The organism is Marinobacterium sp. YM272, from assembly GCF_050908845.1.
Lineage (GTDB): Bacteria > Pseudomonadota > Gammaproteobacteria > Pseudomonadales > Balneatricaceae > Marinobacterium_D.
This window is the reverse complement of sequence record NZ_CP194171.1, coordinates 4,349,962-4,465,304: the sequence shown is the minus strand read 5'-3', so window position 1 is coordinate 4,465,304 and position 115,343 is coordinate 4,349,962. Positions and strand designations below refer to the sequence as shown.

Here is a 115,343-nt window from a genome sequence, read left to right as displayed (position 1 = left end):
GCCTGTGATACAGGGCATGGTTGATGTTATGCACAGCGATTATGGCACCGCGCGGCGTTCAGCGCAGGGTGCCGAATACACCATGGCGGGCAAGACGGGCACCGCACAGGTTGTGGGGATCGCCCAGGATGCCGAGTACAACCCGGAAGAGCTCGCAGAGCGCCATCTCGACCATGCGCTGTTTGTCACCTTCGCGCCGGTCGAAGATCCCAAAATAGCCGTGGCCGTGGTGGTCGAAAACGGCGGCGGTGGTTCCAGTACTGCGGCGCCGATTGCGCGCGAGGTGCTCGATGCCTGGTTGACCGATGATTATGTGAACGATCTGGCGGGGGATAAATGATTCATCGTGACTTTCAGCGCACGCTCTCCGACAGTTCGGCGCATCTGAGTCGGCCTACCGGGCTCTGGAGTTACACCCATCTGGATGCCTGGCTGCTGCTGATGCTGCTGTCGCTGTGCGGTTTTGGTCTGTTTGTGCTCTACAGCGCCTCCGAGCGGGATCTGGGCTACGTAGAGCGTCAGGCCGTGCGCATGGCCGCCGGCTTTTTTGTCATGTTCGTGCTGGCGCAGTTTCGTCCCCGAACCTTTGAACGTATCGGTATCTGGGCCTATGTGGCCGGGGTCGGGCTGCTGATTGGCGTGCTGCTGTTCGGTGTAGGGGCCAAAGGCGCGCAGCGCTGGATCGAGATCGCGGGCTTCCGTTTCCAGCCGTCGGAAATCATGAAGCTGGTCCTGCCCATCGTAGTGGCCGGGTTCCTGGCGAAAAAGAGTCTGCCGCCCACCATGCCGCGGCTGTTCGCCGCGCTGGCGCTGATCGGTGTACCCACGGTATTGATCATGAAGCAGCCGGATCTCGGAACCTCCCTGCTGATTGCCGCTTCCGGTGTTTTCGTGATTCTGTTTTCCGGGGTTTACTGGCGCTGGATTTTCCTTGCCCTGGCGCTTGCCGGCGCGGCCTTGCCGGGCCTGTGGATGGTTATGAAAGAGTATCAGCGTCAGCGAGTACTTACTTTTCTTGATCCCGAGAGTGATCCGCTGGGTGCGGGCTGGAATATCATTCAGTCGAAAACAGCGATCGGTTCCGGCGGGCTGTCCGGCAAGGGCTGGCTGCACGGTACCCAGTCGCAGCTCGATTTTCTGCCGGAGTCCCACACCGATTTCATTATTGCCGTGATCGGTGAGGAACTGGGGATGACTGGCGTGATCGTACTGTTGACGCTTTACCTGCTGATCATCGGCCGTGGCCTGGTCATCGCGGTACAGGCGCAGGACAGTTTCTCCCGCCTGTTGGCGGGCAGTGTCACGCTGACGTTCTTTGTGTATGTGTTCGTCAATATCGGCATGGTCAGTGGCATTCTGCCGGTGGTGGGTGTACCTCTGCCCATGGTGAGTTATGGCGGAACATCGATCGTGACGCTGATGGCCGGATTTGGCATTCTGATGTCGATCCAGACCCATAAACAGATGCTGAATCGCTAAACACCTTTGGAGATCATGATGAAACAAGCACTACGTTCAGGGATAGCACTCGGTGCCACGGTCCTTGGGTTGACGCTGCCGCTGGCGGTTCAGGCCGGTTCCAAGCCGGACAATTACGCCGATCGCCCCGAAGCCCAGGCGCTGTACGAAACTCTGGAGGCGGAAGGCTTCGAACGTGACTATCTGCGTTCGGTGCTCAACGACGCCGAGCAGCAGGAGTCGATTCTCAAGGCGATGTCGCGCCCGGCGGAAAAGCGTCTGACCTGGGGTGAGTACCGCAACATCTTTATCCAGCCCAAGCGCATCGAACGTGGCGTGGCGTTCTGGCAGAAACATGAAGACACGCTGGCGCGCGCCGAGGCGGAGTTTGGCGTACCGGCAGAAGTTATCGTCGCGATTATCGGCGTGGAAACGCACTATGGCCGCATCATGGGCAACTACCGGGTGCTGGATGCACTGGCGACCCTGGGCTTCGATTACCCCCGCCGCAGCGAGTTTTTCCTGGGGCAGCTGGAAGACTACCTGCGCATGACCCGTGAGGAGTCGATCGAGCCCGGTACCCTGAAAGGCTCCTACGCCGGCGCCATGGGCTTCGGTCAGTTCATTCCGTCGAGCTTCAGACACTATGCCATCGATTTTGATGGTGACGGCAAGCGTAATATCTGGTCCAACCCGGTGGACGCCATCGGCAGTGTGGCCAACTATTTCGCCGAGCATGACTGGAAAACCGGTGAGCCGGTACGCGCCAACGTGGTGATGGGAACACCGGCGGATCCCGAGTGGATTAACGCCGGACTGAAGCCGGAGGTGACCCTGGCGCAGTGGCGCGAGCGTGATATCCGCACCCACAAGGGGCTGGATATGGCGCAGCCAGCGACGCTGATGCGGCTGGAAATGGCCGATGGCGATCACTACTGGTTTGGTCTGCACAACTTCTATGTGATCACCCGTTATAACCACAGCCGCCTTTACGGCATGGCGGTGTACGAACTGAGCCAGGCGATTGCCGAGGCCAGAAACAGCAATTAAACGAGGTAATCCGATGGCACGATTGGGAGCGCTGCTGCTGTTTGTCCTGGTGGGATTGGCGGGCTGTGCATCGACGGGTGGAGACAGTGACAACCCCAATGCCGGCCGCTATGCCATGAAGCATGACCGCTATCCGGACACGCCGGCGGATGTTTCCAACGTGCCTGACGCCGTGCCCCGGGTCGAGCCGCACAGCCGGGGCGGTAATAAAAGCCCTTACCGGGTGCTGGGCAGGAAGTACCACGTTTTGCCCTCGGCCATCGGTTACCGCAAGGAGGGTACCGCCTCCTGGTATGGCGAGAAGTTTCACGGCCATCTGACCTCCAATGGCGAGGTCTATGACATGTACAAGATGTCGGCGGCCCACAAGTCGCTGCCACTGCCGAGTTATGTACGTGTCACCAATCTGTCCAACCGGCGTCAGGTGATCGTCCGGGTCAACGACCGGGGGCCGTTCCACGATAGCCGGTTAATCGATCTATCCTACGCCGCCGCGGCGAAACTGGGGATGCTCAACCACGGTACCGCCCGGGTTGAGGTGGAAGCGATCGACCCTGTCGCCTGGAACAGCAGCAATGTGCTGGCCAGTGCGGAGCCGGTCCTCCAGTCGCCTGCCGCCGCAACGCCACACACTTCGGTGGCGGGGCGTTATCTCCAGGTGGGGGCTTTTTCCAGCGACGCGGCGGCGCGCCGGGTTCAGACCAAGCTGATCCCCGCGGCCCAGGGCAGTCAGGTGCAGGTAAAGAGCGTCGAACGGGATGGACGTTCGCTGTACCGGGTGCTGATCGGTCCCCTGTCCGCCGAGGTCGTGGCCAGTGATTTGATATCCAGGGTCCAGGCCGCAGGCCTTTCGTCACCGATCTTGGTAGACTACCCCTGAGTACAACCCCTGATTCGCCGGCCGGGGAACGAATAGCCGTTCCATCGGTCCATCTGTCGTTGATTTCTAACTACCCGATGAAGAAAACCATGTTGCAGAGACTTTTTCGCTCCCCCCTCGCACTGTTATCGGCTCTTTTGTTCACCCTGTTTGCGCTGAATGTGCAGGCGGCCAGCACCATGGTGCCGGCGCCTCCGCAGATTGCGGGTACCGCCTACCTGGTCATGGATGGCGATACCGGTGAGGTGCTGTTGTCCGAGAACGCGGATCAGCGCTTCGCGCCGGCGAGCCTGACCAAGATGATGACCAGCTACATCGTTGAGTACGAGATGTCGGAAGGGAATATTTCCGAGGACGACATGGTACCGATCAGCGAGAAAGCCTGGCGCACCGAGGGTTCTCGGATGTTTGTCCGCGAGGGCACCCAGGTACGTCTGGGCGATCTGCTCAAGGGCGTGGTGATCCAGTCGGGTAACGATGCCTCCGTCGCGCTGGCTGAATATGTGGCCGGCAGCGAAAGCGCCTTCGCCGACCTGATGAACCAGCATGCGAAGCGACTGGGGCTGAAAAACACCCACTTTGAAAATGCCACCGGCCTGCCGCACGAGAACCACTACTCGTCGCCGCACGACCTGGCACTGATCGGCCGGGCACTGATCAACAGTTTCCCGGAGCATTACGCGATCTACTCCGAGAAGTACTTCACCTACAACAAAATCCGCCAGCCCAACCGCAACCGTCTGCTGTGGCGCGATGACAGCGTGGATGGCATCAAGACCGGCCATACCGATGAGGCGGGATACTGCCTGGTAGCGTCGGCCAAGCGTGACGGCATGCGCCTGATCACTGTTGTGCTGGGAACCAAGAGCGATGAAGCCCGTGCCCAGGAGTCGCAGAAACTGCTCTCCTACGCCTTCCGTTTCTACCGCACCCGCCAGCTGTATGCCGCCAACCAGGTGCTGAACCAGGCACGTGTCTGGGGCGGCGCGGCTGATCAGGTTCGTCTGGGGCTGAGCGAAGACCTGGCGGTGACTATCCCGCGTGGTCAGGACGATCAGCTGGCGGCCAACCTGGATCTGAACAAGGTGATCAAGGCGCCGATCGACCAGGGCCAGGTGCTGGGGCAGGTTGTCGTCTCCCTGGGTGACGAAACCGTCAAGTCAGTGCCGCTGGTGGCGCTGGAAGCGGTGCCCGAGGGCGGCTTCTTCAAGCGAATCTGGGATGAGATCCTGCTGTTCTTCACCGGCCTGTTCAAGTAGGCACCCGGACCCTAAGCCTTTACAATAAAGGCTAAAGCCGGAAACGGAGTCTCGAAATGAGTTCCGATATTGTCTACCTTGATGGTGCTTACATAGCGGCGCAGGAAGCGAAAGTCTCGGTGTTTGACCGGGGCTTTCTTTTTGGGGATAGCGTCTATGAGGTGATCCCTTACTACCGCGGTGTCAGTTTTCGTCTCGAACCTCACCTGAAGCGGCTGGAACACAGCCTGGCCGCATTGAGGATACCGCTGACGCTGGACTGGCCGGCGGTGCTGGATGAGCTGGTGAGCCGCAATGGCGGTGGCAACCTCTCCGTTTACCTGCAGGTGACGCGGGGCGATGCCGGTCGGCGTACACCGGTATACGATGCCAGCATGAAACCTACCGTTTTTGCCTGCTGCAATCCGATCCGCGATATCTATGCGGACGGTGCAGACGGCGTTGCCGGTATCGGTGTGATTGTTACCGCGGATCTGCGCTGGCACCGCTGTGATATCAAGGCCAACGGTCTGCTGCCGAACATTCTGGTGCTGCAGCAGGCGCGGGAAGAGGGCGCCGACGAGGCCCTGATGATCAGGGACGGCGTGCTGACGGAGGGTGGCTCCTCCAATCTGTTTATTGTCAAAAGCGGGGTGCTCTATACCCCGAAACTCGGTTCGGAAATCCTGGGTGGTACCACCCGCGAGCTCGTTCTGGAGCTGGCGCGCGCTGCCGGTATCCCCTACCAGGAGACCGATCTGAGTTACGAGAATCTGCTCGAGGCGGACGAGGTGTGGATATCCAGTTCGACCCGAGCCGTAGTCCCGGTGCTGAGGGTGGATGGAAAGACGGTCGGAGATGGCACGAAAGGGCCGCTCTGGCGCAGGATGTTTGAGCTTTTCAGCCAGTTTCATCGCCGGTTGATGACCGGAGAAGAGTAATGAGTGATACACCTGAAGCCCCGAAGATCGAGTTCCCCTGTGAGAACTACCCGATCAAAGTGGTGGGGTTCAATGAAGATAACTTCCGTGGTTTCGTGATTGAAACCGTGCAGATCCACGTACCGGATCTCGATATCAGCCAGGTTACGGTGGCGGAAAGCCGTACCGGCAAGTACCTCTCTGTGCGCCTGAACATCACCGCCCACAGCGAGCAGCACCTGAAGACCCTGCACGAAGACCTGAAGGCCTCGGGCCGCGTGCAGACGGTTCTCTGATGGCGGTCGCGGACGAACTGATCGTACGTGAGCTCGGGCTTCAGCCCTACGAGCCCACCTGGCACCGGATGCAGGCATTTACCGACCAGCGTGATGCACAGACGGTGGACGAGATCTGGCTGCTCGAACATGAGCCGGTCTTTACCCAGGGGCAGGCGGGCAAGGCGGAACACCTGCTGAACCCGGGAGAGATCCCGGTGGTACAGGTGGACCGGGGTGGCCAGGTGACCTACCACGGTCCGGGCCAGCTGATCGCCTACCTGATGATCGACCTGCGTCGGCGCAATATCGGCGTGCGTGACACCGTCAGCCTGATGGAGAAGGCGGTGGTCAGCGTGCTTGCCGACTTCGGGGTCGATGCCTATCCCAAGCCGGATGCCCCCGGTGTCTATGTCGACGGAGCCAAGATCAGCTCCCTCGGACTCCGTGTGCGACGCGGTGCGACCTTCCACGGGCTGGCGCTCAATCTGGACATGGAGATGGAGCCTTTTCTGCGCATTAACCCCTGCGGTTATGCCGGGCTGGCCATGACACAGTTGAGTCAGCTCGCCCCCGATGCTGATTTGGCATCGGTGCCTGCGAAGCTAGTCAATTACTTGATCGCAGAAATCGGGTATACTTCTGTTTCTCGAATAACCAGTTGGGACGAATAGTTCTATGTCAGACTCCCGCGAAAAAAGCACCCACCGCGTAGAACAGGGTGTCAAACTGCGTGGCGCAGAAAAGGTGGCGCGCATTCCGGTCAAGGTGATCCCGACCGAAAAAGACGCCATGCCGCGCAAGCCGGAATGGCTGCGTGTCCGCATGGGTTCCAACACGGAAGTCAAACGTATCAAGGCGAAACTGCGCGAGCACAAGCTTGCCTCGGTCTGTGAAGAAGCCAGCTGTCCCAACCTGGGCGAGTGCTTCAGCCACGGTACCGCCACGTTCATGATCATGGGTGATATCTGCACCCGTCGCTGCCCGTTCTGTGATGTGGCGCACGGCCGTCCCAACGCTCTGGCCGAAGATGAGCCGCGTGAACTTGCAGAAGCGATCACCGACATGGGCCTGAAGTACGTGGTCATCACCTCCGTGGATCGTGACGATCTGCGTGATGGCGGTGCCCAGCACTTTGCCAACTGCATCCGCGAAACCCGTGAGCGCAGCGATTCCATCCAGATTGAAACCCTGGTGCCGGATTTCCGCGGCCGCATGGATATTGCGCTGGAGATCCTCAGCCAGACCCCGCCGGATGTGTTTAACCACAACCTGGAAACCGTGCCGCGTCTGTACCGCCAGGTACGTCCCGGCGCCGACTACGCCTGGTCACTGGAACTGCTCAAGGGGTTCAAGGCACTGCGTCCTGAGGTCCGTACCAAGTCCGGTCTGATGGTCGGTGTTGGTGAGAGCAACGAAGAGATCGTCGAAGTACTCAAGGATCTGCGTGCCCATAACGTGGACATGGTCACCATCGGCCAGTATCTGCAGCCGAGCCGCGATCACCTGCCGGTGGACCGCTTTGTAACTCCGGAAGAGTTCGCCGAGTTTGAACGTGTCGCCCGTGAGCTGGGCTTCTCCCACGTGGCCAGTGGCCCGCTGGTGCGTTCTTCCTACCACGCCGATCTGCAGGCGAAAGGTGAGAAAGTCGGCTGATCTATCGCCGCACTTAATCGTTGAAAACGCGCCATCCGAGGATGTGTAAAAACACTCTCTATACCGACAAAATACCCGCACCAATAAGTGCGGGTATTTTTTTATGCGTCATCTCAAAGGGGAACCCCGGCAGCAGAGCACTCTGTTTCCAGAGAGCTTAGATGATTATGTCTCGGCAGATAATCCTGTCAGGGTTATCGATGCCTACATGGATTCATTGGATATGCTAGCTCTGGGCTTTACTCAGGCCGCTACCAAACACACCGGTCGCAAACCCTATGACCCGGCCGATCTCCTTAAACTCTATACCTACGGGTACCTCAATCAAGTGCGTAGTACCCGTAGGCTAGAGAAAGAGTGCCACCGCAACGTCGAAGTACTGTGGCTGATGAAGCGATTGGCGCCCGACTTCAAGACACTGGCTAACTTCCGTCAACAAAACAGCAAAGCCATACGCGAGGCCTGCCGCGGCTTCATTCAGTTTTGCCGTGAAGCGAGCCTACTTGATAGTCGGATGATAGCGATTGATGGCAGCAAGTTCCGAGCTGCCGCCAGCATGAGTAAAACTTATAACCGTAAGCAGCTCGACGCTCTCCAGAAACGCTTAAACCGCAAGATTGATGATTACCTGCACCTGATGGCTAAATCCGAGCAATCGGGTACGAACGACAAAGGCTCCATCCACGAGGCATTGAGTCAGCTCCAGAAGCGCAAAGTAAGGCTCGACGGGCTCTCAGGCTCTCTAGATAAAGGGGCATCACAGTGCTGTGAAACCGAGCCTGAGGCCAAGCGTATGCGCTCCGGCCGGGAAGGCATTGTGGTTGGATATAACGTACAAAGTGCCGTTGACGTAGAGACTGGTCTGATCGTCCATCATGAGGTCACGACCGAAGGTAGCGACAACCGTCAATTGGAGCCGATAGCAACGACTGCAAAGTCGGAGCTTGGTGCAGATACACTTCAAGTTCTCGCCGATGCAGGCTACTCCAATGGGGAGCAGTTGGAGCGATGTGAGGAGCAAGGCATCGAACCCGCAGTTCCGGTCAATCGCGCTGTTAACAATAAGGGGAACTACTTCCAGAAAAGTGAGTTTACCTACGACAGTGAGCAAGATCAGTTTACTTGCCCAGCCGGTCAGTTGTTGACCTACCAGACCTACAATCGCAAGAAAAAGCACCGCCTATATGCCCGGACTGGTTGTAACGCCTGTCCCTTGCAGGGCCGGTGCACAAGCGCTGATAAACGCTGGGTCACCCGACACTTCAATGAAGACGCACTGGATCGTTCCCAGCAAAGAGTTGATGAAAACCCAGGTTTAATGCGGTTACGAAGTGCCGTTGTCGAGCGTCCGTTTGCTCAACTTAAGCACAATATGGGTATGCGGCGTTTCAGATGTTGGGGGCAATCCGGTGCAGAATCAGAAATGGGGTTGGCGGTTATGGCTTACAACTTAAATCGCATGATCAATGCTCTTGGGGTCCAGAGAATGCTGCAACTGATCTGATAGATAGATGGGTTGTGAATTAGTCGCGCTCAGAAACGAAGAACCCTGCCAAATGACAGGGTTCTTTACCCGGGCCTGAGGAAACTGTGTTTTTACACACTCTCATCCGGCGCGTTTTTTGCGTTTTAAGCCCCGCTTTTCAGATAGGAAGAGCTGTCCAATGGGGCTAACAATTCTGCCGCGATTAACTGCCGCACCGGTGCCAAACGGCGCGCCGAGCGGTTCCTGTCATAGTGGATCCGGGCCTGGATCAATATCTGCCTCTGTTTCCGTGAATCTTGCTTGGCCGTGCTTGTGAATGCTGCGACTGCACTATAAATTAGTAATATCTAAATTATAGGAGTCCAGTCATGGCTACCAAACGCATATCCATCACTGCGGAGATGGGACCAAGCTTCGCGATCAAGTCCGACATCCGCGGCCACAACGTTGTGATCGATCAACCTACAGCCGGGGGTGGTACGGACCTGGGACCGACGCCGCTGGAATATTTCCTGTTTTCCCTGGCCGGCTGTGTCGGATCCATCGCACGTATCGCAGCTGCGCAGCAGAAACTCGATCTGCGCGGCATGCGTGTGGTGGTTGAGGGCGACCTGAACCCGGCGGGGCTGCTGGGCAAGCCCAGCGACGACCGGGTCGGCTTCCAGACCATCGAAATCAGTGCCGAGATCGATGCGGATATGAGCGACGAGGCCAAGCAGGCGTTTCTGGACGAGGTATGCGCCCGCTGTCCGCTGCATGACAATATCCACTACACCACCGTTGTGGTGCATGAGTTGAGTGCCGCCGGCTGCATCGCCTGAGACCCACTCCGGCAATCCCCGAACTGTCATTTTTCTCCCCTAGACTGGCTGCCTGCTGATGCGGCCAGTCACTTCCCTGCGAGTTTCTACTGGTCAATCGGCATGATTTATGCTGCACTGCGGTATTGTGCCGGCGTGCTCCGGTTAACCTGCTTGAATGGATAAGGAGATTGCATATGAGCCTGAGTCTGGAAGGTAAACGTGGAGTGATCCTGGGGATTGCCAACCGCCACAGTATCGCTTACGGCTGTGCCAAGGTGCTCGCCGAGCTGGGAGCAGAGCTTTGTGTGACCTATCTGAACGAGAAGGCCAAGCCTTACGTTCAGCCGCTGGCGGACGAGCTGGGTGCCAAGCTGCTGCTGCCCTGTGATGTCTCGGTCGAAGGTGAGCTTGAGTCGGTTTACCATGAGATGGAAAAGCACTGGGGCACGATCGATTTTGCCGTGCACTCCATCGCCTGGTCACCGCTGGATGAGCTGCATGGTCGTCTGGTGGATAGCAGCGGCGACGGCTTCTGCAAGGCGATGGATATCTCCTGTCATTCGTTTGTACGCATGGCGAAACAGTCCCAGCGCCTGATGCCGGATGGCGGTACGCTGCTGACCATGAGCTACGAAGGCGCGGAGAAGGTGGTTGATCATTACAACCTGATGGGGCCGATCAAGGCAGCGCTGGATAGCTGCGCACGCTATCTTGCTTCGGAGCTGGGTGAGCAGCAGATCCGGGTGCACTCCATCTCGCCGGGCCCGATGCCGACCCGGGCGGCCAGCGGTATCGACCACTTTGATGAACTGATGGAGGACGCGACCAGCAAATCCCCGCTGAAGCGCCTGGGCACACCGGACGAGGTGGGTGCACTGGCGGCGTTCCTGATCAGCGATCTGGCGAAAACCCAGACCGGTAACCGCGTCTTCGTGGATGCCGGGCGTCACCTGATCGGCTAAAGAGCCTGACGGGAGGGGAGCAGTCTGCTAGAGCCCCTCAAGCTCCAGCCCGGGGCGGCCAAGCAGGTAGCCCTGGGCGTAGTCGATACCCGCCTCCCGGACCAGCTGCAGTACCTCTTCGGTCTCTACAAACTCCGCCACGGTCTTCACGTTCAGCTCCTTGGTGAGCTGGGTGATACTGGTCACGAACGCCATATCCCGCTGGTCGTGGGCCATGTTGGCGATGAACTCACCCTCGATTTTGACGAAGTCGATCGGCAGGTATTTCAGGTAATGGAAGGACGAGAAGCCTGAGCCGAAATCGTCTATCGCCAGCTGGTACCCCTGATCCTTCAGGTTGTGGACAAACTTCTCCAGCAGGGACATGTTTTTCACCGTGTCGCGCTCGGTAATTTCAAACACGATGCGGGTCGGGTCGATCCGGTACTCCTCAACCAGCGCGTGGATCCGCTTGAGGAAGTCAGCCACCAGGACAGAGCGCGGCGACAGGTTGATGAAGATCAGCCCGTCGTAGCCGGTCTGGCGTACCTTCTCGAACGCCTTTTCGGTAACGATGTAATCGATCAGGTGGACCTTGCCCATGGTCTCGGCGATTTCGATGAACTCGCCGGCACTCATCAACTGGTTGCCGGGCAACTGAATACGGCTCAGGACTTCTACGGCACGGATGCCGTCGCCGGTGGGGCAGATCGGCTGGAACGCGGGCAGAATGCTGCGCTCCTCGATCGCTTTGCTGACCAGCAGGCTCTTCTCGTTCATATCCCGGAAAATGTCCGCCAGGTCCTTGTCGTGGGGCAGCGCGATGCGGTCCTTGCCCTGGGACTTGGCGCGGTACATCAGGTTGTCCACGAACATGAACAGGTCTTTGCGGTTGTCGCCGTGATCCGGGAACACACCCACGCCGATGGAACAGGTGGCGCGGATGGTGCTGCCGTCGTCGCGCTCCAGGATGTAGCTCTGGGTCGCGTGCAGCAGCCGCTCGGCCAGCGCGCCGGCGGCTTCCAGCGACGCCTCCGGCAGCACCACGACAAATTCATCGCCGCCGTAACGGGCCAGGACTGTGCCGGTTTCCAGCTGCTGTTCCAGTGCATTGGCAAGGCCGGTCAGCAGGCGGTCACCGCAGCTGTGGCCATAGCCATCGTTGATCGCCTTGAAGTTGTCCAGGTCGATTAGCAGCAGGGCGGTTTTGTAGCCGTGGCGGCTGCTGCGATCCAGTTCGTAATCGAGCAGCTCCCAGAACATACGCTGGTTGTAGAGGTTGGTCAGCGGGTCACGGGTAGCGTAATACTCCAGGTCGCGGGTGTACTTGTAGATCGCCTTGACCGATCCCACCACGTTGAGCAGGGTCGACAGAATGGATTCGATCACCAGCAGCTTGGTCTGGTCGCGCACGGTTTCGGCCTGGACGCCGATACCGACGATACCGCCAATCTTGGGTGTCTCTACCAGCAGGGATTTCGCCTGCAGCTCCACCTCTTCGACGCTCAGATGCAGCGGCTCGCGCTGAGGGTCGGCCACGTTGTGGCGTATTTTGAAATCGCCGATACCAAAGAGGTTACTCTGGATTCGCAGCCGCTCAACGATGGTCCGCTCCATCATGGAACGGCTCTGTTCCGACGGCGGCGAGAGCCAGAATATCTCCAGGTCGAACTGCTCCTCGTCCACCTTGAAGATCGAGAACATGGTGTAGATCGGGATCACCTGGTTAATATCGAGAATCAGCGCGTTGACGTACTCGCGCCAGTCCCGCACCACCTCGGAGGTGATCACGCATTTTTCCAGCAGGCGGATCTCGAACTCGAGCAGATCCTTGTCCACGGCAATGGAGTGAAGCTTGCCCGCCAGGTGCGAGACCTGACCGAAGATACGGTTCAGCTCCTTGAAACCGAACTGCATATCGCGACGTTTGATGGAGTTCAGATCCGCCAGTGACTCCACCTGCTGGATGCTGGAGGTGAGCTGGTCAAGCGAGTCGTTGACGTTGTGGGTGATCCGGCGCACCGACCAGTAGGCCAGGAACAGCGGCAGCGGGGCCAGGGCGAGCAGGTAGAGCAGCAGGCTCTTGTTGGCGGCACTCAACTGGGGCTTCAGGTTCTGGCGCACTTCGATGAGCCCGAGGGTATCGCCGATGCTGGCGTTGGTGTGGCAGGCGGTGCAGACTTCGCGGGCCTTGAGCGGATAAAGCGTGCGCAGGTGGTCGCCATTGGCTATTTCGATAATCTCGCCCTGTTCCAGCGCCTCGGTCATGCGCAGGTCGAATGCGGGTTGCTCGATATGGCCGAATTTCTCCATCACCACCGGGCCCCGCAACACCGAGACTCTCAGGGTGTCGTTGATATCATCCGATTCCAGCTGGCCGACAAACTGTTCCAGCTGCGTCCGGGTCCAGCCCTGGCTCATCACCAGATACATGGAGTTGAACGTGGTTTCGGCGACGGTACGCGCCACCAGCTTGCCACTTTCGCGAACACTGCTCTGGTAGGCCTGGCTGGCGACGAGCAACAGCACACCGAAGCCCAGTAGAGAGTACAGCAGCGTGCGTTGCAGCAGGTAACGGCGGATGGTGGGTGTTTTTTTGATCATAATCCCAGTACTTCGGATAGACGTATCGAGCCCCGGCGGCAGTTTGCGACCGTTGGTTGTTAAGGCGGGGTTGGTCGATCATACCTGCCCCTGTTTTGAATGAAATCGGTAACACTCCTGGTTGTTTGATCCAGGTCAACGAGGCGCGCTAAGGTCCGCTGCCAGCGGCAACAGCTCCCCGTCCGGCTAGCGCTTGCTCCGCCATACACTGCTGTTGCAGACTTGTTCCACCCATGAAAACCCCTGTCGGGTTTGCGCAAGTCGATCTGTGAGAATCTATGTCCGAGCTGCCCACCGGCCTGGCGATTATCCATGCCAACCGTCTAGAGACCCTGCGTGACCTGATGGTGCGCTGGATGCGTGACAACCCCCTGCCACCGCTGGTGGATGAGCAGATCCTGGTACAGAGTAACGGTATCGCCCAGTGGCTGCGGCTGGCGCTGGCGGCTCCGGTTGCCGAGGGAGGCTGTGGAATCGCCGCCGGGCTCAGTGTGGATCTGCCGTCCGCGTTTCTCTGGCGTGCCTACCGGGCGGTGCTCGGTGAAGAGGCGGTGCCGCGCCAGTCCCCCTACGATAAACCCCAGCTGCGCTGGCGCCTGCTACGGCTGTTGCCGGGGCTTCTGAGCACGCCGGAGTTTGCTTCACTGGCGCAGTATCTGCAGTCAGACCCGGGCGAGCGCAAGGCGTATCAGCTGGCCGAGCACCTGGCGGATCTGTTCGACCAGTACCAGGTGTACCGCGCCGACTGGCTCGCCGACTGGGCCGAGGGGCTCGACCAGATGCGCAGCGCCGAGGGCGATCCGCTGCCGCTGGCGGAGGATCAGCTTTGGCAGCCCAGACTCTGGCGCGAGATCCGCGCCGACCTGGATGAGGCCGAGAACAGCTCCCGGGCCGATCTTCACCAGCGCTTTCTCGATGCCTGCCGGCAGCTGCAGCAACGTCCGCGGGGGTTGCCGCCCCGGCTGATGGTGTTTGGCATTTCAGCCCTGCCGCAACAGATGATCGAAGCACTGGCCGCGCTCTCCGGTCAGCTTCAGGTGATGGTGGCGGTACTCAACCCCTGCCGTTATTACTGGGCCGATATCATCGAGGGCAAGGAGCTGCTGCGGGCCGAACACAAACGCCAGCAGCGGCGTGCCGGGGTTCCGCTGAGCCTGGGCAGTGAAGAGATGCATCTGCATGCGCCGCCGTTGCTGGCGGCCTGGGGAAAACAGGGGCGAGACTATATCCGCCTGCTGGACGAGTTCGATCAGAGTGAGCGTTACCGGCACTGGTTCAATGACAGCCGCATCGACCTGTTCGACGAGCCTGACGAGAACCCGGAGGGCCTGGCGTTACTGCAGCAGCTGCAGCAGGATATTCTCGAGCTCAACCCCATGCCCCAGCCGGCGCGCCCTTTGCCGCCGGCAGATGATTCGCTGGTCTTCCACGTGGCGCACAGTGCGCAGCGGGAGGTCGAGATTCTGCAGGACCAGCTGCTGCGGCGGCTGGACCGGGATCCCGGGCTGAAACCCCGTGACATGATCGTGATGGTGCCGGATATCGGCGTCTACCAGCCGCATATCGAGGCGGTATTCGGACGCCTGGAGCCGGATGATCCCCGCTATATCCCCTACAGCCTGGCGGACCAGTCCAGCCGTGGTCAGGTTCCCCTGCTGGTGGCGCTGGAGCAGCTGCTGCGGCTGCCGGAGCTGCGCCTCGGTGCCAGTGACCTGCTGGATCTGCTGGAAGTACCGGCGCTACAGCGCCGCTACGGGCTGGACCCGGCTGATATCCCCACGCTGCAGCGCTGGATCGACGGCGCGGGTATCCGCTGGGGCCTGGATGCCGCCCACCGTGCCGGTCTGGAGCTGCCGCAGGGGCTGGAGCAGAACGCCTGGCTGTTCGGTATCCGCCGCATGCTGCTGGGCTACGCCATCGGTGACGGTGAGGCCTTTGCCGAGATCGAGCCCTACGACGAAGTGGCCGGTCTGGAGGCCGCCCTGGCAGGCTCCCTGGCGCTGCTGCTCGATGATCTGCGCGAGCTGCTGCAGGGACTTGCTCAGCCGCAGGACGCGTTGGGCTGGCGCGAGCAGCTGAACTGGCTGCTGGAGCGCTTTTTCGAACCGAGCGACGATGCCGACCTGCTGCTGGTCGAACGCCTGAGCGCCGAGCTGCAGGCCTGGACCCAGGGCTGTATCGACGCCGGGCTGAGCGCCGAACTGCCGCTGACCGTGGCGCGGGAGGCCTGGCTTGGCGCCATCGATCAGGGCAGCCTGTCGGCCCGCTTCATGGCCGGGCGGCTGACCTTCTCGACACTGATGCCGATGCGCGCCATCCCGTTCCGGGAGGTGTTCCTGCTCGGTATGAACGACGGCGACTATCCACGGATCAAGCCGCCGCAGGATTTTGACCTGATGGCGCGGCAGTACCGTCCCGGTGACCGCTCCAGGCGTGAGGATGACCGCTACCTGTTCCTTGAGGCGCTGCTCTCCGCCCGCGAGCGCCTGTATATCAGCTGGGTTGGGCGCAGCATCCGTGATAACCAGCCGCAGCCGCCATCGGTGCTGGTGGCGCAGCTGCGCGATCACCTGGAGCAGGGCTGGAGCAGCGATGGCGCCGAGGTGCTGGCGCAACTGACGCTGGAGCACCCGTTGCAGCCGTTCAGTACCAGATATTTTGATGCCTCGGTTACAGCGGATCCGCGCCTGTTTACCTATGCCCAGGAGTGGCGCGAGATCCATGAGACGGCGGAGCCGGGTGAGCGCGCTGCGTTGCCGGCGGCACTGCCGGATGGTGCACTGACGCTGCAGCGGCTCGGACGCTTCCTGCGTTATCCGGTGCGCAGCTTCTTTAACGAGCGTCTCCATGTCTATTTCCAGCAGCCGGCCGCGCAGCAGGAAGAACATGAGCCCTTTGCCTTCAATCGGCTGGAGCAGTTCCAGCTGGGTCAGGAGATGATCGTCGCCGCCCGGACCGGGGAGGAACCGAACCAGGCATTGAATGAGGAGCTGGCGCGCTGGCGTAGGGCGGGGCGCCTGCCGCTGGGCGAATATGGCCGCCTGTCGCTGCAGCCGATACTGAGCCCGGTGCAGGCGACCCTGCGTCACCTGGAACCGCTGGCAGACTGGGCGCCGCTGCAGGGCGCGCTGGAGATCGCACTGAGGTTCGACGTAGAGGGTGAGCCGGTGCTGATCGAAGACTGGCTCGGCGATGTATCCGAGCAGGAGGGGCGTTATGCGCTGATCCGCACCTCGCCCCAGGCGGTGACCGACAGGAAAGGGCCACGCTGGCACCGCCTGCTGCGTCTCTGGGTCGAGCACCTGTGCGGCTGCGCCCAGGGCTATGACCTGCGCAGCTGGCTGGTGGGACCGGACAGCAGCGTGCTGCTGGAACCTCTCGACCGCGCCGGTGCCCTGGAGATACTCGCCGCTATCATCGGCCACTGGGCCCAGGCGATGCAGACACCACCGCCATTGGCCTGCCGCGCAGGACTGGCCCTGATCACCGAGCCGGAGGACAAAGCGTTGATGGCGGCGTACCAGGCCTACGTCGGCAACAGCCAGGTCAGCGGCGAGGTGCAGGAGGATCCGGCGCTGGCGCGGGCCCGGCCGGACTTCGACGCGCTGGCCGAGCAGGGTCTGGAATCCTGGGCGCGGGCACTTTACCAGCCACTGTTACAGCATGCCCGCGTTGCGGCTACAGGAGAGACCGCATGAGCGACATCATCCAGCTGGATCCACTGCGCTTTCCGCTGCACGGCCGCCGTCTGATCGAGGCCAGCGCCGGTACCGGCAAGACCTACACCATCGCCGCGCTCTACCTGCGGCTGGTACTGGGTCATGGCGACGACGCTGCCTATCCGCGGCCGCTGCTGCCGCCAGAGATTCTGGTGGTGACCTTTACCAACGCCGCCACCCGGGAATTGCGTGAGCGGATCCGGGACCGCCTGGCCGAGGGGGCCCGGGTATTCCGCGGTCAGCAGGCGCCGGGCGACCCCTTCCTGCAGTCATTGCTGGACGAACCCAGGTATACCGACCCGGCGGCCCGGGCCAGCGCCGCTCACCAGCTCGATCAGGCGGCGCAATGGATGGATGAAGCGGCGATCTACACCATCCACGGCTGGAGCCAGCGCATGCTGACCCAGCACGCCTTCGACAGTGGCAGCCTGTTCGACCAGGAACTGGAGGGCGATAACAGCGAGATCGAAGCGGAGGCGGTACGCGATTACTGGCGCACCTTCTGTTATCCACTGTCTGCAGCGGCGGCTCGGGGTTTGAGTGCCCTGGCGCCGGAACCCGATCGGCTCGCCGAGGTGATCCGGCCGCTGATCAACAACAGCGGGGCGGCGCTTTACCAGGCCGGTGAACCCCTGCCGGCCCCGGTGTCACCGGAGGATTTCGCCGCCAGGCTGGTGAGCTGGGAGCAGCAGCGTGAGGCGCTAGAATCCGCTGCCCGTGCGCTCTGGAACAGCGATAACCAGGCTGTTGAAAGCCGGCTGCATGAAGCGGTAGATCGTGGCGCCCTGAGCAAACAGGTTTACAAGCCGGATAAGCTGCCGGAGCAGCTGCAAGCGATGCTGGAGTGGAGCCGGGGTGAGGAGGGCGATAGAAAACTGCTCGACAACTTCAGCAGCGCCAGGCTCAGCGCCAAGACCAACAAGAAATTCCAGCCGGACGGTACGCCGGTGCATCCTGCCTTCGATGCGCTCACCGACCTGGTCGAGCATCTGGCCGCTGCGCCTGACCTGAACCCGGTGCGTCGTCATGCCGCGCTCTGGGTACGTGAGCGGGTCGAGCAGAACAAGCGCCGTGTGGCCAAGCTCGGCTTTGATGACCTGCTGACCCGCCTGGCCGATGCTCTGGCGCAGGGCGAGGCGGGGCAGCGGCTGGCGCGGCAGATCGTGCAGCAGTACCCGGTGGCGCTGATCGACGAGTTCCAGGATACCGACCCGGTTCAGTACCAGAGCTTCAGCAGCATCTACGCCAGCGAGGATCCGGCACGCTCTGCGCTGTTGATGATCGGCGACCCCAAACAGGCGATCTACGCTTTCCGTGGTGCCGATATCCACACCTATCTGCGCGCCCGCCGGGACTGTGCCGGCAAGCTCTATACCCTGGGCACCAACTTCCGCTCCAGCGAGGCGATGGTCGGCGCTGTTAACCGCCTGTTTGAACAGGCGGAAAAAACGCAGCCGCAGGGGGCCTTTCAGTTTGGCAGCGAGGGTGACAGCCCGCTGCCGTTCACCCCGGTAAGTGCCAACGGACGCAAGGAGGAGCTTGAGATCGATGGCGCCACTGGAGCCGCGCTGACCGCCTGGTGGCTGGATTCGGAGGGTGCGGCCAGCAAGCCCGCCTTTCGTGGCACCCTGGCGGAAACCACTGCCAGCCAGATCTGCCGCCTGCTGCGGCTGTCGCAGCAGGGTCGGGCCGGGTTCCGTAAACCGGACGGTGGTCTCGATCCGCTAAGGCCTGGGGATATCGCTATCCTGGTGCGCACCGGCAGTGAGGCGCAGCTGGTGCGCCAGGCGCTGGAAAGGCGTGATGTGCGCAGTGTCTATCTGTCGGACCGGGAATCGGTGTTTGATACCGCCGAGGCACAGGATCTCTGGCGCTGGCTCAAGGCCTGTGCCGAGCCGGAGCTGCCGGGGCTGATCCATGAGGCGCTGGCCAGCCAGACCCTGGGTCTGGCGCTGAACGAACTGGACCGGCTCAACCGGGACGAGCTGCTCTGGGAGTCCCGGGTGGAGCTGTTCCGCAGTCTGCGCGAGCACTGGCGGCGCCACGGTGTGCTGGCGCTGATCCGCCGCTGGCTGGATGCGTTCGAGTTGCCTGCCCGCTTGCTCCAGACGACTGAGGGTGAGCGGGTGCTTACCAACCTTCTGCATTTGGGAGAGATTCTGCAGCAGGCGAGCCTGCTGCTGGATGGCGAGCTGGCACTGGTACGCTGGCTCGCCGAACAGCTGGTGGAGCGCCAGGGCAACGCCGAAGAGCGTGTGCTGCGACTGGAGAGCGACGCCGGCCGGGTGCAGGTGATCACCATCCACAAATCCAAGGGACTGGAGTATCCGCTGGTGTTCCTGCCCTTTATCAGCGATTGCCGTCCGGTCAGCGGCAAGAACAGCAGTTACCTCTACCACGATGAGGAGGGCGGCACCGCCCTGGAGCTGGACAAGAATGACAAAAATGCCCGCGCGCTGGCGGACCGGGAGCGGCTGCAGGAGGATCTGCGCCTGCTCTACGTGGCGCTGACCCGTCCGGTCCATGCCTGCTGGGTCGGTCTGGCCGGTCTCAAGGAGGTGGGTAAGAGCGCACTGGGGCAGTTACTGGCCGGTAGCCAGGCGGATGCCGCCTCCCTGGACAGCGTTTTCGCGGAGCTCTGCGACGGTTCCTCCCTGGCGCTCCAGCCTCTGCCGCAAGCCGACAGCGAACGCCTGCCTGCCAGCAGTGAGGGACTCATACTGCGCCCCGCCGAGCGGGTCACCCGTGCGGCGGAGAGCCTGCGCTGGTGGATCGCCAGTTACTCGGCGATCTGCCGTCCCAAGGGGCAGACCGAGGTGCAGGCGACACCTGCCGAAGCGGCAGAGACCGCCGACGATGACAACGCCCTGGAGACCCGTGACGAACCGAGCGTTCAGCCGGTGGTCGACGGCAACCCGGATATCCACCGCTTCTGGAAAGGTCCCGCTGCCGGTACCTTCCTGCACGGTATGCTGGAGTGGGCCGCCGAGGAGGGCTTTGACCGGGTCGCCGGGAGTGAATCGTTGCGCAACAGCTTCCTGGATCCCCGCTGTCAGCGCCGGGACTGGGAGCCGTGGAAAGCGCTGCTGGATGACTGGCTCAAGCGCCTGCTGAGTACACCGCTGCCGTTGGGATCGGCGGCGTCTGTGAGCCTTGCGCAGCTCGATAACGCCAAAGCGGAGATGGAGTTCTGGTTTGCCAGTGCCCGGGTGCAGGTCAGCGAGCTGGACCGCCGTGTGCAGGCTGCGGTGCTGCAGGGCGAGTCCCGTCCGGAGCTGGAACAGGGCCAGCTCAACGGCATGCTGAAGGGGTTTATCGACCTGCTGTTTGAACATGAGGGGCGCTACTGGGTCGCGGATTACAAATCCAACTGGCTGGGCGCGGATGCCAGCGCCTACACCGAGGCGGCGATGCGCACGGCGATACTGCACAAACGCTACGATCTGCAGTACGTGCTCTATACCCTGGCACTGCATCGCCTGTTAAAGGCGCGTCTGCCCGGGTACGCGGCGGACCCCGCCGCGGGCTATGAGTCCTATGTGGGCGGCGCTGTCTACCTGTTCCTGCGCGGTATCGATGAGCCCCGCCAGCGGGGTGCCTTTGTTGACCGACCTCCGGTTGAGCTGATCCTGGAACTGGATGCCCTGTTTGCTGGTGAAGAGAAGGAGGCGGCCTGTGGATAAGTTTGAATCGGGACAGGAGGATCTGTTCGCCATGGCGCCGGGATTTGACGGCGGCCGGCTCTGGGAGGTGCTGGAGCGCTGGCAGGCGCAGGGCTGGATCCGTGCCCTGGACCTGTCGCTGGCGCGGATGCTGGCCGAGCTGGACCCGAAGGCCGCGCCGGAGCTGCTGCTGGCGGCGGTGCTGTGCAGTCATCAGTTGGGCCGAGGCCACATCTGCCTGGACCTGGAAGCCACCCTGGCTGACCCGGATGCGGCGCTTTCCCTCCCGCCCGAAGGCGCCTACGGCGAGGTGCTGCCGGATCGGCCCAGCGAACTGCTGCAGGGGTTGGCGCTGAATACCTGGCTGGAGCGGATCAACACCTCTTCGCTGGTGCAGACCGGCGCCGGCAATTCACCCCTGGTGCTTCAGCCCGGTAAGCCTGCGCGTCTCTACCTGCGGCGTCAGTGGCGTTACGAGGTGGCTGTGGCAGCAGCGATCCGGGAGAGGGTCGCTGAGTCCTCCCTGCCCGCGACGGTGGATACGCTGGCGCCGGCGCTGGACCGTTTGTTCCCGGACGACGCGCCGCAGCGGGTCGACTGGCAGCGCCTGGCCTGTGCTCTGGCGGCGAAAGGGCGCTTTGCGATCATTACCGGCGGCCCCGGTACCGGTAAAACCACCACAGTGGTGCGTTTGCTGGCGCTGCTGCAGAGCCAGGCGCGGCAGCAGGGCGGCGCACTGCGCATCCGCCTGGCGGCGCCCACTGGCAAGGCAGCGGCACGCCTCACCGAGTCGATCAGCCGGGCGGTCAATTCGCTGCCCGGTGATATGGGCGAGGCTGTGCCCACCGAAGTCAGTACCCTGCACAGGTTGCTGGGGTCGCGCCCGGACAGCCGCCATTTCCGCCATAACGCCGGCAATCCGCTGCATGCCGATCTGGTGGTGGTGGATGAAGCCTCGATGATCGATCTGGAGATGATGCACGCGCTGCTGGGTGCTCTGCCTGGCACCGCCCGCCTGGTTTTGCTGGGTGACAAGGACCAGCTCGCGTCGGTGGAAGCCGGCGCGGTACTTGGTGACCTCTGTCAGCAGGCGCAGCAGGGAGGATATGGCGAAACCACCCTGAGCTGGGCGGAGCAGACCGGCAGCGAAGGCTTACGCCTCTGGTTGCAGGAGAAGGGTGTGGCGGGTGAGCAGCCGCTGGCACAGCAGATCGTCATGCTGAGGCACAGCCACCGTTTCGGTGCCGATAGCGGCATAGGGCAGCTTGCCCGGGCGGTGAATGACGGCGATACCCGCCGGGTGGAAAAAATACTGCTGGCCAACAGCGCCGAGCTGGCGCTGATCGAGCCGGGTACTGAGCCGGGCCGGGCGTTGCAACCGCTGATGCTGGAGGGCGGGCCGCTGGGGCGCAGCCGCGGAGCTCCGGGTTACCGCCACTACCTGGAAAATTTGCACGCTCAGCGTCCCGCGGGCAGCGATTTCTCTGATCCGGTGTGGCAGGCCTGGGGGCGGACGGTGCTGGAGACATTCAGCCGTTTCCGTCTGCTCTGTGCCCTGCGCAAGGGACCCTGGGGTGTGGAGGGACAGAACGGGTTGATCGAACAGGCACTGGCGAGTGCCGGCTTGATCGCGCCCGAAGCGCTCTGGTACGAGGGGCGCCCGGTGATCCTGACCCGCAACGATTACTCGCTGGGTTTGATGAACGGGGATATCGGTATCTGCCTGACGGTGCCGGATAGCGAGGGTGGATCGGTGCTGAGGGTGGTGTTTCCGCTGCCGGATGGCACCCTGAAATGGGTGTTACCGAGCCGGCTGCAGAATGTGGAGACGGTTTTCGCGATGACGGTGCACAAGTCCCAGGGCTCGGAGTTTGCGCATACCGCGCTGGTGCTGCCACCGGGGCCGAACCCGGTGTTGACCCGGGAGCTTGTGTATACCGGCATCACCCGGGCCAGCGACAGCTTTACGCTGGTGCTGCCGTCCCGGGCGCGCCTCTACGAGGCGGTCACCACCCGGGTGCATCGTGCCAGCGCGTTGCGCGAGCGGATCCTGGAATCAGCGTAGCAGGAGCAGCGGCACCGAGGTCTGGCGGATCAGGTTGCTGGTGGTGCTGCCCACCAGCATCTGCCGGATCCGCGAGTGGCCATAGGCACCCATCACCAGCATGTCGGCGCGGCGCATCACCACTTCGTTGAGCAGGGTCTGTTCAACGTCGCCGGCAACGATCTCCGCCGTCACAGCGAACCCGGCCCGGGTCAGCTCCTCCTCGGCGCGCTTGAGCTCCATCTTCACGTCGGTGGTGGACGGGCCGACCATCACCAGATCACAGGGAATACCGCTGAACAGCGGGCTGCCGGCGACCATATCCACTGCCTTGCGTGCCGTGGGGCTGCCGTCGTAGGCGATCAGGAAGCGCTCCGGCGCCTTGAACTCCTCCGTCAGCACGAGCATCGGCCGGTGCAGTGCGCGGATCACCGCTTCCACCTGATGACCCAGCGCCTCGCCGGCGCTGCCGCCGCGTCCAAAGACCAGCAGGCGGGTCTCCTGCTCCAGCTCTTCCAGGGTCTCCACCAGGTCGCCGTGGCGCTGCAGCACCTGGGGCTCGTCGATACCCTGCTCCAGGGCATGATCCCTGGCGGCATCGAGCATCAGCCGGCCCTGCTCGCGGGCCAGCTTGCCGCGGCGTTCATCCAGCGTGGCGAGCTCCTGCAACAGGCTTTCGCGGCTGCCGAGGCCAATCGACCCGGTCAGATCGGTCTCGGTGGGGTACTGACTGCGATCGAGGACGTGCAACAGCTTAAGAGGGGCTTCCAATCTCAGGCTGGCCCAGCTCGCCGCGTCACAGATGGCGGCGGAACGTTCGCCGACGCCGTCAATACAGGCGATTACTTGGTTCATGGGCACTCCTTGGTTGTTGTCTGTTTTCTGTCAGGAATATCAGTGGCCCATCAGCTGGTCAACCGCCTCTGGCTTGTCGTGCACGGCAAAGCGGTCAACGATGGTTGCGCTGGCTTCGTTGAGACCGATCACCTCGACCTCGGTGCCTTCACGACGGAACTTGATCACCACCTTGTCCAGTGCCGATACTGCCGTGATATCCCAGAAGTGGGCATGACTCACGTCAATCACCACCCTGTCGATATCCTCCTTGAAATCGAACGCGGCGGTAAATTTCTCCGACGAGCTGAAGAACACCTGACCGACGATGCGGTAACGGCGCTCTAGCTGGTTTTGGCTCAGTTCACTGTCAATATAGAGGTACTGGCCGATCTTGTTGGCAAAGAACAGGGCGGCCAGCAGCACACCGGCGAACACACCCAGTGCCAGGTTGTGGGTCGCGACGACGATGGCCACGGTGACCAGCATCACCAGGTTGGTGGACATCGGGTGCTTCTTCAGATTGACGATAGACTCCCAGCTGAAGGTACCGATAGAGACCATGATCATCACGGCCACCAGTGCGGCCATCGGAATCTGCGAAACCCACTCATCCAGGAACACCACCAGAATCAGCAGCACCACACCGGCGATCAGGGTGGAGATGCGGGTGCGGCCACCGGACTTCACGTTGATCACGGACTGACCGATCATGGCGCAGCCGGCCATGCCACCGAACAGGCCGGCGACAATGTTGGCAGTACCCTGGCCCTTGCACTCGCGGTTCTTGTCGCTGGATGTGTCGGTCAGATCGTCGACGATGGTGGCGGTCATCAGGGACTCCAGCAGACCCACCACAGCTAGCGGCAGTGAGTAGGGCAGGATGATCCACAGGGTTTCCAGGTTCAGCGGCACGTCAGGCCAGAGGAACAGCGGCAGCGCGTCCGGCAGCTCGCCCATGTCGCCCACGGTGCGGATATCCAGTCCCAGCGCGATGGAAAGGGCGGTGAGCACCAGGATGCAGACCAGCGGCGAGGGGATCAGCGCGCCCAGTCGGGGCACATAGGGGAAGAGGTAGATGATGCCAAGGCCTGCCGCGGTCATGGCATAGACGTGCCAGGTGACATTGGTCAGTTCCGGCAGCTGCGCCATGAAGATCAGGATCGCCAGGGCGTTGACGAAGCCGGTGACCACCGAGCGCGACACGAAGCGCATCAGCGACCCGAGCCTGAGGTAGCCGGCAATGATCTGGAACACACCGGTCAGCAGGGTGGCGGCGAGCAGGTATTGCAGGCCGTGCTCCTTGACCAGGGTTACCATCAGCAGCGCCATGGCGCCGGTGGCGGCGGAGATCATCCCCGGGCGACCACCGAAGAAGGCGGTGACGACGGCAATACAGAAAGAGGCGTAGAGACCGACCTTGGGGTCGACGCCGGCGATGATCGAAAACGCGATCGCTTCCGGAATCAGTGCCAGTGCCACCACAAGCCCGGCGAGCACATCGCCGCGTAAGTTCTGAAGAGACCAGCCCGACTTTAGCGTTGCAATCATGAGAGTCCCGATACGTAGTTCAGACGAATTAATTTAACAGTTGGATTATTACCGGCAGATGCAGCGTCTGCCGCTGGGCAGCAACCCGAGAAATGCCGGCTAACATACTCGTTGTCGAGCACAGGCGGACCAAGTCAGTTTGCTGCAAATGGGGTGGGGTAAAACAGCCAGCAATGTTAACACAGCGAGCCTTAGGGATCACGGCAGGGGTCGGGGTAAATAAATATATTAGTTTTCTCTACATTAGTTTAATTTAAAATTCTGGGTGATAATGGCTATTATCCAACTTAGCGAAAAGCAGATTTTTAGCATAAAGCAGATTTGGTCTTTGCCATTCGGACGCGAACAGGAGCTATACAATGATAAAAATCCAGGCAGGTGCAGGCCTGGCTGCTCTGGTACTGACGCTCGGGGTCGCCCGGGCCGAGGGAGATCCGGCAGCCGGACAGCAATTGGTTATGCAGGGCGATGGCAAGGGCGGTGCGCCCTGCCTTGCCTGTCACGGTGTCGATGGCGCAGGCAACGATGCAGCGGGATTCCCGCGCCTAGCCGGGCTTGATGCCGGTTACCTGGCGCGCCAACTGCGCGATTACCGGGATGGGCGGCGCAGCGATCCGGTGATGGCGCCCAACGCCGCCAACCTCAGTGATCAGCAGATCGACGATGTGGCCGCCTACTACCAGGGGCAGTCGGCGCAGCCGACCCCTGCCGCTGCCGATGAAAACCTGCTGGCACTGGGAGAAAAACTGGTCAAACAGGGTGACTGGGATAACTACATCGCCCCCTGCGAGACCTGTCACGGTCCCGACAGTCAGGGCGTCGGCAGTACCTTTCCGGCGCTGGCCGGGCAGCACGCCGGTTACCTGCGCAAGCAGCTGGAAGCCTGGCAGAGTGGCGCCCGCAGCAACGATGAAAACCAGCTGATGCTGGCGATTGCCGCGCGTCTCAACCCGAAACAGATCCAGGCGGTGGCCGCCTACCTGTCTCACCAGTCGATGAAGGAGGGCGCACAATGAAGACGCTGATCTCCATGGCGCTTCTGGGCGCAGTCTCCCTGCCTGTACTGGCAGAAGGGCCTTCGGTGCCGGTGAACCTGCCGGAGTACAAGGAGGGCCAGTATGTACATCAGGCCCCGACGGTTGACGATCTGATCAATGACGAGTCGATCAAGCCCCAGTTGAAGGAGGTTATCCTCAAGGGGCGCGACCTGTTCATGAATACCCAGCAGAAGCGCGGTGAGTACGTATTCAACGATATGAACTGCAAAAGCTGCCATATGGGCGAAGGCCGCATGAACTGGTCGGCGCCGGTCTGGCCGGCGGCCACAACCCTGCCGGATTTCCGCGGCAAGAACCAGCATGTGAACTCGCTGGAAGAGCGCATCGCAGGCTGCTTCTCCTTCTCCATGAACGGCAAGCCACCGGCCTACGGCAGTGACGATATGCTGGCGCTGGCGGCCTACCACCAGTGGCTGGCCAAGGGTGCCAGGGTCTACGAGAAGAACATTGGGGGGCGTGGCTTCAGCCATCTGGGCCGCGAACCGGAACAGCCCGCCGATTACGAGCGCGGCGCCCAGGTGTATGCCGATAACTGCGCCGTCTGTCACGGTGCTGACGGCCAGGGCCAGAAAGTGGATGGCAAGGTGGTGTTCCCGCCGCTCTGGGGTGATGGTTCCTACAACTGGGGCGCCGGCATGACCCGTATCTTCACCGCTGCCTCGTTCATCAAGAACAACATGCCGCTGGGCAAACCCGGTTCACTGAGCGATCAGCAGGCCTGGGATGTGGCGATGTTCGTCAACAGCCATGAGCGTCCCCAGGACCCGCGTTACACAGGCGATGCCAGGGAAACCCGCGAGAAGTACAACAACTTCCACAAGTGGACCCGCTACGGCACCGAGTTCAACGGCCAGATCCTTGGTCAGCATGACAACACCGGCGAGAAGCCGTTCCTGAAACCGGATGTGCTGCGCCCGCGCACCTTCGAGTAACCGCTGTATCACAGCCGCTCCGCCCGGGGCGGCTGTTTCTGTTTCGCTTCCCCGGAGCGGTTATCCTCTGCATCCCCTGCCGCTATAATAGCCCTCGTAGTTGAACGCTTCGCCCGGGCTTTGCGTACACCCGAAGACTACCCCTGAAACCCAAGCAAGAGAGTTTTGATGAGTGCCAGTTTAACCTACACGCTGATCGCTATCGGCCTGGTCGCCATAGTAGTGTTGAGTGTCGTTATCCGCCGCCAGCTTAAAACCGCCCGCGAGCAGCGTGAACAGCAGGCACTGCAGGCGCGTGAGCTGGAACAGCGCGCCGAGGAGCAGCGCCGCTACCTGATCGACAGTATCCGGATTATCGCCTCGGCGGTGCTGCACGACGAAAAGATGACCATGACCGAGGGCTGTATCCGCGTCAAAGTGATGCTCGACAATCTGGCGCCGCATCTGCATCAGCATGAGCTTTTTTCGGTGATTGAGCGGGTTTACCAGGCCACCGAGCACATCCCCTTCCTTGAAGACTGGAAAGCGCTTAGCCGCGACGAGAAACGCAGCTATCAGAAAGAGATGGCGCAGCTCGAGAAGGAGCACGGTGAGCAGGTGCGCCAGGCAATGACCGAGTTGCAGAGCTACCCGCTTGAGCAGATGCAGTAATGTGGGAGTTCGTGCTGGTCTTCGGGCTGACGCTGATCTTCCTGCTGGTTCTGGTCTTTTTTCTCAGTTTCGGCCGTGCCCCCACCTACCGACCCAGCCGTGAAGAGGTCCGGGAGATTCTCGCCGGGGTGCTGAAACGCACCACCTCGGTGGAGGCCTGGGACATGTTTCTCGGCCTGCCGATCGTACACGATGCGGAGCTGGAACAGGTGCGCCGCCGCTGTATCGCTATTCATGAGGGGCTGGACGGAGAGGCGCCTGCCGGTCGCGGCATGGATGGCTACCTCTATGACCGCGACGGCCGGGAGCGGATACAGCAGGTGCTGGACGAACTTGACCGGATTATCCGCGAAGCACCGATCACCCGCGAGTTTTAGCCTTATCCTGGCGGTTGCCGCCTATTCCAGGTGCTCCTGCTCCGCGATCCTCTTCAGGCGTGAGCCGGCCTGCCACAGCGCCCGCATACTTCCATCCTGCGCTGCCTGCTGCAGCTCCGAGGTGCAGCTCTCCAGGACCGGCAGGTCGTAGAGGCCGGCGACGCCGATCAGCTGGTGGGCAAGCGCACGAACCTGTTCACGGTCCTGCTGCCCCAGCGCCTGGATGATCGCATCTGTCAGCCGGCGCACCTCCTGATGCAGAGACTCGGGGGAGGTCAGGTTAGTCAGTGAACCGGTCAGTTCCGGTGTGGCTTGCGGTACCTCCAGCTGCTGGCCGACTTTCTGTTCGCAGAGCCGGACCAGAGCGCGCAGCAGTTCCGGCACGTTGATTGGCTTGAGCAGCAGGTCATTGATACCCGCCTGCTCCAGCGCCTGGTGCTCATGGGGCACCACATTGGCGGTCAGCGCGATGATCGGCAGGCGGGTGTCGTTCTGCCTGATCCGGCGGGTCGCCTCGATACCGTCCATGCCCGGCATATGCACGTCCATGAGGACAAGGTCCGGATCGGCCCCGTCGAGATGATCGAGCGCCTCCTGACCGGAACTGACTTCCGTGACCCGGGCACCGAGTCCTTCGAGCAGGCGCCGGATCAGCAGCCGGTTGAACTCGTTATCCTCCGCCAGCAGTATCTCCAGAGGGTAGGGCAGCCGGGTTTCCAGCTCCAGGCTGCGGGGGCCGGCATTGTCATTGAACGGCAGACCCAGAGCCCCGAGCAGCTCACGCCAGCGCGGCGGTTTGGACAGTACCTTCAAGTCATCGGCATGCAGGTGCATGGGGCCGCGGCCCGGTACCAGCAGGATTAACTTGGCAGAGGTGTAGGCGCGGATACGATCGCAGAGCAGCTGTACCTTGCGCTGGCTGGCTTCCAGCGGACTGACCCCCACCACCAGGGTACAGGGGCTCGCTGCCTCGGACAGGCCACGGAGTTCCTCCAGATGGCGGATCGCCCGTACCTGTCCCGGCAGGATCTGCAGCTGGCTCATCAGCATCTGACGGCTGCCGGCATGGGGCTCGAACAGCACCAGGTTAACGTCGATCTCCTGGTCCAGGCATTTGATCTCCGGCCGTTCGGGCGAGTAGTGCAGGGGCAGATCGAGCCAGACCTCGGTGCCTTCGCCCTCCACGCTGTCGAGGCGGATGGTGCCGCCCATCAACTCTGTCATGCGCTGGGCGATCACCAGTCCCAGCCCGGAACCGCCGAAGCGTCGGCTGATGGAGCTGTCACCCTGGGTGAATGCGCTGAACAGGTGATCGATGCGGGAGGCGGCGATGCCGATGCCGGTATCGCGGACGCAGATCCTGAGCCTGGGATCGCTGCCCGGCAGCCGCTGTGCCTCCACATCCAGCCTGACTTCGCCCTGCTCGGTGAACTTGATGGCGTTGCCCAGCAGGTTGTTGAGGATCTGGCTGAGCCGTGTCGGGTCGCCGAGGGCCTTGAGCGGCAGATCGGTGGGAATATGGGCGGTCAGTTCCAGCCCCTTGCGCGCCGCTGCCGGTGACTGGGCCTCAAGTACGTCAAACAGCCGCTGCTGCAGATCAAAGCTGAGGGTCTCGATCTCTATGGCATTGGATTCCAGGCGGGAGAAATCGAGGATATCGTCAATGATCGTCAGCAGCAGTTCGGAGGTACGGCTGATGATCTGCAGATACTGCTGCTGCTCGCGTTCCAGCGGGGTGTGTTCGAGCAGCTCGGTAAAGCCGATCACCGAGGTCAGCGGTGTGCGCAGCTCGTGACTCATGCGGGCGAGGAAATCGTCCTTGGCACGGTTGGCGTCGTCGGCACGCTGACGTGCCTCCAGGAGGTCACGGTTGCGCCGCTCCAGGTGGCGCAGCGTCTGGGTCAGTCGCCGGGTAGCGCTTTCGACCCGGAATTCAAACTGCAGATTGGACTCCTGTACCCGGGTGGCCAGGCGGTTGATACCGGTGGCCAGGGTGCGCAGTTCGCCGGTGTAACTGGTATCTGCGCGGGCATCCAGCTCGCCTTTCTGCAGTCGCTCGATCAGCCGGGTCAGCCCGATCACCGGGTAGGTGATGCGCCGGCCGAAGCGGTTGGCCAGCATCAGTGCAATGATCAGGCAGATGATGGTCAGGCCGGCCCCGCGCAGCAGAATCTCCCGCTCCTGCTTGAGGGTGGGCTTGGCGGAAAGCAGGACCACGACCCAGCCCAGGTTTTCGCTCTCGCTGCTTCCCGGCAGCAGCTCCGGGTTATCCTGCAGCGGCAGGGCGCTGGCCGTGATCGGGGCGGTAAAGTGCCAGATACCTTCGTGTAAACGGGGTTCGGGTTGGTCACGCTGAATCTGCACTTCGAAGGTGCTGCTGCGGAACAGCAGACGGAAGTCCGCATCGTAGAACACGATGTCGACCACCTCGGCGGTCCTGACCGGCGCACTGCTGAGGCTGCGCAGCAGCTCACGGTTGCCACTGAGGACACCGAATTCCGAGGCGGAGGCGATCAGGCTGGCCATCGACTGGCCCCGTTCCAGCAGGTTGGCGCGGGTCTCGGCCAGGCGGGTCATCGTGAAGTAGCCACCGAGAACCAGTGCCAGCAGAGTCATCGGCAGCAGCGTCAGTGCCATGACGCGGTAGCGGATGCTCAGCGAACGGCGTTTCATCGCGCGTTCCTTTCCAGCCGCTTGAGTTCATCCACCAGGCTGCTGGATGTCGGCAGCGTCATATCCAGGTTGCCTGCGGCGGTGTGGTTGATACTGATGCTGAACGCCTGTGGGTAACTCGGTGGCGGCAGCTGCCCGGCGTCGCTGACGCGGTTGTTGATGATGTCGACCGCCTGTTGGGCGATCTGTCCCAAATCCGAATACAGAGCGACTACGGCACCGGCGTTGGCGTAGTTGGCGGAGAAGCCGATCAACGGGATGCGGTTTTTCAGCGTGAGATAGAGTATCCATTTCGCCGAGGCGCGGTTGAATACAGAGCTGTCCGGCAGCGGCAGGAAGGCATCGCTCTGTTCGATGACCGGCGTAAGCGCACGCACCGGGTTTTCGCTGCCCTGCAGTCGGCCGATCAGCGGCGTCAGTCCCAGGCTCTCGGCGGCCTGCTCGAACCGTTCCGCCTGGCTGTCACTGCCGGGGCCGAGTACGGTGCCGATGGTTTTCAGCTCTGGCTTCAGCATTTGTGCCAATAACATCTGCCGTTGCAGGGGTTGATCCAGGTAGATGGCGCTGATGCGGCGATCCGCCAGGAGCTGCTGGCCCCTGGCGCCGGATGTCAGCTCGACAAAGGTCTGCGAGGGCAGAAACAGGCACAGGGTACGTTGCTCTTCATCGGTATAACGGATCATCGCTTCGCAGGCCTTTGAGCCCACCGCCAGCGTAAACGGGCGTGATGCCGGTGTCTGATCCGTCAACACGGCGGATTCGAGTGTGCCACCGTACTGCTGGCTCAGCGCTTCCAGCATCCAGCCATAACTGCCCCCTGCCGCACTGAGCAGCACATAAGGGGGCGCCGCCACTGCTGTCGTTGGCAGTAGCAGTAATAACCACAGTAAGAGCCTGTGTAGCCTGGGTTTCACACTCGCCATCCTTGCAGGTGCGCCAATCATCGGTATGCCAGCTTAAGTTGAAAAAATGCGCCACGGTCGTACGCGTTATCCTGGGAAAACTCCGGCCATGTGGGGGCGCCGAGCCCCTCTATCAATAGAGCAGTTTCCAGCTTGTAGTCAACCAGCGGCCAGGTGTAGGCGATACGCAGGTTGGTCAGCGACTGGCTGTCGGTGTAGGTACGCTCATTTTGCAGCCACTGGATATCGCTGAGGTAATAATGCATCAGACTGATATCCAGGTTCTCGCTGGCGGACCAGTTCAGCAGCAGTGAGGCTGTATGCCTGGGGGCAAGCGGGTTCGTGCCCCGGAGCAGGCCTTTTTCACTGCTGATATCCACATGGCTGTAACTGGCCAGGGTGTAAAGCGCCGGGCTCAGTTGCAGGCGGAACTGCCCCTCTATACCGCTGGCTGTCCATTGCGCGCCGTTGGCACGGCTGCTGGCGACGCTGTTCAATACCGGGCCATCGGCCTGTTCTGCCGCTGACAGCCTGTAGCTTGCACCGTGGATGGCGTTGCTGACCTTTTCCCGGAACAGTCGCAGATCGACAAAATCCGTCTTTTTCCAGTGACGGTGATAGCCCAGCTCCCAGGTCTGGTTCAGCTCCGGCGCCAGCGGTTGGTACTGCCTGTAATCCACCAGGTAGCCATCCAGGGAAGGCAGGTAAAAAGTGGAGTTCTGGTAGCTTTCCAGCAGGGAGGGCAGGCGCTCACTGCGGGACCAGCCAAGACGGATCACCGAGCGCCGATCCGGTTTGTAGTTGACCGACTGGCGCAGTGACAGGGCATCTTCGATGTCGGACGACTCGAACAGGACACCGCTATTGAGGGTCCAGTGCCGTGCGGGGTGCCATTCCAGGGCGGATTGCAGCCGCCAGCGCTCTTCGCTTTCCGGACCCTCCACCAACAGCACATCACTTTTCTCCGTCAGTTCACGCCACCCGAGGCTGCCGCTCAGCGTCAGGTCCTGCCAGGTTTCGGTGATCCTCAGGCTCAGGTCACTGACCCGGTTGCGTCCATGCTCAGCCACCGGGCGCAGTCCGCTATTGGCGGCGCGAAAATCGGCCAGGTCATCGGCAGACACCAGGTCGCCAAAAAAGCGCAGCACGACATCGTCGCGGGCGCTGTCTGTTTCCAGATTGACGGCCTGCTGCCAGGCGGAAAGGTTTAGCGTGCCGGTCGGTGAGTAGATATGCTCGAAGTCCGCCGCCCAGTGGAAGGCGCGGTGATCGCGGTCGCCATGGTAACGACCGGTTTCCGGCCCGTAATCGGTGCTGCTGGCAACGCTCCCCCGGCCAAGGCCCGCCCGGAGGTTGAGGGTGTCGCTGAGATTGAGGGGAAGCAGCAGCTGGGTATTGATAAAGCTGTCATGATAACCGTCGCCGAAGCGCTTGCTGCCCCGATCTTCCCGGTAACCGCTGGAGAGGCGGTAGTGCCCGTCGCCGGCCAGCCCGCTGGCGCGCACAGTCTGCAACCGTTCACCGCGTGAACCCACGCGGGTGGTACTGCTGAAACCACTTTCATTGAGTGCCGAGCGGGTAATGATATTGACCGAACCGCTGAACGCATTTGAACCCTGGGTGGCGGCGTTGGAGCCGCGCACCACCTCGATACGCTCCACGTCGTCCGGCGTGATACCCAGTGATATCCATTCCACGGTCGACAGTAGCGGCAGATACACGGAGCAGCCGTCGACCTGAAACTCCAGCCGGTTCGGCAGATCGTCGGCGACACCATGGTAGGAGACTCCCCATTTATGGGCATCCACCCGGTAGCTTTGAAAACCGGGCACCAGGCGCAGCAGTTCGGGGATGGTGCGGGCGCCGGAGGCATCGATCAGGTCCCGGGTGATAATGGTTACAGACGCGGCAGCGTCGTTAAGCCATTGGCTGCTGCCGGAGACGGCGGTAACCCGGGGGATATCCACAAGGTAACCGGTTTCATCCGCGTGCAGTACGGGGGAGACCAGGGTGGTGACCAGCGGAAGGAGTAAGCGGTGTTTCATCGAGCGGGTATCGTCCTTGATGCCGTTGGCCGGTCAGTCGTATCTCATACTGAGTTGCAGGAAGGTGCGGCGGTTGAACTGGTTGTCCTCGTAAAAATCCTGGTGATTGGACTGAAACGCATTCTGCAGCACTAGCGCAGCTGCAATACTGGTGGTGTTATCGATCTGCCACTGTTTTGCTAATCGCAAGTCAGTGCGTTCGTAGCCGGGCAATTCCTCTGAATCGATCCACTCAAGGCCGCTCATGTAATAGTGGGTAAGGCCCAGGTCCAGTGTCGGTGTTGCTGACCAGTTTACCAGCAATGAGGCTGTATGTTCCGGTGAGATATTCTTGGAACTGAAAAAGGTCTTATCAGTGCCTGCATCACCCTCCGGCCAATTCTCATGGTTGGTGTTGAGATAGGCGTAGGAGAACAGGGCCCAAAGATCTCGCGTCAGATCCAGGCGCAGCTGCATCTCTGCCCCTTCATTTGTCCAGCCGGCCACATTGCGTGATGTTATGAAACGCTGTCGTGAATCGGGATCCGTAGGGTCGTAAACCCAGTAAGACGAAATTCCATCGCTAACCTCTTCACGGAAGATCCTTATATCCAGGTAACCCGGTTGGTTGGGCAGTGCCTGATAGTAGCCGAGCTCCCAGCTGGAGATCTGCTCTGTATCCAGGTCCGGATTAGCCTCGCGGACCCGGTCGTAGAGTATCGGCGTATCGCTGAGTCCTGGGTAGGCGGGAATGTAGAGCGAAGACTCCCCATAACGCTCCAGCAGCGAGGGCAGGCGTTCGCTCCTGGAATAGCCGAGGCGCAGGCTGCTGCCCCTGCCAGGTTTGAAAATCAGAGCGTTGCGGTAAGAAAAGGCCTCGGAGGATTCGCTGCTGTATTCATACATCATGCCCGAGCTCAGGCTCCAGCGTGGTGCCAAGGTCCATTCGCCGCTACCGAACAGACGGGAAAGCTCGTCCTCGACCTCGCCGCTCTGCAGCAGCACCTTGCTGCGGGCCGACATGTACCGGTAGCCAAGACCGGCGGCAAAAGAGAAGTTACCCAGGGTGTCATTGATCTGCAGTTCTATATCGCTGGAGCGGGTGACACCGTGCTCTTCGATCAGGTGGTAGTTATTCTGGTCGACAAATGCCTTGGCGACTCCATCTCGCTCGGCGACCAGGGAGTAACCGCAGAGCAATTGGTCGAAAGCAGCCAGGTCTGCAGCGCCGCAGTCGGTTGGGGAGCCTGCCTCAAGTTCGGTTAACGCTTCGGCCAGAGAGGCTTTGGGTGTTTCAAGCGACAGGCGGTTGGTATACGCCTGCAGCTGCAGCATGCCGGTATCGGAGTAGAGGTGGTTGAACTGGCCGCTGATAAAGGTGCTTTCGTGATCGCGCTCGGTGAAATGCGCATCGGGTTTGTCCAGAGGGCCCATCCTGCTCTGGCCCCGGTCGATACCCGCCTGCAGCCAGAAACTGTTGATCAGGTCGGGTGTCCAGGTGGCACTGAGGTTCAGATAATCTCGCGACTGCTTGTCCTGCCAGTTTCCGTCACTGCCATCGGGGGCGAACCAGGGGCCGGTGTAGAACTCGCTGTAATGATCGTTACCGTCACTCTGCTCATGATTGGCACTGATCCGGTAACTGACCAGACCGTTGCTGTCGGCGTAGCTGAGATGGCCGTTGCGGGTGTCATCGCTACCGAACAGGGTCGTCAGGTCCAGGCCACTGCTGGCCGTGGGCTCATGGGTGATGATATTGATCGAGCCGAGAAACGCATTGGAGCCCTGGGTCGGTACGTTGGAGCCACGCACCACTTCGATCCGTGCGATATCGTGAATCGAAATGCCCAGTGTCTCCCAGCGCACGGTGGATAGCAGCGGCAGGTAGACCGAGCGGCCGTCGACCATCACTTCAAGCCGATTGGGGTATTCACCGGAGGCGCCGTGGTAGGAGGTCGCAGCGGTATCAGGGTTCAGCGTATAGCTCTGGAAACCCGGCACCAGACGCATCAGGTCGGGGATCGTTTGCAGCCCCGAGGCGGCGATGACTTCGCGGTCGATAACCGTGATCGATGCCGGTGCCTCGGAGAGTTTCTGCGGCATGCGTGTGGCCGACGTGACCTCGGGGATGTTGACGAAGAAAGCGGCTTCGCTCAACAGCTCTTCAGCCTCGACCGTACCTGTCGCGAGAACAAGTAGAAGGGGCAGGCTGCGAGGTAACATGGAGTGATGCGTTTTCATCGATACGGTCTGGTGGCTATAGCGTTTACTTGATTTTGAGACCGACATAGAGCACTACAGCGGCCATGAGCAGGGCTTCAAGAATAAAGCCGTTATTTTCCAGAATCCATTCGATCACCGAAATTCCGTTGCAAAAAAGTGACTTATAAACTGCCTGACACCCCGGTTGGGGATCGGCCTGGATTCAGAATGCACAAAGTGTGGTCATTATGCCAGCGTTGTTGACTGTCTATAAAATAGACATAAGCATGGGCGCCTAGAGGATCTAGTGTGGAGGAGATAATGGATAAGCAGATGCGCGTGACACTGGTCCAGTCGGCGCTTGAATGGGAGGCGCCTGACGTCAACCGGAGGCATTTCTCGTCGCGGTTCGATGCGCTGGCGGGAAACACCGATCTTATTATCCTGCCCGAGATGTTCACCAGCGGTTTCTCCATGGCGCCGGAGCGTGTGGCGGAGACGCCCGAAGGGCCGACACTGGCGTGGATGCGTGCCGAGGCGAAGCGCACCGGTGCCGCTATCTGTGGCAGCCTGGCGGTGTCCACGGAAAGCGGCTTTGTAAACCGCTTTCTCTGGGTGGAACCGGATGGCCAACAGCAGTTCTATGACAAGCGCCACCTGTTCCGTATGGGTGAGGAGCCGGAGCATTATGTGGCGGGGAATCAGCGCCCGATCATCGAGTATCGTGGCTGGCGCGTGCTGCCAATTGTTTGTTACGACCTGCGTTTTCCGGTCTGGTGCCGTAACCGAAACGACTATGACCTGATGATCTGCGTGGCTAACTGGCCAGCCCCGCGACGCCATGTCTGGCGCACCCTGTTGATGGCCCGGGCCATGGAAAACCAGTGTTACGTGGCCGGTGTGAATCGCATCGGCCGCGATGGTCTGGGTCTGGATTATGCCGGTGACAGTCTGCTGCTGGACTTCAAGGGCGAGTCACTGAACCAGCGGGACGACGGGGACGCCTGGCTGGAAACCCGCTTACTGGATGCCGGGGCACTGTGCAGCTTTCGCGAGCGCTTCCCGGCCTGGAAAGATGCGGATGAGTTTCAGCTGGCGGATTCGTCCTCGCGGCGCACATAAAACAGTTCATCCGTGGCCTGCTCCCGAAACAGCAGCCCGCAGCTTTTGCCGCGCAGATCGATATAGAGGTAAGGCTCGGAGCTGAAACAGTGCTGTGGATAAGCCTGGCGCAGTGCAGCGATCGCGTCGTAAAGCAGCGGCCAGTCAGGCGCGTGCTGAAAAGGGAGCAGGCGCTCGAGAAGAAACGCAGGCAGTGCGGGGAAAGATTCGATCTGCATGGCGGGTTATCCGTTGCCAGGTGTGGGGTTCATTGCGCGAAGACTAGCAGCTTAGCCCGGGCGGCCCAAGAGGGGGAGCTGTGATCGCAGCCTTGTTCCGGGTCCTGATCACTTTTGGTTTCGGCTTTAGGCGCGTTTTGCTCTGCTGTTTGTTATTTAAGTTTATGTTTTTATAGGTTTTTTGTTGGATTTTTTGCGCTGTGGCGCTGGTGGGGCGGTGCAAAGAATGTTACAAAGATAATCCCTGTTGCCACGGGCATGGCGGCGGGGAGGGCAGGAGGCCCGTTACGCGAGATCTAATAATGGCGTTGCTCTACGTGTGACGCCTGTAGGCTGGAATAAAAATTATCGTGAAACTCTCCGCACGCTCGGCATTGAAGGTCACCCTGGCCTACGTGCTGGTCGGGGTGTTATGGATACTGTTGTCTGATCTGCTCGTGACGACAATGGTCTCATCCCCCGAGCAGCAGGCTGTCTGGCAGCTGATCAAAGGCTGGCTCTATGTAGGCACAACCGCTGTGCTGCTGTATCTGATGACAGCGTCGGTGGTCCGGCAGGCCCGCGCCAGCTCGCGCCTGAATATCCTGTCGCAGCTTCCCGGCCGGCTGGCATTTGAAGAGGATGCCGAAGACTTTCTTGCACAGGCCGATCATCGTTCCAGGACGGTCAGCCTGTTGCTGATCGATGTGGACGATTTTCAATCGGTTAACGATATTTCCGGTTATCACGGCGGAGACCGCTTGATCGGATCCTTTGCCCGCCTGCTGGAAACACAGGCCCCGGAAGGGGCCGGCCTTTACCACTTTGGCGGTGACAAGTTTGTCATTCTCTCGCATGCCTCGTCCGCTGCAGAGAGTGCGCGCCTGGCCAGGCAGATCGGCAGCCGGGTGTCGGCTGAACTGAGTGTGGCCGGTGATGCCCATTATTCGCTGTCCGCCAGCATCGGTATCGCCTCTTTCCCGGACGATACCCGTGAGCAGAGCGAGTTGCTGAGGTTTGCCGATGCCGCGCTGCAACGGGCGAAACGGGAAAAAGGCGGCGTGTGTCATTTTCACCTGGATCTCTATGAGCGTCAGCGCTGGTTAAAGGCCATATCCCAGGAGCTCGGTGTTGCGGTTAACAGCCGGGCCGAGCAGTTCAAGGTGCTGTTTCAGCCGCAGTACGAACTGCGCAGCCACAGCATATCCGGCGTCGAGGCGCTGGTACGCTGGCACCACCCCGAGCGGGGCGTGGTGTCACCGGATGACTTTATCCCGGTGGCAGAAAATAACGGTGCGATTTTTCCGCTGACCGAGCTGGTTGTGTGTCAGTCGATCGAACAGCTGAGCGCACAGGGGTTGTTGGGTAAAGGTGGCGTGGGGCGGTTGTCAGTCAATATCTCCGAGCGACTGGTCGGCAGTGAGCTCAGCTGTGTGCGCATGGAAGAGATGCTCGAGCCCTACGCGGAGTTTATGCCCTACCTGACCTTCGAGATCACCGAGACGGCGGCGATGGAAAATGTGGATGCCTGTCTGGAAATGATGCAACGACTGTGTGCAAAGGGCGCGCGGTTTTCCATAGATGATTTCGGTACCGGCTTCTCATCCCTGCTCAAGCTCAAGCAGCTGCCGATTCATGAGCTCAAGATCGATCGCAGCTTTGTCGATGAGCTGCCCGACAATAAAGATGACCTGGCGATCGTGCGCACCACGATCCTGATGGCCCGGGAGCTCGGTGTGGATGTCGTGGCAGAGGGGATAGAAAACGTCGAGCAGGAACAGGCACTGCTGGCGCAGAACTGCTCGAAAGGGCAGGGCTATTACTTCGGCCGCCCGATGGATATTGCCGATCTTAAAGCGCGCTTCGAGACGGCTCGCCAGGCCTGAAGCCGTTATTCAACCGAGCCGGACAGGCTCTGCGAGGTGCCGGGGAGCCTCCTTGTGGCGGCTGTTATTGATATGGTCATCCGACGCAAAGACTTCCAGCTCGCCGGGCAGCATCGGCTGCAGCAGATCGCTCAGGTCGCTCCCCTCGATCTCCGGGTCCAGCCAGCGCTGGATACAGTCCCGCGGCAACATCACCGGCTGACGGTTGTGGATAGCCCGGAACGCGGGGGTTGCCTCGGTGGTGATAATGGCGCAGCTGTGGAAAGCCTCGGCACCCTCTCCCCAGTGATCCCAGATAGCGGCGAAGGCAAAGGCCGCGTCCTGCAACTGGATATCATAAGGCACCTTGTGGCCATCCTCGGATTTCCACTCAATAAACGAAGACGCGGGCACAATACAGCGCTGATGCCTGAACGGGGCTCTGAAGGCGCGGCTGCTGGACAGTGTCTCGGCGCGGGCGTTGAACATGGAGTAGCGGGTGCCCGGCTCCTTCACCCAGCCCGGTGTCAGCCACCAGAGCATGTTGCGCAGACGCGGGGCGCCATCCTCGCTCAGGATCACCTGGATCTCCTCGGTTGGGGCGATGTTGTACCGCGTATGCAGCCGGGCTTTGATACCAAGCGTTTCGAGCAGGTCCCGGGTGCGCGGGTCGTCAATAACGTTAAAGCGTCCACACATGACTGATTCCGCTGCCGACTTTCTACCCCACAGCATAGCGGAGCCGGGCCTGTGCGTTTACCTGCGAAGCCTGGCTTGTGCGCTTCAGCGGATGCTCTCTGCTATGCGCCGGGCGCGTTCCCTTTCCCAGGCATCGACCGGGTCCTGCTGGTTCCAGACATCAAACAGTTGCTTCTGCCGACGGCTGATCTTCAGGCCGTAGGTGTCGGACATGTAGAAATAGATCCGCGCGATATCACCCCGGACCTGCAGCGGGGGTTCCGCCACCCGCTGTTTGAAGTCCACTTCAAAATCGCAGCGCCCGTAAGCCCTGGGTTCACCGCTGACCATGCCGTAGCGGTAATTGCTGCGGTCGCCATTGAGTTCTCCCACTGCCGGTACCAGGTTCATCATGTCCGATTCCATCGCCTTGAAGCGCGGATCCTTGCGGCAGGCGCGCCGACCACCCTCCTGCCAACACTGCAACTGATGTCCGAACTCCCAGGCCGGCACCACGTGTTCCCACTCGATACGTCCTGCACGGTCTGCATTCTTGCGCGGTTCAAGGCCGCAGGTGCTGGCATCCGGGGTGAGACGGGTCTTGTTTGGCTTGTTTGGATTCTGCGCCTCGGCGTAGTCACAGCCACAGTAGAAGGTTACCTGGTGGCCCTGATAGATGGTTTTATCGAGTACCTTTTTTGCGGAATAAAAAGAGGAGGGCCTGTCGGCGGCGGCAGTCAGCGGCAAACCAACAAGCAGAAAAGCCAGGAGTGTACGGCGCACAACTTATCCTTACTGCAACAAACGGATAAAAGGCGTCCTGCCTGATTAAGCGTCGATCACTGACGCAGCGCGGGATAGTACGGGATCTCTATGGCTCACCCAAGGGGAATTCTTAATGGGCAGCGGGTAACCGATGATCCGGTCAAGGTGCATCCTGAGCCGGTCGTTGAACATCTGCAGGGCCTGGTGTGCATTCAGGCACTCTAGGGCCTGTGCTCTGCTTTTCTGTCATTCCGTGCGTTTCTCATGCCTGTCTCGCTATAGCGGAATAATTCTCATTTGACGATTGTGCATTTATTAACCAGATTTAATTGCACATTGCAGCTGCCCTGCTGTTTTTACCCCGAGAATCTGTCGTATTGCAGGTTTTACAAACCGACTCTGTAGTTGATTCCACTCCGGCTTCGCAGCGGCTATCAAATAAGAAGAATAGCTGGAGACAGTATATGGACAGGTTAAACAAGGGGTTACCAGGCCAGCGTGCGCTACTGTTGGCTGCGGGATTGGCGGTATCAATCTCGGTTAGCGCCCACGAAAGCAATACCGAAGGCCATGTGCCCGCCAATACCAACTATGGCTTTGAAGTTATCGGTCGGGATCTGCTCGCCGGTGTCAGTGATGGTTTATACACCGATGTCTGGTCACACAACGGCTATGCCTATGTGGGTACTTTTCAGGAACCCGGCTGCACCGATGCCGGTGTTTTTGTCGTCGATATTCATCAGGCCGTTGCGCAATATCCGGTCATGGAGGGTGCGCTGGTCGCTGAAATCCGCTCGGCACCGAATACCCGCATTAACGATGTAAAAGTTCACCGTGTCGGCGATATTGATGTGCTGATAACTACCCAGGAACCCTGTGGTTCTGCTATACCCGGTTGGTCGCAGGCCGATGGCAATGGCAAAGGACCGGCCTTTCAGCTCGGGCAGGGCGGCATCAGTCTGTATGACGTGACAGACCCAACCAAACCCAGGGCACTGAAAAAGAATTTTCTGGAGTTCGAAGGCGTTCATAACACCTTCGCCTGGGACTTCAACGGCAAGAGTTATCTGATTGGTACCGCCAATACCTTCGACTTCTTCGACACCTTCTTTGTCGATATCAGCAAACCGCAATCGCCAAAATTGATCACCATCACAGGTGCGCTGGACTGGGTGCCACAGGGTCTTAACCTGGATCAGCTGGAGACCGGCACATCGGGAGGCCTGTTCAATCACGATGTCTGGGTAGAGCTGATAGACGGTGTACCAACGGCCGTCGTGTCATATTGGGACGCTGGCTTTGTCACGCTTGATGTTACTGACCCGGCTAACCCCCTCTTCCTTGGTGATACAACCTACCCGGACCCCGAGCCCATAGTCGGGCAACCCTATGAGGGTAACGCACACGCTGCGGTCTTTGGCGGTGGGGGGGATTACATCTTTGGCGGCGATGAGGATTTCTCGGCCTCCTCCTTTGGTGTTTTGTTTGGTGGCGCCAGTTACGGCGCAGCGCCGGCGCTGTTTGGTCCGCCATCCACCGACCTGAGCGGCGAAGTCTACTGGACCGGTGGTGAAGGCTGTACGGCCGCTGAAGTCCTGCCTCCACCGGTAGGGGCAATCAATCCGATTGCGCTTATCCAGCGCGGCAGCTGTTTCTTCCAGGATAAAGCCCAGAGCGCTTATGCACAGGGCTACGCAGGCTACATCGTGGCAAACGATGAAGCTCGTGGTGATGCTCTGATTAATATGAGTCCAGGAGACGAGGGACCTTATCCGGATATTCCCGGTGTTTTTGTCGGTTACAGCACCGGCGAAATCATGAAAGGCGCCCAGGGCGACCTGGTCTCCGCCAGCGATATATTCGATGGCTGGGGGTACCTGCATATCATCAACAACACAGTGGACACTCTGACAGTACCTGAACGCGGCTTTATGAACCCAGAGGTTATGGATGTGCCCTATCTCGGTGAGCTGGGCTACTACGCCCCGGCAGAAGCCGTGGAAGCACCTGCATCGGATGCCGACTCGGTGGGTGACCTGACCATGCATAACATCGAGGCCGATCCGCTGACACAGCACCTGATACCGTCCTATAACCAAGGACCCAGAATGTTTATCTCCTGGTATTCACTGGGGATGCGCGCCGTCGAGTATCGCCCCGGACATTTCCACAACAACGCCAATGGCGAAGGCAGTTATTCACAGAACGTGCATGAAGTCGGTCGGTTTATTGCGGACGACGGCTCGAATTTCTGGGGCGTCCATGTGGATACATTGGGCGACACGCAAATTATCCTGGCCTCCGATCGCAACACAGGCCTGTGGATATTCACCTTCAGCTGTCTGACACGCGTAGAGGTCGAGGAGACCGGGGAAGACAGGGATGTATTTTATTGTGACCCTGAAACCGACGGCAGTGGGGGTTAAACACCTTAAGCCTTAAACCTTCAAAAACCAAAATGCCCGGGATCGATGCCCGGGCATTTTCTTTTCTGTGTAGAGCGGCGTCTGCCGCGTTTTTGCTGCGATGGGGCGCTTCCATAAAATCTCACCCGGAATATAAGTACAGCTGGTGACGGCGTAGGGTCATTTATCGAGGTGCTTGGGGGCAGAGTAGAAAAACGTATCCTGGGTGTGACGGTCGGGTTCTTGCGATGTATCGAAATATTTACTACATAGATAAGAAGAATTTCATGTTTGATACATCATAAGGAACAGGGCGGGGCAGGAAGCTTAGGTAGTCGCCTTATTCCCCCCCCAACAGCAGCAGGGACGGACCCGCTATGTACCTGATTAAAGATCTCGTTGATGGCCGCATCGTGCATTACTGGCTGGACGAAGAAGAAAATCCTGTCAGTGCCTTTTTTAGCACGATTCAACATGCCGAAGAGTGGTGGAAAGCCGAGATGTTTTCCCGCTATGAAGGTACCGAACGAAGGTCATCGATCATCGACCGCCGCAGTAACGAAGACAAGCGACAGCGCCTGGACAGGAGCAATAGGTTTGCATCTATTCATCCCAATGGACGCCGGGTAACCGACGAACCGGTCAAGGTGCATCGCGACCTGGTCGCTGAAAAAATACAGCAGCTTGCCGTGGAATAGCGTTAGCCTGGCAAGAGCCCGCTGAATAACAGCTCGTTTTACGTTGCAGACTGTGCGGCAGGAAGCCGCAGAACATGTGAAAAGGAGTTCCCATGCTTAGGTCAGTAAGCCTCTCGCTGGCGCTTGTTGCGCTCGTGCCCCAGCCCGCGTACGCCGCGGAAAAACGCCAACCCCACCTGTGCGATACGCCCTATGAGGGCAGGGTTTTCACTCTTTACCCCTGCTCTTTTTACGACACTCACCCCGCTAAACGCAGAGAGTTCGTGCCCGGCGTCGAAGAGAAACCGCAGCCCCATACACCTGCGCGCGACTATACCAGGACGGCGCCGAAACGCCTGTTGGGCATTTCGCAAACCGACTTTACGCGCTATTTCGACACGGCCAACGAGTTCAAAAAACAGGCGCGCCGCTGTTCAAACTATGCCTTCCATCACCGTGGGGACAGGGCTGAGTGCAAGAGAGTCAGCGGGATTGCCGATGATTTGACTATCCCTGTTGGCGAAGCGAAGGCTCTGTTGAAAACGCCGGAAGCTGCCGAAAGTGTAGAGCAGCTCAATCATGCCTATATGCTGGTCAATACCTACGATGATGGCCGAAAGCTGTGGCGAGAGGCGCTGGATCGGCTGCGGGAGCGTTAACCGGCATCAACACGTTGCGGCATTCGCGAGAAGGGCGGTTTGAACTACAGGATCGAAACTCGGCTGCTCAAGCATCGGTTCATGCACAGGCGCAGCGGATGTTGGCTACCTACGATGGGTACTATGATGGGCTGGTTTTCTGAGAGTATCCCATGACCGGGCTGGTTGGAGCTGTTGGAGAGAAGATGGTGCCGGTGGTCGGACTCGAACCGACACGCCCGTTAAGGCGGGGGATTTTGAATCCCCTGTGTATACCAATTTCACCACACCGGCACTGTTGCTGTAGCCGCAGGGTCGGGCCTCAGCGATGTGGAAGGCCGACATTATAAGCAGATGGTCGGCCGGGTCAATCCACTCAAGTCAGGGAGTGCTAAAAAGCTGACTAATCTGCTAAAATTTGCGCCCCTTTTGACTATCGATTCCTTCTCCCGATGCAGGTTAAAGACTTCTATTTCGAACTGCCCGAAGAGCTGATCGCGCGCTATCCGCTTGAGCAGCGCAGTGCCAGCCGGTTGCTCTGTGTGGATGGCAACAGCGGAGCACTCAAGCACCGGGTGTTCAGTGACATTCTCGAACTGCTGGAGCCCGGCGATCTGCTGATCTTCAACGACACCCGTGTGATTCCGGCGCGCCTGTTTGGTCAGAAAGAGAGCGGCGGCAAGGTTGAGCTGCTGATCGAACGCGTCATCGGCGAGCATGAAGCGCTGGCCCATGTACGTTCCAGCCGCTCTCCCAAGCCCGGCGCCCAGCTGCTGCTGGAGGGGGGGCTCAAGGCCGAGGTCACCGGCCGCAAGGAAAATCTGTTTGAGCTGCGTTTCGATATTGACGGGCACCTGGTAGCGGCATTGGAGGAGTTTGGCCATATGCCGCTGCCACCTTACATGAAACGTGACGATCAGCTGTCTGATCGTGAGCGTTACCAGACGGTGTACAACCGCAAGCCGGGCGCTGTTGCCGCACCTACGGCCGGTCTGCACTTTGATCAGCCGCTGCTGGATAAGCTGAAACAGAAGGGCGTGGAAACCGCCTTCGTTACCCTGCATGTTGGCGCCGGCACCTTCCTGCCGGTAAAGGTCGACAAGATCGAAGACCACCACATGCATGCCGAGTATATCGAAGTATCCCCGGAGGTTTGCGAGGCGGTGAAAGCGACCCGTGCCCGCGGCAACCGGGTGGTAGCCGTGGGCACCACCAGCGTGCGCTGCCTGGAGAGTGCCAGCCGCGGTGGCGAGATTGCGCCTTTCTACGGGGACACCGATATCTTTATCTACCCGGGCTATGAATTTGTCAGCGTCGATGCGCTGATTACCAACTTCCATCTGCCGGAGTCGACGCTGCTGATGCTGGTCAGTGCGTTCGCCGGCTACGAACATATGATGCACGCCTACGAACAGGCGGTGGCCGAGCGCTACCGTTTCTTCAGCTATGGCGATGCCATGTTCCTGACCCGCCGCGATACGCAGGAGAACCCATGAGCGACAATTCTAACCGCCAGTGTTTCATGAACTTCGAGCTGCTTGGCAGTGAAGGCAAGGCCCGTCGTGGTCGCCTGACCTTCCCGCGCGGCACGGTGGAAACACCGGCGTTCATGCCGGTGGGCACCTACGGCACCGTCAAGGGGATGCTGCCGCGTGACGTGGAAGAGATCGGCGCGCAGATCATTCTCGGTAACACCTTCCACCTGATGCTGCGTCCGGGCACCGAGATCATCAGTCAGCATGGCGACCTGCACGATTTCATGAACTGGAAAGGGCCGATCCTGACCGATTCCGGCGGCTTCCAGGTGTTCAGCCTGGGCAAAATGCGCAAGATCACCGAGGAGGGCGTCTCCTTTCAGTCGCCGGTGGATGGCAGCAAGGTGTTCCTGAGCCCGGAAGTGTCCATGGAGGTTCAGCGCAAGCTCGGCTCCGATATCGTGATGATCTTCGACGAGTGCACGCCCTATCCCGCCGACGAGATGGAAGCAGCCAAGTCGATGCGCATGTCGCTGCGCTGGGCCAAGCGTTCCAAGGAGGCGCATGGCGACAGCCCGTCGGCGCTGTTCGGCATTATCCAGGGTGGCATGTATGAGCACCTGCGTGATGAATCCCTCGAAGGTCTGACCGAGATCGGCTTCGATGGTTACGCTATCGGTGGCCTTTCCGTGGGCGAGCCGAAAGAGGAGATGATCAAGATTCTCGATCATCTGGCCTACAAAATGCCGGAAGACAAGCCGCGCTACCTGATGGGTGTCGGCAAGCCGGAGGATCTGGTAGAGGGCGTGCGCCGCGGCGTAGATATGTTCGACTGCGTGATGCCGACCCGCAACGCCCGCAACGGTTTTCTGTTCACTACCACCGGTATCGTAAAAATCCGCAATTCGGCGAATAAAACCAATACCGCACCTGTGGATGAAACCTGCGATTGTTATACCTGCAAGAACTTCAGTCGCGCCTACCTGCATCACCTGGACAAGTGCGGCGAGATACTGGGTTCACAGCTCAATACCATCCACAATCTGCACTATTATCAGGTGCTGATGGCTGGTTTGCGCGGTGCACTTGAACAGGGTACATTGAGCGACTTTGTAGCGGACTTCTATGCCAAGCGTGGCAAGGAAGTACCTCCGCTTGAGGGTTGAAATACCGACCCTGAACCCCACATAAAGAATTCAAATTCAGTTTTCAGGAGAATGCTTTAATGAGCTTCCTTATCGCTACCGCCCAGGCCGCAGAAGGCGCATCCGCAGGTCAGATGGATCCGGGTTTCTTCAACATCATCTTCCTGGTTGGTTTCGGTCTGATCTTCTACTTCTTCATGTGGCGTCCGCAGTCCAAGCGCGCGAAGGAGCACAAAAACCTGATCGGAGGTCTCGCCAAGGGTGATGAAGTGATCACCGCCGGCGGTATCATCGGCAAGGTTACCCGCCTGAATGAAGAATACGTTGTGCTGGAAGTGGCTGAAGGCACCGAAATGAAGTTCCAGAAAGCCCATGTGGCTGCGGAACTGCCGAAAGGAACGATTAAGGGTATTTAATCGAACCGCGCCGATAGCGCCAGTGCCTAGTTCTAGCCACTGGCGCTTTTGTTTCTGCTGAGGATGGAGCACGATGCTCAACCGCTATCCACTCTGGAAAAATCTCCTGATACTTCTTGTACTGGTTGTCGCCGGTATCTACGCAGCACCTAACCTCTACCCCGAAGATTTTGCCGTCCAGGTATCCGGTACCCGTGAAGCCTACACGGTGGATTCGGCGTTGATGTCCAATCTGGAGACGGAACTGGAGCAGGCCGGGGTTGAGTACAAGGCCGCTGAACTTAATGACGGCACCGGACTGATCCGCTTTGCCAACGGTGATACCCAGCTGCGCGCCAAGGATTTGATTGCCGATCAGCTCGGCGGCAACTACGTGGTTGCACTGAACCTGGCCCCGACCACGCCGGAATGGCTCACCGATATCGGTGCAGGTCCCATGAAGCTTGGTCTCGACCTGCGTGGTGGTGTGCACTTCCTGCTTGAGGTCGACATGGCCCAGGCCGTAGGTCAGCGACTCGATGTTTATGTCAGTGATATCAAGGGCCAGCTGCGCGACGAGCGTCTGCGTTACCGTCAGGTGGAGCACCTGGATGATGGGCGCCTGTCGGTGCGTTTCGCCGATGCGGAAACCCGGGATCAGGCAGAAGACCTGCTGCGTGGCAACTTCCCCGAGTTCTTGACCGACACGGAAGATAACGACGAGGGTAATTTCGTCTATATCAACCTGAGTGAGCAGACGATCCGCGAGATCGAAGACTATGCCGTCAAACAGAACCTGACCACACTGCGTAACCGTGTTAACGAGCTGGGTGTGGCTGAACCGCTGGTGCAGCGTCAGGGCCGTAATCGTATTGTGGTGCAGCTGCCGGGTATTCAGGATGCCGCCGCCGCCAAGCGGATCATCGGTAAAACGGCAAACCTGGAGTTCCGTCTTGAAGCCAAGCCGGACGAAAGCCGCGCCAACACCGAGGTTTATCCGTTCCGTAACACGCCGGGCCGTACCGCGGAGCTGGAGCGGGATATCATTATTACCGGTTCCAACGTGGCCAACGCCCAGGCATCGTTCGATGAGAACGGCATGCCGCAGGTGAACATCACCCTGGACGGCAAGGGCGGCCAGATGATGAGCCGCGTGACCCGCAACGCGATCCAGCGCCGCATGGCGGTACTGTTCGTCGAGCACAAGTCGCGCATGGTCGAGCAGAAAGTGGACGGCGAAACGGTCGAGAAGCGTGTGCCTTACACCGAGAAAGGCATTATCTCGCTGGCAACCATTCAGAGCACCCTGGGTAACTCCTTCCGTATTACCGGTCTGGACAGCTCCCAGGAGTCTTCCGAACTGGCGCTGCTGCTGCGCGCCGGTGCCCTGGCGGCGCCGATCTACTTCGTGGAAGAGCGTACCGTCGGCCCGAGCATGGGTGCCGAGAACATCGAGATGGGTGTGACCTCGGTGCAGATCGGTTTTGCCCTGGTGCTGGCATTCATGATGCTCTACTACCGTGTCTTCGGCCTGCTGGCCAACGTGGCGCTGACCCTGAACCTGGTGCTAATCGTGGCGGTGATGTCGATTCTGACGGCCACGCTGACGCTGCCCGGTATCGCCGGTATCGTACTGACGGTCGGTATGGCGGTGGATGCCAACGTGTTGATATTTGAGCGCATAAAAGAGGAGCTGAAAAACGGTCTGCCGGTGCAGTCGGCGATCAACGCCGGTTTCTCGCGGGCGCATACCACGATCCTCGATGCCAACATCACCACGCTGCTGGCGGCGGTAATCCTGTTCGCCATGGGTACGGGGCCGGTGAAGGGCTTCGCCGTGACCCTGTCGGTGGGTATCATCACTTCCATGTTTACTGCGATTCTCGTCACCCGTGCCCTGGTCAACCTGACCTATGGCGGCCGGACGCTGAAGAAGCTCGGACTTTGACAGGAGCAGTATGATGTCCAAGACGCAGAAAATTTATAACTTCATGGGGCCGCGCAAGATCATGGCGGCTTTCTCGATCATTCTGTTGCTGATCTCCGTCGGATCGCTGGCGGTCAATGGTCTCAAGTTCGGTCTCGATTTTACCGGCGGCAGCCTGGTGGAGATCGGTTACGAACAGCCGGCAGAGCTGGGTAAGATCCGCCAGTCGCTTGAGGACGCGGGCTACCCGGATGTGACGGTGCAGACCTTCGGTGCGGCCACCGACGTGCTGATCCGTCTGGGTGAAACCCACGATCCCAAGCTCGGCGATACCATTCTGGCCAAGCTGCAGGCGGATGAGGCGGACCAGTCGCTGGAGCTGCGCCGTAACGAGTTTGTCGGCTCCCAGGTGGGCGAAGAGCTGCGCGAGCAGGGCGGTCTCGGCATGCTGCTGGCACTGGCGATGATCATGCTCTACCTGGCGTTCCGCTTCCAGCTCAAGTTCTCTGTGGGTGCGGTGCTGGCGCTGGTGCACGACGTGACCATCGTGCTGGGTCTGTTCTCCATTCTGCAACTGGAGTTCGATCTGACCGTTCTGGCGGCGGTGCTGGCGGTTATCGGTTATTCGCTTAACGATACCATCGTGGTGTATGACCGTATCCGTGAAAACTTCCGCGTGATGCGCACCGGAACGCCGGTAGAGGTGATGAACAACTCCCTCAGCCAGACCCTGAGCCGTACGCTGATGACCTCGTTCACGACGATTCTGGTGTTGATGGCACTGGCGATTTTTGGTGGCAGCACCATCCACGGTTTCGCCATCGCGCTGCTGGCCGGTATCGGTGTGGGTACGTATTCCTCCATCTATGTGGCGGCAAACCTGTTGCTGTTGCTGAAAGTGGATCGCGAAGACCTGATTCCGCCACCGAAAGAAGAGACTGAAGTGGACGAAATGCCCTGATCCACGCAAAAAAAGCCGGCTTATGCCGGCTTTTTTGCTTTTTGCGTCGTCTATCTGTAGGCGTGGCGGCGTTGACCGACTATTCTAGTACGAAATATATACACCGCTGTTTCAGGTGATGCGCACGAGGCGCCACCGGGCGGACCAAATGGATAACGAATGAGTAACAACTGGAAAGATAAAGATCCCAATGCCCAGGAAGAGGCAAGCAAGTACGACAACCCTGTCCCGAGCCGCGACTTCCTGCTGGAATTTCTGCGCAAATGGGGCTCCCCCATCAAGCATCCCCATCTCTGCCGCGAACTTGGCCTGAGCGACGAAAACGATATCGAAGCGGTGCGTCGTCGCCTTATCGCCATGTGCCGCGACGGTCAGCTGATCTCCAACCGCAAGGGCGAGTTCGGTCTGATCGAGAAAATGAACCTGATTGCCGGCCGCGTTATCGGTCACCGCGACGGCTTTGGTTTCCTCAAGCCTGACGCCGGTGGTGATGACCTGTTCCTGAGTCCGCGCAATATGCGTGAGCTGTTCGATGGCGACCGTGCCCTGGTGCAGGAGATCGGCGTTGATTTCAAGGGCCGCCGCGAAGGCAAGGTCGTTGAAGTACTGGAGCGCAATACCCGCAAGCTGGTGGGTAAGTTCGACGGCGAAAACGGCTTCGGCAGCATCGTGCCGGAAAACCAGCGCATCACCAACCAGGTGATGGTGATTCCCGATCCCTCCACAGGCTTGAGCTACGAGAACGGTCAGCTCGTCGTGGTGGAACTGATGCAGCAGCCGACCCGTCGTCAGCCCGCCCGTGGCCGGGTGATCGAGGTGCTCGGCGACCATCTGGCGCCGGGGATGGAGATCCAGGTGGCGATCCACAGCCACGATATCCCCAACGAATGGCCTGAACAGGTGCACCAGGAGATCGGCGAACTGACGCCGGAGGTGCGCGAATCGGACAAGGCTAACCGGGTCGATCTGCGCGATCTGCCCTTTGTCACCATCGACGGTGAAGACGCCCGCGATTTTGACGATGCGGTCTACTGCGAGAAGAAACGCTTTGGTGGCTGGCGTCTGCGCGTCGCCATCGCCGATGTCTCCTACTACGTGCGCCCGAATTCGGCGCTGGACCAGGAAGCGATCAACCGCGGTAACTCGGTCTACTTCCCCGAATACGTGGTGCCGATGCTGCCGGAGCTGCTCTCCAACGGCCTCTGCTCGCTGAACCCCAAGGTAGACCGTCTGGCGATGGTCTGCGAGATGAACATCACCCGGGCCGGCAAACTGTCGGATTTCACCTTCTACGAAGGTCTGATCAACTCCAAGGCGCGCCTGACCTACACCAAGGTCGGTGCCATGCTGCAGGAGCCGGACAGCGAAGAGGGCACGCAGTGGCGTAAAGAGTACGCCGAGGTAGTGCCGGACCTGGAGGCGTTGTACGGTCTTTACAAGAAGCTGCGCCAGGCCCGAGAAGAGCGCGGGGCGATGGATTTCGAAACCACCGAAACCCGTATCGTCTTCAGCGAGGACCGCAAGATCGAAGAGCTGGTGCCGGTGCATCGTAACGATGCCCACAAGCTGATCGAAGAGTGCATGCTGATGGCCAACGTGGCCACGGCGCGCTTCCTCGACAAGCTGAAAAAGCCGGCGCTTTATCGTATCCACGAAGGTCCGAAAGAGCAGAAGCTGGAAAACCTGCGTGCCTTCCTTGGTGAGCTGGGCCTGAATCTGCCCGGTGGTGATAAGCCGGAGCCGAAGGATTACCTGCGTTTGTCGGAAACCATCGACAATCGCCCGGACCGTCATATTATCCAGACCATGATGCTGCGTTCCATGCAGCAGGCGGTATACAGTCCGGACAACCACGGCCACTTCGGTCTCGCCTACGATGCCTACACCCACTTCACGTCGCCGATCCGGCGTTACCCGGACCTGGTGGTTCATCGCCTGATCCGCTCGGCGATCCACAGCAATAAGCGGCTCAAACATGTGGAACGGCCCAAGGGCTTTGTCGCCAATCCGGCGTTCCAGGTCGGCTACGGCATGGAGCAGATGCTCTCCCTGGGTGAACACTGTTCGATGACCGAACGTCGAGCCGACGATGCTACCCGTGACGTGGTGGCCTGGTTGAAGTGCGAATTCATGCAGAGCCAGATCGGCGAAGAGTACGAAGGCGTTATATCGGCGGTTACCGGCTTTGGTGCCTTTATCGAGCTGACCGACCTCTATGTGGAAGGTCTGGTGCATATCACGGCGCTGCCAAACGACTACTACCACTTCGAGGCGGCCAAGCAGCGTCTGATCGGCGAGCGCACCCGCAAGGTGTTCAAGCTGGGCGACCCGATGAAGGTCAAGGTGGTACGGGTGGATCTGGACGAGCGCAAGATCGACTTCGAACTGGCTGACCAGCCGGGTTCTGCGCCGACCAAAAAGCCGAGCAAGCGCGAAATGCTGGCTGCCGGAAAGCTCAGTGCCGATGGCCGCGGTGAGCCCAAGCGCAGTGGTAGTGGCCGGGCGCGGGCCAAGGTGTCCGGCGGCAACGCCGACGGCAAGAGCGCCCGCAAAACCCCCAAGCGCAAGGCGAGCAGCAAGCCCAAGCACCCGCCGAGGGCACGTCGCGGTAAATCCTGAAGCTGATCTGCTGGTTCAGATCAGCACTCTGGCGCCGGCGTAGGTGATTACTGCCACTGACATCAGTGGCATTACCCTGTGCAGCGCCGGCCCCTGTTTCTGCGGGTAGTGGTGCAGCCAGAGTCGGTAAAGCGCCGCTATCACCAATCCTTCCAGCAATCCCGCAATGATATCCAGCGGCCAGTGCACGCCCAGCATCGGCCGTGACAAGCCGATCGACAATATCAGCAGGGCGGTGAGCATGTAACCGATGTGCCGTACACGGTGGCGCTGGGTGCTCAGCAGCCAGACCGCCAGCATGGCATAGATGGCGCAGGCGCCGCTGGCGTGGCCACTGGGAAAGCTGTAACTCTGCAGCAGGGCCTGTCCCGCTTCCGGACGCGCTACCCTGAAGCTCTCCTTGAGCAGATAATTTACCAGCACTGCTGTCAATCCCCCGGCCAACAGCACGAGGCTGCCGCGATCCCGATACACCAGCCAGCCGGTGACCGAGGCGAGGGTGACAAGCCCGATCAGCAGCGGCGGGTCGCCCATATGGGTGATAAATGCGACGCCCGGCGCGATCTTCTGCCCGAGCTGATAGAGCAGGGTGTAGAGGCCCTCGTTGATGCCGGTAAAACGGCTGGAAAGCTGCGCCCAGACGCTCAGGCCAAACAGCGATGAGCAGATCAGCAGCAGGCTCAGTATAGCCGTGAGCTGGGGATTCAGCCGGCGCTGGATCAGCCAGTGCCAGAGCCCGGCGCCGGGGTGCAGGCGGACATGAATCTGCTGAAAACCGATCACCAGGCTGATGATGGCGACCAGGATAAAGGCACCCTGCTCCTCGATCAGCGGCAGGTGTTTGAACCCCAGCCCTGTCAGGTAGCCCGGTAGCAGATAGGCCGGTGACCAGGCCAGGGCGGAGCAGGCGTTGATCAGGGTAAAGCGTGGCGCCGGCATTTTGCAGCTGCCGGCAATGAAAGGAATCAACGGCCGGAAGGGGCCGATAAAGCGGCCGATGACGATGCTGGTTCCGCCGCGCCGGTGGAAGAAACGCTCACCGCGATGGCGCCATTCCGGGTAGCGGTTCAGCGGCCAGTGCTGCTGAAGGTGGGGGCCAAAGTAGCGGCCCAGCAGAAAACTGAGCTGGTCACCGGCGATCGCGCCGATCACCCCGGCGATGAGCAGTGGCAGCAGGGTCGATTCCAGGCTGCCGGCCAGCGCGCTAAGGGCAAAGAGGATCGCCACGCCCGGCACCAGAATGCCGAGGAAAGCCACGCTTTCGGCGAAGGCCAACAGGCCTACCAGCAATGGCAGGAGCAGGGGATGATGGCGGGCGAGGTCGAGCAGCTGTTCGGTCACGGCGTCACTGAATCATCTCGGGATCTGTACAAACTATACTGGATTCCCGGCAGCACTGCGTAGGTGGGGCGAAAAACGGTATAATCTGCGCTCTCATTAAACGGCTCTCTTCACGAGTTCGGCGACGAACGGATCTTTACGCGATGCACGAAATCATTCTGCTCACCCTGTCCGGTGAGGATAAACCCGGTGTTACCTCCGAGATGACCGCCATTCTGGCCCGTTACAAGATCGGTATTCTCGATATCGGTCAGGCGGTTATCCACAATACGCTGTCGCTCGGTATCCTGATGCAGGTCCCGCATGAGGCGGAATCCTCGCCGGTGCTGCGCGATATCCTGTTCAAGGCCCATGAGCTTAATCTACAGGTGCGTTTCGAGCCGGTCAGTGACTCCGCTTACAGCGACTGGGTTGAAGGCCAGGGTAAAACCCGCCACATCATCACCCTGCTGGCACGGCGCATCAGTGCGAACCATATCGCCCGCGTCACCGATATCGCCGCCTGTCACGGACTCAACATCGACAACATCAGCCGCCTCTCCGGCCGGGTAGGGCTCGATGACGACGCCAGCGCGAAGACCAACGCCTGTGTCGAGTTCTCGGTACGCGGGATGCCCGCCGATGCCGCGGAGCTGCGTGAAGCGTTTCTGAAAGCGGCGTCCGAGCTGGATGTGGATATCGCCTTCCAGAAAGATGATATCTACCGCCGTAACCGTCGCCTCGTGGTGTTCGATATGGACTCCACGCTGATCGAGGCGGAGGTAATCGACGAGCTGGCGAAAGAGGCCGGTGTCGGCGATCAGGTGATTGAGATCACCGAGGCGGCGATGCGTGGTGAGATCGATTTCAACGAGAGCTTCCGCCGCCGTGTGGGCCTGCTGGAGGGACTGGACGCCAGCGTACTCGAGGATATCGCCCAGCGTCTGCCGATGACCGAGGGTGTTGAAGAGCTGGTCTCCAACCTGCGTGCCCTGGGCTTCAAGACCGCGATCCTTTCCGGTGGTTTTACCTACTTTGCGCGTCATCTGCAGCAGAAGCTGGGCTTCGACTATATTCACGCCAACGAGCTGGATATCCGCGACGGCAAGGTGACCGGCGAGGTGGTTGGCGAGATCGTCAACGGCGAGCGCAAGGCGCAGCTGCTGCGTGAAATCGCCGAGAAAGAGGGCGTGCGTCTGGAGCAGACTATCGCCGTCGGTGACGGTGCAAACGACCTGCCAATGCTGTCGATTGCGGGCCTGGGTATCGCCTTCCGTGCCAAGCCGCTGGTACGCCGCAGCGCCAAGAATGCGATCTCGACACTGGGCCTTGACGGTATCCTGTACCTGATCGGTTTCAGGGATCGTGACCGGGCCATCTAAGGGGCCTGTTTACAGGTCCCTGCTAGGACGACCCTGATCGATACGAAGATTCGCAGGCGGGCTGCCTGCGGAATCCCCTGGATGGACTACTGCTCGGCGAAGTAATCGTAGTCCATCGTCTCCTGTGGCGGCTGCAGGTAGTAGCCCTGGATCAGCTGTATACCGCAGCGGAACAGCTTGCTGATGATCTTGTTGTTTTCCACCATCGGCGCAATGATGGTGCGTCCCTTGTCGACCACCGGCTGCAGCTGCAACTGCATCTCCTTGATGGTCATATCGTCGCTGTCCAGGTCCTGAATGTAGGACGCGTCCAGCTTGATAAAGTCTGCATTGACCTGATCAAACACCCGGTGAGAGTTCGGTGAACTGCCAAAATGCTTCAGGCAGAGTTCGCTGCCGATTGCATGGACCTTTTCGGTAAATGCGCGGGATTTTTCCAGTTCGCTGGCGGCATCGGTTTCACTGATCTGGAAGATCACCTGCCGGGGGGGAATCTTGAGTTCATCTATCAGGCTGCCGACCCAGGTCAGCAATGACTTGCTGTGCAGGGAGCGGCCGGAGATGTTGATAAACAGCCGGTTTGTATGCCCCTTGTCGAGTTCGCTCTTGAGCATCTGCAGTGAGCGCTCTATCACCCAGCGGTCCATCTTGACCATCACGTCGCTCTGTTCGACCGCCGTCATAAACACATTGGGTGCCAGGGTGGCGTCATTCTCGTCTTGGAGGCGGATCAGTACCTCGTAGACGTGCTCCTCGGTTTCTTCGGTCAGGGACACCACGGGCTGGAACATCATCTTGAGGCGATGATCGGTAATAGCTGCCAGGATCCGCTTGATCGCTTCTTCGGTCTGGTCCGCGTTAACCGGGGATTTGCTGGCCAGGCTGCGATACATGGCGCAGCCGGTGCCTTCGTCCAGGGAGTCTGCAGCCAGGTGAGCGCGATGCAGCAGTTCGCTGGCCGGTGGGGCGCTATCGGTAATGCTGGCTATGCCAACGGCTGCATTGGTGGACAGGGTGCTCTGTTCGAACGGGATGTTCAGTTCTGAAACCTGGCGGAACAGCTTGCGGCCTATTTTCTGGGTGTCAGCAGAATCGGCGTGCTGGAACAGAACCGCAAAACTGTCGTCTTCCAGGCGGCAGGTCAGATGCGGGGCGCCAAAGGCTTTGTCCAGACGCTCGGCGATGGCGGTGAGCAGCAGGTCGCCGGCTTCGTTACCGTGCTGTTCGGCGATCTGGCGGTAGTCATTGAGCCGCAGGTAGATCAGGTGAGCGTCATGGCCGCCTGACAGTGCACGCTGGGCGGTCTCGTCGAGACGCTGCATCAGGTAGGTGCCGTTTTTCAGGCCGGTAACGGGATCTACGTCCCGGTTGCCCAGCGCGAGTGTCAGGTCGTACTCGCTCTCGATCGACAGGGCGAGGCAGAGCTGGCCTTCAAAACGGTTGGTCTGCAGTGTGGCGCTGATACTGATCGGGGAGTTGTCAGCCCCGAGTACCTGCAGATCAAGCGAGGTGTCTACGGGCTCGTGCTTGTCGTATAGCTTGCTGAGTGTGTCGGTGATCGCAACACGATCATCCGGCGGAAACAGCTGGTCGAGGCTCAGCTGCGTGACCTGATGGGCATCTTCGAAGCCGAGCAGCTCGACCAGACTGTCGTTGGCAAAGATCAGCTGGTTCTCGGCAATATAGCCGGTGGCACGGTGGGAGCTGACGACGCGTTCGTGGTAATGCCGTTCGGCGACCTCCAGCATCGCTTCGGTCTGACGCAGGCGGCGACGGACCGACAGTTCATTGATCAGATGCCGCATCACGTGCAGCAGAAGTTCACCGGGCGAGCTTGGCAGCAGCGCGTGGATGCCCTCTTTGTAGGCCTTCAATTGCGCGGCTGGCGAATGATCGTCGCTCAGCTGGATGATCGGTATATCCTTCTCGCTGAGGGAGAGCTGGTTGGCCACGGTAAAGGCGAGGTGTGGATCATCCTGATTACCGGTACAAAGCAGCAGGTCCCAGGAGCGCTCGCTTAAAGCCTGGGACAGCTCTTCCCTGGTGCCAACGTGGCGACCGCGCGGGGACATGCGACCGGTGCGGATCAGGGACAGCAGAGGATCGACCTTTTCGCTCGGGAAGCCGACAAACAGCAGATTGATCGACCGATGCTGCTTTTTACTGCTCGAGAGTTTATCAAGCATGCTGTAATTGGACTCTGATAGGGCTTTCATAAGCAGGAGGGGACTCTGTTACCTGTTCGTCGACGATGTTAGCTACATAGTAGCGTGACGAAACCAGACTGTCAGCGGGGATATTCACCGTTGATGGTCGATGTAAAGAAGCTGAAACAGAAGGAGTGTGGCAGGGGTAGCAGGATTCGAACCTGCGCATACTGGAATCAGAATCCAGTGCCTTACCGCTTGGCGATACCCCTACGATGTGATGCAGACTTTGAATGGTGGCAATAGCGGGACTCGAACCTGCGACCCTCGCATTATGAATGCGATGCTCTAACCAACTGAGCTATATTGCCACACTCAAAATATGGCAGGGGTAGCAGGATTCGAACCTGCGCATGACGGGATCAAAACCCGTTGCCTTACCGCTTGGCTATACCCCTAAATATCAAAGTCTAAATGGTGGCAATAGCGGGACTCGAACCTGCGACCCTCGCATTATGAATGCGATGCTCTAACCAACTGAGCTATATTGCCACGCTTTAGAGGCGCGAATTATTCTCTTTTTCTGGTTGCCTGTCAACACTCAAAGCCGACAAAAAACTGGTTGTTTTTATAGACTTGGCTCCTCTCACCGAATCCACCGGGAAAGTAGGGATACCAAGGTGGTATTGCCGCCCGGACACTGGCGGACTTCAATGCTCTCAATAATAAAAATAAGGAGATGTGCCGTGGTGCGTACCTGGCCTTTACTGGCTTTTTGTGTCGTGCGCCTGGTTCAGGCGGGCAGTGACACTCAGTTACCGGATGACTTTTACTCGGCCCAGCCATCCGTGCAGCTATTCAAAGCCTATGCCGAGTTCAAGATGGCGAACTACGAGACCGCGCGCTTGATGTGGCAGAGCATCGATGGCAGCGCGCGTGCCGAGGCGCTTTTTAATCTGGGGATCCTCTACGATGACGGCCTGGGCGTGACTGAGGATCTGGAGCAGGCGCTGAGCTATTACAGCGAGGCAGCTAAGGCAGGCAGCCGCTCGGCGGCCTATCGACTTGGACTTCTTTATTTGAGAGATCCACGCATGGCGACAAATACCGATGAAGCGCGTTACTGGTTATCCAGAGCGGCACTGGACGGTGATAAGGATGCGGCTGCGTTGCTGAAGGGGCTGACTGACGAAAGCTCTGAAAGCAGTGGCATGCAGAAGGTCGAGTCTTTGCTGCTGGAAGACGAATCGGCCGAGGCGGTCGCCTTGCTGACGCAGCTGGCAGAGCAGGGCGATACGGCGGCGATGAACCGCCTTGCCTGGATCTACGAGTCCGGAGTCCACGTGGAAAAAGACCTGTCCCGTGCGGCGCAGCTGTTTGAACGGGCCGCGGAACTTGGTGATGCCGGCTCCCAGTATGCGCTGGGCGTTATGTTGATGACCGGTGTGGGGCTGGAGCAGGATAGCGATCAGGCCAAGCACTGGCTGAAGCAGGCTGCCGCTCAGGGCCATGTGTCCGCCAAACGCGCACTCCGCGAAATGCAGTAGGAGGCGCGCGTAGAAAACGGGCATGAAAAAGCCAGCACTCTGGCTGGCTCTTCTGTATCGATCGCGAGGATCAGACGTTGAAGCGGAAGTGGACTACGTCGCCATCTTTGACGATGTATTCCTTGCCTTCCAGGCGCCATTTACCGGCGTCTTTCGCCCCCTGCTCACCCTTGTACTCGATGAAGTCATCGTAGCTGACCACTTCGGCGCGGATGAAGCCTTTCTCGAAGTCGGTGTGGATAACACCAGCCGCCTGCGGAGCGGTAGCGCCAACCTTTACGGTCCAGGCGCGCACTTCCTTCACACCGGCGGTGAAGTAGGTCTGCAGACCCAGCAGGGAGTATCCGGCGCGGATAACACGGTCCAGGCCCGGCTCTTCCATGCCCATCTCTTCGAGGAACATGCTCTTTTCTTCATCTTCAAGCTCGGCGATTTCCGCTTCCAGCTTGTTGCAGACCGGTACGACGCTGGCGTTTTCGTTGGCGGCCAGTTCACGCACCTGGTCCAGCCAGGGGTTGTTCTCGAAACCGTCTTCGGCCACGTTGGCGATGTACATGGTCGGCTTGGTGGTCAGCAGGTGGAAGCTTGGCAGCAGCTTCTGGTCCTCTTCGGACAGCTCCAGGGAGCGAACCGGCTGGCCCTCTTCCAGGTGCGGGATCAGCTTTTCAAGCACCGCCTTGGCTGCGATCGATTCCTTGTCGCCACCCTTGGCGCTGCGCTGAACGCGCTGCAGCTGCTTCTCGCAGGACTCCAGGTCCGCCAGTGCCAGCTCCAGGTTGATAGTTTCGATATCTTCCAGCGGGTGGATGCGGTTGGCCACGTGGATAACGTTGTCATCTTCGAAGCAGCGCACAACGTGGGCGATGGCATCGGTTTCGCGGATGTTGGCCAGGAACTTGTTGCCCAGACCTTCACCCTTGGAAGCGCCGGCCACCAGACCTGCGATATCAACGAACTCCATGGTGGTGGGTACCACGCGCTCCGGCTTTACGATGGCAGACAGCGCATCGAGACGTGGATCCGGCATGGGAACGATGCCTGAGTTGGGCTCGATGGTGCAGAACGGGAAGTTTTCCGCCGCGATGCCAGACTTGGTCAGGGCGTTGAACAGTGTGGACTTACCGACGTTTGGCAGGCCTACGATGCCGCATTTGAATCCCATGATGAAAATCCTGTTTGGGGCCTGGGGTCAGGCGCTCGCGTTAAACTATTCAGGCGTTTGCACTAAATCTACTTAGGCGTTCGCATTAAAACTATGCAGGTGGTTCATGGCGCGGGGCCAGTCACCCTTGATAGCCAGCGGCAATTGGCGCAGTGCCTCGTCGATTGCAGCCTGGGTCAGTTCGCGCTCTTTCTGCGGTGCCTTGCTGAGTACGAAATCGGACACCTGGCTGGCGTGTCCCGGATGGCCGATACCCAGGCGTAACCGGTAAAAGTCACGGTTGTTGCCCATCAGGCTGATAATGCTGCGCAGACCGTTGTGACCGCCGTGGCCACCGCCTTTTTTCAGGCGCGCGGTGCCTGGTGCGATATCGAGCTCGTCGTGAGCGACCAGAATGGCGCTGACCGGGATCTTGAAAAAATTGGCGAGGGCGGCGACAGACTGTCCGCTCAGGTTCATGAAGGTGGTCGGTATCAGCAGATGTACCGGCTGACCTTCAATCAGAATCTTGCCGTACAGCCCCTTGTACTTCGCTTCGGGCTGCAGGGTAGTGCGCTGGTGGGCAGCAAGCTGCTCCACCAGCTCAGCACCGGCATTATGACGGGTCTGCTCATACTTGGGCCCGGGGTTACCCAGGCCGACGATCAGAGAGATAGTGTCATTCATGCCGATACGAACAACCTACGATTACTTCTTAGCGCCACGCGGAGAGTAGCAGTAACCGATACCCTGGTCGTGGTCTTCACCGCGACGCAGAGCGACGATCTCAACACCTTCCGGCAGGGTGATGTCGGAAAGGTGAGCGATCTGGCCCAGTTCGATGTTGGACAGATCAACGTCCAGAGCTTCCGGCAGAGCAGTCGGCAGACACAGGATTTCGACGGTCTGAGCTTCAACGGCGAACTTGGCAGAAGCCTTGGCAGCTGCAGAACGACCGAAGTTGACGAAGTTCAGCGGAACCTGGATCTTGATCTTCTTGCTGTCATCAACGCGCTGGAAGTCAGCGTGCAGGATCAGCGGCTTGAACGGGTGACGCTGCAGGTCCTTGATGATGACAGTAGTTTCCTGGCCATCAACGTTCAGGGCGAGCTTGGAGGAGAAGAAGCCTTCCAGCAGCTCAGCCTTGTACAGCTCGTTAGCGTTGACAGACAGGGATACCGGCTCACCGCTTCCGTACAGGATGCCCGGGATCTGACCTTCGCGACGCAGGCGGCGGCTCGCACCTTTCCCCTGATCGTTACGGGTCTGGGAGTTGATTACAATGTTAGACATTTTGTTTACCTTTAAATAGATAAAAACTGCAGGCTTCCGCGACCAGAAGCGTGCAGTATTTATTAGCCCTTTCGGGTACGTATGTACCGGACGTATCCGGTACTTTCAGGCCTGAATCGCTTAGCGAAACATGGCGCTAATTGACTCCTCGTTGCAGACGCGGCGAACCGCTTCGGCAAGCATGGGAGCCAGGGTCAGCTGGCGAATCTTTTCGCAATTCGCTGCAGCATCGGAGAGCGGGATGGTGTCGGTCACAACCAGCTCATCCAACTCTGAATTCGCAATATTGCTGATCGCAGGGCCAGACAGTACCGGGTGGGTCACATAGGAAACCACGCGGGACGCGCCCTTGTCTTTCAGTGCCTTGGCGGCTTTGCACAGGGTACCGGCGGTATCGCACATGTCATCGACCAGGATGCAGGTACGGCCGGAAACGTCACCGATGATGTTCATCACCTGGGCTTCGTTGGCTTTCTCGCGACGCTTGTCGATGATCGCCAGGTCGCAGTCGAGCTGCTTGGCGACAGCGCGGGCACGGACTACACCGCCCACGTCAGGGGAGACAACGATCGGGTAGTCGTAGGTCTGGTCGAGAATGTCGTCGAGCAGTACCGGCGAGCCGTAAACGTTATCTACCGGGATATCGAAGAAGCCCTGAATCTGGTCGGCGTGCAGGTCGACCGTCATCACGCGGTCGATACCGACGTTGGAGATCATGCTGGCAACGACCTTGGCGCTGATCGGTACACGGGCGGAACGCGGACGGCGATCCTGGCGGGCGTAACCGAAGTAGGGGATGACCGCGGTGACACGGGTCGCCGATGCACGGCGGATGGCGTCAGCAAACACGATCAGTTCCATCAGGTTGTCGTTGGTCGGTGCGCAGGTGGACTGGATGATGAAAACATCCTTGCCACGCACGTTCTCCTGGATTTCGACACTGACTTCGCCATCGCTGAAGCGGGTGACATTGGCCTTGCCCAGCGGGATGTCCAGCCGCTCGACCACTTTCTGCGCCAGCGCAGGGTTAGCGTTGCCGGTGAAAACCATCATTTTAGACACGGCGCGTACCTTTTTGGTTGAGTCTGGGTTGGCGGACGAAGTCGCTGAAAGGGAGTCAGTCATCGATAACTTTATTTGGCAGGGGTAGCAGGATTCGAACCTGCGCATACTGGAATCAGAATCCAGTGCCTTACCGCTTGGCGATACCCCTGTATTCATGGCGGCACACCGCCGATCCAAGAAGGCGCGTATTTTCGGCAAACAGGTTGGGAAAATCAACCCCCGTTAGGGAAATTGAACGCAGGGAATCGGCGAACAGGTGATTTAATCAGGGTTGCCAGGTGCGAATCACCAGTTTGACACTCAGATCATTGTAGCTGAACTCCAGTTTGCCCGGCAGTGTCAGCGAGGGTGTGACGGGGGTCAGACGCTGAATTTCGACGCGCCAGCCGAGCTGCTCGAAGCCGGGCTGGGTGGGCAGGACGGTGTAGTCATAACCCGGTGCGGGGCGTCCCTGAACCCAGTAACGTGCCTGGCTGACCGGAAGATACCAGCCCAGCGCCTGGTACATCACCTCTTCCGGGCTGCTGCCGCGGTAAAGTTCATCCTCGCCGGCAACGCGCATCTCAACGCGGCTGTCATTACCGCTGATCAGGGCGCCGCCCTGACCCAGCGGACCGCTTAGGCGGATCTCGAAGGCGTCATCCTGCTGCGACCAGTCGATCGATGCCGAATCTGCGCTGTTGCCCTGGCGGATGCCGGCTCTGCCGGAGAACTGCCAGCTGTTATCGAGGCTGCCACGGAGTTCCTCTTCAGGGGGCTGTGTCGGTCCCTTTAGCGAGGAGCAGGCCGAGAGCAACAGGGCGATGGAGAGCAGCAGAAACCGTTTCACTGGCTGGCTCCGAGTTTGTCGGCCACCTGTTTAAGGTGATCGCTGTCGGGTGCGGCTTCCAGGTTTTTCTGCAGCAGCTCACGCGCCGCGTCTTTTTCACCCACTTTCCACAGCGCCTCGATCAGGTGGCTGGCTACCTCGGGATCGCCGGACGCGTCGTAGGCGCGGCGCAGAAAGTTCAGCGCTTCACGGTCGCGGTCGAGTTTGAGCAGCACCCAGCCCATGGAATCAAGCACGGCGGCATCGTTGGGGTGCTGTTCCAATGCCCGGGAGATCAGGTCGTGAGCACGTTCGTAATCCTCGGTATACAGGGTCAGCGAGTAGCCCAGCGCGTTCTGCAGCATGCCGTTGTCAGGCTCAAGGGCGATGGCCGTTTCCAGGTCTGACAGCATTCGCTCGGGGTCCTGGTCTTCCACCAGCAGTGCGTGGGTGTACAGCAGGCCCACATCGGCCGGGTCGCATTTGAGTGCATTGGTAACGATCTCAAGCGCCTCGGATTCCAGCCCCTGCTGCTGCAGCCAGTCCGCCTGGGTCAGGCGCAGGCGGTTGGTTATCGCCGGGTGGCGCTGGATCCCCTGATCGATGATCTGCTTTACCTCGTTGGCCTGTTCCGGCGTATCGAACAGGCCAACGGCGCGGGTGTAGGCCTGTTGCAGGTTCGGACCGTCGCTTACCGACAGGTAGCGGGTGAGTGCGTTTTCACCGTTGCCAGTAGCCTCATCGATGACGCCGAGATAGAAATTCAGATTGCTGTTGTGCGGGTCCCGCCCGGCCATATCGGTCAGAATGTTGCGGCTCGCTTCGTACTGCTCATGTTCCAGGGTCAGCAGAGCGAAGTAATAGTGCATCTGGGCGTCGTCAGGATGGCGGCTGATCAGCTCGTTGATCAGGTCAATGGCGGTTGCCGGGTCGCTCGCGATCAGCAGCTGTGCCTTCTGGAGCTGAAGCTGTTCCTGATCGGGGCTAGCCCGCAGTGCCTGCTCGGTCAGCGCCAGGGCGCGGTCGTATTCGCCGCGGGTGCGGTAGATATCGATCTTCTGCAGCAGCAGGTCGGGCTGGTCCGGTTCGATTGCCAGTCCCTCATCGATCAGCGCAAGCGCACCGTCTACATCGCCACTGCGACGTTTCAGCAGAGCACGGGTCAGCAGCAGGTCCAGGCGCTCGGGTTCGTTGGCGGAGTACCTGGCGAGCAGGGCTTCATAGCGTTGGGCGGACGCTGCGGACAGCTGCTGGCTTTTGCTGCCCAGCATCAGTACTGCTTCGGTACTGCCATCATCGAGAATGCTTTCCAGCACGGGCAGGGCTTCATCGAAGCGCTGCTCGCTGATCAGAATGTTGGCGCGGATATGGTCCGGTTCCTGCGGATCCGGGGACACTTCCGACCAGATGCTGGCGGCCTGGAGAACCGCTTCCGGGTTGCGCATGAACTGGGCGATGCGGGTAGCACGTTCGGCCACCCCGGGATCGCGGGTCTTTTCAGCCTGGCTCAGGTAGAACTCCAGCGCGGTATTGAACTCCTGGCGCTGGCCGGCGACCTCTGCAGCGAGCAACTCGTACACCGACTCCCGGTTCAGCTCGCCCGGGGTGTAGACCGGTTGCCCCGGCTGGTAATCGGTGCTCAGGCCGGCGTCGGCATCCCTGGCGCCCGGCGATGAAACACTGGCACAGCCACCGAGTAGCAGTGTGCCGATCAATAGTGCGAGCCCGGTAGTTCTCATTGCTGCTCTGATCCTTAAAGCTAAAGCGTCACTATAGTGGACAGGCGCCGGCGTTGGAAAGTTGCGCCCGGGTATGAGCATATCACCGTCCCTGTGAGGATCCTTGCCGGGCAGATTGAATGCTCTCTGCCCGGTATTGCCGGCTGAGTTCCGATCCAGGGTGGCTTAATCCATGGCGGTGAAAGGTGTATGATGTCGCGCTTGTTCAAATTGGGTAGTGCGAACCTCTATATATGGCGTTGCTGGCATTAGGGATCAACCACAAGACGGCTCCGGTCGAGGTGCGGGAGCGGGTGTCTTTTGCCCCCGAGCAGCTTGGCGAGGCGATGAGTGCCGCCCGTGATCACGCCAGTCTGCAGGAGGTGGCGATTCTCTCCACCTGCAACCGCACCGAACTCTACTGCGCCACGGAACTGACCGATATCCGCACGGTGCTCGAATGGATCGGCCGTTACCATGGCCTCGATCCGGCGGAGCTGGAACAGTGCAGCTATATCTACCGCGATGAAGAGGCGGTACGCCACATGATGCGTGTAGCCAGCGGGCTGGACTCACTGGTGCTGGGCGAGCCGCAGATCCTTGGGCAGCTGAAGAACGCGTTCAGCGTGTCGCAGCAGGCCGGCATGGTCGGTGCCGAGCTGGGACGCCTGTTCCAGCACACCTTCTCCATCGCCAAGCAGGTGCGCACCGAAACCGCTATCGGCCAGAACCCCGTTTCTGTCGCTTACGCGGCGGTGAGTCTGGCGGAGCACATTTTTGCCGATCTGGGCGAAAGTCATGCCCTGCTGATCGGTGCCGGCGAGACCATCGAGCTGGTGGCGCGTCACCTGAAACAGGCAGGCGTGCGCTCCATCACCGTGGCCAACCGTACCCTGGCGCGGGCCCATGCCCTGGCCGATGAGGTCGGCGGCGAGGCGATCGAGCTGTCGGCGATGCCGGATGCGCTGCCCAGGGCCGATATCCTGATCTCCTCCACCGCCAGCCAGCTGCCGATTCTTGGCAAAGGCGCCGTGGAAACCGCGCTGAAAAAGCGCAAGCACCGTCCCATGTTCATGGTCGATATCGCCGTGCCCCGGGATATCGAGCCCCAGGTGGCGGAGCTGGACGATGTTTATCTGTATACCGTCGATGACCTGACCGAGGTGATCGAGGAAAACCAGCGTAACCGCGAATCCGCCGCCGCTGACGCCGAAGCGATTATCGAAGCCGGCGCCCATGCGTTTCTGAGCCGCCTGCGCGAGCTCGAGGCGGTGGATACCCTCACCGCGCTGCGCGAGCAGGGCCAGGCGATCTGCGATGGCGAGCTTGAGAAAGCGATGAAACTGCTTGGCCAGGGACGCGATCCCGCCCAGGTGCTGCAACAGCTGGCCCGGGGAATTACCAACAAGATGCTGCACCAGCCCACGGTGCAGCTGCGCAAGGCCTCCTCCGAGGGGCGCACCGATCTGGCGGGGCTGGTCCAGGAACTCTACCAGCTCAGTCCGCCCGCCGAGCGCGATAACTGACAGGCTCCGTTAGATGAAAGACTCGATTAAAACCAAGCTCGAGAAGCTGAGTGAGCGCTATGAGGAACTGGCTGCGCTGCTCAGCGAGCCGGATGTAATCAGCGATCAGAACCGTTTTCGTGATTACTCCCGCGAATACTCGGAACTTGAGCCGGTGGTGAAGGCGTTTGGCGACTGGAACCAGGCCCAGGAGGATCTGGCCGAGGCGCAGCTGATGCTGGATGACTCCGATCCCGATCTTCGCGAGATGGCGAAGGAGGAGATCGATGCAGCGAAGGAGCAGAGCGAATCCCTCGAAGGCGAGCTTGAGATTCTGCTGCTACCGAAAGATCCCAACGATGGTCGCAACGTATTCCTTGAAATTCGCGCCGGTACCGGCGGCGACGAGGCGGCGATCTTCGCCGGCGACCTGTTCCGCATGTATTCGCGTTACGCCGAGGAATGTGGCTGGCGCGTGGAGGTGATCAGCGCCAGCGAGGGCGAGCATGGCGGCTACAAGGAGATCATCACCCGGGTGGCCGGCGAAGCGGTCTACTCGCGCCTGAAGTTCGAATCCGGCGCCCACCGTGTACAGCGTGTGCCGGAGACCGAATCCCAGGGCCGTATTCACACCTCCGCCTGCACCGTGGCGGTGATGCCGGAGATGGACGAAGCCGCTGCCATCGAGATCAACAAGGCCGATCTGCGTGTGGATACCTTCCGCGCCTCCGGGGCTGGTGGTCAGCACGTCAACAAAACCGACTCGGCGATCCGCATCACCCATATTCCTACCGGTGTGGTGGTGGAGTGCCAGGAGGAACGCTCCCAGCACAAGAACCGCGCCAAGGCGATGGGACTGCTGGCATCGCGCCTGCAGCAGGCGGAGATGGACAGGCACAACGCCGCCCAGGCCAGCACCCGCAAGAGTCTGGTTGGCTCCGGTGACCGCTCCGAGCGGATCCGTACCTACAACTTCCCCCAGGGGCGGGTTACCGATCACCGTATCAACCTGACGCTGTACAAGCTCGGTGAGGTGATGCAGGGCGACCTGGACGCCGTCATCGCTCCGCTGCTGCAGGAACACCAGGCGGAGCAGCTGGGTGAGCTCTCGGCCGAGGGCTGATTATGAGCGCTCCCCTGTCTCCTCTGTCGATCGATGCAGCGCTCGCCCTGGGCGCTGCCAGGATCGATTCCGACAGCGCCCGTCTCGATACCGAACTGCTACTCTGTCATCTGCTGGATAAGCCCCGCAGCTACCTGTTTACCTGGCCCGAGCGGACGCTGACCGATGCGCAGCAGACCGCGTTCATGGCGCTGCTGGAACGCCGCGTGGCCGGCGAGCCGGTGGCGCACCTGACCGGCCTGCGCGATTTCTGGACCCTTACGCTGGAGGTGACGGCGGACACGCTGATCCCGCGCGGTGATACCGAAGCCCTGGTGGAAGCGGCGCTGGAACTGCTGCCCGACGGTCCTTTCCGGGTGGCGGATCTGGGTACCGGCACCGGCGCTATAGCCCTGGCCCTGGCCAGCGAACGGCCCCACTGGCAGGTGATCGCCAGCGACTGGGTCGAGGCGGCGGCCGAGCTGGCAAAGCGCAACCGGGCGCGCAACGCCGTGCAAAACGTGGACGTTGTCACCGGCAGCTGGTGTGAGCCGCTGAGTGGCGAGTTCGATATGATTGTCTCCAATCCGCCCTATATCGAAGCGGATGATCCCCATCTGAGTCAGGGTGATGTGCGTTATGAGCCGTTGTCGGCGCTGGTGGCCGGCGAGTCCGGCCTGGCCGATATCCGCCTGATCGGCGAGCAGTGCCGCACAAAATTAAAGCCCGGTGGCTGGTTGCTGCTGGAACACGGCTACAATCAGGCTCAGAGTGTCGCCCGACTGCTGTCATCCCTGGGCTACAGCGATATCGGATTGATCCGGGATCTGGCCGGTCAGCCACGGGTGACCCGGGCACGCTGGCCCGGCTGAGCGACAATCCAGCTGAGAAACAACCCTGCCGAGAAACAATAACAGGAGCGTACAGGTGTTATCCGATCAACAACTGCTGAGATACAGCCGCCAGATTATGCTGCCGGAAGTGGAGATCGACGGCCAGGAGGCCTGGCTCAACAGCCGGGTGCTGATCGTCGGTCTGGGCGGTCTCGGCAGCCCGGCGTCGATCTACCTGGCGTCCGCCGGTGTCGGGCACCTGGTGCTGGTGGACGACGACCAGGTGGATCTGACCAACCTGCAACGCCAGATCGTTCATACCAGCGACCGTGTCGGTGAGGCAAAAGTCGAGTCGGCGAAACAGACGCTGAGCGCGCTGAACCCGGAGATCCGTATCGATACCCTGGCCGAGAGGCTGGAGGGCGATGCGCTGGCACGGCAGGTTGCGGCAGCGGATCTGGTGCTCGACTGTTCCGATAATTTCAGTACCCGCTTTGCCCTCAACCGGGTCTGCGTAGAGACCGGCACACCGCTGGTTTCAGGCGCGGCGATCCGATTCGATGGCCAGATCAGTGTGTTTGATTCCCGCGTCGAAGACGCGCCCTGCTATCAGTGCCTCTATGCTGAAGGCGAGGACGAGGAGCTCAGTTGTTCTGAGTCAGGCGTCTTTGCCCCGCTGGTCGGTATAGTGGGGGCGACACAGGCCGCCGAGGCGCTCAAGGTGTTGGCTGGTATCGGCGAGCCGCTGGTGGGCAAGCTGCTGATGCTCGATGCCCGCCGCATGGAGTGGCGCAGCCTCAAACTGCGCCGGGATCCAAAGTGTCCGGTCTGTAGTGGAAAATAGCTCTGGCAGATAACTGATAGGGATCGCGATCATGAGTAGTAACGAAAAAGCGCTGATCGAACGCTTGCAACGTGAAGTCAGTATGATTGCGCTGGTGGGTGCCAGCGACAAACCGCACCGGGCCAGTCATCGAGTGATGGAATTCCTGCTGCGCCACGGCTACAGCGTAGTGCCGGTGAACCCCAGGCTGGCGGGACAGAACCTGCTGGGCTGCCCGGTTGTGGCCAGCCTTGCCGATATCAGCGGCCCCATCGATATGGTGGATATCTTCCGTAACTCCGAGGATGCCGGCACGGTGGTGGATGAAGCGATCGCCGTTGGCGCGAAAGCGGTCTGGATGCAGCTTGGGGTGATTAACGAAGCTGCGGCGGAACGCGCCCGTGAAGCTGGTCTGGATGTGGTGATGGATCGCTGCCCCGCCATTGACTGGCACTGACTGCGTCTTGTGTTACAGAGCTGGGTCTTTAGCGCCCCAGCATCATCTCGCGGATCTTTTTGTCATCGGCACAGCGACGGGCGTAACTGCGCAGAGCGTCGCTGCACTGCACCTGGTCGAGTTCTGCTGGAAGCGGCGCGCCGGAGCTGATCAGATAGTTGACGCAGGCCTGGTCTTCACGCTCCAGCGCCCGGATAACAAGCACTTCTGTGTTCTCCAGTGTCGCACCGTGCTGGGTCAGACGGCTCAGATGCAGCATCAGTGTCTGCGGCTCGCAATGTTCGAAACACCACTCCAGCAGGCTGCGCTCGTCATGGCTGATGCTGGCGTCGAAGCCGGCCTGCAGCAGGGCGGTGATCAGTGCCAGGCTTTCACTCTCGTGCTGCAGTGAGCGCAGCAGGTAGGGGACCTGATCCCTATCCCGCTGTGAATGCTCTGGCAGCTGCTCTATCACCCAAAGCAGCGCGGCCGGTTGCCCCGCTTGCAGAGCGATCTCCAGCGCATTCAGATTATCCGTCAGCGGCTGTGTCAGCTGCTCCGGCGTGAACTTCTTCGCCAGCCGGTTCAGTGTTTCCCTGTCACCACTGCGCAGCGCATTAACCAGTTTGGCTGTCCGTGCATCTTTAAACAGCTTGAGCATGTCGGAGTCTCAGTTTTCAGGTATCAGATGATGCCGATAAAACGGACGATAAAGATACCGGTACTCAGTGTGACCACAGAGCCCAGGGTGGTGGTCAGGATAATGTTGGCGGCCAGCTGGGCGTTGGCGCCCATCGCTTTGGCCATCACAAAGCCGGCGGCCGCGCTGGGACAGCCGAACAGCACCATCATCATTACCATATCCTGCCCGGAGAAGCCGAACAGCCAGGCCAGCGGCACCAGAATCAGCGGCAGCAGTACCAGTTTGGTCAGCGTTGCCCAGAATGCGGTACTGGAGGTGCTTCGCAGGCTCTTCATATTGAGCGAGCCGCCGATCGTCAGTAGCGCCAGTGGCAGGGTGATATCGGCAAAATAGCGCGCCGTGCGCTCGGCGATATGCGGCAGCTCCAGGCCGAAATAGGAGAATGGCAGGGCGATAATAACCGCGATAATCAGCGGGTTGCGGATGATCTGGTAAGCCGTTTTCATTACATCCATGCCGCCGCTTTTCTGCAGCGGGACCGTCAGGCAGATGATCGCCAGCACGTTATACATGGGTATCACCAGCGCCAGTATCAGCGAAGCTTCGGCAAGCCCCGCCTGACCGAAGAGGTTGAAGCTGACCGCCAGGCCGATGATGCCGTAGTTGCTGCGAAAGGCGCCCTGGATAAACGAGGCCAGATCCTCCGGCGAGTCGATCCAGCGTTTACCCAGCCACCAGATCAGGCCGAAGGAGATTAGCGTGGCGACAAGGACGAACAGCAGCATCGCCGGGTTGAAGGTGGCGTGATAATCCATCCGGGCGATGGAGAGGAACACCAGCGTCGGCAGGGTCACCGTGAAAACGAAGCGGGAGCCCACGTTGACGAAGTTCTCGTTGAAGACTCCCATCCGGACCAGGAAATAGCCGATAAACATGATCAGGAAGATGGGGGCGACGATATTGCCGGTGAAGGCGAGTGTTTGCAGGTAGAGTTCCAACGCTAATCCCTTAGGTGCAGAGAGACGGGACGCTAGTGTACCTGAATCGGCCCTTGCGTATCAGTGCACCTCTGGCAGCGGCGTCAACAGTGGCGAGCTGTTCTTAGCGGTGAAGCTTGGGGTAATCGAACCACTGGGTCGTGCCGCAGCTCTCGGCCAGCTCACTCCAGCTCAGAACGTTCAGGATCAAATGCTGTACACAGGCGGTGGGAAAGTGCTGTGGCGCTGTGCCACTGAGGCAGGCGCCCAAATCGGCGATGCCCGGGTTGTGACCGACAAGCATCAGGCAGTTGCTGGAGTCCGGTTGTCCCTGCAGCAGGTTGAGCAGGGTTTCCCAGCAGGCTTGGTACATCTCCGGCACATCCTGGCAGTGCGATTCTGGCAGGTTCAGTGCTGATTTCAGTTCCCAGGCGGTGAGCGTGGTACGCAGGGCACTGCTGTATAGCAGCCGGTCGGGAATCAGCTCCCTGGTGCGAACACGCTCCGCCATGGCGGGCAGGTCTCGCTGCCCGCGTGGGTTAAGCGGCCGGTCGAAATCCGCCAGGTGTGTATGTTCCCAGCTCGATTTGGCGTGACGGATCAGAATTAACTGCTTCATGCTGCACACTCCGGGAAGGCAGGGCCCAGGGGGGGGCTATGAACAAGCCTTACAAGGTACTTGCTCATAGATTTCAGATCAGTATTGACCCCGATGCCGGGAAAGGCAATTCAGCGCGTTGAGCCCAGGCGTCTGAAAGATGTCAGGGAACCGCCGAAAAAGAACAGGCCCAGTCCGGCCAGCACCAGCGCCGAGCCCAGGTAAAGCTGCTCGCTCAGGGGCTCATCGTTAAGCAGGTGACCGAGCAGCAGGGCAAATACCGGTGTAATCAGGGTGACCAGGGCCACGGTGCTGGCGCTCAGGTGCTTGAGGACGAAGAAGTAGGAGACAAACCCCAGCAGCGAGCCGATCAGCGCGAGGTAGATGATCGACCAGAAGGAGCGGGAGGCGGGATCCAGTGGCTGCCAGTCGCCGCCAATCAACAGCCAGGTCACCAGATAGCAGGGGATCGACAGGATCAGTGCCCCGACGGTCTGAGCCAGCGGGTCGAGCTGGGCGCGCAGTTGCTTGACCAGTACTCCACTGACACTGAACAGGCTGACACCGAGAACCAGCAGCAGAATACCGGGCAGACTGCCGGGACCCAGTGCCACATCGTCCATGAAGATCACCGCCAGTCCCGCCAGGGCCAAGGCACAGGCGAGCCAGCGGTAGAGCGGGAACTGCTCGCTGCGAAACAACACCCGGGCAAACAGGGCCGAGAGTATCGGGGCGAGACCAAAAAGTACCGAAATCAGTCCGGAGGGGACATAGCGCGCGGCCAGGTAAACGCTGCACATGGCGCCATAAACGCCCAGGGTGGCACAGGCGTAAGAGCGCAATGCCTTTGCATGCAGTGGCAGTGCAACGCGGCGCACGGCGAGCAGCAGCAGTCCGGCGGTGGCGGCAAGTGCCATTCTCAGGCCGGCAGCGATGATCGGGTCCACGGTTTCACCGCTCCAGGCGATGGTCAGCGGAGAGGTGGACCAGATAATCACCACGGTGAGGTAAGCAGCAGGAATCAGCAACGGAGTATCCTTTCCCGGTTAGCGCTCAAAATCAAAAGGACCGCATCGATAATGCGGCCCCGGGGTGAGCATGGAGGTTGAGCGCCTGGGAGGCTTGGACTTATCTCCCGCAGCGGCGCGTTAACCAGTAGTCGAGGGACAGGGTACCAGCACCGCGCATCATCAGGAACAGCAGTGCGGTGGCCCAGATACCGTGGGTCGGGTAGGCGCCGGGATAAACAAACAGCTGGATTGTCAGTGTCATGATCAGTAGCGCCAGTGCCGAGAAGCGGGTGGCCAGACCCAGCAACAGCAGTACCGGGAACAGGTGCTCGGCGGTGGTGGCAAGGGTTGCCGCCAGCTCCACCGGAATCAGCGGCAGGGCGTACTCCTCACGAAACAGATAGAGTGTCGAGCCGGCGAAGTGCGGCCAGCCCAGTTCGAAGCGACCGTCGATAATATTGAGCGCGAAACCCTCGATCTTGGTCTGTCCCGAGATCCAGAAAATGGCTGCAAGGGAAAAACGCGCCACTAACTGAACCAGGTTTTCAGGAATACGGCCCAACAGTGCGTTGGCTTTAACGATCCCCTGGATAAGCGGGTTGCAGGCTGAACGGTTCATGGCGTCTCTCCTGTTAAACGCTGGCATCGATGCCGGTGATCGCGCCCTGGTGCAACAACAGCTGAATAACTGCCTCCAGGGCGGGGCTGCGACTGGACAGGGGAAGCGCTTCGCCGGCCAGCAAACGGCCAATCAGCCCTGCGGCTTCAGGCTCCAACGGGATCAGTTCCACTTCCAGCCCGGGCCTTAGAATCAGCGCCTGCTCCGGCTGATCCGGACGCACATCGGCCAGCTCCAGTAGCCCCTGGTGAGCCGCCCAGATCGATACCGCCGCGTAGCGGCTGGTGAACAGCGACATGGCTGGATGAAAACGCAGTCTCAGCGCCCGGCCCGGGTATTTCCCAAGTTGTGTTGCTAAGTCCTCACTATCCACGGCTGTTACGTCAGCTGCGTGCAATGCCTGCAGCCTCAGCCACTCAAGCTGTGCCACGTCCGCCAGAAATGGCAGCGAGTCCGCGGGCCTGAAAGAGGCGATAAAGGCGGGAAAGTCTGCGCCGTAATGCGCCAGTACCGGGCTTTCCGGCAGGTGGGCCGGGTCGCGCAGAAACTCCCGTGCCATGGCGCGGAAGAACGCAGTGCCAACCAGCTGCTGAACCACGGCAAAGGTGCTGGCCAGGGTGTCGACCAACGAGACAATGACGTTGTTGCGATAGACATCGAAACGCAGTGGGTCAGTCTGGCCGTGCCAGCTGGTGAGGCCATCGGGAGGTGGCTGCTCAGCGCAGAGCAGCGCCTGCTGAAAACTGCTTTCGGTTGTCATGACGCCACCTCCAGGGATGTCATCCTGAGCCGCTCCGCGGCGCGTTGTGCCTCCGCCACCAACGTCGTCAGGGGCGGCAGGTTGGCATCTCGTTCCAGCAGCGTGGCAACGGCCCCTGTCTGCTGCAGGGCGTAGTCATACAGTCTCCAGACCTCATCGGCCACCGGCGCATCATGGCTGTCGATCAGCAGCGGTGCGCCCTGGGCATCGCTGTCCCGGGCGAAGCCGGCCAGGTGGATTTCGCCAACCCGGTTGCAGGGCAGAGCGGAGATATACGCCTGGCTGCTGAAACCGTGATTGATCGCACTGACATAGACGTTGTTTACATCCAGCAGCAGGCCGCAGCCGGTGCGGCGGATCACCTCGCCGATAAACTCGGGCTCGGCATAGGTTGAGGCGCTGAACTGGACGTAGGTTGCCGGATTTTCCAGCAGCATCTGCAGGCCCAATCGCTCCTGCACCCGGTCCACATGGTCGCAGACCCTTTGCAGGCGCTCCCTGGTGTAGGGCAGTGGCAGCAGGTCGTTCATGAAATGACCGGCGTGGCTGGACCAGGCCAGATGCTCCGAAAAGCGTTCCGGCCGGTGACGCTCGATCAAGGTTTTCAGCCGGTCCAGATGGGCTTCATCCAGCGGTTCGCTGCCGCCGATGGAGAGTCCCACGCCGTGGACCGACAGTGCGTAGTGTTCGTGAATTTGCTGCAGGTAGTGGTGGAAGGGGCCGCCCGCCACCATGTAGTTCTCGGCATGGACCTCGACAAATCCAAGCGCCGGGCGGGTCTCCAGAAGCGGCGTGAAGTGTTCCGGCTTGAGTCCGATACCGGCGCTCACCGGCAGCGCACTGGGAGGTCTGGCCGGCAGCTTTATGCTCTGCGTTTGCTTGTTCATGGTCAAACCTCCCACTGTTGCCAGTCTTTCTGGCTTACGACATTTTCTCTTCAAAGGCTTCCATCTGGCCCATGCCGGTGGGCGAGGTGGGGGATGACATCTCGGTGCAGGTGCCGGCAGGCACCAGTTTGAAGGCGTTACCCTGGTAGTCTTTCTTCGCGGTACCGGCGCAGGTAGTGCCGGGGCCCGCTTTGCAGTCGTTCTGGCCCTTCAGAGAAACGCCGTAGCATTTCTCCATATCGCCACTTTTCTCCATGCCGTCGCTCGCGGCCGAAGCCTGGATGGAACTGAGGCTGAGCGCAGTACCCAGAGCCAGTGCAAAGGTCGTAGCAGTGGTAGTCTTAATAGACATGATCGTTCTCCGGTTTTTTGTGTGCGTTGGCTTTTGCAGCCGTTTCTTTTCGAGAAGAGAAACAGCACATCCTCTTCTTGCTGCGATAGTCGGCGCGGCAACGCATTCCTTACACGGAAAACGAAAAAACTTTTTCGCTGGGTAAAAACAGGACTCGCCCCCGCTATGGCCTTAAGACAGCGGGTGGCGAACAGGGGTGGTTACTTGGGAGAGGTGCCGGGATCCGGCGGCAGGTTGAGGAGGTGCGCCAGGTTGGCCGGGATCTCTTCTTCGGCCGGCTGATCGAAAAGGCGACCGAAACCGCTGATCTGGCCGCTAAAGCCAAGCAGTTGCAGGCTGTGCCAGGCGATCGCCTGGTTGCTGCTGACCACCGGCTTGCCCAGGCGTGCCTCGATCTGTGCGATCGCCAGGGAAGCACGCAGCGCGGTGCAGGAGATAAACAGCAGGTCCGCCAGCGGATCGCAGGCGGTCACGGCGGCGTCGACGATATCCAGCGGCGAGATGCCGGTCACCAGACGGTCGTCGGTGAACCCGAGTCCGGCGATACTGAGAACTTCGAAACCCCGAGCCGTGAACTGCTCTGCCAGTTCCAGGTTTACATCCTCGGTGTAGGGCGTCAGCAGGGAGATGCGGCGTGCATCCAAGGCGCGGCAGCCCTCAATGCCCGCCAAAAGCGGGTTGGTAACCGGCACGCCGGGGCGGGCCAACCTGATCAGGTCTTCGATCCGTTCCTGGCCTATGGCCACCGTGCCTGCCGTGCAGCCGTATACCATCACATCCAGTTTTATGCCCGGCAGGATCAGCTCCGCGGCACCGGTTATCCCAGGCGCCATGGCGCGCAGGTTTTCCAGCGTCATCGGGTTGTGATTGGCCACCCGGCTGGTGAATACCTCAACCCCGGCAGGGTAGAGGCGGCGCAGGTCCTGCTCGCTATTGAAGTCGGTGGACAGCGCCACCAGGCCGATACGGCCCAGGGGCGCGATCTCATCCAGTGGGCGTGAATGCTCAAGCAGTTGGCTGATCATGGCGTTCTCCCGCTTGGTGTTTGGCATAAAGCCGATAACAGAAGGGCGAGCAAGTGCCGTGCCGTGACGGCTGTTATCGTCTCAGAGGAACAGACGACAGCAACAAGAGCTGTATGAAAAATAGACTAAACAGTTGAATGTCGGTTCCTTTCACTCTGATTGATGAACCGGGTAATAGCTGAGCGATGGGGACGTTGGCGGGGATTGATCGGTTTCCGGGCGGATGAACTGCCCCTCTTTGGGGCCCGTTGCGCTATTTATCTGCGATCTGGATGGCAGGTAAAACAACAGATAGAGGGCGCCGGCTGGCGCCCTCTATCTGTTGTCAGGCAGGGGTTAATCCGGTTTTTTATCCTTGCTGCTGGATTCGGCATCCGTGTCATCGGCGCGACTTTCAGTCGTCTCGCCCGGCGTTGGGCTCTGCTTGTCTGCCTCTGCTGCCGTCACCTCTTCTGCAGCGGGCGTTTCTGCTGCCCCGTCAGTGTCAGTGACGCTGGCCTGCTCTTTGGCCTTGTGTTTTTCTTCCCAGTAACCGGGTTCATGCTCCTCCATGCCGATCATCTCACCACCCACCTCGATCTCCTCGCCGGCGGCAGAGAGGTCGCCATCGGGCTCTTTCTCTTTGGCGTCGTCGCCCCAGGCCTGGACCCACTCGTCGGGGAAAATATCCTCAATGGTGGGGCCGTTTTCCTCCTCGGTTTCATAACGCGGGTCGAATTCCTTGGAAATCTGGGTTTCCGGCATGGTGGCCACATAGTGCTCCTGCGCGGTAACCGGTAGCGGCGGCATCAGTTTCTGGCGGTGGCGCGCATAGATGGTCAGTCCGAGCAGCAGCGCCGCGAATCCCAGGAACATGGACTGCGGCTGGAAGGCTTCCATCAGCATGGAACCCGCCACCGGACCTATTATGCTGCCAACCCCGTAGGAGAGCATCAGTGCAGAGCTGGCCGCGACACGGGCACTACTGTCGATGCGGTCATTGGTCAACGCCACCGCCAGGGAATACACCATAGACAGGGTGCCGAGCAGCAGCGCCGAGAGCGCCAGGCGCAGGATAAACGCTTGATCCACGCTCACCACCATGCCGATACTCAGGAAGGTACCGGTCAGGGTGATCACCAGCATCACCTGGCTGCGCTGTAACCGGTCACAGACCCAGCCCAGAGGCCAGGCCAGTATCAGAGCCATTAATACGGATGCTGTCATCAGCTTGGATACTTCGGCGATGCTCATGTTGGTCAGGCTGCCGAACAGAGGCACCATTGAATAGAAAGCGCCGAGCAGGATGCCGCCAACGAAGGCAGAAGTGAGGCCCAGGGGCGCTTCCCGGTAGAGCGTCAACAGCGACATCTTGGGGCCAGGTTCCATATGCGGCGACTGCATGCGCGACAGGGACAGTGGAATGATCGCTGCCAGCAGCACCAGTGCGGCACCGGTGAAGGGCACCGAGCCCAGCGGTTCACTGTGACCCACGGTAAGCTGTGCCAGGGTTGAGGAGCCGTACGCCGCGATCTGGTACAGCGCGAAGAGTGTGCCGCGATTATTGTTTGTGGCGACGGCGCTGAACCAGCTTTCGATGATGACATACAGCGCCGCGGCGGTGATGCCGCCGACAAAACGCAGCAGTGCCCAGAAGTAGACGGAATCGAGCAGTGGATAGCTGATCGATGCCATGGCCGTCAGCGATGCCATGGCCGCAAAGGTACGGATGTGGCCAACCTTGGCCACCATGTTCGTTGCATAGTGGGAGCCGATGGCAAAGCCAATGGCGTAGGCCACCATGACGAAACCGACCTGGGTCGGCGGCACACCCTCGGCACCCAGACGGATACCCAGGTAAGTCAGCAGGTAGGCGTTACCGCCGATAACCAGCATCAGGCTGATAAAGAGAGCAGCCAGGGAGATAACTATCAGTCGCACAGGTGACTCCATCCAAACAGCGGGTAGTCGGCATGCCGGCTGGCGCGCCGTTATCCCTCACAAAAATGCGGTTACAGTCTAGCAATTAAGCCTGCCATGGAAACCCCGCCAGAGCAGCGGGTGCAGGCGATAGGCTGCCGAGCAGTATCGCCTGTGAATGTAACGGTTAAGTCGCGCCGTTCAAAGAAAATAAAGCGGTGCCGTCATGACCGGCACCGCCCTGATAGCGTCGCTCTGGTTAGCGTGTAGAGTCAGCCGCCGAGGTAGGCTTTGCTGATTGAATCATCCTGCAGCAGAGCGGCTCCCGTATCGCTCATCACCACACGGCCGTTCTCCAGAACATAGCCGCGATCGGCTATCTTCAGGGCCTGGTGAGCGTTCTGCTCTACCAGGAATATCGTTACCCCCTCATCGCGCAGCTGTTCGATGATGCCGAAGATCTGCTGGATGATGATCGGTGCCAGACCCAGTGAGGGCTCATCGAGCAGCAGTAGCCGTGGGTGGCTCATCAGTGCCCGGCCGATCGCCAGCATCTGCTGTTCGCCGCCGGACATGGTACCGCCACGCTGGTGGTAGCGTTCCTGCAGGCGCGGGAACAGCTGCAGCACATGATCCCGCTGCGCCTCGTAACTGGCCTTGTCGCTGAAGTAGGCACCCATGTGCAGGTTTTCCGCCACGGTCAGACCGGGGAAGATGCGCCGACCCTCAGGTACCACGGCCAGCCCCTTGCGCATGATCATCGAGGTGGGCTGCTTCTCGATCGCCTCACCTTCGAATTCGATGCTGCCGGAGGAGGCCTGGGGCGAGCCGCAGACGGTCATCATCAGCGTACTCTTGCCGGCGCCGTTGGCACCGATCAGGGTGACGATCTCGCCCTGGTTTACATCGATAGATACATCGTGAAGTGCCTGGACCTGGCCGTAGTGAGTATTCACATTTCTGAGTTTCAGCATGCTCAGCCCTCCCCTAGGTACGCTTTGATAACATCGGGATGGTTCTTGATCTCTTCTGCGCTGCCGTCCGCCAGGGGCGTGCCCTGGGCGATCACGTAGATATGATCCGAGATACCCATCACCAGGCTCATATCGTGCTCGATCAGCAGCACCGATATTTCGTGCTCGTCGCGCAGTCGGATGATCAGCTCATCCAGCTCCCTGGTCTCTTTGGGGTTAAGGCCGGCCGCCGGCTCGTCGAGCAGCAGCAGTTGCGGCTGGGTCGACATGCAGCGGGCGATCTCGAGCTTGCGCTGCTGACCGTAGGCCAGGTAGCCCGCCTCGCGGTTGGCGTGCTCCAGCAGGTTGACCTCTTCGAGCCAGTAGATCGCCCGGTCCATCGCTTCCTTTTCCAGGCGGCGGTAGCTGGGCGTCTTGAACATGCCGGAGAACAGGTTGGTGTTCAGATGGCGGTGCTGGGCCACCAGCATGTTCTCGATCACCGTCATGCGCTTGAACAGGCGTACATGCTGGAAGGTGCGTACCAGCCCCTTACGGGAGATCTGGAAATCCTTCAGCCCGGCCAGTTGCTGCCCGTTGAACAGTACGCTGCCATCGGTGGGGATATAAAAGCCGGACAGGCAGTTGAACACCGTGGTTTTGCCGGCGCCGTTGGGGCCGATAACGGAGACGATCTGACGGTTTTTGACCTTCAGATTGACCTCGTTAACCGCGAGCAGACCACCGAAACGCATGGTCAGCTCGTTAACATCAAGCAGTAACTGACTCATTGTTGTTTCAACTCCAGGTGGGGACGCTTCATCGGTACCAGGCCCTGGGGACGCCAGCGCATCATCAGCACCATCAGGAGGCCGAACATCAGCATGCGGTACTCGGAGAACTCACGGGCCAGCTCCGGCAGAATCGTCATCACGATCGCCGCGCAGATAACACCCACCTGGGAACCCATGCCGCCGAGCACCACGATCGCCAGGATGATTGCCGATTCGATAAAGATGAACGATTCCGGGCTGATAAAGCCCTGGCGAGCGGCAAAGAAACAGCCGGCAAAGCCTGCGGTGGAGGCGCCCAGCGTAAACGCCGACAGCTTGATCACGGTGCGGTTCAGGCCCAGGGAGCGGCAGGCGATCTCATCCTCGCGCAGCGCCTCCCAGGCACGGCCGATCGGCATCCGCATCAGGCGGTTGATCAGGTAAAGCACGATCAATACCAGTACCACGGCGATCAGGTAGAGGAAAACCACCTTCTGGCTGCTGGCGTAGTCGATACCGAAAAACTCGTGGAAGGTCTGGGCATCCTCGCTGGCGCGGCGGCTGAACTCCAGGCCAAACAACGTTGGTTTCTCGATACCGGAGATGCCGTTGGGGCCGCCGGTGAGACCGGTCCAGTTGTTCAGCAGGATACGGATGATCTCACCGAAACCTAGCGTCACGATCGCCAGGTAGTCACCGCGCAGACGCAGTACCGGGAAGCCGAGCAGGAAGCCGAAGGTGGCAGCCAGCAGCGCCGCGATCGGCAGGCAGGCCCAGAACGAAAAGCCGAAATACTCCGACAGCAGGGCGTAGGTATAGGCTCCCACCGCATAGAAGGCCACATAACCCAGGTCGAGTAGACCAGCGAGGCCGACAACGATGTTAAGGCCCAGACCCAGCATGATGTAGATCAGCGTCAGGGTGGCCAGGTCCACCGCGCCGCGGGAGGCCATAAAGGGCCAGATCAGCATGCCGAGGATCAGTGCCGCCAGTGCCCAGGGCTTGATCACCCGCCACTTGGACTCTTCCGGCTTGAGTGCGCTCAGGTTCGGTTTGGGGATGCGGCCGAAAAACGCATCGATCCGGGCCGAGAACAGCTGGACGACAAACACCAGTGCGATACCGGCGCCGATCCAGGTCCAGCGTTCGGCGTCGGCCCCCCGGACCGTCAGCGTAGTACCCTCGGTACCGAGTTCGACGCCGAGCATCAGGCAGGTCAGCACAAAGGTGATACCCGCTGCGAAAACCGCGTTATACAGAGATCCGTGCATCAGACTTTCTCCACCTCCGGTTTACCCAGAATACCGGTGGGCCGGAACAGCAGGATCAGTACCAGCAGCCCGAACGAGACCACATCCTTGTATTCGGACGGGAAGTAAGCCGCGGTCAGGGCCTCGGTGACGCCAAGAATCAGGCCACCGAGCATCGCCCCGGGGATCGAACCGATACCGCCGAGCACCGCGGCCGTAAATGCTTTCAGGCCGGCGATAAAACCGACGAACGGATTGACCACGCCGTAGTAGAGGCCGAGCAAGAGACCTGCGATGGCGGCCAGTGCGGCGCCGATCACAAAGGTCATGGCGATAATGCGGTTGGTATCGATGCCCAGCAGGTTGGTCATTCCCAGATCTTCGGCGCAGGCGCGACAGGCGCGGCCCATGCGGGAGCGGGAGATGAACAGGGTCAGCAGCGTCATCGAGACCAGGGTGACCAGCCAGATCAGCATCTGCATCCAGGAGATGGTGACCTCGAAGGTCTCCAGCGAGCCGAATTCCAGCATGCTGCCGGAGATCAGCGGTGCCATGGCGATATCGCGGGATCCCTGGGCCAGAACCACATAGTTCTGCAGGAACACCGACATACCGATGGCGGAGATCAGTGCGATCAGGCGGTTTGAGCCGCGCAGCGGCCGGTAGGCGACCCGTTCTATCGCCCAGCCATAGCTGCTGGCCACGAGCATGGCCACAAGCATGGCGATGAACAGCACCACCGGCAGGGCGATATGTCCCATCGCGAGCAGACCGGTGATGACGATAAAGGAGATATAGGAACCGATCATGTAGATCTCGCCATGGGCGAAATTGATCATTCCGATGATGCCGTACACCATGGTGTAGCCGATGGCGATCAGGGCATAGGTTGAGCCGATGGTCAGTCCATTGATTATCTGCTGCAGGAGGTAGAGGCTGGCTTCAGTCATCGCGGCTTACCAGTGAAACAGGGAATACCCCTGGCACCGGATGATGCCAGGGGTATTGGGTTCAGAGAGAAAAGAGCGGCCTTACTGGGCCGCTGTCTTGGAACCGTCTGCGTGCAGTTGGTACACGAGGAAGGTGGACTCGGTCAGGTCGCCCTTGTCGTCGTACTTGACGTGACCGATGGCGGTATCGAAATCATTGGCGCTGATGTACTCGGCCATCGCCATCGGATCGGTGCTGTCGATCGCCGCGATGGTGTCAGCCATGATCTGCACCGCCGCGTAGGCCGGGAACACGAACGGACCGGTCGGGTCCAGGCCTTTCTCTTCGATGGCCGCTACGCGCTCGGCGTTTTCCGGGTTCTGGTCGAAGCTTTTCGGTGCAGTGGCCAGCACGCCTTCGGTGGCGTCGCCGGCGATCTTCGCCAGGTCGGAGTTGACGATACCCTCAGGGCCCATGAACTGGGCTTCGAAGCCTTTTTCCTTGCTCTGGCGCAGAATCAGGCCCAGCTCCGGGTGGTAGCCGCCGTAGTAGACGAAATCCACGTCGGCTTTCTGCAGCTTGGCGATCAGCGCTGAGAAGTCCTTGTCACCGGCGGTGACACCTTCAAACATCACCGGCTCAATGCCGGCGTCGACCAGAGCGTCGCGCACGGTGGTGGCCAGGCCTTCACCGTACTGCTGCTTGTCATGGATAACCGCGACGCGCTCAGGCTTCACCGTACCGCTGATGTAATCCGCCGCCAGTGTGCCCTGCAGGCTATCCAGGCCGATGGTTCGGAAGATCGTGTCGTAGCCTTTTTCGGTGATGCTCGGCGAGGTGGAAGCCGCCGTGATCATCAGGATGCCTTCCTCGTAGTAGATATCGGAGGCAGGTTCCGTGGAGCTGGAGCAGAGATGACCCACCACGTGGGTGATGCCGTCGTTGACGATCTTGTTGGCCACGGCCACGGCCTGTTTCGGATCGCAGGCGTCGTCGTAGATCACGCCTTCCACGTCCATGCCGTTGATGCCGCCATTGGCGTTGAAGTAGTCGATTGCCGCTTCGACGCCGATCTTCTGCATATCGCCGTACTGGGCAACCGGGCCGGTGGCCGGGCCTGCCAGTGCAATCTTCAGTGTTTCCGCCTGCGCAGTACCGGCAATAGCCAGTGCGGCTGCGGTTGCCAACAGGGTTTTGCTGAAGCCTTTCATCGTAATCGCCATGTTGTCTCCCCTCAGTCCATCTTTTTTTGATCCGGTGAAGAATCGTTCAATGGTTCACTTTCATCCGATATTACACAGAAGGTTTTCGTCGGTACAGGCAGGTTTTCAGGAAAAAACGCCTAAAATCAGTGATTCGCGTCACCTTCGTGCAGGCGGGTCATTTTCTCCTGCAACAGGTTGATAAACAGATCCCTGGCCTTGTTGGCCCGGGATGACTTGCGCACGATGGCGCACAGATCCAGATCGTAACAGTTGAGCTGCGGCTTCAGTGGGCGCAGCTCGCCAGCCTCGGTTTCGCTGGCCACGTAGTACTCCGGCAGGAAGCCCAGATAGCGGCCGGAGCGGATCAGTGCGAGTCGGGTTTCATAATAGTAGGCGGTGGCGCGCAGCTCCTTGTTGGCAATCATGCTCGCCGCACCCTGGTGTGGCTTCAGGCCTGCCTGGATAAAAGGATAGCTGTCGATCATGGCGTCGCTAATCTCCTCGTCCGGGATATCGAACAGTGGGTGGCTGCGGTGGCAGTAGACGCGGCAGGTATCGGTGAACAGATGCAGATAATTCAGGCCGTCGATATTGTGGTGGCGGGGGACAAAGCCCACCTCGGCTTCCTCGTTGATCACCATCTGCTCGATCTCTGCCATGGAGGCCACATCGACGGTGATATAGACATCGGGCGCCCGTTCGCTGACCTCGCTGATCAGATCCGACAGGCCGAGACGGGAGTCGCCGCTGACGGTGTCTGAAAAGATCAGCCGCAGATCGCCTGACAGGGTGGCGTTGAGGTTGTTCACCGTAGCCCGGAACTCCTCGAGCGAACCAAACAGGTTCTTGGCCGATTCGTAGATGATCCTGCCCTCTTCGGTGAGGGAGAAGCCGGAGCGGCCGCGGTGGCAAAGCTTCAGATTCAGCCGTGCTTCCAGGTTGGCGATATGGATGCTGATGGTGGAGCGGGTGATGTTGAGCTCGGTTTCCGCCGCGGAAAAACCACCGCATTGAACCACGGTGGCGAATACGCGGAGCTGCTTTATTTCGAAGTCGCCAACCTGTCCAAGCCAGTATTTGCGTGAGTTCATGCCTGTGCCGATCCTGAAAACCCTGAGCATTGAATGGTAATAAAAGCCGATCGCTTACCCAATAGCCATTTGGGAGGACGCGCGCAATGAGTCTGTAGCCGCCTTAAAGTTTGATGCAGTTAAAACTGGGCTTTTATCGGTCAACCTTTTTTGCCCAACGGTCCCGGCCCTACACTGGCCTCACTGTCATTCAATTGGCCATGCCCGGCCAACATGCCCAACAAGGTCTGCACCATGAAAAACTATCAAAGCATGGATCATTTCTGGATGCCGTTCACGGCCAACAGAGCTTTCAAAAACGCGCCCCGGATTATCGAACGGGCGGAAGGTGTCTGGCTGCACAATGATCGTGGCGACAAAATCCTTGATGCCACCGCAGGTCTCTGGTGCGTCAACGCCGGTCACGGTCGCCGCCAGATCGCAGAAGCCATGGGTAACCAGGCAATGAAGCTGGATTACACCTCGCCGTTCAACCTGGGTCATGATATCGGCTTTGAGTTTGCAGAACGCCTTGTCAAGCACACCCCGGAAAACCTGAACCGCGTCTTCTTCGCCAACTCCGGCTCTGAAGCCGTAGAGAGTGCGTTGAAGATCGCGCTGGCTTACCAGAATGCCCGTGGCAAGGGCGGTAAATACCGCTTTATCGGCCGTGAAAAGGCGTATCACGGGGTTAACTTCGGTGGTATCTCCGTGGGTGGTCTAACGCCGAACCGCAAGGGCTTCGGTCCGCTGCTGCCGGTTGATCACCTGCCGCACACCCTGGATATCGCGCGCAATGCCTTCAGCAAGGGCCTGCCGGAGCACGGCATTGAAAAAGCGCTGGAGCTGGAAAACCTGCTGCAGTTCCACGGTGCCGAGACCATCGCCGCCGTGATCGTTGAGCCGATTTCCGGTGCCGGTGGCGTGGTGCTGCCGCCGATCGGTTATCTGCAGAAGCTGCGTGAGATCTGTACCCGTCACGATATCCTGCTGATCTTTGATGAAGTAATCACCGGCTGGGGCCGCCTGGGCGCGCCGTTCGCCTCGCAGAAATTCGGCGTCGAGCCGGATATGATCACCTCAGCCAAAGGCATCACCAACGGTGTCGCGCCGATGGGTGCGGTCTTCGTCCGCGACGAAATCTACGACACCGTGGTCAACGCGGCGCCGGAAGGCAGCATCGAGTTCTTCCACGGTTACACCTACTCTGCGCATCCTGTGTCCTGTGCGGCGGGTCTGGCCACCCTGGATATCTATGAGGGCGAAGGTCTGCTCGAGCGCGCTAGTGGTGAGATCGGCGAGTACTTTGAAACCGCACTGCACTCACTGCAGGGCGAGCCCGGCATTGTTGATGTGCGTAACTGCGGCCTGGTGGCGGCGGTTCAGTATGCAGCGCCGGATGGCTCGCTGGTAGGACCGAAGATCATGCAGCGCTGCTATGAGAAAGGCCTGTCGGTGCGCGCCGTGGGCGACATCATCGCCTTCTCGCCGCCGCTGATCATCGAGAAGGAGCATATCGACCAGATCGTCGATACCCTCGGCTCCATTGCTCGCGAGATGTTTGCCTGAAAAAGCAGGGGGAGGATTGTGACCCGCCCCCTGTTCTGACGCACACCCTGGTGTGGATTGTCACATCGTGCTTTACCGGCTTCCACGTTTGTGGGAGCCGGTTTTTTTATGCCTGCGGTAAATGCAGGTCGATGTTCTTTAAGGAAGGTGAGGGGACGTGCTGGCTAACGGAGTATTACGGAAATATCCACTATACTTCTAAGGTTTTAATGTTTGGGTAAGGGCACGGAGGCACTCTATGAGAACAACAATAAGGGATATCAGCGTGAAATTACTGACCTCGATATTCGCCGTCCTGCTCTTGTCGGTTGTGACGCTGGTTCAGGCGACTGAGCTTCAGACCGGCTCTGTGGCGATCTACTCAAATGGGCAGGTCAAAAAACTGGTCGAGCAGACGCCCGATTGGACTCTTTGGGAAAGCGCGCGTAAAAGGCTTTACAGACTTTCTTTCCTGCCTTACTTCCCTACCTTGGAATACCAGCGTTTCCCCCGTGAGCGCGGCGGCTACACGCGGCATATTGATCTGACAAAAGTGCCGTTGCTCATGCCTTTCGGGGATAGCAAATCAATCGCCTTTATCAGCCAACGCACCAAAACTGATGGAACTAGCGCGCAGCGCCATTGGCGATGCCGCTATGACGGTAAGGCACGGGAGTCGTTGATGGAACGAGAATGGCTTGTCGAAAACTACAGTTGCAACCGTTTCAACCCATTCTCCAAAAAACCTTTCAAGGAGCGTAGAGAAATAAGCTACGCGCCTGATCTGGGGATGGTCGTCAAGGAAAGCGTCTCGCGACCCGGTCGTCAGATCAAAGTGACTCGCCTGGAGTATTTGCTGAATCCAAAAGAGGCGAATGCGAACCTCATAGCCGATATGGTCAAGGGGTTGCGTCACTGATATCAGGCAGAATAAAAGCCTTAAATAATGAGGGGAGAGCGTTGGTTGCGATTCAGGTAGCTAATGCCAAACGGGCATTCATAACACGAAATGTCGACCTGTCGTTGGCAGAACGCTTTGGAAATCAGGCGCCAGAGGCGGGTGACTTGGTATTAGCGCGTGTCGAACGTATTCGACAGCATACGCGTCTGGAGGACCCTAGTGGGAGGCGCGTCTGGATATACCGAGGAGACCGTTTGGTGTTGGCTGCGGGTTCGCGTTACGCAACCGCGCAATACAGAGCAGAACTGCCATCCGCTTTGGGTGCCTGTCATCTGGTGGCCGCTGGCGGGATCGCAGCCTGTGTGTCCGATCGCAACAGTCAGGTAAAACCCGCTACCGAGTTGTTTCTTGAAGGGGTCTTGGCTGATGCTGAGGGCGTGCCTCTCAATCTGAAACGTTTTCAGCGACTGCCCCCGGCATCGATAGGCAATCATGGCCTTCCGCTGGTAATGGTTGTCGGCAGCGATATGGACGCGGGCAAAACGACTATGGCCTGCGCTGCTATCCGCGGCCTAAGTAATGCTGGATATCGTGTACAGGGAGCCAAGTTGACAGGCACCGGTGCTGGGCCTGATTACTGGCGAATGTATGACGCGGGAGCGATAGATGTCGCTGATTTTGTTGATGCAGGGTTTGCATCCACGGTAGGAGCAACACCAGCACAGGTGATTGATATTTTATCGAGAATCGGTCGGCGTGCGATGCAAAAGCAAGCCGATGTGATGGTTGTCGAAGTCGCCGATGGCCTTTTACAGCCGGAAACAGAGGCGTTGATGTCAACGCAGGAATTTGTTGGTCTCTTCGGTGGCGTCTTAGTGGCAGGAGACAGTGCGGCAGCGGCAACCTACGTAGCGCAGCGGGTAGCGATGGCTGGGCTGCCGGTTTTTGCCATCAGCGGGGTGCTTACGCGATCGCCAGTGGCTTCGCGGGAGGTGGCTGCTGCAACTGCTTTGCCGGTACATACACCGGAACAGTTGCAGTCGGTAGAGGTTATACAGTCGGTTTTAGCTTCCCTGTTCAGAGGCTGTGATGTTGCCCTCGGTGCTGTCGACTAGTCTGCGACGGCGACTATTCTGCCAACTGATTGTCAGTGGGCTTCTGCTTTCAGCAGCCTTGGCTGGTCTGTTTCTACTTGCGCGGAGGTTGGGCGGAGTTGCGCAGGCTTCCGATTACCTCTATCCGTTACTGGGCATTTTGTTGGCTCTGGTTGTTTTGGTTGTAGGACGTTTCGTGGAGCGTTACGGGGCTGAGGTGCTGGCGCAGGACTATGTACAGGAGTTACGCCAACGGGTTCTGGTGCATGCTTTAAACCTTCCCTCTCGCCACAACGCCAGAATTACCAAAGGTGGGACGCTGCTAAGGCTGACTGGAGATATGGGAGCTATCCGCAATTGGATAGTGCAGGGGTTAGCACCGATGGTGGTGTTAGGCACTTGGTTGGCGGCTTCACTGATGGCGCTGACATTGCTGCACTGGAGCCTGGCGTTATCGGTTGTGCTGCCTTTACTCCTGTCGGCTGTGGTTAATTACAGCCTGGGCCGAATCCTATACCGAGTCTCGGAGGAGGCGCGTGAGAAGCGGGCGCGCATGATCCGTAACGTAAGCGAGAAGCTGGCGGCGATCGACGTGATAAGGTTGTTCAATCAGCTGGGGCGTGAGCAGCGCCGCTTCGAGCGTCAGGGAAATCGATTGCGCAATGCACTTAATCGGCGCGCCCGGACATCAGGAATGCTGCGCGGGGCAAACGAGGCCATGGTGCTCATTACCCTCGTTTTTTTGGTATTAACAGGCCAGACGCTGGTTTCACGCTCGCTCATCACAGCATCCGATTTTTCGCTGATTCTGATCGCCGCAATCTACCTTCTTGCCAACCTTCGACGATTGAGTCGGGTTTATGAGTTGTGGACCCTGAACCGGGTCGCGACAGATAAACTGGAGCGTTTTCTATCCCTCAAGTCACATCCGAGCCGAAGATCAGGTCATGGTCTGAAGAGAAAACGGCGCGGCCCGTTGACGCTTGTAGGGGCCGAGGTTCCGAAGCGGTTGCCTCCGGTTAATGCCACTTTCGGTGTTCAGGACAGGATAGTCTTGAGTGGTCCGGGTGGGAGTGGGAAAAGTACTCTGCTGCGTCTGCTAGCGGGGCTTGAACCGGATACGGTCGGACGCGTGGAGAAGGCAGGTACCCCGCAAAACCGGCTTGATCCAAAAGTCTGGAGTAAAAGTGTATCACTGGTCAGTAATGACCTCCCATTACTTCGTGGAACGGTGAGTAGCAATTTGTTCTACGGACGCCGCGGCTATGAAGAAAACTACTATCAAGAGGTGCTTCAACTCTGCGGTCTTGAGTGGTCGATCGAGAATGGCCTGAGCCTGGATACGAAAGTGCTTGAGGCCGGGGCAAACCTCCCAAGCAGTGACCGCTATCGCCTTATGTTGGCCAGAGCGCTGCTGCGACGCCCAGAGTATCTGTTAATCGACAGTCATGAGGCTCACCTGGATGCCGCCATCCTCTATATCCTTATCAAAGTGCTCGATTGCTATCCTGGTGGTGTTCTGCTCTGCACTAATCTCCCAGAGCTTAAGGCCCATTGTACTCAGCATTGGCAGTTAACGGCAGATCACCAATTCAGCGCTGTTCGTATTCCTGCGGGAGATAAAAAGCCGGAAGGGGGACGAGTCTATGCTGTCTGAGTTCCTGTCCATGCCGGTGTCGGGTGAGTGTGTTGATGTGAATCTGAGATCAGCATACTTCATGAAATGCGCGATCTACAGACCATCCAACGAGCGGCGGAGGGATCGCGTGCTTGTGGCAGTGCACGGTATATCGCGTAATTACCTTAGCCAGGCAGAAGCGTTTCGTTCTCTGGCCGAGCGCCTTGGTATCTGCCTGATGGCGCCGCTATTCGATCGGGAACGCTTTCCTAACTATCAGAGGCTTGCCGCAAATCCGGAACAGCTGCGGGCTGATCTCGCGCTAAGCATGCTGTTGCTCACTTGGCAGTCGGCTCGAATGCTTCCTCAATTGAAAGTGCATCTGGTTGGTTATTCGGGTGGAGCACAGTTTGCCCATCGCTATGCGTATCTGCATCCCGAACGCGTGGCCTCGCTGAGTGTCTGTAGCGCGGGTTGGTACACGCTGCCCGACCCGGATGTTAGCTATCCCTACGGAGTCAAAAACTGGCCGGAATGGTTAGGGGAGCCTCGTCGGAACGAGCTGGCAATGCTGCCTATGCTGGCGCTGGTTGGAGACCAGGACTATCAGCGTGACTCTGCACTGCGCACAAATGCGCGCCTTGATAGGAGCCAGGGTAAAGACCGTATAGAGAGGGCAAACAGATGGGTTGAGACTATCAATGGCCAGCGTTCTGAACTTGGGGTCTCGCCCCCTGTATCGCTCGAGCTGATGCAGGGGCAGTCGCATGATTTTGATGCGAGCGTAAAGAGCGGGCTGATGTTGCCGCCATTAGAACAATTTATTCGAAATCTGGGGGGCTAGGTGAAGATGTGGGCAAAGATAACAATAGGTGCGTTAACCCTTGGGATCCTGACCGGATGCCAGGTCAAACCGCAGGTTGAGGCGGTCAGACTGAGCAAGGGAGAGCTGAAAGCCCTTTTTGTTGGCAAAACGGTTGAGTCCTACAGCCTCTCTTCGGGCACAACTAGCTTTAGTTACTATCACCCCGACGGGAAGGTTGAGCAGGTCCGGTATTGGGAGAAGCGAGACGGCCGCTGGAAACTCACTGAGGATGATCAGATCTGTCTAAGTATGGAGAACAAACCGTTTTCCTGCCGAGCAGTGTTTCGTGAGGGCGATCGCTATTACAAATACCGGCCCAAAGACGGAGGATGGCGCAAGATATTGCGCTATCGGCAGTTTCTTGAGGGGCGGCACCTATAGCGATAGCCAGAGGGTTTGAGGAAGAACCTCCCGATCATGGCCGATGGAGTCAGAGCAGAATAGCAACGGCCGGCGATAGATCGCTGTCGAGACTCAGCCCGTTTGGCTCTGGATCTCTCCGTTTAGCTGGCGTATCCGGCTGACCGGGCGGTTTCCGGTTTCGATTCAGGCAAGGCCGCGGGCTTCAAGTATCCGAATGATAATCGGGATCGGATTCATCATATGGTCAAACATCATGCGGCGTGACGCCTGGGCATCGCCTGACATCAGCACGTCTATCAGCTCCCGGTGCTCTTCCTGTTTGGTGTGCAGCGCATCGGCGGAGAAAACGGTTTCCCGCAGCCAGAGTTGCCGGTAGCGCTCCGCCTGATCCAGCATGGTTTCGCGCAGCTCCAGCAGCTTGGCGGAGCCGCAGCCACTGGCGATGGCGTAATGGAACGCCTTGTGGCGGCTGTCCCAGACGCTCAGCATCTCATCAGCACTCTGCACCTCAGTCACCCTTGAGAGCCTGTGCGCGGTGGCAATCACATCCGCTTCCCACTCATCGCCGCCCCGGGCCACGGCCAGCTCGGTGATCATCGCCTCCAGCTGGGCGCGGGCGAAGTAGATATCTTTCAGCTCCTCGATCGACATCGGCGCGACGCGAAAACCACGCTGGCTGATCGCCGTGACCAGCCGTTCTGATACCAGCCGGGACAGCGCCTCACGCATCGGGCCGGCGCCGATCTCATAGCGCTCCTTGAGCCCGCTCATCAGCAGTTTGTCGCCCGGCTGGAATACACCTTCGGTGATATCCCGCTTCAGCGCGGCATAGGCGAGGTTTGCCAGATTACTTTTTTCTTCGTTAGCGGGCATGGCGTGTGCGGTCTCTGATCAGGGTGGGGGGGATTATAGCGATTAGCCCGATATATCAGCAAAAGGGTTATTTTGTTGACGAAAGTTAAAAATGTAGATATTTTTGCATAACGTAAATATTAAGTTGTTTTTAGACCCCAACAACAACTCACCAATAACAGAGAAAACCGAGGTAGCCCCATGTCCCTAGCCGCTGCGGTATCCGCTGAAACTGAACACTCAGCCGGTTTTACCCTGGAACCTTCCTCCCTGAGCCCGCGCCTGCTGGAGCTGCGCTTTGAAAAGCCGGTGGTTGATGCCTTTCTGCAGGCGGTCACCCACTGGCCGGTACAGGCGCTGGAATACAAGTCGATGTTGCGCTTCCGCGTCGGCAAAATTCTGGATGATCTATGTGGCAACCAGCTGCAGCCGCTACTGGTCGAAAAACTGGTGGATCGCGACACTGGTGCTCTGCTGATCACGCCGGAAGGGCTGGACCAGGTGGAGCAGGCGGAGGAGATGGTCAAGTTCACCACCGCCGTGGCCCACCTGTTCGGGCGCTCCAACTTCGACGCGATGAGCGGCCAGTACTACGCCCGCTTCGTGGTCCAGAACGAGGACAACTCCGACAGCTACCTGCGCCAGGCACATCGCGTCATGGAACTGCACAACGACGGCACCTACGTCGAGCAGGACACCGATTACGTGTTGATGCTGAAGATCGATGAGCAGAACATGGAAGGCGGTAACTCCCTGCTGCTGCATCTGGACGACTGGGAAGAGCTGGAAAAATTCAGTACCGATACCCTGGCTCACCGGGAAATGCGCTGGGCGGCGCCGCCGAGCAAGAATGCCGCCAAGGATGTGTACCACCCGGTGTTCGATCTGGACCGCAGCGGGCGTCCGATCATGTCCTACATCGACCAGTTCGTGCAGCCGAAAGATGATATCGAAGGTAACTGGCTCACCGACCTGTCGGAATCGCTGGAAGGCAGCCGGTCTATCCTGTCGGTGCCGGTACCCACCGGCAGCTTCCTGCTGATCAATAACCACTTCTGGCTGCACGGCCGTGACAAGTTCACAGCCAACCCGGGTCTGCGTCGCGAGCTGATGCGTCAGCGCGGCTACTTCACCCGCGCCAAAACTCTGCGCAAGCCCAACCAGTAGGTTGGTGATCGCAAAGCTAAAACGGCTATGATCGAAAACCACCGGTAGCGATACCGGTGGTTTTTATGTAAACGCTCTTCGTGAGAACTCTTCGTGAGAACTCTTCTTGAGAGGACATAGATGTACGATTTTCTGATTATTGGTGGCGGCATTGTCGGTATGTCTACCGCCATGCAGCTGCTGGGACGTTACCCGGATAAGAAAGTGCTGGTGCTGGAAAAAGAGGCCGGCCCGGCGGAACACCAGACCGGGCATAACTCCGGCGTCATTCATGCCGGTGTGTACTACACGCCGGGTAGCCTGAAGGCCAAGTTCTGCCTTGAGGGCAACCGCAATACCAAGGATTTCTGCCAGGAAAACGGCATCAAATACGAAGAGTGCGGCAAGCTGCTGGTGGCCACCAACGAGTTGGAAATGGAGCGGATGAAGGCGCTCTGGGAGCGCACCGAGGCCAACGGGCTTGAGCGCTACTGGCTTAATGCCGAGGAGCTGCGCGAGCGGGAACCGAACATCACCGGTATCGGTGGCATCTTTGTTCCCTCCAGTGGCATCGTTAACTACAAACAGGTTACTGAGGCGATGGCGCGCCGTTTCATCGAACGCGGTGGCGAGATCCGCTACGGCGCTGAAGTGACCGCTGTGAAAGAGTCCTCCAGCGAGGTCGTTGCCAGCACCACCCAGGGCAGTTTCAACGCCCGCTACCTGATCTCCTGCTCCGGCCTGATGGCCGACCGCGTGGTGCGCATGCTGGGGCTGGAGCCGCAGTTCCGCATCTGCCCCTTCCGTGGCGAGTACTATCTGCTGCCGGAAAAGCACAACCAGATCGTCAACCACCTGATCTACCCGATCCCGGATCCGTCGATGCCGTTCCTTGGTGTGCATCTGACCCGCATGATCGATGGCACCGTTACCGTCGGCCCCAACGCGGTGCTGGCGTGGAAGCGCGAAGGCTACCGCAAGACCGATATCTCCCTGGCGGACAGTCTGGAAACCTTGGGCTATCCCGGTATCCGCAAGGTGCTGCAGAAGAACCTCAAGCCGGGCCTGGTCGAGCTGAAAAACTCCCTGTTCAAGGGCGGTTACCTGAAACAGGTGCAGAAATACTGCCCCTCGGTGGAAAAATCGGATCTGACTTCCTACCCTGCAGGCGTGCGCGCTCAGGCGGTCTCCCGGGATGGCAAGCTGGTGGACGACTTTCTGTTCGTCAAAACCGCCCGCACTATCAACGTCTGCAACGCGCCTTCTCCTGCCGCGACCTCGGCGCTGCCGATCGGTCGTTACATCATTGCTGAGGCCAGTACTCAGTTCGATCTGTAATGGCGCACGAAGAGTATTGTTTGAGGCGGGTGAAACTGAACGTTTACAGGCGATCAACCGGCACCAGGGTGCCGGTGTTAGTATCCATCCATCACCCTAGGATCTCCGAGAGTTAACTATGACAAGCACACTGATTACCAAGACTCAGGCCTATGTCGATGGACAGTGGGTCTCCGCTGCTTCCGGTAAAACGCTGGCCGTACTGAATCCGGCGAACGGTGAGCACCTGGCTGACGTACCTGATATGAGCGCCGGCGAAGCCAGTGCCGCCGTCGAAGCCGCGCACCGGGCCTTTGCCAGCTGGAAGAAGACCACCGCGAAAGCACGGGCCCAGATGCTGCGTCGCTGGTACGAGCTGATCATGGATAATCAGGAAAGACTGGCTCAGCTGATGACCGCGGAGCAGGGTAAGCCGCTGGCCGAGTCGCGTGGCGAAGTCGCCTACGGCGCTTCTTTTGCCGAGTGGTTCGCGGAAGAGGGCAAGCGCGCCTACGGCGAGCATATCCCGTCGCCGTCACCGACCTCTCGTCTCGTCACCATTCGCCAGCCGATCGGTGTGGTCGCGGCGATTACGCCGTGGAACTTCCCGGTGGCGATGATCACTCGCAAGATCGCACCGGCGCTGGCGGCCGGTTGCACCGTGGTGCTCAAGCCCGCCGAAGATACGCCGCTGTCGGCGCTTGAACTGACCGCGCTGGCAGAGGAGGCCGGCTTCCCGCCCGGTGTCATCAATATTGTCACCACGGCAGACCCGGTTTCCGTGGGCGATACGCTGACGTCTCATCCTTTGGTCAGCAAGGTGTCGTTCACCGGTTCCACCCCGGTGGGCAAGCATATCCTGCATCAGGCTGCCGATACCGTTAAAAAGGTGTCGCTGGAGCTGGGCGGTAACGCGCCGTTTATCGTCTTTGAAGATGCGGATCTGGATGCGGCCGTCAAAGGTTTGTTGATCTCCAAGTACCGTAACGCCGGTCAGACCTGCGTCTGCACCAACCGTGTTTACGTGCAGCGTTCGGTGCTTGATGCCTTCGTTGAAAAGTTCAAGCAGGGTGTCAGCGCACTGAAAGTAGGTGCCGGTAATCAGGAAGGCGTCGAAATCGGACCGCTGATCAACCTGAAAGCGATTGAGCGTGTTGAACAGGTGGTTAAAGATGCGGTGGCAGAGGGTGCGCAACTGGAAATGGGCGGTCAGCGCTCCGATGCCGGTGAGCTGTTCTATGAACCGACCCTGCTCAGCGGCGTGACCGAACAGATGTCGATCGCCAGCCAGGAGCTGTTCGGCCCGATCTCCACGCTGTTTGTCTTCGATGATGAAGAGGATGTGATCGAGCGCGCCAACGCCACGCCTTTCGGGCTGGCGGCTTATTTCTACTCCCGCGATATCGGTCGCTGCTGGCGCGTGGCCGAAGGGCTCGAGTACGGCATGGTGGGTATCAACGAAGGCATTATCTCCAACGAGGTGGCCCCCTTTGGTGGCGTGAAGGAATCCGGTATTGGCCGCGAAGGCTCCAAGCACGGCCTGGACGACTACCTGGAGATCAAATACCTCTGCATGGGCGGTATCTGATCCGGCTCCCGCAGCAGTAACAGTCCTGAGGGCGTCAGCAGCCCTTGCCTCCGATAAACCCCGGCCCGACCAGGCCGGGGTTTTTAATGGGGCCTGGTAAAGAGTCACTGGCAGCGCCAGGCCACGCTGATGGCGTGGGGAGTGATGAAAAAGAGACCTGCTTTATCGACAGCCGGTGATTTCCAGCCGCAAGCAATCCACTGTCGGAGGCAATGCTAAGGGTCCGATAAAAAAAATTATCGTTGATTGCGGGCTTGCGCTGTTTTTTACCTGCCTTAATCTGGTCTCACCATATTTGAGCATCAAAAAATGTGTGTGCACTAATGTAATGCTCTGTCTTTTATATGCTCGGATTTTGTGGATAATGGCGCGCTTTCTGCCGCCCGGCCGGGCTAATGAACCATCTTGAATGCACCTGTCTGGTGCGTGATTTCTGCAACAAAAATACCCCCTCCTGGATATTGATTTTGTTTGATCACCTTCAAAGTAAACATGTGGCGTACGGCGTTTAACGCCTGTAAGCCCTTTGCCATAGTCCAAATCCAGTTGTCATCCGACTGACTCAAAAGGACTCGGCAAAGACCGCTGTCCACTATAAAGAAAGAGGTAATAGGTCCATGAAAAGCATGCTCGGAAAAATGTCTCGCACCGTTGCTACGGGCGCCGTTGCGCTGTCGCTGACCCTGGGTTCGGTCGCCAGCGCTACCGCCGCAGAATACAACTGGCGGTTTGCAAACCTTTACAGCCGCGGCACTGCGTTTGGCGAGGTCTACCAGAGCATGGCCGATAACATCGAAAAGATGTCTGGCGGTCGCATTGCCGTGAAAATGATGTACGCCGGTGAGGGCGTCAGCACCAACGGTATCTTTGGCGCGGTAAAGAGCGGCCTGATCACCATGGGGGCGCCTTTTCAGCCGATGCACGCCGGTGAAATGTCCGAAGGCGTGATCGAAGTGGGTCTGCCGGGCGGTACCGACAACCCGGCCAAACTGATGGATCTGTTCTACGAAAAAGGTTTCGCTGATGTGCTCAGCGAGGCCTACGCTGCGCACGGCGTCCAGTACCTGGACCCTTACATCCAGCCGCCGGTTTATATCATCACCAAGGAGCCGATCAACTCGGTTGCCGACTTTGAAGGGCTGAAGATCCGTGCGCCGGGTGCCTACGGCAAGTTCCTGCGTAACCTGGGTGCGTCTCCGGTTAACCTGGCCTGGAGCGAGATCTACACCAGCCTCTCCACCGGCGTTATCGATGGCTCCATCGGTTCCAACATGATCGACCACCGCGACGGCAACCATGTGGAAGTGGCCAAGTACATGTACCGTCTGCCGCTGGCGGGTGCCCAGGTACTGCCGGTGATCGTTAACCAGCAGGCCTGGAACAAACTGCCGGAAGACCTGCAGGCGATCGTCAAGGCGGCAACCAGCGTGCACGCCAAGGATCAGCTGACCAAGTCCCGCAAGTGGGAATCTGAAGCGATTGCCGATATGGAGGCCAAGGGTCTGCAGTGGAGCCCGGAGCCGAGCGAAGCAGATCGCCAGGCCTGGAAGGCGGCGGGCGCCAACCTGTGGGAAGAGTATGCCAAGGAAAGCGACTACAGCGCCCGTCTGATCGAGGTGCTTGAGAAAGACGTGGCTGAATAATCCGCATCGGATACCGGGGGTGGGCGAGAGTCCACCCTTTTTCAGTTTACGCGGACGAGGAAAGGAGTTCTCTCGCAAGGCTCGGCCGGCGTCGGCGTAAGCTGAATTCATTTCGGGGTAATCGCTATGATCGCAACTCTGCTGAGAGGCTATGTCCTCAGCGTTCAGTTTATCGTCAGGTTGATCGGGCAGTCGATGGCCTGGTTTGTGCCGGTGCTCGCGCTGGTGGTGGCATTCGAGGTGTTCGCTCGTTACGTGCTGAACAGCCCGACCATCTGGGCCTACGACCTGTCTCTGTTTATTTTCGCTTACATCGCGGCACTGGGCGGTGCCTACGCCCAGCAGCGCCGTGCCCACATCAACGTGGATATCCTCTATCTCAAGGTTTCGGAGCGCACGCGGCGGGTGTTCAACCTGCTGACCTATGCCCTGGCGTTCTATTTCATGCTGGTGCTTATCGATATCAGCGTCGACAAGCTGATAGAGGCGATCAAGTTCAACTATCGCCGCCAGAGCGAGTGGGCGCCGCACATGCACCACTTCTGGGTGATGATGATCACCGCCGGCAGCCTGATGGCGCTGCAGCTGCTGGCGCAGTGGCTGGAGGATCTGTACAGCCTGATCAGCGGTCGCGATCTGTTTGAAGCGGGAGAAGAGTCATGATGAGTATCGAACTGCTGACCGCGCTGCTGCTCGGCTGCATTCTGCTGGCGTTTGCCTTTGGGGCGCCGGTGGGCCTGGCGCTTGGCGGTATCGCCATGGCCGTGGGTTATGCCACCTGGGGGGAGGGGATCTTCAACATTATCCCGTCCACCATCGATTCCACCTATTTCAGTTTTATCCTGCTGGCGATCCCGCTCTACATCTATATGGGACAGCTGCTGACCCGTTCCGGCATCGGTGATGCGATGTTCAACGCCAGCCAGCTGATGATCGGCAAGGTACGCGGATCGCTGGCGATCAGCGTTATCGGTGTCTGCTCGATGATCGGTGCCATGGTCGGCATCATCGGTGCCGGCATCATGACCTCCGGCAGTATCGCGCTGAAGCCGATGCTGGAGCGTGGCTACGACCGGCGTCTGGCGCTGGGCGTGATCATGGCCGGTGGCGGTCTGGGTATCCTGATTCCGCCGAGCGTACCGATGATCATGTTTGCCTCCTCGACGCAGAACTCCGTGGGCCGGATGTTCATCGCGGCGCTGGTGCCGGCGCTGATCTCGATTATTTCGCTGGCGCTCTACGTGATTATCAGCTGCAAGCTGAACCCGACCCGAGCCCCGCTCGGTACCGGTGCCGAGGTCAACATGACGCCGCGTCAGAAGGTGCGCACCCTGCGTGACGGGCTGTTCTCGGTGCTGCTGATCTTCGCGGTACTTGGCAGCATCATTTCCGGTATCGCCACACCCACGGAGTCCGGCGCCATCGGCGTGGTCGGTGCGATTATCCTGGCGATCCTGTTCAAACGCTTCAAACCTGCCATGTTCAAATCAGCCGGTTTGGAGACCGCGATTCTGATCAGCGTGGCGATGTGGATTATTTTCGGTGCCACGCTGTTCAGTAACTTCCATCTGCTGATGGGGGTTCAGGATATGGTCGCCTCCTTTACCCAGGATCTCGGGCTGCCGCCGATCGGTGTGATTATCCTGATGCAGGTAATCATGCTGCTGCTCGGCTTCATCATCGACGAATTCATCATCGTGCTGATGTGCGCGCCGCTGTTTACGCCGATTGCCGTATCCCTGGGCTATGACCCGATCTGGTTCGGCATTCTGATGATCCTGAATATCGAGATTGCGGTACAGACACCGCCCTATGGCTTTGCGCTGTTCTACCTGAAAGGGATCGCGCCGCCGGGTGTGACCATGGGCGATATCTACAAGTCGGTACTGCCATTTATCGCCATCAAACTGGCGGTGCTGGTGCTCTGTATGCTGGTGCCGGAGATCGTGCTCTGGCTGCCCAACCTGATCATGGGGTGATGCGATGTATACCAATATTCTGATACCGATGGACCCGGATCATGCGGACCTGTTCCCCGCACAGGTGGAGGCCGCGGAAAAACTGCTGTCCTCCGGCGGCCGGATATCGGTGCTGTACGTGAATCCGAACTACACCCACAGTCTGATGGCGGCAACCACGCCGGATAAGCCGACAGAGGTGGAGCAGGCGGTGCTGGATCAGGTGATCGAGCGGTTTGAAACCTGTGTCAGTGAAGCGCTGCGTGGACAGGTTTACAGCCAGCGCGGTGTGGTGCACGACCAGGTGCTGCGGGTCGCGGGTCGCATTCAGGCAGACCTGATTATCATGGCCGCCTGCAAGAAACCGCTGGAGCGCTATTTTCTCGGTTCCAATACCCGCAAGGTGACGGCCGACGCTAAATGCGCGGTGCTGGTTCAGCGCTGACTGCGGGATGTTAAAGATTGATTCCAAAGGGGGCCCGGGCTCCCTTTTTTATTGTTTCGAAACCACACTCTATACGGCGCTGAACGTTTAAGCGGCGCTCTGGCATGTATACCGGCAAGATGAAAAGGGCTCGGTTAGGCCGATATCTGCCAAACGCTGCACTCTCTACCGGTTTCCTCTACCGGCTTCAATGCCGCCGTCTGAAACAGAACTTTTCGGCCTGCCAGGCAGCTGCGGTACCTGGTCTGTTATCTCTTTTTCTTATAAGTGTATGTTTTTTAGTGCTGTTCTAAAAAAAGGACGGACTGTTTCTCTGCTGCCTAATTTCTATTCAGACTGTTACTAACCTTTTGTTTGTAAAAGTTAATTGTAAGACAAAAGTCTTATTGTGCTGTTTTCTGCAATGGTCCGTTTCTTTGAAGTTACTTCGTGTATGGCGTTATTTTCTGCGCGCCGTTGATACAGATCAATGTACCCAGCGTTGTGTTTCCCAGTCAGCCAGTAGGTCTCTGTGAGGCCGTCCCCGCGGGAATCTCATCTCCCCTTCCGCGGAACGGCTTCGAGCAGGTTTTTAACCCAGGGGTCTCGGGAAACCAGCGGCACTGATTTGTATCTCGGCATGGTCGTTCCATGACCTTCGCGAGCCGTTCAACGCGTCTCCAGCAATGCCTTGGTTCCACTCGGTTTCCCAGGGCCGCGTTGAGCGTCCCGCGACCCACTTAGGCACTTTCTTACCGAAGGTTGTAATAAGATGACAGACAGAGCTTTTTCTCTTGTCCGGGGCGGGGTATTGCTGTTGCTGACGGCCATTATGGTCGGCTGCAAGGATGGCGTCCTTGATCCCAAAGGGCAGGTGGCGGCGGATGTGAAATCGCTGATTATCACGGCAACCCTGCTGATGCTGATCGTCGTAATCCCCGTGATTGTCCTGACCCTGGTGTTTGCCTGGAAATACCGTGCCAGCAACACCAAAGCTACCTACATGCCCAAATGGGCGCACTCCACCAAAATCGAACTTGTTGTCTGGTTGGTCCCCTGCCTGATCATTATCGCGCTTGGCACCATCACCTGGCGTACGACCCATGAGCTCGATCCCTATCAGCCGCTCAAGGGCGTGGCCGGTGAAGAAGATCCGTTGACAGTGGAAGTCGTGTCGTTGGACTGGAAATGGCTTTTCATCTACCCGGAGCAGCAGATTGCCACGGTCAACAAGCTGGTGATCCCGGCCCACCAACAGGTGCGCTTCAAGATCACCTCTGACTCGGTGATGAACTCCTTCTTCATCCCCCAGCTGGGCAGCCAGATCTACTCCATGGCGGGTATGGAAACCAAGCTGCACCTGATTGCCGATGAGCCCGGAACCTACGACGGGTTCTCCGCCAACTACAGCGGCGGCGGCTTTACCGGCATGAACTTCAAGACGGAAGCGCTGGACAGCGAAGCCGATTTTGATGCCTGGGTTGCCCAGGTACGCAGTGGCAGCGAGCCGCTGAATCAGGCGCGTTACGAGCTGCTGGCCGAGCGTTCCATCAACCATCCGGTAGAGACCTTCTCCGATGTGGAGCCGGGCCTCTTTACCAGCATTCTGCAGCAGTACATGACGATGCCTTCCGAGGGTGAAGAGGGCATGCACGGCATGGAAATGCATGAAGAAGAGGCCATGAGTGGCCACGAAAGCGCCCAGGGTGCCGTTCAGCACCTGGCGCAGGAGTAAGCAAGTATGTTCGGAAAACTCTCTCTGGACGCCATTCCCTACCACGAGCCGATTATCGTTATCACGCTCGCGGTAGTAGGCCTCGTTGGCCTGTTTGTGGCGGCGTCCGTTACCAAAATGGGTAAATGGGGTTACCTCTGGCGCGAATGGCTGACTTCCGTCGACCACAAACGCCTGGGTGTCATGTACATCATCCTGGCGCTGGTGATGCTGATTCGCGGCTTTGCCGATGCGGTGATGATGCGTACCCAGCTGGCTGTCGCCACCGGCGGTTCGGAAGGCTATCTGCCGCCGGAACATTACGACCAGATCTTCACCGCTCACGGTGTGATCATGATCATCTTCATGGCGATGCCGATGATGATCGGTCTGATGAACATCGTGCTGCCGCTGCAGATCGGTGCGCGCGACGTGGCCTTCCCGTTCCTCAACAACCTGAGCTTCTGGCTCGCGGTTGGCGGTGCTGTACTGATCAACATCTCCCTGGGTGTGGGTGAGTTCGCCAAGACCGGCTGGGTGGCTTACCCGCCGCTGTCGGAGCTCTCCTACAGTCCCGGCGTCGGTGTCGATTACTACATCTGGGCACTACAGATATCGGGGCTCGGGACGCTGTTAACCGGCGTCAACTTCCTGGTGACCGTGTTCAAGATGCGCGCACCGGGCATGAAGCTGATGGATATGCCGATCTTCACCTGGGCCTGCACCTGGGCGAACATCCTGATCGTTGCATCCTTCCCGATCCTGACCGCCGTACTGGCGATGCTGACTCTGGACCGTTACCTGGATTTCCACTTCTTCACTAACGAAGGTGGTGGTAACCCGATGATGTATATCAACCTGTTCTGGGCCTGGGGTCACCCCGAGGTATACATCCTGATTCTGCCGGCGTTCGGTATCTTCTCCGAGGTGATCTCCACCTTCACCGGCAAGCGTCTGTTCGGCTACAAGTCCATGGTCTGGGCGAGCGGTGCGATCTCTATCCTGGGCTTCATCGTCTGGCTGCACCACTTCTTCACCATGGGCTCCAGCGCCAACGTCAACGCCTTCTTCGGCGTGGCGACCATGATCATCTCCGTGCCCACCGGTGTGAAACTGTTCAACTGGCTGTTCACCATGTATCGCGGCCGCCTGCGTTTCGCGGTACCGGTGCTCTGGACCCTCGGCTTCATGGTGACCTTCACCATCGGTGGTATGACCGGCGTACTGCTGGCGGTACCGGGTGCGGACTTCGTGCTGCACAACAGCCTGTTCCTGATCGCGCACTTCCACAACACCATCATCGGTGGTGCGGTGTTCGGTTACCTGGCCGGTTTCGCGTTCTGGTTCCCGAAAGCGACCGGTTTCCACCTCAACGAACGTCTCGGCAAGGCGGCCTTCTGGTTCTGGCAGATCGGTTTCTACGTCGCGTTCATGCCGCTGTACGTACTGGGCTTCATGGGTATGACCCGTCGTCTGAACCACACCGACAACCCGCTGTGGGAGCCCTGGCTCTACCTGGCGGCCTTTGGTGCGGCTCTGATCCTGGTCGGTGTTGTCTGCCAGCTGGTACAGCTCTGCGTCAGCATCCGCGATCGCGAGCAGAACAAGGCCGGTGGCGACCCCTGGAATGGTCACACCCTGGAGTGGTCCACCACCTCACCGCCGCCGTTCTACAACTTCGCCTCTACGCCGCACGTTGAGGGTATCGATGCCCACACCACGGCTAAAGAGAAGGGTTATGCCGGCTGGCGTCCCGAGAAGTTCGCGCCGATCCACATGCCGCGCAACACCTCTGCAGGCATCCTGATGGCCGGATTCCTGACCCTGATGGGCTTTGCATTGATCTGGCATATCTGGTGGTTGGCAGGTGCAAGCTTCGTGGCAACCATCGTTACGCTGCTGGTACGCGCCTACGACAACGATACCGACTATTACGTCCAGCCGGACGAGATTGAGCGGATCGAAGGCAAGGCCGGCGCCAAGTTGGCGGAGCAGGTATAAATCATGACGACACAAGTAACTTATCCCGCAAACACCTATCCGGTGCCCGAAGATGAGCACCACGATCCGGGCGAGAATACTCTGTTCGGTTTCTGGCTCTACTTGATGACGGACTGCCTGCTGTTCGCGTCTGTCTTCGCTACCTGGGGTGTGCTCTACTTCGCCACCGATGGTGGTCCGGGACCGAAGGATCTGTTTGAGCTGGACTACGTGGCGATCGAAACCGCCGCGCTGCTGGTCTCCAGTATCACTTACGGCTTCGCGATGATCTCGGCCCACGCCGGTCGTAAGGGCGGCGCCCTGTTCTGGCTGGCGGTGACCTTTGTCTGCGGTGCGGTGTTCATCGGTATGGAGGTCAACGAGTTTCATCACCTGATCGCTGAGGGCGCAGGCCCGCAGCGCAGCGCATTCCTGACCGCGTTCTTCTCGCTGGTCGGCATGCACGGTCTGCACGTCACTGCAGGTCTGCTGTGGATGATCGTGATGATGATCGAAGTCTCCAAGCGCGGTCTGGGTGGTAAAACCCTGACCCGCCTGGGCTGCCTGAGCATGTTCTGGCACTTCCTGGATGTGGTCTGGATCTGCGTGTTCACCAGCGTTTACCTGATGGGGGTTCTGTAATGGCACATTCCTCTCATGACTCTCACAGCGGCTCTCACAGCACGTATCACGGTACGGTGAAGGGCTACCTGACAGGTTTCGTACTGTCGATCATCCTGACGGCGATCCCGTTCTGGATGGTAATGGAAAGCGACTTCACGACCAGCGTGAAATTCTGGACTATCAGCATCCTGGCGGTGGTACAGATCATCGTTCACCTGAAGTACTTCCTGCACCTGGACTTCACGCACGAAGGCAAGCCGAACACCCTGGCTTTCCTGTTCAGTGCGCTGATTATCGTGCTGGTGGTTGGTCTGTCGCTGTGGATCATCTACGAATCCAACGCGATGATGATGTGAGCGTCGTATGCTGAAGCTTAAACGTTACCTACTCGTGGCCAAGCCGGGGATTATCTTCGGCAACCTGGTGGCGACCGGCGGGGGCTTCCTGCTGGCGTCCCAGGGCCAGGTCGACTGGCTGCTGCTGGCGATAACCGTACTCGGGATATCGCTGGTGGTTGCCTCCGGCTGTGCGGTGAACAACTGCATCGACAGGGATATCGATCGCCGCATGAAGCGCACCCGCAACCGTGTCACCGTCACCGGGGAAATCTCGGTGACGGCGGCGCTGGCGCATGGTTTTGTGCTTGGTGTGGCGGGCTTCTCGCTGCTGGCCTGGCAGACCAATGCCGTCACCGTTTTCTTTGCCGCCTTTGGCTATGTCATCTACGTCGGCGCTTACAGCCTGTGGATGAAGCGCAAGTCGGTCTACGGAACTCTGGTCGGCAGTCTGTCCGGCGCGGTACCGCCGGTGGTGGGTTACTGCGCCGTCAGCGGTCAGTTCGATGCCCAGGCAGGGATTCTGCTGCTGATGTTCTGCCTCTGGCAGATGCCGCACTCCTATGCGATCGCCATCTATCGCTACCGTGACTACGAAGCGGCCGGGATTCCGGTACTGCCGGTGGTCAGCGGTGTGATGAAGACCAAACGCCATATCGCGCTGTATATCCTGGCTTTCCTGCCGGCGGCGCTGGCGCTGGTGATCGGCGGTCACGTCGGTATGGCCTACCTGGCGGTAGCGGCGGTGACCAGTATCTGGTGGCTGGTGCTGGCGCTGCGGGGCTATCGCGTCGGCATCGACGAGACTCGCTGGGCACGGCAGGTGTTTGCGTTCTCCATCGTCACCATCACCGCGTTAAGTATTGCCATGGCCGTGGACGTGCACCAGCCGGTTACGTCCCTCGCCATGCTGTGACGGGGTTTGGAAGGGCCATGGCAGGCAAGTTCATGTCAGGCTCTTAGACCGGCTTTCGGCTTTTCCGAAACCCTTTTTTCACCGGCCCTCGGGTCGGTTTTTTGCGTCTGGTGGAATGTAATCCAGGTGCTGCTGTCTTAACCTCCACGCCGCGTATAGACTCCTCGTTCGCCCGATAGCCAAGGATTGAACCATGCAGACACCGAGCAAACTATTGAATCAGGTCCTGGCAGCGCTTCTGCTGCTGATGCTGTCTTCCGTGACACTGGCCGAACTGGCGCCGGTACGTATCGAGGCATACATCGACAGTCTGACGGATGTCCGCGAACTGGGTGATCAGCTTAAGGCCGAGGGTAAAGAAGCGTTTCTGGCAGGCAAGATCATGCCGGGAGCAGGGGAGCGTTTTGATCCTCACCAGCGCGCGGTGTCGGTACTCAAACGTGACGAACCCGGCTATTACGCCGAGCTTGGCAAGCGGGTGGTTCCAAGAGGTTTTACCAGCGCAGAATCCTGGGCGCGGACCGGTGATCAGGTGGTTCTGGCCTATGGCGCTGCCAAGGTCGCGGCGGAAAGTCCGCAGATGCTGGCGCTGGCTGCCCAGAGCGGGCCTGAGCAGGAGCTGCTGATGCAGGCGCTGCCGCCAAAGCAGCGGGAACAGTTCAAACAGGCGCTGGTGATCGCCAGAGCGCTGGCGCAGGTACCGGCCGCTGACCGGGAGGCGGTCACGCCCTATGTGGGTCAGCTGGATCAGATATTCAACCAGTACCGGCAGTAAGCCCCTTTGACCCGGGCCGCTGAGCGTCAAGCCTGGCCCGGGTTAGCCTCGGCATTAGGCCTCGAGTGTTTCGCCCAGTCGCTGGACTGCGGTTTCCAGCAGCAGCGGGCTGATCTCATGGCCCACATTCTTCTCCGTATCCAGGGAAACCCGGGCACCCAGAGATTCCAGCCGTTCGCAGGCCTGTCGGGCTAACTCCACAGGGATCACCTCGTCCGCCTCACCATGCAGCAGGTGGATCACCGTGTGCTGCGGCGCGCTGTCCGGCAGGCTGGCGTAGCGGCCCGAGAAGCCGAGTATCTGGCCGGCCAGTCCATCGCGCACCTTGATCGCTTCCAGTGACATGATGGTGCCCTGGGAGAAGCCGACCAGCACGGTGTTTGCGGAGTCGATGCCGTAGCGCTGCTGCAGTGCCTCCACCATGGCGATAAAGTCGGGCAGCACCCTGGCGACCCGTGCCGGACGTTCGTCATTGGTCATATTGCTCAGAGAGAACCATTGCCGGCCCCCGAAGCCGCCGTCAAAAGGTTCAAAACCATCGACCACACAACAGATGGCGCTTGGAAAGGCTGCATTCAGGGCCTGCCCCAACGGCGCCAGGTTTTCTTTATTGGCGCCCACGCCGTGAGCCAGGATAAACAGATAACGGGCTTCACCCCGGGCAGGGATTTCGATCATCTCGGGCAGGGTCATGCGGCAAATTTCTCCAGAGGCAGGTTAAGTGGAAAGCGGCTGGCAGGAGGGTATGGCTGCCAGCTTCGAAACAGAATATCCGTAGTTAAACATAAGGTTAATCAAACTGCGTATGGACTGGCGGTTTAGACTAAACGGTGTCTTGAATTTATTGGCTGGATAGCGAAACACTATTTGACTCAGGTCAATAAAGGTCTAATCTGAATCATGCAGGCCAAATCCCTCTGGCCGTGGTTCGCAGGTGTTTCGTATGCAATCCCAGAGTCGTCTTTTACCCCTCATCACACCGCTGCTCTTCGCATTGGTGGTGATGCTTGTCGCGTTGTCGGCAGAGGCCGGGGTTAATGAAGATCGTGGCGTTGCATCCCCCGCCATCATCGTCGATAGCTGCATCACCGACCCTGCACTTGGACAGCTGGGTGATAGCGATCACAACCCGGCAATGCCTGCCTCGCCGCTCCCTGCGGTATCAAACGGTCAGTTGCTGGAAACGCCGGTCGGCCGGGCATATCCCCCCTCGGAATTTAGTCTTCTGCCGCGCTCGCGTGCACCTCCTGTAGTTTTCTGATTTCAGCCTGAGCTTGTAAATCTGTTGTGTTTTTTACTACTGCGCCCACGCGCAGGGAGGAGTATCTCATGGACCGTTATTCTGAACTGAAAACTGTCAGCCTGAGCGATTACCAGTCTGTTGTTGAATCTGAAGATGTTGAACGCTTTGATCTGGACAGTCCGGCACGTCTGGTCGTTACCGATTTTCTCTATCACAAGCCGCTGGTGCTGAACCCCGATGTCGGGGTGGATGATGCGATTGCCGCCATGCGTCGTGCCCATGTGCGCTCGGTGCTGATCGCCAACGGTGAGTTCCGCGGTATCGTTACGGTGGCCGACCTGGAAAGTCGCAAGGTGCTGAGCCTGGCGACCAGCTCTGGCCAGTCGCGCAGCGATCTGGCGATCAGCGATCTGATGATCCCCAAGGCGAAACTCAAAGGGGTACCGATCAATGTGATCGAAACCGCCAGCATCGGCGCCCTGCTGCAGACACTGAAGAACGAAGGCCAGCAGCATATGCTGGTGGTCGATCCGGAGAATCAGCGTATCCGCGGTATCATCTCCGCCAGCGATATCGCCCGTCGTCTGCATGTGTCGGTGGAGATCAACCACCGTGCCACCAGCTTCCGTGAACTGGTCGAGGTGATCTCTTCCGGTCGCGACGTGGGCTGATCCTACACGACTTGTCTATCCTGAATCTGACGTAGACCTGCAATTGTTGGTCTGCGTCAGTACCTTGCCGGCGCTCAGCTGAGATACTCAGGTTGAGGCCGGCAGGCAAGAGCCCGGTAACGGCCGTCGCAGGATAGAAGGAGAAGTCGGCATGGCACCCGAATACCGGATGATGGATGGCAATGAGGCCGCCGCCACCATCGCCCATCAGCTCAACGACGTAATCGCGATTTACCCTATCACCCCCGCCTCACCCATGGGGGAACTCTGTGATGCCTGGAGTGCATCGGGAAAGACCAATCTCTGGGGCGCCGTCCCCGATGTGATTGAACTGCAGAGTGAGGCCGGTGCCGCTGGTGCCGTTCACGGCTCCCTGCAGGCGGGCGCCAAAACCTGCACCTTTACGGCCTCCCAGGGACTGCTGCTGAAAATCCCCAACATGTTCAAGATCGCCGGTGAGCTGACGCCCACGGTGTTCCATGTGGCGGCGCGTTCGGTGGCGACCCATGCGCTGTCGATCTTCTGCGATCACTCCGACGTGATGGCCACCCGCAGTACCGGTTTTGCCCTTCTTTCCGCCAACACCGCCCAGGAAGCGATGGATTTCGCCTGTATCGCCGAGATGGCCACGTTGGAAGGGCGGGTGCCGGTGCTGCATTTCTTCGATGGCTTCCGCACCAGTCATGAGGTCAGCAAGGTCGAGTTGATCAGCAGCGAACAGTTGCGCGAACTGGTGCCACCGCATCTTGTACAGGCTTGCCGGGACCGCGGCATGTCGCCCAACCGACCCGGCGTTCGCGGTACCTCGCAGAACCCGGACGTGTTCTTCCAGTCCCGCGAGGCGATCAACCCCTTTTATGCCGCCTTCCCCGATATCGTGCAGTCCGCCATGGATCGCTTTGCTGCAGTAACCGGGCGCCAGTATCGGACGTTCGAATATGAGGGTGACCCGGAGGCGGAGCGGGTGGTGGTGCTGATGGGCTCCGGCGCTGAAACCGCCGCCGAGACGGTGGCGGATCTGAACGGTAAGGGGGAAAAGGTTGGCGTATTGAAAGTGCGCCTGTTCCGTCCCTTCGACAGTAAGCGGCTGGTGGCGGCCCTGCCAAAAACCGTAGCTTCCATCGCCGTGCTCGATCGCACCAAGGAGCCGGGTTCCGACGGTGAACCGCTGTACAAGGATGTGGCCACCGCCCTGTTCCAGGCATATAACGCCGGCCAGCTTGAAAATGGCCTGCCGCGAATCGCCGGCGGTCGCTTCGGGCTCGGCTCCAAGGAGTTCACCCCGGCCATGGTCAAGGCGGTATTCGATGGCCTGAGCAGCGGACAGCTCGGTCCCCAGTTCAGCGTCGGTATCGACGATGATGTCAGCCAGCTGAGCCTGGCCTGGGATCCGGATTATCGCACCGGTGCGGCGGAGAACTGGACCCAGGCGGTGTTCTACGGCCTGGGTGCCGACGGCACCGTCAGTGCCAACAAGAACAGTATCAAGATTATCGGAGCCGAGGCAGGGCGCTACGCCCAGGGGCATTTTGTCTATGACTCGAAAAAGTCAGGCGCGGTGACGGTGTCGCATCTGCGTTTTGGCCCGAAACCTATTCGTGCCGCCTACGAGATCCAGCCGGGGCAGGCGGATTTTGTCGCCTGCCATCAGCCGCAGTTTCTCGATCGCTACCCAATGCTTGATCTGGCCCGCGAAGGCGCCAGGGTTCTGATCAACACACCGCTGAGCGGCGATAGCTTCTGGCAATCGCTGCCGGGGCCGGTGCAGCGGGCGATGCAGCAGAAGCGGCTCAAGGTCTATCTGATCGATGCCTACTCGGTGGCACAGGAGGCGGGCCTCGGTAAGCGCATCAACACCATTATGCAGACCTGCTTTTTCGCCTTGGCAGGGGTGTTAACGAAAGAGGAGGCGATCAAACGCATCAAGGCAGCGGTGGAGAAAAGCTATGGCCGACGCAGCCGCAGCATCGCCGATATGAATATCAGCGCCATCGATAATGCGCTTTCGCATCTGGCGGAGTTCAGCGTACCGGACAGCAATGCCGGGCAGATACCGATGCGGGTGCTGGAGATACCCGGTGAGGATCCTTTCCTGCACCAGGTCACCAGCGAACTGATCGCCGGGCGGGGGGATGGCCTGCCGGTATCGAAACTGCCGCTGGATGGTGGCTGGCCCTCCGGCACGGCGCAGTATGAAAAGCGCGATCTGGCGCTGAATATTCCCCACTGGGAACCGGATCTGTGCACCCACTGCGGCAAGTGTGTGCTGGTCTGTCCGCACAGCGTTATCCGTTCCAAGGCGTTTGATGCCAGGTTGTTGGAAGGGGCGCCGGAGAGTTTCCAGGCGGTGCCGATCAAGGGGGCCAAGGATTTTCCGCCGGATACAATGATCAGCTACCAGCTCTCGCCGGAGGACTGCACCGGCTGCACGCTCTGCGTGGAAATCTGCCCGATAGCCGACAAGAGCAACGCCAGCCGCAAGGCGATCAATATGGTGCCCAAGGAGCAAAGGGTCGACGAGGAAAAGGCCAATTGGGCCTTCTTTAAACAGCTGCCGGAGTTTGACCGCACCCAGGTAAAAGAGACCACGCTCAAGGGGGCCATGCTATACCAGCCGCTGTTTGAGTTCAGTGGCGCCTGTTCCGGCTGCGGTGAGACTCCCTATGTGCGGCTGCTGAGCCAGCTCTACGGCGACCATATGCTGGTGGCCAACGCCACCGGCTGTTCATCGATCTACGGCGGTAACCTGCCCACCACGCCCTGGAGCTATAACGCCGAAGGCCGCGGGCCCGCCTGGAACAACTCCCTGTTTGAGGATAACGCCGAGTTTGGCCTGGGTATGCGTGCCGCCCTGGATGCCCAGCAGGCCTATGCCCGGGCACTGCTGGAAAGCCTTGCAGGCAAGCTGGATGGCACCTTTATCAGTGAACTGATGAACGCGGATGAAAGCAATGAGACGGGGCTTGCCGACCAGCGCCAACGGATCGACAGGCTGAAGGAACAGCTGACGCCGATCGATGATCCGGTGGCACGTTCGCTGGAAGCGGTGGCCGACAAGCTGGCGCGCCACAGCGTCTGGATCGTCGGCGGCGATGGCTGGGCCTACGATATCGGCTATGGCGGGCTCGATCATGTGCTGGCCTCGGGCCGCAACGTCAATATTCTGGTGCTCGATACCGAGGTCTACTCCAACACCGGTGGCCAGACCTCCAAGGCAACACCGCGGGCGGCGGTGGCCAAGTTCTCCGCCGGCGGCAAACCGGGGCCGAAAAAGGATCTGGCGCGCATCGCCATGGATTATGAACATGTCTACGTGGCACATGTGGCCTACGCCGGCAAGGATGTGCAGACCCTGCGTACCTTCCTGGAGGCGGAAAGCTATGACGGCCCCTCGCTGATCATCGCCTATTCGCCCTGTATCGCTCACGGCTACGACCTGGCAGACAATCACCAACACCAGCGCCTGGCGGTCGAGTCCGGCCACTGGCCACTGTTCCGTTACGATCCGCGCCGGGCCACCGAGGGCAAGAATCCGCTACGGATGGATTCCAAGCCGCCGTCGATCCCCTACAGCCACTTTGCGCGTGCCGAAGCGCGCTTCAGCATGTTGAGCCGTACCCATCCCGAGGCCGCTAAGGCATTTCTGGAGGCGGCCCAGCATGAAGTGACCGAACGTTATCACCGCTATGCCCAGCTGGCCGAGCTCAGCTGGGAGGAGGTGGAATCCCCGCCTGAAAATAATGAACAGAGCCCGGCGGGGGAGGAGCAATAATAATGAGCAATAGACTCGAAGCACGTTATCTGGGGCTGGCGCTGAAAAGCCCCCTGGTGCCTTCGGCCTCGCCGCTGACCGCCACCTTCAGTGGCGCCCGTGAGCTGGAGGAAGCCGGCGCTGCCGCGATCGTTATGCACAGCCTGTTTGAAGAGGAGTGCCAGCAGGACCATGCCATGCTGCACCAGTTTCTCTACGAGCAGGAGCTGGGCCACTCGGAATCCGATGGCTACCTGCCGGTGCCGGACACCTTTCGTACCGCCGAGGAACGTTATCTGGATAACCTGCAGCGGATGAAAGCGTCGCTGGAGATCCCGGTGATCGCCAGCCTCAACGGTGTCACCCGCCGGGGCTGGGCGGAGCATGCGCGCCAGCTGGCGGCCGCCGGCGCCGATGGCCTGGAACTGAATATCTATTACATCGCTGCGGACGTAGAGGAGTCCTCCATGGATGTGGAGCGGCGCTACCTGGATATCGTGCATTCGGTGCGCGCATCGGTACCTGAGCTGCCACTGGCGGTGAAGATCTCCTCCCAGTTCACCAGCCCTGTGCATTTTGTTGCCCAGCTTAAGCAGATCGGTGTCAATGCGGTGGTGATGTTCAATCGCTTTCTGCAGCCGGAACTGACGCTGGAAACCCGCACCCTGCACCCGATGCTGGAGCTGTCCCACGCCGATGAACTGCGCGAGCGGCTGCGCTGGATCGCTATCGTACGCGCCCAGGTGGCGATCGATATCGCCGTTACCGGCGGCGTTCACTCTGCCTCCGATGTGATCAAGGCGCAGATGTGCGGTGCCGATATCACTCAGATGGCCAGTGTGCTGATGCAGCAGGGGCCGGGGGTGATCCGGCAGATGGAAACACAGATGCTGGAGTGGATGGACGTCAATGAATATGACTCGCTGCTGCAGTTGAAGGGCAGTGTGTCCTATCGCAACGCTGCCGATCCATCCGGCTTTGAACGTGCCAACTATCTTGAAACCCTGGATAGCTGGCGTCCCTGAGTGCTGCCGGAGATCAGGCCTCGGTTAGATCTCCCTCTTTGTCCCGCTGCCTGGCCGGCTCAGCTGGTTTCGGCAAACGAGCGCAGCCCGCTGAAGATAAAGCGTTTGATGTGATCAGCGATCTCGTCGGCGGGGCGGCTATAGATCGACTGGATCGGCGTGGGTTGGTCCGGATCGATAATCAGCAGCATCAGGCAGGGTGACATCAGCCCGAGCAAACCGTAGAAGCGCCTGGGATCATCGCTGGGGATGCCGGTTAAGTCGCTCAGCAGAGGTAACACGATCTCGATACGTGGCATCGCTTCTGTGGCGGTGATCGCGGCCAGTACAGGGGAGGGGGTCAGGATCTCCCGGGCCCAGACCCGGGTGTGCCAGCTGCGATCCTCGATCAGGCTGTGGACAAGTCCGTCGATCATTTCTCCGAGCTTGTCTGCGGCGCTCTTGTCGCTGGCGGCAATCTGCTGCAGATATTCCAGCTCCAGCAGATGGCTCATTACCTCGCCGACCACCGCCAGGTAGAGCCCGTCGCGACTGCCGAAGTGGTAGTTCACGGCAGCCAGGTTTACGCCGGCGCGTTTGCAGATCTCTTTGCTGGTGGTGTCGTGATAGCCGCGTTCGGCAAACACCTGTCCCGCCGCGTCGATGATGCGGCTGCGGGTGGCTTCACCGTCGGTACGGCTGCGCCGGGTCTGGGAGTCGGGCTTGCGGGTTGGCTTCAGCATAGGGCGATGCTAGCGGATAGTTTCAGGGCCGGCAAATAGTTTAAATTCAAATTTGAATTATTGCTTTCTGGCGTTATTCTGATCAGATAAACAGGCGGTAACACGGAGTACCCCGATGCGAAAAATCCTGCTCCCGGTTCTGATTCTGCTAGCGGCAGCGGCCTATTTCGGCTGGCATTACAGCCAGGCGGAGCGCGATGCCGGTGAGCTGGAGCTTTATGGCAATGTGGATATCCGCCAGGTCTCTCTGGCCTTTACCCGGAGCGAGCGTATCGACCAGGTCCTGGCCGAAGAGGGGGATCAGGTCAAAACCGGCCAGCTGCTGGCGACCCTGGATACCCGCACACTGAACCTTCAGGTTAAGCGTACGCAAGCCGCCATAGCGGCGCAGCAGCAACAGGTGGCAAAGCTGCGTAACGGTAGCCGTCCGGAAGAGGTCGCCCAGGCCGCGGCTCAGCTCAGTGCCGCCGAGGCGGAGCTGGAGCTGGCGCAAAGTCAGCTGAACCGGCTGGAGGATGTGAAACGGCGTACCGACGGGCGCGGTGTCAGCGCCCAGGATATCGATACCGCCACCACCCATGTCCGCGCCGCCAGGGCACAGCTGGCGATCCGTTCCGAGGCGCTGAAACTGGCAAAAATCGGCCCGCGGGACGAGGATATCGCCGCCGCCGAGGCGCAGCTGGAAACCCTGCAGGCCGACCTGGCACTGTTGAATCATCAACGCGACCAGTCACAGCTGCTGGCTCCCACCGATGCCCGGGTGCGGGCGCGCCTGCTGGAGCCCGGCGATATTGCCTCGCCACAGTGGCCGGTATTTACGCTGGCGTTGAACGACCCGAAATGGGTACGGGTTTATGTCAGCGAGCCGGATATGGGCCGCCTTAAACCCGGCATGAGTGCCGCAGTCTACACCGACAGTTTCCCGGATCAGCCGGTGTCGGGAACGCTGGGCTATATCTCCTCGGTGGCGGAGTTCACGCCGAAAAACGTGCAGACCGAGTCCCTGCGCACCGCGCTGGTCTACGAGGTGCGGGTGCTGGTGGAGGATCCGGATAACCGACTGCGCATGGGGATGCCGGCCACGGTGCGTATCGATGAAAGCCATTCCGCCCCTGCTGGGCAGAGCCAATGAATCGGGTGGCGCCCTGTGTCAGCGCCACCGCGCTGTGTAAAACCTTCGAAGACAAGAAGACGCGCACCCGGGTGGAGGCGCTCAAGTCGATTGAGCTGGAGATCCCCGCCGGTTCACTGACCGCGCTGGTCGGCCCCGATGGCGCCGGTAAGACCACGCTGCTGCGCCTGATCGCCGGACTGATGAAACCCGGCAGCGGCTCGCTTCAGGTGCTGGGCTTCGATGTGGCGGCAACGCCCCAGCCGGTGCAGGACCGGA

The 115,343-nt window shown here is 59.6% G+C and carries 97 protein-coding genes, 6 tRNA genes and 1 pseudogene (2 of these 104 only partly in view); 61 read left to right on the top strand and 43 right to left on the bottom strand.

What is annotated here, in order from left to right:
- The 12 genes from ACQUQP_RS20045 to fabI all read left to right on the top strand — a co-directional run.
- The coding region annotated (locus tag ACQUQP_RS20045; protein ID WP_432696792.1) for a penicillin-binding transpeptidase domain-containing protein crosses the window boundary (this coding region is incomplete at its 5' end): on the top strand, positions 1 to 340 show 340 of its 378 nt. Its footprint begins 38 nt before the window's first position.
- Positions 337 to 1,479, top strand: a complete 1,143-nt coding sequence (gene rodA / locus ACQUQP_RS20040) for a rod shape-determining protein RodA (protein WP_432696791.1) — start codon at positions 337 to 339, stop codon at positions 1,477 to 1,479. The genes ACQUQP_RS20045 and rodA, both read left to right, overlap by 4 nt.
- 18 nt (positions 1,480 to 1,497) lie before the next feature.
- A complete protein-coding gene (gene mltB / locus ACQUQP_RS20035; protein WP_432696790.1) occupies positions 1,498 to 2,508 on the top strand; it encodes a lytic murein transglycosylase B in 1,011 nt (336 codons plus the stop codon).
- Between the two features lie 13 nt (positions 2,509 to 2,521).
- Positions 2,522 to 3,388 carry a septal ring lytic transglycosylase RlpA family protein gene (locus ACQUQP_RS20030; RefSeq protein WP_432696789.1) on the top strand — a complete coding sequence of 289 codons (867 nt, stop codon included), beginning with the start codon at positions 2,522 to 2,524 and terminating at the stop codon, positions 3,386 to 3,388.
- Between the two features lie 89 nt (positions 3,389 to 3,477).
- A complete protein-coding gene (locus ACQUQP_RS20025; protein ID WP_432696788.1) occupies positions 3,478 to 4,647 on the top strand; it encodes a D-alanyl-D-alanine carboxypeptidase family protein in 1,170 nt (389 codons plus the stop codon).
- 56 nt (positions 4,648 to 4,703) lie between these two features.
- Positions 4,704 to 5,567 (top strand): aminotransferase class IV, encoded by an 864-nt coding sequence (locus ACQUQP_RS20020; protein WP_432696787.1) that lies wholly within the window; start codon positions 4,704 to 4,706, stop codon positions 5,565 to 5,567.
- Positions 5,567 to 5,842 (top strand): YbeD family protein, encoded by a 276-nt coding sequence (locus tag ACQUQP_RS20015; RefSeq protein ID WP_432696786.1) that lies wholly within the window; start codon positions 5,567 to 5,569, stop codon positions 5,840 to 5,842. The genes ACQUQP_RS20020 and ACQUQP_RS20015 overlap by 1 nt, the downstream gene beginning before the upstream one ends.
- A complete protein-coding gene (lipB, locus tag ACQUQP_RS20010; protein ID WP_432696785.1) occupies positions 5,842 to 6,495 on the top strand; it encodes a lipoyl(octanoyl) transferase LipB in 654 nt (217 codons plus the stop codon). Before ACQUQP_RS20015 ends, lipB begins: the two co-directional genes overlap by 1 nt.
- A gap of 4 nt (positions 6,496 to 6,499) precedes the next feature.
- Entirely contained in the window at positions 6,500 to 7,477 is a 978-nt protein-coding gene (lipA, locus tag ACQUQP_RS20005) for a lipoyl synthase (protein WP_432696784.1), read from the top strand.
- Between the two features lie 103 nt (positions 7,478 to 7,580).
- Positions 7,581 to 8,981, top strand: coding sequence for an IS1182 family transposase (locus tag ACQUQP_RS20000; RefSeq protein ID WP_432696783.1), 1,401 nt, complete (start codon positions 7,581 to 7,583; stop codon positions 8,979 to 8,981).
- 350 nt (positions 8,982 to 9,331) lie between these two features.
- Positions 9,332 to 9,784: an OsmC family protein gene (locus ACQUQP_RS19995; RefSeq protein WP_432696782.1), complete on the top strand. Its 453-nt coding sequence runs from the start codon at positions 9,332 to 9,334 to the stop codon at positions 9,782 to 9,784.
- A 176-nt stretch (positions 9,785 to 9,960) separates the two neighbouring features.
- On the top strand, positions 9,961 to 10,728 hold the full coding sequence (fabI, locus tag ACQUQP_RS19990) for an enoyl-ACP reductase FabI (RefSeq protein WP_432696781.1): 768 nt from the start codon (positions 9,961 to 9,963) through the stop codon (positions 10,726 to 10,728).
- A 27-nt stretch (positions 10,729 to 10,755) separates the two neighbouring features.
- On the opposite strand, the gene ACQUQP_RS19985 is transcribed toward fabI, so the two are convergent.
- Positions 10,756 to 13,311, bottom strand: a complete 2,556-nt coding sequence (locus ACQUQP_RS19985; protein WP_432696780.1) for a putative bifunctional diguanylate cyclase/phosphodiesterase — start codon at positions 13,309 to 13,311, stop codon at positions 10,756 to 10,758.
- Between the two features lie 278 nt (positions 13,312 to 13,589).
- Between ACQUQP_RS19985 and recC the strand changes: the two genes are divergently transcribed.
- The 3 genes from recC to recD are packed head-to-tail and all read left to right on the top strand — an operon-like array spanning position 13,590 to position 22,757.
- Entirely contained in the window at positions 13,590 to 17,009 is a 3,420-nt protein-coding gene (recC, locus tag ACQUQP_RS19980; protein ID WP_432696779.1) for an exodeoxyribonuclease V subunit gamma, read from the top strand.
- On the top strand, positions 17,006 to 20,713 hold the full coding sequence (gene recB, locus ACQUQP_RS19975; RefSeq protein WP_432696778.1) for an exodeoxyribonuclease V subunit beta: 3,708 nt from the start codon (positions 17,006 to 17,008) through the stop codon (positions 20,711 to 20,713). The genes recC and recB overlap by 4 nt, the downstream gene beginning before the upstream one ends.
- Positions 20,706 to 22,757: an exodeoxyribonuclease V subunit alpha gene (recD, locus tag ACQUQP_RS19970; protein WP_432696777.1), complete on the top strand. Its 2,052-nt coding sequence runs from the start codon at positions 20,706 to 20,708 to the stop codon at positions 22,755 to 22,757. Before recB ends, recD begins: the two co-directional genes overlap by 8 nt.
- Here recD and ACQUQP_RS19965 read toward each other — a convergent pair.
- Together ACQUQP_RS19965 and ACQUQP_RS19960 are read right to left on the bottom strand one after the other, a co-directional pair.
- Positions 22,749 to 23,591, bottom strand: coding sequence for a universal stress protein (locus ACQUQP_RS19965; protein ID WP_432696776.1), 843 nt, complete (start codon positions 23,589 to 23,591; stop codon positions 22,749 to 22,751). The genes recD and ACQUQP_RS19965 overlap by 9 nt on opposite strands.
- 39 nt (positions 23,592 to 23,630) lie before the next feature.
- Entirely contained in the window at positions 23,631 to 25,121 is a 1,491-nt protein-coding gene (locus ACQUQP_RS19960; RefSeq protein ID WP_432696775.1) for a SulP family inorganic anion transporter, read from the bottom strand.
- A gap of 359 nt (positions 25,122 to 25,480) precedes the next feature.
- Here ACQUQP_RS19960 and ACQUQP_RS19955 point away from each other — a divergent pair, with 359 nt between their 5' ends.
- From ACQUQP_RS19955 to ACQUQP_RS19940, 4 genes are all read left to right on the top strand, one after another.
- Entirely contained in the window at positions 25,481 to 26,137 is a 657-nt protein-coding gene (locus tag ACQUQP_RS19955; protein WP_432696774.1) for a c-type cytochrome, read from the top strand.
- Positions 26,134 to 27,111 carry a c-type cytochrome gene (locus ACQUQP_RS19950; protein ID WP_432696773.1) on the top strand — a complete coding sequence of 326 codons (978 nt, stop codon included), beginning with the start codon at positions 26,134 to 26,136 and terminating at the stop codon, positions 27,109 to 27,111. Before ACQUQP_RS19955 ends, ACQUQP_RS19950 begins: the two co-directional genes overlap by 4 nt.
- 168 nt (positions 27,112 to 27,279) lie before the next feature.
- Positions 27,280 to 27,762, top strand: a complete 483-nt coding sequence (locus ACQUQP_RS19945) for a DUF2489 domain-containing protein (RefSeq protein ID WP_432696772.1) — start codon at positions 27,280 to 27,282, stop codon at positions 27,760 to 27,762.
- Entirely contained in the window at positions 27,762 to 28,139 is a 378-nt protein-coding gene (locus ACQUQP_RS19940) for a hypothetical protein (RefSeq protein WP_432696771.1), read from the top strand. The genes ACQUQP_RS19945 and ACQUQP_RS19940 overlap by 1 nt, the downstream gene beginning before the upstream one ends.
- Positions 28,140 to 28,160: 21 nt before the next feature.
- On the opposite strand, the gene ACQUQP_RS19935 is transcribed toward ACQUQP_RS19940, so the two are convergent.
- From ACQUQP_RS19935 to ACQUQP_RS19920, 4 genes are all read right to left on the bottom strand, one after another.
- Entirely contained in the window at positions 28,161 to 30,812 is a 2,652-nt protein-coding gene (locus tag ACQUQP_RS19935) for an ATP-binding protein (protein WP_432696770.1), read from the bottom strand.
- On the bottom strand, positions 30,809 to 31,666 hold the full coding sequence (locus ACQUQP_RS19930) for an ABC transporter substrate-binding protein (protein WP_432696769.1): 858 nt from the start codon (positions 31,664 to 31,666) through the stop codon (positions 30,809 to 30,811). The genes ACQUQP_RS19935 and ACQUQP_RS19930 overlap by 4 nt, the downstream gene beginning before the upstream one ends.
- A gap of 86 nt (positions 31,667 to 31,752) precedes the next feature.
- Positions 31,753 to 33,759: a TonB-dependent receptor plug domain-containing protein gene (locus tag ACQUQP_RS19925; protein ID WP_432696768.1), complete on the bottom strand. Its 2,007-nt coding sequence runs from the start codon at positions 33,757 to 33,759 to the stop codon at positions 31,753 to 31,755.
- A gap of 33 nt (positions 33,760 to 33,792) precedes the next feature.
- A complete protein-coding gene (locus tag ACQUQP_RS19920; protein WP_432696767.1) occupies positions 33,793 to 35,979 on the bottom strand; it encodes a TonB-dependent receptor plug domain-containing protein in 2,187 nt (728 codons plus the stop codon).
- Positions 35,980 to 36,261: 282 nt separating this feature from the next.
- On the opposite strand from ACQUQP_RS19920, the gene ACQUQP_RS19915 reads away from it, so the two are divergent.
- On the top strand, positions 36,262 to 37,062 hold the full coding sequence (locus tag ACQUQP_RS19915; RefSeq protein ID WP_432696766.1) for an amidohydrolase: 801 nt from the start codon (positions 36,262 to 36,264) through the stop codon (positions 37,060 to 37,062).
- Here the strand turns inward: ACQUQP_RS19915 and ACQUQP_RS19910 are convergent.
- Positions 37,029 to 37,280, bottom strand: coding sequence for a hypothetical protein (locus ACQUQP_RS19910; protein ID WP_432696765.1), 252 nt, complete (start codon positions 37,278 to 37,280; stop codon positions 37,029 to 37,031). The two genes, ACQUQP_RS19915 and ACQUQP_RS19910, sit on opposite strands and share 34 nt — an antisense overlap.
- A 350-nt stretch (positions 37,281 to 37,630) precedes the next feature.
- On the opposite strand from ACQUQP_RS19910, the gene ACQUQP_RS19905 reads away from it, so the two are divergent.
- The gene (locus tag ACQUQP_RS19905) at positions 37,631 to 39,145 is read left to right on the top strand and encodes a putative bifunctional diguanylate cyclase/phosphodiesterase (RefSeq protein ID WP_432696764.1); all 1,515 of its coding nucleotides are present in this window, start codon (positions 37,631 to 37,633) and stop codon (positions 39,143 to 39,145) included.
- Positions 39,146 to 39,154: 9 nt separating this feature from the next.
- Here ACQUQP_RS19905 and ACQUQP_RS19900 read toward each other — a convergent pair whose 3' ends face one another.
- Together ACQUQP_RS19900 and ACQUQP_RS19895 are read right to left on the bottom strand one after the other, a co-directional pair.
- A complete protein-coding gene (locus tag ACQUQP_RS19900; protein ID WP_432696763.1) occupies positions 39,155 to 39,823 on the bottom strand; it encodes an SOS response-associated peptidase in 669 nt (222 codons plus the stop codon).
- A gap of 84 nt (positions 39,824 to 39,907) precedes the next feature.
- Positions 39,908 to 40,585 carry an endonuclease gene (locus tag ACQUQP_RS19895; RefSeq protein WP_432696762.1) on the bottom strand — a complete coding sequence of 226 codons (678 nt, stop codon included), beginning with the start codon at positions 40,583 to 40,585 and terminating at the stop codon, positions 39,908 to 39,910.
- A 446-nt stretch (positions 40,586 to 41,031) separates the two neighbouring features.
- On the opposite strand from ACQUQP_RS19895, the gene ACQUQP_RS19890 reads away from it, so the two are divergent.
- The 3 genes from ACQUQP_RS19890 (at position 41,032) to ACQUQP_RS19880 (ending at position 44,308) form a co-directional block, all read left to right on the top strand.
- On the top strand, positions 41,032 to 42,993 hold the full coding sequence (locus ACQUQP_RS19890; protein WP_432696761.1) for a PA domain-containing protein: 1,962 nt from the start codon (positions 41,032 to 41,034) through the stop codon (positions 42,991 to 42,993).
- Between the two features lie 356 nt (positions 42,994 to 43,349).
- Positions 43,350 to 43,670 carry a hypothetical protein gene (locus ACQUQP_RS19885; RefSeq protein WP_432696760.1) on the top strand — a complete coding sequence of 107 codons (321 nt, stop codon included), beginning with the start codon at positions 43,350 to 43,352 and terminating at the stop codon, positions 43,668 to 43,670.
- Between the two features lie 92 nt (positions 43,671 to 43,762).
- Complete coding sequence (locus ACQUQP_RS19880; protein ID WP_432696759.1) at positions 43,763 to 44,308, top strand: hypothetical protein; 546 nt, start codon at positions 43,763 to 43,765, stop codon at positions 44,306 to 44,308.
- 186 nt (positions 44,309 to 44,494) lie between these two features.
- Here the strand turns inward: ACQUQP_RS19880 and ACQUQP_RS19875 are convergent.
- Positions 44,495 to 44,581: transfer RNA gene (locus ACQUQP_RS19875), tRNA-Leu, on the bottom strand.
- 158 nt (positions 44,582 to 44,739) lie between these two features.
- Between ACQUQP_RS19875 and queA the strand changes: the two genes are divergently transcribed.
- The 6 genes from queA (at position 44,740) to rnr (ending at position 52,809) form a co-directional block, all read left to right on the top strand.
- Positions 44,740 to 45,783: a tRNA preQ1(34) S-adenosylmethionine ribosyltransferase-isomerase QueA gene (queA, locus tag ACQUQP_RS19870; protein WP_432696758.1), complete on the top strand. Its 1,044-nt coding sequence runs from the start codon at positions 44,740 to 44,742 to the stop codon at positions 45,781 to 45,783.
- A gap of 26 nt (positions 45,784 to 45,809) precedes the next feature.
- Complete coding sequence (tgt, locus tag ACQUQP_RS19865; RefSeq protein ID WP_432698729.1) at positions 45,810 to 46,928, top strand: tRNA guanosine(34) transglycosylase Tgt; 1,119 nt, start codon at positions 45,810 to 45,812, stop codon at positions 46,926 to 46,928.
- Positions 46,929 to 46,987: 59 nt separating this feature from the next.
- Positions 46,988 to 47,323: a preprotein translocase subunit YajC gene (yajC, locus tag ACQUQP_RS19860; RefSeq protein ID WP_432696757.1), complete on the top strand. Its 336-nt coding sequence runs from the start codon at positions 46,988 to 46,990 to the stop codon at positions 47,321 to 47,323.
- A 73-nt stretch (positions 47,324 to 47,396) separates the two neighbouring features.
- Positions 47,397 to 49,250: a protein translocase subunit SecD gene (gene secD, locus ACQUQP_RS19855; RefSeq protein ID WP_432696756.1), complete on the top strand. Its 1,854-nt coding sequence runs from the start codon at positions 47,397 to 47,399 to the stop codon at positions 49,248 to 49,250.
- A 13-nt stretch (positions 49,251 to 49,263) separates the two neighbouring features.
- Positions 49,264 to 50,190, top strand: coding sequence for a protein translocase subunit SecF (secF, locus tag ACQUQP_RS19850; protein ID WP_432698728.1), 927 nt, complete (start codon positions 49,264 to 49,266; stop codon positions 50,188 to 50,190).
- 159 nt (positions 50,191 to 50,349) lie between these two features.
- On the top strand, positions 50,350 to 52,809 hold the full coding sequence (gene rnr, locus ACQUQP_RS19845) for a ribonuclease R (protein WP_432696755.1): 2,460 nt from the start codon (positions 50,350 to 50,352) through the stop codon (positions 52,807 to 52,809).
- A gap of 15 nt (positions 52,810 to 52,824) precedes the next feature.
- Here rnr and ACQUQP_RS19840 read toward each other — a convergent pair whose 3' ends face one another.
- Complete coding sequence (locus ACQUQP_RS19840) at positions 52,825 to 54,150, bottom strand: bifunctional DedA family/phosphatase PAP2 family protein (RefSeq protein ID WP_432696754.1); 1,326 nt, start codon at positions 54,148 to 54,150, stop codon at positions 52,825 to 52,827.
- A gap of 143 nt (positions 54,151 to 54,293) precedes the next feature.
- Here ACQUQP_RS19840 and serB point away from each other — a divergent pair, with 143 nt between their 5' ends.
- Positions 54,294 to 55,511 carry a phosphoserine phosphatase SerB gene (gene serB, locus ACQUQP_RS19835; RefSeq protein WP_432696753.1) on the top strand — a complete coding sequence of 406 codons (1,218 nt, stop codon included), beginning with the start codon at positions 54,294 to 54,296 and terminating at the stop codon, positions 55,509 to 55,511.
- Between the two features lie 86 nt (positions 55,512 to 55,597).
- Here the strand turns inward: serB and ACQUQP_RS19830 are convergent, their stop codons facing one another.
- From ACQUQP_RS19830 to ACQUQP_RS19810, 5 genes are all read right to left on the bottom strand, one after another.
- Positions 55,598 to 57,697, bottom strand: a complete 2,100-nt coding sequence (locus tag ACQUQP_RS19830) for an EAL domain-containing protein (RefSeq protein ID WP_432696752.1) — start codon at positions 57,695 to 57,697, stop codon at positions 55,598 to 55,600.
- A 158-nt stretch (positions 57,698 to 57,855) separates the two neighbouring features.
- Positions 57,856 to 57,930, bottom strand: a tRNA-Gln gene (locus tag ACQUQP_RS19825).
- Positions 57,931 to 57,952: 22 nt separating this feature from the next.
- A tRNA-Met gene (locus ACQUQP_RS19820) sits at positions 57,953 to 58,029 on the bottom strand.
- 12 nt (positions 58,030 to 58,041) lie between these two features.
- Positions 58,042 to 58,116, bottom strand: a tRNA-Gln gene (locus ACQUQP_RS19815).
- Positions 58,117 to 58,133: 17 nt separating this feature from the next.
- Positions 58,134 to 58,210: transfer RNA gene (locus tag ACQUQP_RS19810), tRNA-Met, on the bottom strand.
- A gap of 197 nt (positions 58,211 to 58,407) precedes the next feature.
- On the opposite strand from ACQUQP_RS19810, the gene ACQUQP_RS19805 reads away from it, so the two are divergent.
- On the top strand, positions 58,408 to 59,205 hold the full coding sequence (locus ACQUQP_RS19805) for a tetratricopeptide repeat protein (protein WP_432696751.1): 798 nt from the start codon (positions 58,408 to 58,410) through the stop codon (positions 59,203 to 59,205).
- Between the two features lie 70 nt (positions 59,206 to 59,275).
- Here the strand turns inward: ACQUQP_RS19805 and ychF are convergent, their stop codons facing one another.
- From ychF to ACQUQP_RS19770, 7 genes are all read right to left on the bottom strand, one after another.
- Positions 59,276 to 60,367, bottom strand: coding sequence for a redox-regulated ATPase YchF (ychF, locus tag ACQUQP_RS19800; RefSeq protein ID WP_432696750.1), 1,092 nt, complete (start codon positions 60,365 to 60,367; stop codon positions 59,276 to 59,278).
- 72 nt (positions 60,368 to 60,439) lie between these two features.
- Positions 60,440 to 61,033, bottom strand: a complete 594-nt coding sequence (pth, locus tag ACQUQP_RS19795; protein ID WP_432696749.1) for an aminoacyl-tRNA hydrolase — start codon at positions 61,031 to 61,033, stop codon at positions 60,440 to 60,442.
- Positions 61,034 to 61,054: 21 nt separating this feature from the next.
- On the bottom strand, positions 61,055 to 61,639 hold the full coding sequence (locus ACQUQP_RS19790; protein WP_432696748.1) for a 50S ribosomal protein L25/general stress protein Ctc: 585 nt from the start codon (positions 61,637 to 61,639) through the stop codon (positions 61,055 to 61,057).
- 120 nt (positions 61,640 to 61,759) lie between these two features.
- Positions 61,760 to 62,701, bottom strand: coding sequence for a ribose-phosphate pyrophosphokinase (locus tag ACQUQP_RS19785; protein WP_432696747.1), 942 nt, complete (start codon positions 62,699 to 62,701; stop codon positions 61,760 to 61,762).
- A 76-nt stretch (positions 62,702 to 62,777) separates the two neighbouring features.
- A tRNA-Gln gene (locus ACQUQP_RS19780) sits at positions 62,778 to 62,852 on the bottom strand.
- Positions 62,853 to 62,969: 117 nt separating this feature from the next.
- The gene (gene lolB / locus ACQUQP_RS19775; protein WP_432696746.1) at positions 62,970 to 63,533 is read right to left on the bottom strand and encodes a lipoprotein insertase outer membrane protein LolB; all 564 of its coding nucleotides are present in this window, start codon (positions 63,531 to 63,533) and stop codon (positions 62,970 to 62,972) included.
- Positions 63,530 to 65,251, bottom strand: a complete 1,722-nt coding sequence (locus ACQUQP_RS19770) for a tetratricopeptide repeat protein (protein ID WP_432696745.1) — start codon at positions 65,249 to 65,251, stop codon at positions 63,530 to 63,532. The genes lolB and ACQUQP_RS19770 overlap by 4 nt, the downstream gene beginning before the upstream one ends.
- Before the next feature lie 233 nt (positions 65,252 to 65,484).
- On the opposite strand from ACQUQP_RS19770, the gene hemA reads away from it, so the two are divergent.
- From hemA to ACQUQP_RS19745, 5 genes are read left to right on the top strand one after another with little or no spacing between them, the layout of a single operon-like run.
- Positions 65,485 to 66,756 (top strand): glutamyl-tRNA reductase, encoded by a 1,272-nt coding sequence (gene hemA, locus ACQUQP_RS19765; RefSeq protein ID WP_432696744.1) that lies wholly within the window; start codon positions 65,485 to 65,487, stop codon positions 66,754 to 66,756.
- Positions 66,757 to 66,769: 13 nt separating this feature from the next.
- The gene (prfA, locus tag ACQUQP_RS19760; protein WP_432696743.1) at positions 66,770 to 67,858 is read left to right on the top strand and encodes a peptide chain release factor 1; all 1,089 of its coding nucleotides are present in this window, start codon (positions 66,770 to 66,772) and stop codon (positions 67,856 to 67,858) included.
- A gap of 2 nt (positions 67,859 to 67,860) precedes the next feature.
- Positions 67,861 to 68,709, top strand: a complete 849-nt coding sequence (prmC, locus tag ACQUQP_RS19755) for a peptide chain release factor N(5)-glutamine methyltransferase (protein WP_432696742.1) — start codon at positions 67,861 to 67,863, stop codon at positions 68,707 to 68,709.
- Positions 68,710 to 68,764: 55 nt separating this feature from the next.
- A complete protein-coding gene (locus ACQUQP_RS19750) occupies positions 68,765 to 69,514 on the top strand; it encodes a molybdopterin-synthase adenylyltransferase MoeB (protein ID WP_432696741.1) in 750 nt (249 codons plus the stop codon).
- A 31-nt stretch (positions 69,515 to 69,545) separates the two neighbouring features.
- Complete coding sequence (locus tag ACQUQP_RS19745; protein ID WP_432696740.1) at positions 69,546 to 69,950, top strand: CoA-binding protein; 405 nt, start codon at positions 69,546 to 69,548, stop codon at positions 69,948 to 69,950.
- A 28-nt stretch (positions 69,951 to 69,978) separates the two neighbouring features.
- On the opposite strand, the gene ACQUQP_RS19740 is transcribed toward ACQUQP_RS19745, so the two are convergent.
- From ACQUQP_RS19740 to ACQUQP_RS19665, 16 genes are all read right to left on the bottom strand, one after another.
- Positions 69,979 to 70,590: a hypothetical protein gene (locus ACQUQP_RS19740; protein ID WP_432696739.1), complete on the bottom strand. Its 612-nt coding sequence runs from the start codon at positions 70,588 to 70,590 to the stop codon at positions 69,979 to 69,981.
- A 23-nt stretch (positions 70,591 to 70,613) separates the two neighbouring features.
- Positions 70,614 to 71,570: an AEC family transporter gene (locus tag ACQUQP_RS19735; RefSeq protein WP_432696738.1), complete on the bottom strand. Its 957-nt coding sequence runs from the start codon at positions 71,568 to 71,570 to the stop codon at positions 70,614 to 70,616.
- Positions 71,571 to 71,673: 103 nt separating this feature from the next.
- Positions 71,674 to 72,168, bottom strand: coding sequence for a SixA phosphatase family protein (locus ACQUQP_RS19730; RefSeq protein ID WP_432696737.1), 495 nt, complete (start codon positions 72,166 to 72,168; stop codon positions 71,674 to 71,676).
- 110 nt (positions 72,169 to 72,278) lie between these two features.
- Positions 72,279 to 73,175, bottom strand: coding sequence for a DMT family transporter (locus ACQUQP_RS19725; protein ID WP_432696736.1), 897 nt, complete (start codon positions 73,173 to 73,175; stop codon positions 72,279 to 72,281).
- 100 nt (positions 73,176 to 73,275) lie between these two features.
- A complete protein-coding gene (locus ACQUQP_RS19720) occupies positions 73,276 to 73,776 on the bottom strand; it encodes a DoxX family protein (RefSeq protein ID WP_432696735.1) in 501 nt (166 codons plus the stop codon).
- Positions 73,777 to 73,789: 13 nt separating this feature from the next.
- Complete coding sequence (locus ACQUQP_RS19715) at positions 73,790 to 74,536, bottom strand: HvfC/BufC N-terminal domain-containing protein (RefSeq protein ID WP_432696734.1); 747 nt, start codon at positions 74,534 to 74,536, stop codon at positions 73,790 to 73,792.
- Positions 74,533 to 75,423: an MNIO family bufferin maturase gene (gene bufB, locus ACQUQP_RS19710; protein WP_432696733.1), complete on the bottom strand. Its 891-nt coding sequence runs from the start codon at positions 75,421 to 75,423 to the stop codon at positions 74,533 to 74,535. Before bufB ends, ACQUQP_RS19715 begins: the two co-directional genes overlap by 4 nt.
- 34 nt (positions 75,424 to 75,457) lie before the next feature.
- A complete protein-coding gene (locus ACQUQP_RS19705) occupies positions 75,458 to 75,775 on the bottom strand; it encodes a BufA1 family periplasmic bufferin-type metallophore (protein ID WP_432696732.1) in 318 nt (105 codons plus the stop codon).
- A 200-nt stretch (positions 75,776 to 75,975) separates the two neighbouring features.
- Positions 75,976 to 76,800 (bottom strand): maleate cis-trans isomerase family protein, encoded by an 825-nt coding sequence (locus ACQUQP_RS19700; protein ID WP_432696731.1) that lies wholly within the window; start codon positions 76,798 to 76,800, stop codon positions 75,976 to 75,978.
- 336 nt (positions 76,801 to 77,136) lie between these two features.
- Positions 77,137 to 78,720 carry an MFS transporter gene (locus ACQUQP_RS19695; RefSeq protein ID WP_432696730.1) on the bottom strand — a complete coding sequence of 528 codons (1,584 nt, stop codon included), beginning with the start codon at positions 78,718 to 78,720 and terminating at the stop codon, positions 77,137 to 77,139.
- A 251-nt stretch (positions 78,721 to 78,971) separates the two neighbouring features.
- Positions 78,972 to 79,673 (bottom strand): ABC transporter ATP-binding protein, encoded by a 702-nt coding sequence (locus ACQUQP_RS19690; protein WP_432696729.1) that lies wholly within the window; start codon positions 79,671 to 79,673, stop codon positions 78,972 to 78,974.
- A gap of 2 nt (positions 79,674 to 79,675) precedes the next feature.
- Positions 79,676 to 80,443: a high-affinity branched-chain amino acid ABC transporter ATP-binding protein LivG gene (livG, locus tag ACQUQP_RS19685; protein ID WP_432696728.1), complete on the bottom strand. Its 768-nt coding sequence runs from the start codon at positions 80,441 to 80,443 to the stop codon at positions 79,676 to 79,678.
- Complete coding sequence (locus ACQUQP_RS19680; RefSeq protein WP_432696727.1) at positions 80,440 to 81,696, bottom strand: high-affinity branched-chain amino acid ABC transporter permease LivM; 1,257 nt, start codon at positions 81,694 to 81,696, stop codon at positions 80,440 to 80,442. Before ACQUQP_RS19680 ends, livG begins: the two co-directional genes overlap by 4 nt.
- Positions 81,696 to 82,625, bottom strand: coding sequence for a high-affinity branched-chain amino acid ABC transporter permease LivH (gene livH / locus ACQUQP_RS19675; protein ID WP_432696726.1), 930 nt, complete (start codon positions 82,623 to 82,625; stop codon positions 81,696 to 81,698). The genes ACQUQP_RS19680 and livH overlap by 1 nt, the downstream gene beginning before the upstream one ends.
- 81 nt (positions 82,626 to 82,706) lie before the next feature.
- Positions 82,707 to 83,828, bottom strand: a complete 1,122-nt coding sequence (locus tag ACQUQP_RS19670) for a high-affinity branched-chain amino acid ABC transporter substrate-binding protein (RefSeq protein ID WP_432696725.1) — start codon at positions 83,826 to 83,828, stop codon at positions 82,707 to 82,709.
- 125 nt (positions 83,829 to 83,953) lie between these two features.
- Positions 83,954 to 84,901, bottom strand: a complete 948-nt coding sequence (locus ACQUQP_RS19665; RefSeq protein ID WP_432696724.1) for a LysR family transcriptional regulator — start codon at positions 84,899 to 84,901, stop codon at positions 83,954 to 83,956.
- A 234-nt stretch (positions 84,902 to 85,135) separates the two neighbouring features.
- Between ACQUQP_RS19665 and ACQUQP_RS19660 the strand changes: the two genes are divergently transcribed.
- The 5 genes from ACQUQP_RS19660 (at position 85,136) to ACQUQP_RS19640 (ending at position 90,885) form a co-directional block, all read left to right on the top strand.
- The gene (locus tag ACQUQP_RS19660; RefSeq protein WP_432696723.1) at positions 85,136 to 86,449 is read left to right on the top strand and encodes an aspartate aminotransferase family protein; all 1,314 of its coding nucleotides are present in this window, start codon (positions 85,136 to 85,138) and stop codon (positions 86,447 to 86,449) included.
- Between the two features lie 265 nt (positions 86,450 to 86,714).
- Positions 86,715 to 87,347: a hypothetical protein gene (locus ACQUQP_RS19655; RefSeq protein ID WP_432696722.1), complete on the top strand. Its 633-nt coding sequence runs from the start codon at positions 86,715 to 86,717 to the stop codon at positions 87,345 to 87,347.
- Between the two features lie 41 nt (positions 87,348 to 87,388).
- Positions 87,389 to 88,444 (top strand): hypothetical protein, encoded by a 1,056-nt coding sequence (locus tag ACQUQP_RS19650; protein ID WP_432696721.1) that lies wholly within the window; start codon positions 87,389 to 87,391, stop codon positions 88,442 to 88,444.
- Positions 88,419 to 90,080, top strand: a complete 1,662-nt coding sequence (locus ACQUQP_RS19645; RefSeq protein WP_432696720.1) for an ABC transporter transmembrane domain-containing protein — start codon at positions 88,419 to 88,421, stop codon at positions 90,078 to 90,080. The genes ACQUQP_RS19650 and ACQUQP_RS19645 overlap by 26 nt, the downstream gene beginning before the upstream one ends.
- Positions 90,070 to 90,885, top strand: coding sequence for an alpha/beta hydrolase (locus tag ACQUQP_RS19640; protein ID WP_432696719.1), 816 nt, complete (start codon positions 90,070 to 90,072; stop codon positions 90,883 to 90,885). The genes ACQUQP_RS19645 and ACQUQP_RS19640 overlap by 11 nt, the downstream gene beginning before the upstream one ends.
- 567 nt (positions 90,886 to 91,452) lie before the next feature.
- Here the strand turns inward: ACQUQP_RS19640 and csiR are convergent.
- A complete protein-coding gene (csiR, locus tag ACQUQP_RS19635; protein ID WP_432696718.1) occupies positions 91,453 to 92,142 on the bottom strand; it encodes a DNA-binding transcriptional regulator CsiR in 690 nt (229 codons plus the stop codon).
- A gap of 180 nt (positions 92,143 to 92,322) precedes the next feature.
- On the opposite strand from csiR, the gene glaH reads away from it, so the two are divergent.
- The 13 genes from glaH (at position 92,323) to ACQUQP_RS19570 (ending at position 106,541) form a co-directional block, all read left to right on the top strand.
- Positions 92,323 to 93,288, top strand: a complete 966-nt coding sequence (glaH, locus tag ACQUQP_RS19630) for a glutarate dioxygenase GlaH (protein WP_432696717.1) — start codon at positions 92,323 to 92,325, stop codon at positions 93,286 to 93,288.
- Positions 93,289 to 93,408: 120 nt separating this feature from the next.
- Entirely contained in the window at positions 93,409 to 94,605 is a 1,197-nt protein-coding gene (gene lhgO / locus ACQUQP_RS19625; protein WP_432696716.1) for an L-2-hydroxyglutarate oxidase, read from the top strand.
- A gap of 118 nt (positions 94,606 to 94,723) precedes the next feature.
- The gene (locus ACQUQP_RS19620; protein WP_432696715.1) at positions 94,724 to 96,172 is read left to right on the top strand and encodes an NAD-dependent succinate-semialdehyde dehydrogenase; all 1,449 of its coding nucleotides are present in this window, start codon (positions 94,724 to 94,726) and stop codon (positions 96,170 to 96,172) included.
- 626 nt (positions 96,173 to 96,798) lie between these two features.
- Positions 96,799 to 97,815, top strand: coding sequence for a TRAP transporter substrate-binding protein (locus ACQUQP_RS19615; protein ID WP_432698727.1), 1,017 nt, complete (start codon positions 96,799 to 96,801; stop codon positions 97,813 to 97,815).
- A 126-nt stretch (positions 97,816 to 97,941) separates the two neighbouring features.
- Complete coding sequence (locus tag ACQUQP_RS19610) at positions 97,942 to 98,478, top strand: TRAP transporter small permease subunit (protein WP_432696714.1); 537 nt, start codon at positions 97,942 to 97,944, stop codon at positions 98,476 to 98,478.
- Entirely contained in the window at positions 98,478 to 99,794 is a 1,317-nt protein-coding gene (locus ACQUQP_RS19605; protein WP_432698726.1) for a TRAP transporter large permease, read from the top strand. The genes ACQUQP_RS19610 and ACQUQP_RS19605 overlap by 1 nt, the downstream gene beginning before the upstream one ends.
- Before the next feature lie 4 nt (positions 99,795 to 99,798).
- Positions 99,799 to 100,218: a universal stress protein gene (locus ACQUQP_RS19600; RefSeq protein WP_432696713.1), complete on the top strand. Its 420-nt coding sequence runs from the start codon at positions 99,799 to 99,801 to the stop codon at positions 100,216 to 100,218.
- A gap of 796 nt (positions 100,219 to 101,014) precedes the next feature.
- The gene (gene cyoA, locus ACQUQP_RS19595) at positions 101,015 to 101,932 is read left to right on the top strand and encodes a ubiquinol oxidase subunit II (RefSeq protein ID WP_432696712.1); all 918 of its coding nucleotides are present in this window, start codon (positions 101,015 to 101,017) and stop codon (positions 101,930 to 101,932) included.
- A 6-nt stretch (positions 101,933 to 101,938) separates the two neighbouring features.
- Positions 101,939 to 103,912 carry a cytochrome o ubiquinol oxidase subunit I gene (gene cyoB / locus ACQUQP_RS19590; RefSeq protein ID WP_432696711.1) on the top strand — a complete coding sequence of 658 codons (1,974 nt, stop codon included), beginning with the start codon at positions 101,939 to 101,941 and terminating at the stop codon, positions 103,910 to 103,912.
- A gap of 3 nt (positions 103,913 to 103,915) precedes the next feature.
- Positions 103,916 to 104,533: a cytochrome o ubiquinol oxidase subunit III gene (gene cyoC / locus ACQUQP_RS19585; protein ID WP_432696710.1), complete on the top strand. Its 618-nt coding sequence runs from the start codon at positions 103,916 to 103,918 to the stop codon at positions 104,531 to 104,533.
- Positions 104,533 to 104,871, top strand: coding sequence for a cytochrome o ubiquinol oxidase subunit IV (cyoD, locus tag ACQUQP_RS19580; protein ID WP_432696709.1), 339 nt, complete (start codon positions 104,533 to 104,535; stop codon positions 104,869 to 104,871). Before cyoC ends, cyoD begins: the two co-directional genes overlap by 1 nt.
- 7 nt (positions 104,872 to 104,878) lie before the next feature.
- On the top strand, positions 104,879 to 105,766 hold the full coding sequence (cyoE, locus tag ACQUQP_RS19575; protein WP_432696708.1) for a heme o synthase: 888 nt from the start codon (positions 104,879 to 104,881) through the stop codon (positions 105,764 to 105,766).
- 193 nt (positions 105,767 to 105,959) lie between these two features.
- Positions 105,960 to 106,541 (top strand): hypothetical protein, encoded by a 582-nt coding sequence (locus ACQUQP_RS19570; protein WP_432696707.1) that lies wholly within the window; start codon positions 105,960 to 105,962, stop codon positions 106,539 to 106,541.
- A gap of 54 nt (positions 106,542 to 106,595) precedes the next feature.
- Here the strand turns inward: ACQUQP_RS19570 and ypfH are convergent, their stop codons facing one another.
- The gene (ypfH, locus tag ACQUQP_RS19565) at positions 106,596 to 107,234 is read right to left on the bottom strand and encodes an esterase (protein ID WP_432696706.1); all 639 of its coding nucleotides are present in this window, start codon (positions 107,232 to 107,234) and stop codon (positions 106,596 to 106,598) included.
- 250 nt (positions 107,235 to 107,484) lie between these two features.
- Here ypfH and ACQUQP_RS19560 point away from each other — a divergent pair, with 250 nt between their 5' ends.
- The 4 genes from ACQUQP_RS19560 (at position 107,485) to ACQUQP_RS19545 (ending at position 113,231) form a co-directional block, all read left to right on the top strand.
- Positions 107,485 to 107,802, top strand: coding sequence for a hypothetical protein (locus ACQUQP_RS19560; RefSeq protein ID WP_432696705.1), 318 nt, complete (start codon positions 107,485 to 107,487; stop codon positions 107,800 to 107,802).
- Between the two features lie 68 nt (positions 107,803 to 107,870).
- Positions 107,871 to 108,455, top strand: coding sequence for a CBS domain-containing protein (locus ACQUQP_RS19555; protein WP_432696704.1), 585 nt, complete (start codon positions 107,871 to 107,873; stop codon positions 108,453 to 108,455).
- 151 nt (positions 108,456 to 108,606) lie between these two features.
- Positions 108,607 to 112,227, top strand: coding sequence for a pyruvate:ferredoxin (flavodoxin) oxidoreductase (nifJ, locus tag ACQUQP_RS19550; protein WP_432696703.1), 3,621 nt, complete (start codon positions 108,607 to 108,609; stop codon positions 112,225 to 112,227).
- 2 nt (positions 112,228 to 112,229) lie between these two features.
- Complete coding sequence (locus tag ACQUQP_RS19545; protein WP_432696702.1) at positions 112,230 to 113,231, top strand: dihydroorotate dehydrogenase-like protein; 1,002 nt, start codon at positions 112,230 to 112,232, stop codon at positions 113,229 to 113,231.
- Positions 113,232 to 113,290: 59 nt separating this feature from the next.
- On the opposite strand, the gene ACQUQP_RS19540 is transcribed toward ACQUQP_RS19545, so the two are convergent.
- Complete coding sequence (locus tag ACQUQP_RS19540; RefSeq protein WP_432696701.1) at positions 113,291 to 113,953, bottom strand: TetR/AcrR family transcriptional regulator; 663 nt, start codon at positions 113,951 to 113,953, stop codon at positions 113,291 to 113,293.
- A gap of 115 nt (positions 113,954 to 114,068) precedes the next feature.
- Here ACQUQP_RS19540 and ACQUQP_RS19535 point away from each other — a divergent pair, with 115 nt between their 5' ends.
- Both ACQUQP_RS19535 and ACQUQP_RS19530 read left to right on the top strand, forming a co-directional pair.
- Positions 114,069 to 115,085 (top strand): HlyD family efflux transporter periplasmic adaptor subunit, encoded by a 1,017-nt coding sequence (locus ACQUQP_RS19535; protein WP_432696700.1) that lies wholly within the window; start codon positions 114,069 to 114,071, stop codon positions 115,083 to 115,085.
- 110 nt (positions 115,086 to 115,195) lie between these two features.
- A pseudogene (locus ACQUQP_RS19530) lies at positions 115,196 to 115,343 on the top strand (ABC transporter ATP-binding protein) (its annotated part continues 266 nt past the right edge of the window); the annotation flags it as partial.

Excerpts from the sequence above, each read along its gene's own strand:
- ACQUQP_RS19540 (WP_432696701.1), bottom strand. The coding sequence starts at position 113,953 with ATGCTGAAGCCAACCCGCAAGCCCGACTCCCAGACCCGGCGCAGCCGT.
- ACQUQP_RS19560 (WP_432696705.1), top strand. The coding sequence starts at position 107,485 with ATGCAATCCCAGAGTCGTCTTTTACCCCTCATCACACCGCTGCTCTTC.
- ACQUQP_RS19965 (WP_432696776.1), bottom strand. The coding sequence starts at position 23,591 with ATGAACCAAGTAATCGCCTGTATTGACGGCGTCGGCGAACGTTCCGCC.
- ACQUQP_RS19730 (WP_432696737.1), bottom strand. The coding sequence starts at position 72,168 with ATGAAGCAGTTAATTCTGATCCGTCACGCCAAATCGAGCTGGGAACAT.
- ACQUQP_RS19935 (WP_432696770.1), bottom strand. The coding sequence starts at position 30,812 with ATGAAACGCCGTTCGCTGAGCATCCGCTACCGCGTCATGGCACTGACG.
- ACQUQP_RS19745 (WP_432696740.1), top strand. The coding sequence starts at position 69,546 with ATGAGTAGTAACGAAAAAGCGCTGATCGAACGCTTGCAACGTGAAGTC.
- ACQUQP_RS19700 (WP_432696731.1), bottom strand. The coding sequence starts at position 76,800 with ATGATCAGCCAACTGCTTGAGCATTCACGCCCACTGGATGAGATCGCG.
- ACQUQP_RS19885 (WP_432696760.1), top strand. The coding sequence starts at position 43,350 with ATGTACCTGATTAAAGATCTCGTTGATGGCCGCATCGTGCATTACTGG.
- cyoB (WP_432696711.1), top strand. The coding sequence starts at position 101,939 with ATGTTCGGAAAACTCTCTCTGGACGCCATTCCCTACCACGAGCCGATT.
- ACQUQP_RS19950 (WP_432696773.1), top strand. The coding sequence starts at position 26,134 with ATGAAGACGCTGATCTCCATGGCGCTTCTGGGCGCAGTCTCCCTGCCT.
- ACQUQP_RS19615 (WP_432698727.1), top strand. The coding sequence starts at position 96,799 with ATGCTCGGAAAAATGTCTCGCACCGTTGCTACGGGCGCCGTTGCGCTG.
- ACQUQP_RS19960 (WP_432696775.1), bottom strand. The coding sequence starts at position 25,121 with ATGATTGCAACGCTAAAGTCGGGCTGGTCTCTTCAGAACTTACGCGGC.
- ACQUQP_RS19880 (WP_432696759.1), top strand. The coding sequence starts at position 43,763 with ATGCTTAGGTCAGTAAGCCTCTCGCTGGCGCTTGTTGCGCTCGTGCCC.
- ACQUQP_RS19985 (WP_432696780.1), bottom strand. The coding sequence starts at position 13,311 with ATGATCAAAAAAACACCCACCATCCGCCGTTACCTGCTGCAACGCACG.
- glaH (WP_432696717.1), top strand. The coding sequence starts at position 92,323 with ATGTCCCTAGCCGCTGCGGTATCCGCTGAAACTGAACACTCAGCCGGT.
- prfA (WP_432696743.1), top strand. The coding sequence starts at position 66,770 with ATGAAAGACTCGATTAAAACCAAGCTCGAGAAGCTGAGTGAGCGCTAT.
- ACQUQP_RS19705 (WP_432696732.1), bottom strand. The coding sequence starts at position 75,775 with ATGTCTATTAAGACTACCACTGCTACGACCTTTGCACTGGCTCTGGGT.
- ACQUQP_RS19545 (WP_432696702.1), top strand. The coding sequence starts at position 112,230 with ATGAGCAATAGACTCGAAGCACGTTATCTGGGGCTGGCGCTGAAAAGC.
- yajC (WP_432696757.1), top strand. The coding sequence starts at position 46,988 with ATGAGCTTCCTTATCGCTACCGCCCAGGCCGCAGAAGGCGCATCCGCA.
- rodA (WP_432696791.1), top strand. The coding sequence starts at position 337 with ATGATTCATCGTGACTTTCAGCGCACGCTCTCCGACAGTTCGGCGCAT.
- ACQUQP_RS19790 (WP_432696748.1), bottom strand. The coding sequence starts at position 61,639 with ATGTCTAACATTGTAATCAACTCCCAGACCCGTAACGATCAGGGGAAA.
- nifJ (WP_432696703.1), top strand. The coding sequence starts at position 108,607 with ATGGCACCCGAATACCGGATGATGGATGGCAATGAGGCCGCCGCCACC.
- ACQUQP_RS19670 (WP_432696725.1), bottom strand. The coding sequence starts at position 83,828 with ATGGCGATTACGATGAAAGGCTTCAGCAAAACCCTGTTGGCAACCGCA.
- livG (WP_432696728.1), bottom strand. The coding sequence starts at position 80,443 with ATGAGTCAGTTACTGCTTGATGTTAACGAGCTGACCATGCGTTTCGGT.
- ACQUQP_RS19665 (WP_432696724.1), bottom strand. The coding sequence starts at position 84,901 with ATGAACTCACGCAAATACTGGCTTGGACAGGTTGGCGACTTCGAAATA.
- ACQUQP_RS19570 (WP_432696707.1), top strand. The coding sequence starts at position 105,960 with ATGCAGACACCGAGCAAACTATTGAATCAGGTCCTGGCAGCGCTTCTG.
- prmC (WP_432696742.1), top strand. The coding sequence starts at position 67,861 with ATGAGCGCTCCCCTGTCTCCTCTGTCGATCGATGCAGCGCTCGCCCTG.
- fabI (WP_432696781.1), top strand. The coding sequence starts at position 9,961 with ATGAGCCTGAGTCTGGAAGGTAAACGTGGAGTGATCCTGGGGATTGCC.
- queA (WP_432696758.1), top strand. The coding sequence starts at position 44,740 with ATGCAGGTTAAAGACTTCTATTTCGAACTGCCCGAAGAGCTGATCGCG.
- ACQUQP_RS20030 (WP_432696789.1), top strand. The coding sequence starts at position 2,522 with ATGGCACGATTGGGAGCGCTGCTGCTGTTTGTCCTGGTGGGATTGGCG.
- cyoD (WP_432696709.1), top strand. The coding sequence starts at position 104,533 with ATGGCACATTCCTCTCATGACTCTCACAGCGGCTCTCACAGCACGTAT.
- recB (WP_432696778.1), top strand. The coding sequence starts at position 17,006 with ATGAGCGACATCATCCAGCTGGATCCACTGCGCTTTCCGCTGCACGGC.
- livH (WP_432696726.1), bottom strand. The coding sequence starts at position 82,625 with ATGACTGAAGCCAGCCTCTACCTCCTGCAGCAGATAATCAATGGACTG.
- ACQUQP_RS19555 (WP_432696704.1), top strand. The coding sequence starts at position 107,871 with ATGGACCGTTATTCTGAACTGAAAACTGTCAGCCTGAGCGATTACCAG.
- ACQUQP_RS19645 (WP_432696720.1), top strand. The coding sequence starts at position 88,419 with ATGTTGCCCTCGGTGCTGTCGACTAGTCTGCGACGGCGACTATTCTGC.
- secF (WP_432698728.1), top strand. The coding sequence starts at position 49,264 with ATGTCCAAGACGCAGAAAATTTATAACTTCATGGGGCCGCGCAAGATC.
- ACQUQP_RS19600 (WP_432696713.1), top strand. The coding sequence starts at position 99,799 with ATGTATACCAATATTCTGATACCGATGGACCCGGATCATGCGGACCTG.
- tgt (WP_432698729.1), top strand. The coding sequence starts at position 45,810 with ATGAACTTCGAGCTGCTTGGCAGTGAAGGCAAGGCCCGTCGTGGTCGC.
- ACQUQP_RS19610 (WP_432696714.1), top strand. The coding sequence starts at position 97,942 with ATGATCGCAACTCTGCTGAGAGGCTATGTCCTCAGCGTTCAGTTTATC.
- ACQUQP_RS19720 (WP_432696735.1), bottom strand. The coding sequence starts at position 73,776 with ATGAACCGTTCAGCCTGCAACCCGCTTATCCAGGGGATCGTTAAAGCC.
- ACQUQP_RS19690 (WP_432696729.1), bottom strand. The coding sequence starts at position 79,673 with ATGCTGAAACTCAGAAATGTGAATACTCACTACGGCCAGGTCCAGGCA.
- ACQUQP_RS19660 (WP_432696723.1), top strand. The coding sequence starts at position 85,136 with ATGAAAAACTATCAAAGCATGGATCATTTCTGGATGCCGTTCACGGCC.
- ACQUQP_RS20000 (WP_432696783.1), top strand. The coding sequence starts at position 7,581 with ATGCGTCATCTCAAAGGGGAACCCCGGCAGCAGAGCACTCTGTTTCCA.
- ACQUQP_RS19955 (WP_432696774.1), top strand. The coding sequence starts at position 25,481 with ATGATAAAAATCCAGGCAGGTGCAGGCCTGGCTGCTCTGGTACTGACG.
- ACQUQP_RS19620 (WP_432696715.1), top strand. The coding sequence starts at position 94,724 with ATGACAAGCACACTGATTACCAAGACTCAGGCCTATGTCGATGGACAG.
- ACQUQP_RS19640 (WP_432696719.1), top strand. The coding sequence starts at position 90,070 with ATGCTGTCTGAGTTCCTGTCCATGCCGGTGTCGGGTGAGTGTGTTGAT.
- ACQUQP_RS19535 (WP_432696700.1), top strand. The coding sequence starts at position 114,069 with ATGCGAAAAATCCTGCTCCCGGTTCTGATTCTGCTAGCGGCAGCGGCC.
- mltB (WP_432696790.1), top strand. The coding sequence starts at position 1,498 with ATGAAACAAGCACTACGTTCAGGGATAGCACTCGGTGCCACGGTCCTT.
- ACQUQP_RS19915 (WP_432696766.1), top strand. The coding sequence starts at position 36,262 with ATGGATAAGCAGATGCGCGTGACACTGGTCCAGTCGGCGCTTGAATGG.
- csiR (WP_432696718.1), bottom strand. The coding sequence starts at position 92,142 with ATGCCCGCTAACGAAGAAAAAAGTAATCTGGCAAACCTCGCCTATGCC.
- ACQUQP_RS19890 (WP_432696761.1), top strand. The coding sequence starts at position 41,032 with ATGGACAGGTTAAACAAGGGGTTACCAGGCCAGCGTGCGCTACTGTTG.
- lipB (WP_432696785.1), top strand. The coding sequence starts at position 5,842 with ATGGCGGTCGCGGACGAACTGATCGTACGTGAGCTCGGGCTTCAGCCC.
- ACQUQP_RS19605 (WP_432698726.1), top strand. The coding sequence starts at position 98,478 with ATGAGTATCGAACTGCTGACCGCGCTGCTGCTCGGCTGCATTCTGCTG.
- bufB (WP_432696733.1), bottom strand. The coding sequence starts at position 75,423 with ATGAACAAGCAAACGCAGAGCATAAAGCTGCCGGCCAGACCTCCCAGT.
- ACQUQP_RS19945 (WP_432696772.1), top strand. The coding sequence starts at position 27,280 with ATGAGTGCCAGTTTAACCTACACGCTGATCGCTATCGGCCTGGTCGCC.
- ACQUQP_RS19910 (WP_432696765.1), bottom strand. The coding sequence starts at position 37,280 with ATGCAGATCGAATCTTTCCCCGCACTGCCTGCGTTTCTTCTCGAGCGC.
- lipA (WP_432696784.1), top strand. The coding sequence starts at position 6,500 with ATGTCAGACTCCCGCGAAAAAAGCACCCACCGCGTAGAACAGGGTGTC.
- lhgO (WP_432696716.1), top strand. The coding sequence starts at position 93,409 with ATGTACGATTTTCTGATTATTGGTGGCGGCATTGTCGGTATGTCTACC.
- ACQUQP_RS19920 (WP_432696767.1), bottom strand. The coding sequence starts at position 35,979 with ATGAAAACGCATCACTCCATGTTACCTCGCAGCCTGCCCCTTCTACTT.
- ACQUQP_RS19925 (WP_432696768.1), bottom strand. The coding sequence starts at position 33,759 with ATGAAACACCGCTTACTCCTTCCGCTGGTCACCACCCTGGTCTCCCCC.
- cyoC (WP_432696710.1), top strand. The coding sequence starts at position 103,916 with ATGACGACACAAGTAACTTATCCCGCAAACACCTATCCGGTGCCCGAA.
- pth (WP_432696749.1), bottom strand. The coding sequence starts at position 61,033 with ATGAATGACACTATCTCTCTGATCGTCGGCCTGGGTAACCCCGGGCCC.
- ACQUQP_RS20015 (WP_432696786.1), top strand. The coding sequence starts at position 5,567 with ATGAGTGATACACCTGAAGCCCCGAAGATCGAGTTCCCCTGTGAGAAC.
- ACQUQP_RS19770 (WP_432696745.1), bottom strand. The coding sequence starts at position 65,251 with ATGAGAACTACCGGGCTCGCACTATTGATCGGCACACTGCTACTCGGT.
- ACQUQP_RS19740 (WP_432696739.1), bottom strand. The coding sequence starts at position 70,590 with ATGCTCAAGCTGTTTAAAGATGCACGGACAGCCAAACTGGTTAATGCG.
- secD (WP_432696756.1), top strand. The coding sequence starts at position 47,397 with ATGCTCAACCGCTATCCACTCTGGAAAAATCTCCTGATACTTCTTGTA.
- ypfH (WP_432696706.1), bottom strand. The coding sequence starts at position 107,234 with ATGACCCTGCCCGAGATGATCGAAATCCCTGCCCGGGGTGAAGCCCGT.
- serB (WP_432696753.1), top strand. The coding sequence starts at position 54,294 with ATGCACGAAATCATTCTGCTCACCCTGTCCGGTGAGGATAAACCCGGT.
- rnr (WP_432696755.1), top strand. The coding sequence starts at position 50,350 with ATGAGTAACAACTGGAAAGATAAAGATCCCAATGCCCAGGAAGAGGCA.
- ACQUQP_RS19680 (WP_432696727.1), bottom strand. The coding sequence starts at position 81,696 with ATGCACGGATCTCTGTATAACGCGGTTTTCGCAGCGGGTATCACCTTT.
- ACQUQP_RS20025 (WP_432696788.1), top strand. The coding sequence starts at position 3,478 with ATGTTGCAGAGACTTTTTCGCTCCCCCCTCGCACTGTTATCGGCTCTT.
- ACQUQP_RS19900 (WP_432696763.1), bottom strand. The coding sequence starts at position 39,823 with ATGTGTGGACGCTTTAACGTTATTGACGACCCGCGCACCCGGGACCTG.
- cyoE (WP_432696708.1), top strand. The coding sequence starts at position 104,879 with ATGCTGAAGCTTAAACGTTACCTACTCGTGGCCAAGCCGGGGATTATC.
- ACQUQP_RS20020 (WP_432696787.1), top strand. The coding sequence starts at position 4,704 with ATGAGTTCCGATATTGTCTACCTTGATGGTGCTTACATAGCGGCGCAG.
- ACQUQP_RS19995 (WP_432696782.1), top strand. The coding sequence starts at position 9,332 with ATGGCTACCAAACGCATATCCATCACTGCGGAGATGGGACCAAGCTTC.
- ACQUQP_RS19715 (WP_432696734.1), bottom strand. The coding sequence starts at position 74,536 with ATGACAACCGAAAGCAGTTTTCAGCAGGCGCTGCTCTGCGCTGAGCAG.
- ACQUQP_RS19940 (WP_432696771.1), top strand. The coding sequence starts at position 27,762 with ATGTGGGAGTTCGTGCTGGTCTTCGGGCTGACGCTGATCTTCCTGCTG.
- recC (WP_432696779.1), top strand. The coding sequence starts at position 13,590 with ATGTCCGAGCTGCCCACCGGCCTGGCGATTATCCATGCCAACCGTCTA.
- ACQUQP_RS19830 (WP_432696752.1), bottom strand. The coding sequence starts at position 57,697 with ATGCTTGATAAACTCTCGAGCAGTAAAAAGCAGCATCGGTCGATCAAT.
- hemA (WP_432696744.1), top strand. The coding sequence starts at position 65,485 with ATGGCGTTGCTGGCATTAGGGATCAACCACAAGACGGCTCCGGTCGAG.
- ychF (WP_432696750.1), bottom strand. The coding sequence starts at position 60,367 with ATGGGATTCAAATGCGGCATCGTAGGCCTGCCAAACGTCGGTAAGTCC.